The sequence below is a fragment of the Agrobacterium tumefaciens genome (genome assembly GCA_025560025.1).
Lineage (GTDB): Bacteria > Pseudomonadota > Alphaproteobacteria > Rhizobiales > Rhizobiaceae > Agrobacterium.
The window spans coordinates 2,493,187-2,608,529 of sequence record CP048485.1; the positions used below are offsets into that span (position 1 = coordinate 2,493,187).

The following is a 115,343-nucleotide window of genomic DNA, read 5'->3' on the forward strand; positions in this document are numbered from 1 at the left end:
TATGCCGACGATGCGCGCTCGTTGAACGCACTGATCGATCAGGAGCTGTCGGCCGACAATCTGCGCATCGCGCCGGCCGCGCGGCAGAGACTGATCGAATCGCTCGGCGGCGACCGCATTGCCTCGCGCAACGAAATCCGCAAGCTCGCGCTTTATTGTCGTGGCGCGGAGGTGATCGAGGAAGACGACGTGCTGGCGATCATCGGCGATGCAAGCACGGTTTCCGCTGACGATGCCGTCGATGCCATCCTGAAGGGCGATAGAAACGCCTTTTTCCATGCGACCCAGAAGATCGTCGCCTCGAAGACGCCAATTTTCCTGGTGCTTCAGGGATGCCTCAAGCAATTCCAGCTGCTTGATCAGATGCGGGCCGAGATGGACGAGAAAAAGCAGCAGGCCGGGCAGGTCATGCAAACGCTTGGACCCCACATCCATTTTCGCAGAAAGCCGATCATCGAAAGAGCGCTGCGCACCTGGCAGCCTGCGGCAATCGCGCGCGAGATGAACCGCCTGCAGGCGGCCATATTGCAAAGCCGCCAGCGGCAAAGCCTGGAAGAAAGCGTGGCCCTTCTGACCCTGCTTTCGACTACGCTGCAATCCGGCCGAGGCGGCTGAATTCCAGCAAAAAGCCCTCGCGCTTACGCTGCAAGGGCTCTTAAAATCATAATACGTAGACAACAGGTCGTCGAAAACTCAGTCGCCCTGACCGGGTTCAGCGGAAAAATAAAGGTCCAGCTTACCCTCGACGCCGTCCATTTCCTTGGCTTCGGGCATCGGATCACGCTTTATCGTGATGTTCGGCCAGATCGCTGCATATTCCGCATTCAGCTTCAGCCACTTGTCGAGACCCGGCTCCGTATCGGGCTTGATCGCCTCGGCGGGACATTCCGGTTCGCACACACCGCAATCGATGCATTCATCAGGATTGATCGCGAGGAAATTTTCACCCTCATAAAAGCAGTCGACGGGGCAGACTTCAACGCAATCGGTATATTTGCAGCGAATGCAATTGTCGGTCACGACATATGTCATGATGAACTCCAGAATATGCAGGCCGGGTCTTTGGGCTTCGGAACACAAGCCGTCGCCCGGAATTCAGACAGGGCAATTTCGCAAGTGACGTAATGCCTTTGCCTTCAGATAGCAAGGATAAACAATTCTGAAAAACCGGCTCGACTTGGAGGTTTATTCTAATCTGTATTTCCGTCACTGTCTGACAGAAACTTGTCGAGCGCTCTGCGCTCTTTTTTGGTCGGACGACCGCTGCCCGGCTCTCGCATCGCCTGCTCCAGGGGGCTCAGCCTGTCGGAAGGCGCCCTTGGCGGCGTCAGATCGTCATAGAGAAGCCTGGCCTCTTCATAGGGCCCACGCCGCTCGCCGCCGGACTTGACGACGAGTACCTTGTCCATTCGCTCGAAACCGATATCGAGCCTGTCACCCGCCTTCACCGCATGGCTTGGCTGACGGATAGTGACATCATTGACCTTAACCTGGCCAGACTGGATATAACCTTGGGCAAGGGAGCGGGATTTAGCCATGCGGGCAAAGAACAACCACTTGTCCAGACGCTGACGCGTACTCTCCAATGGCTGTTCTTTGCTCCCCATAGGCTTACTTCTTCAGCTGCTCCTTGAGGGCAGCGAGCTTTGCGAAAGGTGAATCCGGATCGAGCGGCTTCTCCTTGCGGGGAGGCTTGGCTTCGAAACGCTGCTGACCCTGCGGTTTTCCGCCGCGGTCATTACGGTCCGGCCTGTCCTTGCGCTCGCCGCGATCCTGACGATCGTTGCGATTGCCGCGGTCAGGGCGTCCACCATCACGCTTGCGCTCACCCTCGCCGCCGCGATTAGCGGCTTCGCGATTTGCGCCGTCACGATTATCGCGACGGCCTTCACCACGACGCTCGCCCTGCTCGCGCGCGCCATCACGGCCTTGACCGCGATTGCCCGGACGACGGTTCTCGCTACGCTGGTTTTCGTTGCGGCCACCTGGGCGCCACAGAAGAACGGGCTTGGGCTCGGCAGCCTCAGTGCTTTCCGCAGGCACGGTCTCACCAACCGTAACTTCGTCGCTGACGGCTTGCGCGACCGGCGTTTCCTCGACGGTTTCAACAGCCGCCGTTTCGGATGCCTGTTCTTCCGAAGCGGGCTCATCCTGCTCGGCCTCAGCGCTTTCCTCTTCCGCCACCGCCTCAGCGGCGGCCGGAGCAGCAGCGCCGGTCTGGCTGGCGAGGAAGGCCTGCGCCTCTTCCGCCGTCACCTGGTCGGCACGGTAGCCGAGACCCTTGAGGATCTCTTCCATGTCGTCGAGCGTCGCGCCGAGAATGGAGAGCATCGCGGTCGTCGTCGTGAAGCGACGGCCATCATAGGCGCCTTCCGGGCGCGGCTGCTGGCCGGGCTTCCACTGCAACAGCGGACGAATGAGATCAGCCAGACGCTCGAGAATGTCGATACGAACCGCACGCTTTCCAAGGAAACGGAAACCGGCAAGCTTGTAGAACATACGCTCGAAGGCGGGGTCCGTTACCACGGAGGTGCGGCCGGCAGCGAGCACCGGAATGAGATCGCCATAACCCGGCTTGCCGAGGCCATCATTCTTCAGCGCCCAGAGCAGCGTCACAAGCTCGGCCGGAGCCGGCTTCAGCAATGCGGGCAGGAAGACGTGATAGGCGCCAAAACGCACGCCGTAGCGGCGCATGGAGGCGCGCGCATCCTGATCCAGCGACTTCACGTCTTCGGTGACGTCGCGGCGGAACAGAACGCCAAGATTTTCGACCAGCTGGAACGCCAGGCCCTTTGCCAGACCCTGAAGGTCTTCGGCGCGTGAAATATCGTCCAGCGGCTTCAGCACGGTCGCAATCTGGTGATTGACGAAACGTTCGACGCGCGCCAGCGCGTGATCACGGGCGTTGCCGCTCAACTGTTCGTCGGCAAGCAGGATCACACGCGGCTTCATGATGTTGTCACCTGCCGAAAGGCGGGCCACCGGCTCGCCCAACCAGCGAACCAGACCATCGGAGCTCAAAGCAAGATCGCCATTTCCACTGGCGTGCAGACGCGCGGCACGCGCCTCGTATTCGAGCGCGAGCGCCTTTTGCGCCGCAGCCTGCACGGCCTTCTGATCCGGCCCTTCCATTCCCGGCACCGGCGTGAACCGGAACCCGGCCAACTGGCCGACGTGATGTCCTTCTACGAAGACATCACCATTTACACTGATTTCAGCTTCAAGCATCGCATTCTCTCTCAGGCGCCTCATGAGCACAGATGTCCTGCGATCAACAAAGCGTTTCGTCAACCTTTCATGTAGCGCATCGGACAATCGATCCTCGATTTCCCGCGTCTTTTCTTGCCAGTGTGTCGGATCGGCAAGCCATCCTGGGCGGTTCGATACATAAGTCCATGTTCTGATCTGCGCAATCCTTGCAGAAAGGGTATCGATCTCTCCATCCGTGCGATCGGCGCGGCGTACCTGCTCTGACATGAAATCTTCGTTCACCGCACCGCGTTTTACGAGGTCGAAATAGAGCGTCGATATCAGGTCGGCATGCTGGGCAGGCGCGATACGGCGATAGTCGGGAAGCGCGCAGGCCTCCCATAGTTTTTCCACCCGCGCATCGCTCGTCGTCACGTCGATGATTTCAGGATAACGCGATAGATATTCCAGCGCCTGCTGGTCGATTGCGGGCAAGGCCCGGGAAAGCCCCTGGATCGTGGGCGCGGCATCGAGGCTCAGACGCAGATTGGCGATGGAGGAAAAATCGAAATTCTTCGTCCGCCATTGCAGCACCTTCACCGCATCGAACTGATGGGTTTCGATACGCTCCACCAATTCATCGTCAAAGGGATCGACGCGCCCCGTCACGCCGAAGGTGCCATCGCGAAGATGGCGGCCGGCGCGGCCGGCGATCTGGCCGATCTCGCCGGGATTGAGATTGCGGAACTGGTAACCGTCAAATTTACGGTCCTGCGCGAAGGCGACATGATCGACATCGAGGTTAAGCCCCATGCCAATGGCGTCCGTCGCGACAAGATATTCGACATCGCCGGACTGGTAGAGCCCGACCTGGGCATTGCGCGTTCGCGGCGAAAGCGCGCCCATCACCACAGCCGCACCGCCGCGCTGGCGCCGCACCAGCTCTGCGATGGCATAAACCTCTTCCGCCGAAAAGGCGACGATGGCCGTGCGTTGCGGCAGGCGGGTGATCTTTTTCTGGCCCGCATAAAAAAGCTGCGACAGGCGCGGCCGCTCGACCACGGTAATTCCCGGCAGCAGCTTCTCAAGGATCGGGCGCATCGTGCCTGCACCGAGAAGCAACGTTTCCTCCCGCCCACGCAAGTGCAGCACGCGGTCGGTGAAGATGTGGCCACGCTCCAGATCACCGGCCAGCTGCACCTCGTCGATCGCGACGAATGCGGCCGTCGTCTCGCGCGGCATGGCTTCCACCGTGCAGACCGAATATTTGGCTTTGGGAGGGGAAATCTTTTCTTCGCCGGTAATCAGCGCCACATTCGGCGCACCCACTTTTTCAACGAGACGGGTATAGACCTCCCGCGCAAGAAGGCGCAGCGGCAGGCCGATGACCCCGCTGCCATGCGCCACCATCCGCTCGATCGCGTAGTGGGTCTTGCCGGTATTGGTGGGGCCGAGAACGGCCGTGACACCGCGGCCGCTCAGGATCATGGGGCGAAAATTCAACGTACTATCCGCGAATCGACTTCATCTGCTTGTCGTGCAGGCCGCCATTGCTGGTACGGTCCGCACGCACCACACATGGCAATGCCCGCCGACAAAGGCAATAGGCCTTGCCCGTAAAGTGGGTCGCGGCTGTTGCTGTACCAACTTTTCTGTTCAGATTCAGCCGGTTGAGAGGACAAAAAGAATCCGGCGAAAACGAAATCGATTCGGTTGCGGAACAGTCTGCGAACGAATCGAATACGAATCGCTGACTCGGCGGGATTCAGCTTTTGTTCCCCACAGCATCTGGTTGGCAAACCGGCGTTCCATACCAGATTGTGAATCCGGGTAAGTCCTTGCCCGGATTCAAGTTTGCAGCACCGACTTTAGACCCAAAATGCCGGAATCGGCTGTCAAGACGCAATCGCGGTATCAGAGCGCCTCGCCCGCGAGCAAACGTGGCGCGTTCGCATCTGTCGTTCCGGCGGCCTGCCCGATGAAATAGGATTTCAGCGCCGGCAAACGATCCACAACACCCAGACCGAAATCCCGCATGATGCGGATTGGACCGACATCGTTGGAGAAAAGCCGGTTCAGCACATCCGTCGTCACCCCCATCCGCAAGGTGTCGAAACGCCGCCACGACTGATAACGCTCCAGAACATTGAGCGAGCCGATATCGAGACCGAGACGGTCAGCCTCGACCACGGTTTCGGCCAGGGCCGCGACATCCTTGAAGCCAAGATTGAGGCCTTGGCCCGAGATCGGGTGAATTCCGTGCGCCGCATCGCCGGCAAGCGCAAAACGCGGCGCGACGAAGGAGCGGGCCAGCGTCAACCCCAGCGGAAAGGCACGGCGCGGACCGACGGGTCGGACAGGGCCGAGCTTGTGACCGAACCGGCGCTCGAGCTCTTCCTCGAACACCAGATCGTCGGAGGCGACCAACCTGTCGGCATCGGCCGTCCGTTCCGTCCAGACGAGCGACGAACGGTTTCCTTTCAGCGGCAGGATGGCAAAAGGCCCTGAGGGCAGGAAATGCTCCTCCGCACAGCCCTCATGCGGCCGGTCATGTTCGACGGTGGTAACGATACCGGACTGGTCATAAGCCCAGTGCACTGTCTTGATGCCCGCCATATCCCTGAGCGCCGAGCGAACGCCATCGCAGGCGACGAGCAGCCGCGCTTCCAGCGCCGAACCGTCGGAAAGCGAGATGGATGTCGATTGCGAGCCCGCGGTAAACCCGGAAACACTGAGGCCATGGCGGATGTCTATGCCAAGGCGCTCGCACAGGCCGCGCAGCGCGCCCACCATCGCCACATTCGGAACCATATGGGCGAAGGGCCTGCCCTCTTCCACCACACCGTCGAAGGTGAGAAATACCGGACGGACCGGGTCGGCAGTCTTCGAATCAGTAACGATCATCTTGTTGATCGGCTGGGCTTCCGGCTCGATTTCGCTCCATATCCCGAAAACATCGAGCATGCGCGTGGCAGCCGCGATGATCGCAGAGGCGCGGACGTCCTTCTTCCAGACATCCTCTGGAGCCGCCTCAACCACCTGCACGTTAAGATGCCGGGCCGCCTGCTTAATTGCGACAGCAACGGAAAGACCGACATATCCGCCGCCTGCAACCACCACGTCGAGCATCGCGCTTCTCCTCAAATCTTGTGCACGCATCATCGGCGCACTATAGACCATGTGACGTCTTCCTACAGCCGGAGCAGGCCGAAAAAATGTCGCATCCTTTGCAAACGTCAGACCCGATGGCCAATCTCATCGCCACGCTCGATCTCGAAAAGCTGGAAGAGAACCTGTTCCGTGGCGAAAGCCCGCAAATCGGCTGGCAGCGCGTCTTCGGCGGCCAGGTCATAGCGCAAGCCCTGATCGCGGCGCAGAGAACCGTGGATGACGACCGCCTCGTGCACTCGCTGCATGCCTATTTCATGCGCCCCGGTGATCCGCTCGTCCCCATCCTCTACCAGGTGGAGCGTATCCGCGACGGCGCCAGCTTCTGCACCCGCCGTGTGGTCGCCATCCAGCACGGCAAGGCGATTTTTTCCATGTCCGCGTCGTTTCAGATATTCGAGGACGGCTTTAATCATCAGATAAAAATGCCTGACGTGCTGCCGCCCGAAAAACTGATGAGCGAGGAGCAAATGCAGGCAGCCTTCCTTGCCAATGCACCCGCTTCGATCCGCAAATACTGGAGCAACAAGCGCCCGATCGAGATAAGACCGGTGTCGCTGACCCATTACATCTCGAAGGAAAAACTCGAACCGCAGCAGGATATATGGGTTCGCGCCGTCGGCGAAGTGCCCGACAATCCGCGTTTCCAGTCGGCCATTCTCGCCTATCTGTCGGACATGACCCTTCTCGACACATCGCTCTACGCCCACGGAACGACGATCTTCGATCCTTCCATTCAGGTGGCGAGCCTCGATCACGCCATGTGGTTCCACCGCCCCTGCCGGCTGGATGACTGGCTGCTCTATACGCAGGATAGCCCCAGCGCCTCCGGTGCGCGCGGTTTGACGCGTGGCAATATTTTCACCAGACAGGGTGAGCTGGTCGCCTCCGTCGCACAGGAAGGTTTGATCCGCAAAAGGGCAAATGATTAAATAATGTGCTTTTCTGGAAAATCGCACATTTAATAGACGCAAATTTCGTCGACAAATGCCCCTTTTTCAGACGAATTTCATATAAGTTTTATATTTCAATAACTTATATCCACCCATCAAAACTGGCACGCCCTTTGAATGTATGTCCGCAGTCGCTGTTACTGATCTGCCAGCGGCAAGGAGAGTCGGCTCCGTGCCGAGGACAAACAAAGGATGGGAAACCAGATGAAAATTGTGATGGCCATTATCAAGCCGTTCAAGCTGGATGAGGTGCGCGAAGCGCTCACCGGCGTCGGCATCCAGGGCCTGACCGTGACCGAGGTTAAGGGTTACGGACGCCAGAAGGGACATACCGAGATTTATCGCGGCACGGAATATGCGGTGAGCTTCCTTCCAAAACTAAAGATCGAGATCGCGGTTCCATCCGATGTCGTCGACAAGGCCGTTGAGGCGATCGCATCTGCGGCAAAGACCGGGCAGATCGGTGACGGCAAGATCTTTGTCTACTCTATCGAACAGGCCGTGCGCATCCGTACCGGCGAAACCAACACAGAAGCGCTTTGAAGCACGGCTGACAGGGGAGTTTTCTAGCTATGCAACTCAACAAGTTTTCAACGCTCGGCAAGCTGGGCGCCGGTGTGGCGGCCCTGATGGCACCGGCCATCGCCTTTGCCCAGGAAGCCGCGCCGGCAGTAGCGGCGGCGGCGCCCGTTCCGGAAAAAGCCGACACCGCATTCATGTATGTCGCGACGATCCTCGTGCTTTTCATGATCATTCCGGGTCTCGCCCTGTTTTACGGCGGTCTCGTCCGTACCAAGAACATGCTCTCCGTCCTCATGCAGTGCACGGTCGTCGCTGCAGTCATGATGCTCGTCTGGGTAATCTACGGTTATTCCTTCGCCTTCGGCGGTGGCACCGGCCCCTACTTCGGCGGCTTCGGCAAGCTGTTCCTCTCGGGCGTTTCGCTTGACAGCACGTCGGCAACCTTCTCCGAAGGTGTGGTGATCTACGAATACACCTTCATCGCCTTCCAGATGACCTTTGCGGCCATCACGCCTGCGCTGATCGTCGGTGCCTTTGCGGAACGCGTGAAGTTCTCCGCCGTCATCCTCTTCACCATCCTGTGGGCAACCTTCGTCTATTTCCCGATTGCACACATGGTATGGGACGCGAATGGCCTGATCTTCGGCATGGGTGCTCTCGACTTCGCCGGCGGCACGGTCGTTCACATCAATGCCGGTGTGGCAGGCCTGATCGGCGCGATCATGGTCGGCAAGCGTACAGGCTTCGGCAAGGACATGATGGCACCGCACTCCATGACGCTGACGATGGTCGGCGCAGCCATGCTGTGGTTCGGCTGGTTCGGCTTCAATGCCGGCTCCAACCTCGAAGCATCGGGCGGAGCGGTTCTCGCAACCATGAACACCTTCCTCGCAACCGCAGCAGCCGTCGTCTCCTGGTCGCTGGTTGAAAGCTTCACCCGCGGCAAGGCTTCCATGCTGGGCGCTGCTTCTGGCATGATCGCCGGCCTCGTCGCCGTCACGCCTGCGGCAGGCTCCGTTGGACCGATGGGTGCGATCGTTCTCGGCCTCATCGTTTCGCCGATCTGCTACTTCTTCGTCTCGGTCGTGAAGAACAAGTTCGGTTACGACGATACGGCTGACGTCTTCGGCGTCCACGGCATCGGCGGCATCATCGGCGCCCTCGGCACCGGCATCTTCACCTCGCCGCTGCTTGGCGGCACGGGCAAGGCGGACTTCTCCATCGCCTCGCAGGTCTGGACGCAGTTCGTCGCCGTCGCCATCACCATCGTCTGGTGCGCCATTGTCTCGGCAATCCTCTACAAGATCGTCGACGTCATCGTTGGCCTGCGGGTTCCGGTGGAAGCGGAACGCGAAGGTCTCGACCTCGCAACCCACGGCGAAGCCGCCTACCACTCTTAAGACCCGGGAAAAGGGGTTCTCCATCCCCTTACCCAAAAGAAGGCCCGCTCCGGCGGGCCTTTTTCTTTGCCGTAAATGCACATGCGACTGCAAAAAACCGCATGGTTAACACGACATTAACCAGCAAGCGGTTAGTTTTCCCTGTCAATCCGGGATCAGGTCACCTGCCGGATCTTGCCGAAACCAGGAAAAACGACGGGTTCAGGGACATGGGCAGAATGCAATCTCCGACATTCGATGGTCGTCACACGCGCTTCGTGCTGACGGCGTTTTTCGTGCGGCAGATCATGGCTCTCGCCGGTTTCGCTTTGCTGGCCACGATTTCACTGGGTATTGCGGCCCTCGCCACATGGAACGTGGCGGATCCGAGCCTCTCCTATGCCACGGGAAACCAGCCTACCAATCTTCTGGGTTACAGCGGCGCCATCTTCGCCGATATCGTGATGCAGTTTCTCGGGCTCTCCGCAATCATCTCGCTTTTGCCGGTCATTGCCTGGGCGATCGCGCTCATCGCCGGACGCAGGTTCAACCGGATACCTGCCCGCCTCGTCGCCTGGGTTGCCGGCGCGATCGTCTGCGCCGCTTCGCTCGGCTGTTTTCCCGCACCCGTAACCTGGCCGCTGCCAAACGGTATTGGCGGCGTTATCGGTGATATGATCCTGCGTTTCCCTGCCCTTTTCATCGGCGCTTACCCAACCGGCACCATTGCGACAGTGCTGGGCGTGATATTTGCGGCTCCCGCTGCCTGGCTGATGCTCTTTGCCGCCGGCCTCATGGGAAGCCCGGAAGATAGTCTGGAACTGGAGGAACGCGCGCCCGTGTCGAACAAGGCACGCGCCGTCCGTGAGGCTGAAGAGGACGATGACGACGGTGAAGGCTTCTTCGCCAATATCCTCGCTTTTGGCGCCATGGCGCATTACTGGTACATCACCCAGGCCCGCCTTCGCCGCCTGTTTGGCATCAAGTCCAAATCCCTGCATGACGAATTCGAACATCCCTATGATTTCAACGAATATGAATTCGGCACGTTGAACGAACCTTCCCGCCTCAAGACGGCGATCAACCGCCTCGACCAGCGCGCGGAACCGTCTTTCGAGGAGCGCGCCGCATCCCGCCGGCAGATGTCGCCCCCCTCCATCGCACTCGATCATGATGGTGACATGGATGACGAGCCGCATTTCGATGCGGACGGGAGACGCCTGCCCAACGGTATTCTCTCGGACGACGACAGTGCCGACGAATCCGACCCGAAATTTATGGCAAGACAGGCACCGGGACGCGGGCAGCCCAGAATAACCGCCCCTTCCGCACGCCCCAAGCCGAGCGAGCGTGTGGCACGCGAGGCCCAGGCTTCCTTCATCGCCGCCGACGGTTTCCAGCTGCCCTCCGTCCATCTTCTGGCGGAGCCGAAGAATATCGTGCGCGACAACACGCTGAGCGAGGAAGTGCTGGAGCAGAATGCCCGCCTGCTCGAAGGCGTTCTCGAGGATTTCGGCGTCAAGGGCGAGATCATTCATGTTCGCCCCGGCCCGGTCGTGACACTCTACGAACTGGAACCGGCACCCGGCATCAAATCCTCGCGCGTCATCGGTCTTGCGGATGATATCGCCCGCTCCATGAGCGCCATTGCCGCGCGCGTGGCCGTCGTTCCCGGCCGCAACGCCATCGGCATCGAGCTTCCGAACCAGACCCGCGAAACCGTCTTCCTGCGTGAACTGGTTGGCAGCCGCGATTTCGAAAACAGCAAGGCCAAGCTTGCCATGGCGCTCGGCAAGACCATTGGCGGCGAACCCGTCATCGCCGATCTCGCCAAGATGCCGCATCTGCTCGTTGCCGGTACAACCGGTTCGGGCAAATCCGTCGCCATCAACACCATGATCCTCTCGCTCATTTACCGCATGTCGCCGGAACAGTGCCGCCTGATCATGATCGATCCGAAAATGCTGGAACTGTCGATCTATGACGGTATTCCACATCTGCTCTCCCCTGTTGTCACCGATCCGAAAAAGGCCGTTGTTGCCCTGAAGTGGACGGTGCGCGAGATGGAAGAGCGCTACAAGAAAATGTCGAAGATCGGCGTTCGCAATATCGACGGCTTCAACAGTCGCGTGCAGCAGGCCCTCGACAAGGGCGAAATCCTCACCCGCACGGTGCAGACCGGCTTCGACCGCCAGACCGGCGAGGCAATGTACGAGACGGAAGAATTCGACCTGAAGCCCCTGCCCTATATCGTCGTCATCATCGACGAAATGGCCGATCTGATGATGGTAGCAGGCAAGGACATTGAAGGCGCCGTGCAGCGTCTGGCGCAGATGGCCCGCGCCGCCGGCATCCACGTCATCATGGCGACCCAGCGTCCGTCCGTCGACGTCATCACCGGCACCATCAAGGCAAACTTCCCGACCCGCATCTCCTTCCAGGTGACGTCGAAGATCGACAGCCGCACCATTCTGGGCGAACAGGGCGCCGAACAGCTGCTCGGCATGGGTGACATGCTCTATATGGCCGGTGGCGGCCGCATCCAGCGTGTGCACGGCCCGTTCGTCTCCGACAACGAGGTGGAAGAGATCGTCGCTTATCTGAAGACCCAGGGATCGCCGGAATATCTGGAAGCGATCACCGAGGAAGACGACGAGGAAGGCAATGGCGGCGGCCCGGCCGGGGCAGGCAATTTCTCCGATTCGGAAGACCCTTACGATCAGGCCGTGGCGGTTGTGCTGAGGGACGGCAAGGCCTCCACCTCCTATGTGCAGCGGCGTCTGGGCATCGGCTACAACCGCGCCGCCTCGCTGATCGAGCGCATGGAACAGGAAGGCATTATCGGCCCTGCCAACCATGCCGGAAAACGCGAAATCCTCGTACCGACGGAATCAGACATCATCGAGCGATAACGTCCGCAACCAAGCGGGGTTGAGAAGCGTTATTACACGCTTTCAACGTCATGAAGCCGCCGCCTTTTATGCGGACAATCGCTGCGATGAAGGAGAACAGAATGAACGACCTCACCACCGGCGAAACTGCAGCCGCAAACGCACCGCAAAACGGCGTGACGCGACGCGGCGTGCTGACGGCATTTTCCATGGCAGCCGCCATGGCCGGCCTGTCGCCGCTCAACGCATTTGCGCAGGCCGCCGGCAATGGCGCGACCGCGCAGAAAATCGCCAACCACTTCTCGTCTGTCAAAACCATGATGGGTGAATTTGTACAATTCGGTCCCCGTGGTGAGCAGACCGGCGGCAAATTTTACATCGAACGGCCGGGCAAGCTTCGCTTCAATTATGAGGACCCCTCGCCCATGCGCGTCATCGCCGATGGCAAGAATGTCGTCATAGGCAACATGAAGCTGAAGACATGGGATCTCTATCCGCTGTCGAAGACCCCTCTCAGCCTGCTTTTGTCCGACAAGATCGACCTCGGCAACCAGAAGGTCCGGGACGTGAAGGAAGAGTCGGACCTGACCACCATCGTGCTCGGCGACAAGAGCATTTTTGGTGATTCCACCATTACCCTGATGTTCGACCCGAAAACCTTCGATCTGAGGCAATGGACGACGACCGACGCCCAGAACAAGGACACGACCGTCATGATCTTCAACGTCCAGACGGGCGTGAACCTCGACGAACGCGTCTTCAACATCAATTACGAGGAAGTCCGCAAACGCGGCTGAGGTTTCGAACCTGCGAGAAGTCTTCCAAAGGCGGCCTTGCGGCCGCCTTTTTATTTTGCCGCTAAAGTCCATTTCCGTTTTCGTCGCGATGTTATAAGCCTGCGCTCCGGAAACATGCTCCGAAACAACGGGCTTCGGGGCGACTGCGCATTTCCAGGAAAAGTGGCCATCGGTTTTCCGTCCGGACATGCGACAAAAACACTCTAGAAGCGGAGCACATGCATGTCGTTTTCGATAACCACCTGGAACATCAACTCGGTCAGGCTCAGAATGCCGATCGTTGAGCAGTTTCTGGTGCGTTACAAACCCGACATTCTCTGCCTGCAGGAAACGAAATGCCCGAATGGCGAATTTCCGATGAAACCGCTGAAGGCGCTCGGTTATGAGCACGTCATCATCCACGGCCAGAAGGGCTATCACGGTGTGGCCATCGCCTCGAAAATCCCACTCACCGAAGATCATCGGCAGGACTATTGCGGGATTGGAGACGCACGGCATATTTCCGCGATTTTTCAGGTGGGATCGCGCCGCGTTCGGCTGCACAATTTCTACGTTCCCGCCGGCGGTGACGAACCAGATCGTTCGATAAACCCCAAATTCGGCCACAAGCTCGATTTCATCGAAGAAATGAAGGCGCTCCGCGCCGATGGCGTGCCCGGCACTTCTTCCATTCTCGTCGGCGATCTCAATATCGCACCGCTTGAAAATGACGTCTGGTCGCACAAGCAATTGCTGAAGATCGTCAGCCATACGCCGGTGGAAACCGACGGCATGCTCGATATCATGAAGAAGGGCAACTGGCTCGATCTGATGCGGCTGAACGTGCCTGATAGTGAAAAGATTTATACCTGGTGGAGCTACCGCGCCAAGGATTGGGAAGCCGCAGACCGTGGCCGCCGTCTCGACCACATCTGGTCGTCTCAGGATCTAGGCCCTTCGCTTGAAAAAATCGACATATTGCGCGAGGCCCGCGGCTGGAACCGGCCATCGGACCACGTCCCGGTGACGGCCCATTTCCGTTTCTGACCATGTGGTTTGAGCGACGTCAGGCGAAGCGGTTCTGCAAACGGGCCGCACCTGTCGCCAGAGCCGCTATATTATCGCGAATGCGCGCCGATACGATATCGGCAACCTCCGGAAACTCCTCTACCAGCCGGTGAAAGAGGATACGCGTGATGCGGATGACCTCGGAATCCTCCGCGGCCACAGCGGTGAATTTCCGTTCGCAGAGCGTAAAAAGCGCCAGTTCGGAAAGCAGGGCACCCTTGCCGGGCGTCGCCTGCAGCACGGGCTTGCCGTCCCTTCCTGCCGTAAAAAGCTCGAAATGGCCCGATGTCACCGCAAAGGCGCATTCAGCCGGCGAATGTTCCCGAAACAGTGTCTGGCCTGCCGAGACGCGGCGACGCTCTGCGCCGAAGGCAATCAGCCGCAGCTGGTCATCGCTGAAGCCCGCAAACAACGGCACTTGCCCCAGAAGCATGATATCGTCCGTCAACGCCATGTTTGATCGCTACTCCAGAAAGCCGCCTGCCCTACTATAGCGGTTTTCCAATATCGGTCTTCAAAATACAAGCAGTTAGAACGCCGTGCGTTTTTTTCAAACGCACGGCGCCAGCTTTAGAATACGGATGTAATACCTAGCGATCAGACTATCCCGGTTCAGGGAACGATCTTGTAGCCGCCGTTCTCGGTCACCAGAATTTCAGCGTTGGAAGGGTCACGCTCGATCTTCTGGCGCAGGCGGTAGACATGCGTTTCGAGCGTGTGCGTGGTCACGCCGGAATTATAACCCCAGACCTCTTCCAAGAGGACATCGCGTGTAACGACGGTGCTTCCGGCGCGGTAAAGGTAACGGATGATCGCCGCTTCCTTTTCCGTCAGCCGGATTTTCTTGCCGTCTTCCGTCGTCAGCAGCTTCTGGCTGGGCTTGAACTGATAGGGACCAACGGTGAAAACCGCGTCCTCACTCTGTTCATATTGGCGCAGCTGCGCGCGGATACGCGCCAGAAGAACGGCAAAACGAAAAGGCTTTGTCACATAGTCATTCGCGCCGGCTTCAAGCCCGAGGATGGTATCGGAATCGGTGTCGTGCCCGGTCAGCATGATGATCGGCGCCTTGAAACCGCCCTTGCGCAGCAGCTTCACCGCTTCACGCCCATCCATATCCGGAAGACCGACATCCATGATAAGAAGATCGACCTGGGCGCTCTTGGCGGTCTGCATTGCCTGTGCGGCGTTTGCGCCGCTGAGCAGCGAGAATTCCTCATAAGGAGACAGTTGCTCGGTCAGCGTCTCCCGAAGATCGTCGTCATCGTCCACCAGAAGGATAGTGCGAGCCGTCATTCGGATTCTCAGCCTTTCTTACTTTAGCGCACCAGCCCGGAAATCGCGTTCGATTCTCGGAAAGCACGATGCGTAGTTTAAAAGAGTTAGAGCATCCTTTGTGCCTGCTAAGGGACGCATGGTGCTCTAATTGTCAGCCAATTCAGCGGTTTGCCGATAAAAGGTCAACCCATTGCCATGATATTACGAAGTGCTATGACTTCACGTTAGATAACCTGCAAAGCAAAATCTCGTGAAAAACATGAGCAAACAGCCCGTAAAGCAACATAAACGCGCATTGACGCTCATGGTTCGGCCGGCACCTTCGAAAATAAGCCGGGCGATCGTTCAACTCGGACATCTCACCTTTCCCGCCGCAATCGGACGCAATGGCCGCACCGCGCTGAAACGCGAGGGGGACGGAAAATCCCCCATTTCCACTACCCGCCTGCTGCACGGCTTTTATCGCGGCGATCGCAACACCGCCATGGCCACGGCATTGCCGATGCGACGAACGCGACCATCCATGCTATGGTGCGACGAGCCGAGCAACGCCAATTACAACAGGCTGGTCAAAGCACCCTTTGCATCAAGCCATGAAGAGATGATGCGAAAGGACGGTCTTTACGACGTCTGCCTGGTGCTCGACTGGAACATCACCACCAGAAGCCGCAACCGCGGCTCGGCGATCTTCATGCACCTGATACGCCCGGGGTATGAACCGACCGCAGGCTGCGTCGCTCTCCGTCCCCGCGATATGCGGCGTATCCTGCCGCACCTGCGCAAGGGCACAAAAATCCGCATCCTGTGAAGCGCGCCCTGCAGCCGGGCAAAAAAAACCCGCCATCAAGGCGGGTTTTTTAGACGGAAAAGGCCGGTTATTAAGCGGCTTCGTCCTGAGAATCGTCTTCTTCAACGGTCTTGCCGCGCTTGGGGCCTTTGGCAAGGTTGACTTCCACCAGGCGGACAGCCTCGGTTTCAGACATTTTGTTGACGGCGGCGATTTCGCGCGCCATGCGGTCGAGAGCAGCTTCGTAAAGCTGACGCTCGGAATAGGACTGCTCCGGCTGGTTTTCGGCACGGTAGAGATCGCGCACCACTTCCGCAATCGCGATAAGATCGCCGGAATTGATCTTTGCATCATATTCCTGAGCGCGGCGCGACCACATGGTACGCTTCACACGCGCCTTGCCCTGCACCACTTTCAGTGCCCGCTCGACAAAATCGCCTTCGGAAAGCTTGCGCATGCCGATGCTCACGGCTTTTGCGACGGGAACTTTAAGACGCATCTTGTCTTTTTCGAAATCGATGACAAAAAGCTCAAGCTTCATGCCGGCGACTTCTTGTTCCTCGATGGCAGAAATGGTACCGACACCATGAGCGGGATACACAATCGCTTCACCGGTCTTGAAACCGTGATGTGCTGGAGATTTCTTCTGCTGGGTCGTCATTCGTTCTAAAAACTCCCTGTTACATACCCGGCAATGCCGGGGTTGGGTCGGTCAGGCCCTGATGAGACGGGGGAACCGTCAGGTGACTCCGCACTGGTCCAGCCGTGCACGCAAAAACACACCTTCCCGTCTTGCGGGGTTCGATAACGTAAACGCTCGATATGTCACGGAAACCGCGTGCAAAAGAGGTGTTGCTTTCGTGGTGTTTTTGGGCACACAAATGCCACGCTGTGGATCAGTGTCGTTGGTGTACCACAAAAATAGGCGCAAATCAATAATTTGCTTCGACCGTGGCCGCAACATCACATGGCAGTCCAAGAACCGCCTAAAAATTAGCCGCAAAAATACTGTCGAATGCTTTGAGACAGACCCTCATGGCAAAAGAAGCAAAAAAATTTCACTTACCGACTGAAGAAACACGAAAGCCTCTTAAACTCTTCGTAATTCCACGCCAATATCCGATTCGACTGAAAAGGCAAAATCCGTAAATTGGCGGTGCTTTTTTTAAATTAAAGTGTGATTTTTGGAGGAATCCACGTCAAATGGGCTACAGAAATAATCCAAAACGCGAAAAACAGATCGAAAAAGCGCGTCAGCAGGCAATTGCCGAAAATGTCCAATTTCTTGATCCAGGTATTCTTTATGGAAGGGCAAGCGCCGACGATATAGAATATTATTCCGCAGAGATGCTGGCAGCGAGCGCCGCTCACAGTTTCGGCGCGCTGTCGCACTGGACCGGAGAGGCGCCCCATATCAGCATTACCCAGGTGGAGGGCGTTTCCCCGCGGGATATTCCTGTAACGGTTCTCACGATTATCGGCCGCAACATGCCGTTCCTCTATGATTCCGTCATGGGCGAAGTCACAAGCAGCTATCGTGGACTTTATCTTGCGGTACATCCGATCCTCGTTCGCGACGACACCGCCCAGGCAGGTTACCGCCTTGCGGAGCCCGAAGATGATCCCACCGAGAATATCAGCCTCATCCAGCTGCATATCGCGCCGCTGACCGCGCAGGCCGCCGCAACGCTGGAAGAACGGCTGCGTTTCGTCCTGGCGCAGGTCCAGTTCGCCTATCGCGACTGGCGGCCCATGCTGGCAAAGCTCGATGAAGCGCTGGACGAACTGTCAAAGCGCGGCTCGTCGCGACGCAAGACCGAACGGACGGAAGCCGTCGAATTCCTCAACTGGCTTCGCAACGACAATTTCACTTTCCTCGGCATGCGCGACTACACCTATTCCGGCAAGGGAAAGAACGCGAAGATCGAACGCGGTGACGGCGTCGGTCTCGGCAGCCTCAGCGATCCGGATGTGCGCGTCCTGCGCCTCGGCAAGAACGCCGTGACGACAACGCCGGAAATTCTTGCCTTCCTCGATGGCCCGGATTTCCTCATCGTCACCAAGGCGAATGTGAAGTCCATCGTGCATCGCCGTGCCTATATGGATTATATCGGCATCAAGCGCTTTGACGAGGACGGTAATGTCATTGGCGAATTGCGTATCGTCGGCCTGTTCACCGCCACGGCCTATACGCGTTCGGTGAAGCAGATACCGCTGCTGCGCGCCAAGGTGGCCGATGTCGAGCGGCACTTCGGTTTCGATCCGAACAGCCATTCCGGCCGCATCCTGCAGAACACACTCGAAGCCTATCCCCGCGACGATCTCTTCCAGATCGAAACGGATCTGCTGATCCGCTTCATCGAGCAGATCATGGAATTGAGCGACCGTCCGCGCGTGCGTGTCCTCGCCCGCATCGACCGTTTCGACCGCTTCGTCTCGGCCATCATTTTCGTGCCGCGCGAGGAATACAATTCCTATGTGCGCGAGAAGATCGGCGACTATCTGAGCAAGGTCTATGACGGGCATATTTCCGCCTATTATCCCGCCTTCCCTGAAGGGGCTGTCGCCCGCGTCCACTTCATCGTCGGCCGCACGGAAGGCAAGACGCCGCGTATCGCCCAGGATAAGCTCGAAGATGCCGTCAGCGATATCGCCGCACGCTGGATAGACCATTTTGTTGCCCTCTCCGAGCCGGGTGCGCCGGTGCTGGAGGTGGATCAGGCCTATCAGGAAGCCTTCACGCCCGAAGAGGCGATCGGCGACATGACGGATATCCTGGCCGCCGCAAAAGGCGAGCCAGTCCGCATTGAGTTCTACCAGCAGGAAGGCCAATCGGCCGATACCCTTTCGCTGAAGATATTCCATCGCGACGGCCATCTGCCGCTCTCGCGGCGCGTGCCGCTGCTCGAAAATCTGGGCTTCAACGTCATCAGCGAGCGCACCTTCGACGTTGGTGTCGTTTCGGATGGCGAAAAGCGCGATATCGTGCTGCATGATATGGAACTATCCGTCGCCAAGGGCACGACGCTCGATCTGCCGCATTACGGGCAGAAACTGGAAGAGGCTTTTCTTGCCGCCTTCTCCGGCAAGGTGGATAACGACAACTTCAACCGCCTGATCCTCGCCTGCGGCCTGACCGTGCGTGAAGTGTCCGTGCTGCGCGCCTATGCCCGTTATCTGCGCCAGACCGGCATTGTCTATTCGCAGGAGCATATTTCCGAAACGCTCTTCAAATACCCCGCCATTTCCCGGAATATTTTCGCGCTTTTCAAGGCTGGCTTCGATCCATCCATCGAAGAAAAGAAGCGGCTGAAGAAACTCGCGGAGATACACAAGGCGATCGAGACGGCATTGAGCGGCGTTCCCAACCTCGACGAGGACCGTACGCTCAGGCGCTACGTCAACGCCATCGACGCAACGCTTCGCACCAACTACTTCCAGAAAAATGCCGACGGCACGCCGCGTGACCTATTGGCGTTCAAGTTCGATCCGAAACATCTGGATGGCCTGCCCGATCCGCGTCCCTTCCGCGAAATCTTCGTTTATGGAACCGAGGTTGAAGGCGTGCACCTGCGCTTCGGCAAGGTCGCGCGCGGCGGTCTTCGCTGGTCGGATCGCGGCCAGGATTACCGCACGGAAGTGCTCGGTCTCGTCAAGGCCCAGCAGGTCAAGAATGCGGTCATCGTGCCTGTCGGCGCCAAGGGCGGCTTCTTCCCTAAGAACCTGCCCGTCGGCGGTTCCCGCGACGAGGTCTTCAACGCCGGCCGCGAAGCCTACAAGACCTACATCCGCACCCTGCTCTCCATCACCGACAATATCGTCGACGACGCCATCGTGCCGCCGGCCGATACGTTGCGGCTGGATGGTGACGACCCCTATTTCGTCGTCGCCGCCGACAAGGGAACGGCAACCTTCTCCGATACGGCGAACGGCCTTGCCCACGACGCCGGCTTCTGGCTGGACGATGCCTTCGCATCGGGCGGCTCGGCCGGTTACGACCACAAGAAGATGGGCATCACCGCCCGCGGCGCCTGGGAAACGGTAAAGCGCCATTTCCGTGAAATGGATACCGACATCCAGACAACGCCTTTCACGGTTGCGGGTGTGGGCGACATGTCCGGAGACGTTTTCGGCAACGGCATGTTGCTGTCGGAAAAGATCAGGCTGATCGCCGCCTTCGATCACCGTGATATCTTCATCGACCCGAATCCCGATACCGATAAATCCTTTGCCGAACGCAAGCGGCTTTTCGAACTGCCGCGTTCCAGCTGGCAGGATTATGATCGCTCTACTCTCTCCGCCGGCGCGATGATCATCTCGCGCTCCGAAAAATCGGTGAACCTGACGCCGGAAGCCGTCGCTGCCATCGGTATCGACAAGTCCGTCGCCACACCCTTCGAGATCATGACCGCCATTCTGAAGGCGCCCACCGATCTTCTGTGGTTTGGCGGCATCGGCACGTACATCAAGGCGGCGGTGGAAACCAATGCCGAGGTGGGTGACAGGGCCAACGACCCCATCCGCGTCAACGCCACGGAGTTGCGCGCCAAGGTCATCGGCGAAGGCGCCAATCTGGGCATCACCCAGAAGGGCCGCATCGCTTATGCGCTGGCGGGTGGACGTTGCAATTCCGACGCCATCGACAACTCGGCTGGCGTGAACTCCTCCGACGTCGAGGTCAACATCAAGATCGCGCTTGCCTCCGCCGTCAATAGCGGTCGCCTGACGATGCCGAAGCGCAACCAGCTTCTCGCTTCCATGACACCGGAAGTGGCGCAGCTGGTGCTGCGCAACAACTATCTGCAATCGCTGGCGATCTCGCTCACGGAACGGCTTGGGCTCGCAAACCGCGAAGAGCTCGGCCGCCTCATGAGCGCGCTCGAGGCAACCGGGCAACTGAACCGCAAGGTTGAAACCCTGCCGAACAATGCCGAACTCAGCGAAAGATACGCCACCGGAAAGCCGCTGACCCGGCCGGAAATCGGCGTGCTTCTTTCCTATGCCAAGCTGACCCTGTTCGATGCACTGGTGGCAAGCCCGCTTCCCGACGAGCCCTATCTCCAGCATCTCCTGGTCGACTATTTCCCGGCCAAGATGCAGAAGAACTATGCCGACGATATCAAGGCGCATCGCCTGCACCGTGAAATCGTCGCGACCGCGCTCGCCAATGCCGTGGTGAACCGCGGCGGTCCGGGTTTCGTGCAGAAACTCGCTGACGCAAGCGGCCTTCTGGCGGCCGATGTCGTCAAGGCGGCGGTGATCGTTGAGGATGGTTTCGGCCTCAAACGCCTGTGGGGCGAGGTCGACGCGCTTGACGGCAAGGTGGGCGGTGAAGTCCAGAACGGTCTTTATGCCACGATCACCCGCATCTTCTCGGATGCGAGCCGCCTTTACCTGCAAACCGGAAGCGCGGGTGCGGGAACGAGTGACATGGCGACCGAAATCGAGCGCCTGAAAACCGCCATCAAGACGCTGTCGCCGGCAGCGGCGAAATATCGTCGCGAACTTGGTGTCACGGAGATCGACGGTGTTCCCTCCGGCCTTCTGGAAGAACTGGATACGCTTTCCCTGCTGGTCTATGTGCCGGAAATCATGCGCATTGCCGAAAGTGCAGGCACAACGCTTGCCCGAGCCGCCGAAAGCTATGCCACCGTCTCGTCAACCTTCCGTGTCGCGCGTCTGCTGGATGCCAGCCAGCGCATCACGCCCGTTGATCACTATGAGAGCCTGGCTCTCCTGCGCAGCCAGGACCAGATCGCCTTGTCGAGACGACGTATCGTCATTTCGGCGCTCACCGAGCATGCCAAGGAGAAGGATCCGGTTCAGGCCTGGTATGCGGCAGACCGCGTGCGCGTCAACCGCATCGTTTCCGAACTCGGCGCGCTCAGCGAAAGCGGCGATACCAACCTCGCCCGCCTGACGGTGGCGGCAGGGCTGCTTGGCGATATCGTTCAGGCGCGCTGATCGACCATCCGAAAAACGCCATCCGGGTTATTGGCCCGGATGGCGATAGATGGCACGATGCGCCAGCATCCGACCTTCTATCCTCCCCCTGATATCCGATAGGACGATGAATGACTGTCCCCACCCCGAATGCGGAAACAGTGGTTGCCAAACGCGGCATCTGGGGCTGGGTCATGTTCGACTGGGCGGCGCAGCCCTTCTTTACGGTCGTTACGACCTTCGTTTTCGGTCCCTATTTCGTCGCCCGCCTCACCGATGATCCGATTTCGGCGCAGGCGACATGGAGCAACATGGCGACGGTGTCGTCGATCATCATCGCCCTCTTCTCCCCCATCCTCGGCTCCATCGCTGACCAATCCGGCGCGAGAAAGCCGTGGATCGCCTTTTTTGCGGTCATCAAGATCGTAAGTCTCTTTTTACTTTGGTTCGCAGCACCGGGCTCACCGCTCATCCTGCCGATCATCTGCATGATCCTCGCCTCCATCGCGGCGGAGTTTTCTATCGTCTTCAACGATTCCATGATGCCGCGACTGACCAATCCGCAGAATGTCGGACGCATTTCCAATCTCGCCTGGGGGCTCGGTTATCTCGGCGGCATGGTGGTGTTGATCGCCGTGGTGACACTTCTGGCCGCCAACCCGCAAACCGGACTGACGATTGCCGGCATCAAACCGCTTTTCGGTCTCGATCCGGCAACCGGCGAGGACGCCAGAATAACCGGTCCATTCGCGGCACTCTGGTATCTCATCTTCATTCTGCCGATGTTTCTGCTGACCCCGGACGCCGAAAAGGGCCTGCCTTTCGGAGCCGCGATCCGCTCGGGACTGGGGGAACTCAAGACAACCCTGCGCGAATTGCGCTACCGCCCCGTGCTGTTGCGGTTTCTCATCGCGCGCATGCTTTATCAGGACGGCGTCAATGGTGTGCTCATTCTGGGTGGAGCCTTTGCGGCCGGCATGTTCGGCTGGGCGACAATGGAAATCGGCCTCTTCGGCATTCTCCTCAATGTCGTCGCCATCGCAGGCTGCTTTGCGGCCGGACGCGTTGATCAGAAACTCGGTTCTCGCATCACCATTCTCATCAGTCTGGTGCTCCTGCTGCTCGCCACGCTCGGCATCGTCTCCACGGAAAAGGGCTCGACCCTGTTCGGCTGGGTGCAATTGTCGACGGCGGATAATGGCGGCATCTTCGCCACCGGCGCGGAAAAAGCCTATCTGCTTTATGGCGTATTGATCGGCCTCGCCTTCGGCCCCGTCCAGGCCTCGTCGCGCTCTTATCTCGCCCGCAATATCACCGTGGCGGAGGCGGGCCGCTATTTCGGCATCTATGCGCTTTCCGGCCGCGCCACGAGTTTCATGGCGACACTATCGTTTTCCATAGCAACCTATATAAGCGGCTCTGCCCATATCGGCATGGCCACGCTCATCCTGTTCCTGGGGGCTGGATTTCTGCTGTTGCTGCGTGTGCCCGAACGGGCCGCAAACTGAAGAACCTGAAACTTATAAGACGCGCGAGTGATGATAAATCGCTCCGCATATTCGACGTCATCCTCGGGCTTGACCCGAGGATCCATTGATTTCAGCATGTTGTGGATCCTCGGGTCTAGCCCGAGGATGACGGCGGAGAGGCCTGAACACCTTGGTCAACAAGCTGGAAGCTGCATCGCGGATATAGGCAAGCGAAGCGCACCGCTTCTGAATTCCACAGCCTTCATCAGAGCTGGTCGAGTTTTTGCTGCAATGCGCGCAGCTGCGCCTTCAGCTCATCAATCTCGGAGGCATTCGGCTTGCGGGTTTCCTTGGGTGCCTGCGGCATTGCGAAAGGTGTGAAGCCCTGCATCGCCTGCCGGAAGAGTTCCGTGTTGCGGCGGATCTGCTCTTCCATCATCTGCAATGGCGCCTGAAAATTGCGGGCGAGCGAACCGTCGCCGAAAGCCTTGGCCATATGCTCCTGCATCTGGCTCTGCTGATCGGAAAAGGTCTTCATCGAATGTTCGAGAAAGGTCGGCACGACCATCTGCATCTGGTCGCCGTAATAGGAGATAAGCTGCCGCAGAAATGCCGTCGGCAACAGCGTATTGCCGGTTTTGGCTTCCTGTTCGACAATGATCTGCGTCAGCACCGCGTGGGTAATGTCTTCGGAGGACTTGGCGTCCTGAACCTTGAAGTCCTCACCACGCTTGACCATCTGCGCCAGGTCGTCGAGCGTCACATAAGTGCTGGTGCCGGTATTGTAGAGCCGCCGGTTGGCATATTTTTTAATGATTGTTTCGCCGTCGTGTTTCGCCATGCCCGCCTCCTCGCGATGATGGTATTTTTTTGTTTTTTGGTGTTATTGCTCTTCCCGCTGCAAAGTGTATGCGCAAAACGAGCCCTCTGACAAATGTTTTGTGCATCGCAACAGTTTGTTTTTTGCGCAGCAATTTTTCGCAAGATTCCAGCTTGATTTAGCAACATCTTTTAAAGCAACTTTCGGCATTTGACTTGTATTGAAAGCTTTGCCAGTCTCCGCCCGCATGTGAGGAGAAACAGATGACATTGCCTTCAATCGTGATTGCCAGCGCTGCCCGCACCGCTGTCGGCTCTTTCAATGGCCACTTCGCCAATACGCCCGCCCACGAGCTTGGGGCAACGGTCATTGAGGCCGTGCTGGAACGGGCTGGCGTTGCGGCGAGTGAAATCGATGAAGTCATCCTCGGTCAGGTACTCACCGCAGGCGAAGGGCAGAATCCAGCGCGACAGGCGGCCATGAAGGCCGGCATTCCGCAGGAAGCAACCGCTTTTGGCGTCAATCAGCTCTGCGGTTCCGGCCTGCGCGCCGTCGCACTCGGCATGCAGCAGATCGTGACGGGCGACGCGGCCATCGTCATTGCCGGCGGACAGGAATCCATGTCCATGGCGCCCCACTGCGCCCATCTGCGCGGCGGTGTGAAGATGGGCGATTTCAAGATGATCGACACCATGCTGAAAGACGGCCTGACCGACGCCTTTTACGGTTACCACATGGGGATAACTGCCGAGAACATTGCCCGCCAGTGGCAGCTTTCCCGTGATGAACAGGACCAGTTCGCCGTTGCATCGCAAAACAAGGCCGAAGCCGCACAGAACTCCGGCCGTTTCGCCGACGAGATCGTGGCCTTTACGGTTAAAGGCCGCAAGGCCGATATCGTCATCGATGCGGATGAACATATCCGCGCCGGCGCCTCTCTCGAAACAATGGCAAAACTGCGCCCGGCCTTCGACAAGGAAGGCACGGTAACGGCAGGCAACGCCTCCGGCCTCAACGATGGCGCAGCCGCCACACTCCTGATGTCGGAGCAGGAAGCGGCAAGGCGCGGCATCAAGCCGCTGGCGCGTATCGCGTCCTGGGCGACGGCCGGCGTCGATCCGCAAATCATGGGAACCGGTCCCATCCCCGCCTCTCGCAAGGCTCTGGCCAAGGCCGGCTGGTCGATTGGCGATATTGGCCTGGTCGAAGCCAACGAGGCCTTCGCCGCCCAATCCTGTGCGGTGGTGCGCGAACTCGGCCTCGATCCCGCTATCGTCAACGTCAACGGCGGCGCAATTGCCATCGGCCATCCGATCGGCGCTTCCGGCGCGCGCGTCCTCAACACGTTGATCTACGAAATGCGCCGTCGCAACGTGTCCAAGGGTCTTGCAACGCTCTGCATCGGCGGCGGCATGGGTGTCGCCATGTGCATCGAAGCGCTCTGAAAGCCGCAACGCCGCTTTCCAGAAAGCAATTCCGGTTCAGCGAACAATAGGGTAGAAGCAGCCTCCCATTGGCCGCATTTCTATGGCCGTTGAGCACGACACGAATTTCAGCAGGATGAAGCATCCTCGCACATATGCAGGCGCTTCAATGACAGGTCATGGAGGCCTATATGAGCCGGGTTGCGTTGATTTCCGGCGGGACGAGCGGCATCGGCGCCGCTATCGCCCGCGCCTTGAAAGCTGCCGGTTACCGGGTGGCCGTCAACTACGCCTTCACGACGGACAGGGCGGAAGCATTCCAGAAAGAAACCGGCATTCCCGCCTTTCAATGGGACGTCCGCGACTATGATGCCTGCGTGAATGGCATTGCAAAAGTGGAAGAAACCTTCGGTCCGGTCGAGGTGCTGGTCAACAATGCCGGCATCACCCGCGACGCGATGTTTCACAAGATGACACCGCAGCAGTGGCGTGAGGTGATCGACACCAATCTCACCGGCGTCTTCAACATGACACATCCCGTCTGGCCGGGCATGCGCGATCGCGGCTTCGGACGCATCGTCAATATTTCCTCGATCAATGGCCAGAAGGGGCAGGCGGGGCAGGCCAACTACTCCGCCTCGAAGGCAGGCGATATCGGCTTCACCAAGGCGCTTGCGCAGGAAGGCGCCAGCCGCAACATCACTGTCAACGCGATCTGCCCCGGCTATATCGGCACGGAAATGGTGAGAGCTATTCCGGAAAAAGTGCTGGCCGAACGGATCGTGCCGCAAATTCCCGTCGGCCGGCTGGGCGAACCGGAAGAAATTGCGCGTTGCGTCCTGTTTCTGGTGTCAGACGAGGCCGGCTTCATCACCGGCTCCACCATGACGGCCAATGGTGGGCAATATTTCGCCTGATAACGGTGCGCGTAGCTGTCGTGGCAATCGAAAGCGGTAAACTTTTCGTGATAATTGCTTCTGCGATTTTGCGAAGCACAAAAACTTGAACATAAAACACCGCAATAATGAAACCGCTAAACCGATGAAAACACGATAGTTTTCGTATAGTTTAGAATGAGTCTAGAAATCCGCCGGGCTTTTGGAAGGAGGTTTTTCTTGACATTTGGTGTCCTGTTTTGGTTTAAGAACGAAAACAACGTGTTGCGTCATACAGGCAGTCCATCATGCTGGTTTGCAGCTGCAATTACATCACCGATCACGATATCCGGGACGTCATCAACGAGCTCCTGGATGAGGACTGTTGGCAGCTGATCGTTCCTGCAAAAGTGTATCACGCCATGGAAAAACGCGGTCGCTGTTGCGGCTGTTTCCCGACCGTTGTCGACCTGATCATCAAAACCACGGAAGAATATCACGCCCGTCGCCACTCGACTGAGGCCGATGTTTTTGATTTTATGTCCCGCCTGAAGCGATTCCATGAAGAGAACAGGAGAGCGGACATTGAAAGGCGACAAAAAAGTCATCGAGCGGCTTAACGAGGCCCTTTTTCTCGAACTCGGTGCAGTAAACCAATATTGGCTTCACTACCGGCTTCTGAACGACTGGGGCTACACCAAGCTTGCAAAGAAGGAGCGTGCGGAATCCATCGAAGAGATGCAGCACGCCGACAAGATCATCGATCGTATTATCTTCCTCGAAGGCCATCCCAACCTTCAGACCTTGGCGCCGCTGCGCATCGGCCAGAACGTCAAGGAAGTGCTGGAAGCGGATCTCGCCGGCGAATACGACGCACGGACATCCTACAAGAAATCCCGTGATATCTGTTCCGAGGCCGGAGACTACGTCTCCATGAAGCTTTTTGAAGCCCTGCTGATTGACGAGGAAGGCCATATCGACTTCCTCGAAACCCAGCTTGAACTGCTCGGCAAGATTGGCGCAGAAAAATACGGTCAGCTCAACGCCGATTCCGCCAACGAAGCGGAATAAGCTTTCGCAATAGATCAGAGAAAAGGCGGCCACAGGCCGCCTTTTTTATTTGCCGGAAAGATGCTGGAACTCCGCCACCACCTTCTCGTAAACCGCACGCTTGAAAGGTACGATCAGCTCGGGAAGGCTTTCCATCGGTTTCCAACCCCAGGCGTCGAATTCGGCCGTATGCCCGGTCGGCGGCGGGTCGATCTGTATCTCGCTTTCATCGCCATCGAAGCGGAACGCGAACCAGCGCTGCGCCTGCCCGCGATATTTGCCCCTGAGGCCGATGCCGATTAATTCGGCCGGCAGGTCATAGTGAATCCAGTCGCTCGCTTCCGCAAGCAACGTCACCGATTTCATGCCTGTCTCTTCGTAGAGTTCGCGAATGGCGGCCGTCAAAGGCCGCTCTCCTTCGTCGATGCCACCCTGCGGCATCTGCCACAATTGCGGTGAGCCATCATATTCGGAGTTACCTTCCCTGATACGCCGGCCGGCCCAGACCAGGCCTTCGGCGTTCAGAACCATCATTCCCGCACAGGGACGGTAAGGCAAATCTTCTGCTTTGATTGTCATTGGAAACCCGCATTGTCTGGGCGCCTGAAAGGCGCGGAAATGGCCGCCCGGAAGGTTTACTGCCCCGCCTGCTGCGAAACAAGCGCAGAAACACCGACAATCTCTATACCGCGCCCACCGGCTTCCCGAGACCACTTAGAAATCGCGACGATGCTTTCGTCGAAAGCCGAGGCCACACCGATTGCCTGACCGTTACGGCGCGCGATCCGCTCCAGCTCGTCCAGCTTGCGTAAAATCGCAGCTTCGGTCACGTCACCGTCGAGCAGAACATCGGCAAACCCCTGTGGCGCGGAGATGGCCTTGGCAATCCCGCCGCTCAAAGACTGCGCCGACGAGGCATCATCCAGAAAAAGCAGCCCGCGCTTGCCTATGTCACGCATAACCGGCTCCAGCGCCGCCTGCTCGGAAAGGAAGCGCCCGCCAAGATAATTCATGACACCGGTATAATTGGTGATTTTCGCCATGGAACGGTGCAGCCGGTCCATGTTGACCTTTGCCGGATCGCCTGCCAGCAGCGTGTCCGGGCCGGGATTGGTTCCGGGATAACCGAAAGGCTCCAGGGGTATCTGAAGGAGGATTTCATGTCCCTCCCGGCGCGCTTCCTGCATCCACCGCTGCAGGCTGTTGCCGCTCGCGGCGAAACCGAGCGTCACTTCCGGCGGCAGTTCCCGGATCGCTTTTTGCGAACCTGTCTGGCTGAGACCGAGACCGCCCACTACGATTGCTACCCGGGTGCCGCGTGCGCCGGACCAGGGCCTTGCATATTGCTCCATCGGCCGCAAACCGTCGGCACCGATGATTGGCAGCCGGCCAAAAGCCGTCTCTTCCAGCAATTCGTCATTGGGCCGCATCGCCATGCGCGGGTCCTGACCATAGGTCTGTCCGCTCATCAGGACCGGTCCGTCGCCATCACGCGGACGAGGAGAATAGACCGATACGACGTTGCCGTCCGGCATGGTCGACCGGTTGATATTCGCGCCGGAACGTCCGCTTTCCGGCTGCAGACCGGTCGTTACGCCGGAACCCGCACTGTCGGTCGCCGCTGTTTCCGGTTTATTTTCAGGAAGCTTGGGCTGAGCATCCGGCTCAGCCGCCGTCCTCTGCAAATTACCCGGAGACAAGGCCGTATAGACGGAAAGCCCGCCGATCGTCAGAACGGCAAGTGCAGACAGAACCATAATGACTGAAAAGCGCCGGTTGATACCGGCGCTTTTTTTCTGACGACCCAGAAGCGGTTTTCGCAGGTCCGAAGGCAATGAACAATCCGTCCAAACGGTTGGGCAATGGAGACAATGCGCCGGCTGACCGGCGCATCCATCTTACTGCTTGTTGACCACAGCCTTTTCCGGGTTCGGCGGGAAAGACGGATCCGTCTTGGTGCCGCGCAACAGGTCCAGCGCATAGTTGAGCTGGAGGTCGTCCTTGGCTTCCGGCGGAACATAGGCGGAGGAACCCGAACCTTCGTCCGTTTCACTCTGGCCCTTGATGTGGCCGGAAAGACCGGATTCACCTTCGGTGGTCACCTTGCCCTGCAATTCGGGCGGCAATGGCTGTTCGACCTTGATATCCGGCTCGATGCCCGTGCCCTGGATCGACTTGCCCGACGGCGTGTAATAAAGCGCCGTGGTCAGGCGCAGCGCACCTGCCTCGCCGAGCGGAATGATCGTCTGGACAGAACCCTTGCCGAAGGAGCGGGTGCCGACCACGGTCGCGCGACGCAGATCCTGCAGCGCACCGGCGACGATTTCAGAGGCCGAAGCAGAACCGCCATTGACGAGCACGATCACCGGCTTGCCATCGGTCAAATCGCCTGCCGTCGCATTGAAACGGCGGGTCTCGTCCGGGTTGCGGCCACGGGTCGAAACGACTTCGCCGCGCTCAAGGAAGGCATCCGATACATTGATCGCCTGATCGAGCAGACCGCCCGGGTTAAGGCGCAGGTCAAGCACATAGCCCTTCAGCTTGTCGGCAGGCACGTCCGCCTTGATCTTCTTGATCGCCTTTTCGAGGTCGTCATAGGTCTTCTCGGTAAAGGAGATGACGCGCAGATAACCGACATTGTCGCCTTCAACACGGGACTTCACCGCACGAACGGCAATGACATCACGCATGACGGTGAATTCGAGCGGCTTGTCCGCGCCCTGACGGATGATCGTCAGCTTGATCGGCGTCTTGACCGCGCCGCGCATCTTTTCGACCGCCTGCTCCAGCTTCAGGCCGCGAACCGGCGTACCGTCGATCTCCGAAATAAAGTCGCCCGAAAGAATACCCGCGCGGGAAGCCGGCGTGTCATCGATCGGTGTGATGACCTTGACCAACTCGTTTTCCATGGTCACTTCGATGCCGAGGCCGCCGAACTCACCCTTTGTCTGGGTGCGCATATCGTTGGCATCCTTGGCATTCATGAAGCTCGAATGCGGATCGAGCGAGCTCAGCATGCCGTTGATGGCATTTTCCACCAGCTTCTCGTCATCCGGCGGCGTCACATATTGTGCACGCACACGCTCGAACACGTCGCCAAAGATCGACAATTCCTTATAGGTCGAAGGCCCGGCCGCCTGTGCCGGCATGCTCGCCGAATAAATCACGCTCATCGCCGTGGCGCCCATAAGCCCACCGATAAGGAGAAGCGAAACCTTACGAATCATTGTGCGCCCTTCCGGTATTTTTTGCGGTCCACCACGGTTGGGAATCAACCGGCACACCATCTTTCCTGAACTCAATGTAAAGCGTTGGCCTGTCGGTTTCCAGCGCCAATGCTGCTGCACTCGCTACTCTTTTTGCACCCATGGAGGCGATGGGCTCTCCGGAGAACACAAACATTCCCTGCCGTGTCCTCACATTGTCCATGCCCGTCATCACCACATGATATCCATCACCCGTATTGAGGATGATCATCCGGCCGTAACTGCGAAAATCTCCGGCAAACACCACAAAGCCGTCTGCAGGCGCCGTCACGATGGCTTCCGGTCCGCTCGCAACGACAATTCCCTTGGAAAAGTGGCCAGTACCATCCGCATCGCCGAAGCGCCGAAGCACCTCGCCCGCAACCGGAACCTCCAGCTTTCCCTTCAAACTTGCGAAGGGATATGCGGGCGCAATACGGTTTTTATCAGGCATTCCCGCCTCGGCCGCAGCACGCTCTTTTTCGCGCTCCGCCTCGGAAAGACGGGCCAGCCGCTGCTCTTCCGCCCGCGCCTTTTCCATCGCCTCCCGCACCGAGGTAATCTCGCCTTCAAGCGAACTGACCAGCCCCTCGAGGCTCGTCGCCTTGCTCGCAAGCTCTTCAGATCGCTTGCGTTCCGCCTCCAGCTCCGCCGCCGTCTGGGTGTTCTTGCGACCATTTTCAGCCAGCAGCAGGTCGAGGCGTTTTTCCTCTTCCAGACTTGCCGTCATCATACCCGTAAGATCGTCCTTTTCGCGAGCGATTGCCTGCCTGAGATCGGTCAATTCTTTGAGAGCGGAAATCAGCTTGTCAGTTTCACCGCGAATACCTGGAACAACGGCGCCGAGAAGAATGGCGCTGCGCACCGAAGCAAGCGCATCCTCCGGCGAGACCAGAAGGGCAGGCGGCGGATTTCGTCCCATGCGCTGCAGCGCGGCCAGAACCTCGGCAAGCACACCGCGTCTCTCCCGCAATGATGCCTTGACGCCATCTTCGCGAACCGAGAGCTTCGCCAGACGATCTTCGCCGTCGCTGATCTTGGTTTCGAGGGCCTTGCGCCGGGCAGCCGATGCGATCAGCTCCTCCCGGATACGGGCACTGTCCTGATTGAGGGAAGCGATGCTCTCCTCGAGATTGCGGGTCTTGTCTTCGGAAAGACCGATGCTGTCGACCAGTTCCTCCAGATCCTGCCGGTTCTGGTCCCGGCGCTTTTCCAGCGTTTGCAGCGCATCCGGCGACGAATCATCGCCTGCGGCGGGAACGGCGCCCGCATCATCCCGCGAATAGGTCGGACCGATCCCCATGACGAAAACAGCAATAACTGCGCCCGCAAGGGCAGCGTGCCGTTTTCGTTGAGACCTGTTGTCCATGTGAACTTTCTTTGATGCCGAAGCAGGAGCGCCGATATTAGGGATTTTGCCGCGATCTTCCAAGAGGCCCTGAAAAGGCCGCCGCCAAAGCCGTGCGCTGTCAGCGGTGTCGCGGAGCTTCATGTTGAAATTGAGACAATTCGCCGAATCGAAACCCGTTCAAACGCGATGATAGGGGTGGCCGGAAAGGATCGTGACGGCCCTGTAAAGCTGTTCGGCGATCAAAATACGAACGATCTGATGCGGCCATGTGAGCTTGCCGAGATTGAGAACGGCGGCCGCCCTGTCGTAAAGGGCCGGGTCGAGACCGTCGGCGCCACCGATCGCGATCACGAGATCGCGCTTGCCGCTATCGCGCAAATCACCAAAAAATGTCGCAAAACCCGGGCTGTCCAGCGCCTTGCCGCGCTCATCCAGAAGCACGAGAACCGCCCCGTCGACCAGATGTTTTTCGAGCATCGCCGCTTCTTCGCGCTTGCGTGTCTCGGCATTCGACGCCCGGCTTTCCGCGACCTCGATCACCCGCGAAAACTCCAGCCCGATCGCCGGGCCGGTCTTGGCTAGACGCTCGATATAACGGGTCGCAAGATCCTTCTCCGGGCCGGATTTAAGCCGCCCCACCGCAAAAATCGAAATCCGCATCGCAAACCTGCATTTGTCGTGACCCAACAGGGTCACGCTCTTAACAGCATAGCCTGCGGATTCCTATGCGGCCGGTTCGCTTTCCGGCCAGACGCACCGGCCCGACATCAAACGAGATAGTCGGGAAGCTCGATGCGAAACAAGGCTCACCGCGTCAATGCAGCGTTTCTTCCGGCATATCCGGCGTCGCCCACATTTTCTCAATGTTGTAGAAGGCGCGGATTTCCGGACGGAACACATGAACGATGATATCGCCGGTATCGATCAGCACCCAGTCTCCGGTCTCGAGACCCTCGACGCGGGCGTTTCCGAACCCTTCACCCTTCATATCTTTAAGAAGATGCTCGCAAATCGCCGAGACATGCCTGTTCGATCGCCCGGAGACCACAACCATGTAGTCCGCAAGCGCCGATTTTCCGGCAATGTTGAGAGATACGATATCTTCGGCCTTGGAGTCCTCGAGGCTCGCGAGGACGGTTTCAAGGGCGTGGTCGGCGGCATCGGCGCCACTGTCCTGGCCCTTCGGGATAGCAACAAATGCTCTTCCCTTGGCGTGTACTGTTGTCAGAGGTTTTCCCTTTCCAAGAATGACAAAACAGGTACTGGCGACGCGATTCTCTGCGTCGCTCAATAAAGGTGGCACCAAAGCATTAACTTTTCAAGATATGGAGGCTTCGGCTTCTGGCGCATACATCATTTGTGATCATGCGTGTCATTTGTGACCATTGCGCAATGCCGTGGAGCTGAGCGTGGAGCGCGGGCCATGGATGAAAACCCAGGCAGGGGCGCGTTTCTTCCACAGGACCCCGGCATCGTCCTCATCTATCCGCGCCTGACTGAAGGCCTGCGCCATGGTGGAGGAGAGGTAGGAAAGCGTGGAGCCCGGCCGATCGATAACCGCAATCGGAAAGGTCTCGGCAATCTCCCGCCATTTCTGCCAGCGATGGAAGCTTTTCAGATTATCGGCGCCCATGATCCAGATGAACCGGACATGCGGATTTTTCGCCTTCACCTTGGCAAGCGTATTGGCCGTGTAGCTGATTCCCAGCGATTTTTCGAAGGCTGTCACCTTGATACGTGGATCGCTGACCAGCCTTTCGCACGCAGCGATGCGATCCTCCAGAGATGCCAGTTCGGAGCGGCTTTTCAGCGGATTGCCCGGTGTTACCATCCACCAGAGCTGGTCGAGACCCAACCGGCGCAGCGCGATTTCAGCAACAAGGGCATGACCGGCATGCGGCGGATTAAAGGAGCCGCCGAAAAGCCCGACAACCATGCCGCGCTCCGCATGCGGCATGGTGAGATAACGTCTGTCGAGGCGTTTCTCAGTCGGCAAAATCAGGTCCGTGTCTGGCCGGTGCCATGCACCCGGTATTTGAACGAGGTGAGCTGCTCGACGCCAACAGGGCCCCGCGCATGCATCTTGCCGGTTGCAATACCGATTTCCGCACCCATGCCGAATTCACCGCCATCGGCAAATTGCGTCGAGGCATTGTGTAGCAGAATGGCCGAATCGAGTTCGTTGAAGAACCGCTCCACCACATCAGGATCCTCGGCGACCACCGCCTCGGTATGATTGGACGAATAGGTGCTGATATGATCGATGGCGCCGGATATACCGTCAACGACAGCAACCGAAATGATCGCATCGAGATATTCGGTTCGCCAGTCTTCTTCCGTCGCGGCTTTCAGGCCCTCAACCACATTGCGAACGGCCTGTGAACCACGCACTTCACATCCGGCCTCGATCAGACCCTTGATGAGCGGTTCCAGATGCGTGGAAACGGCAGCGGCATCCACCAGCAGCGTTTCAGCCGCCCCGCAAATGCCGGTACGGCGCATCTTGGCATTCACGACGATGCGTTTCGCCATGTCGAGATCGGCCGAGCTGTCGACATAGATATGGCAAATACCTTCCAGATGCGCAAAGACCGGAACACGGGCTTCAGACTGCACCCGCGCAACGAGGCTTTTACCGCCGCGCGGCACGATCACGTCAACAGTGCCATTCAATCCGCCAAGAAGCGCCCCCACGGCAGCACGATCTGTGACCGGCACCAGCTGAATGGCATGTTCGGGAAGTCCGGCAATCTTCAGGCCCTCAACGAGGCAGGCATGGATAGCACGCGATGAATGTTGCGAATCCGAGCCGCCCCGCAGGATCACGGCATTGCCGGCCTTGAGGCAGAGCGCCCCGGCATCCGCCGTCACATTCGGGCGGCTTTCGTAAATCACACCGATCACGCCAAGCGGCGTGCGCACACGCTCGATCTTCAGCCCGTTCGGACGATCCCAGGCGGCAATGACTTCGCCGACGGGGTCGGGCAGCCCGGCAACCGAGCGAATGCCTTCGGCAATGCCGGCTATCCGCGCATCGTTTAGCGTGAGCCTGTCGATGAAGGAGGCGGCAAGGCCGGCATTATCCGCCGCGGCCAGATCTATCCGGTTGGCCGCAAGGATCGTTTCTCTGGAGGCCTCTATCGCGGAGGCCATGGCAAGAAGCGCGCGGTTCTTCTGCTCAGTCCCTGCAATGGACAACGGTCGCGAAGCAGCTTTTGCCTGAGCGCCGATGGTCATCATCAGCGCATCGATATCATGGCTCTGCTTTACGGCCTGTTCAGGCATGGACCTCATCCTTCTTCGCATTTTTGACTTTGACGGCAGCACCGGTCATCACCAGATCGTCGCGATGGATCATCGCCGCACGTCCGACATAACCGAGGATCGCCTCGATCTCGTTCGACTTGTGGCCGATGATGAGACGCGCCTCTTCCGCATCGTAGCCAGCAAGACCACGCGCGACCTCGCGACCCTCCACGCCGATGATGGCGATGGCATCACCACGGCCGAAGTTGCCCTTAACCACCCGCACGCCCGCGGGAAGCAGGCTTTTACCAGCATAGAGGGCTTTTTCCGCGCCCGCATCCACATGGATTTCACCGGCCGGCTGCAACTGCCCGGCAATCCAGGTCTTGCGCGCCGTCACCGGTGTGCCTGATGGCGCAAACCACGAGGAACGGGCACCGTTTTCGATCGCCTTCAGCGGATTGAGCGTCTTGCCGGAGGCGATGATCATGCCGCAGCCCGCGGCCGTCGCGATCTTGCCCGCATCGATCTTGGTGCGCATGCCGCCACGCGAAAGCTCGGAGGCCGCGCCGCCGGCCATAGCCTCAATCTCGGGGGTAATGTCCGCAATCGTCTCGAGGAATTTCGCATCCGGATCGAGATGCGGTGGTGCAGTATAGAGCCCGTCAATATCCGACAGCAGCACCAGAAGATCGGCACCCGTCATGGTCGCGACACGCGCCGCCAGACGGTCATTGTCGCCATAACGGATTTCGGTGGTCGCAACCGTGTCGTTTTCATTGATGATCGGTATGGCGCCGATCTTCAGGAGCTGGTTGATGGTCGCCCGCGCATTGAGATAGCGGCGGCGCTCCTCGGTATCGGAGAGGGTCAGCAGAATCTGGCCCGCGACAATCTCATGCCGCGACAGGCTTTCCGACCACGCCCGCGCCAGGGCAATCTGGCCGACTGCGGCGGCCGCCTGGCTTTCCTCCAGCTTCAATGCGCCGGAGGGCAGGCCAAGCACGGTACGGCCGAGCGCGATGGCGCCCGAAGACACGACCTGCACATCCGCGCCGTTTTTCTTCAGCGCGGCAATATCCTCGCAGATGGCATCAAGCCAATCCTTCTTGAGCCCGCTTTTCCGGTCCACCAGAAGTGCCGAACCGATCTTGATGACGATCCGGTGATGGCTGGCCAGCGGTTTGCGGGTCAGGCTCATAGGCGATCGTCCTCTTCCTCAACCTCGCTCTCGGCAGGCATCGAACGATCGGGAAGGGCGGTTTCGCCGCCATGGCTCGCCGAGACAATGATATCGCGAAGGGCGCGCAACGCTTCCGTCATGCCGATATGGGCGGCAGCGGACAACAGGAGCGGCGGACGACCACAGGCCTTCTCCAGTTCCTTGGCCTTCTTTTTCAGCTCTTTTTCATCGAGCACGTCGATCTGCGACAAAGCCACGATTTCCGGCTTGTCGGTCAGCCCGCCGCCATAAGCGTCCAGCTCGGCCTTGACCGTCTTGTAGGCCTTGCCGACCTTTTCTTCCTGCGCCGAGACGAGATGCAGAAGAACGCGGGTACGCTCCACATGACCGAGGAACCGGTCACCGATGCCGACGCCCTCATGTGCGCCTTCGATGAGGCCCGGAATATCAGCCAGCACGAATTCACGGCCATCGATGGTCGCGACGCCCAGGTTCGGATGAAGGGTGGTGAAGGGATAATTGGCGATCTTCGGCCGCGCACGGGTGACCGTCGCAAGGAACGTGGATTTACCCGCATTGGGCAGACCAACAAGACCGGCATCGGCGATCAGCTTCAGGCGAAGCCAGACCGTCTTTTCCTCGCCGGCAAGACCCGGATTGGCATGGGTGGGCGCCTGGTTGGTGGACGACTTGAAATAGGCATTGCCGAAACCGCCATTACCGCCGGCGGCAAGACGAAAGCGCTGACCTTCCTTGGTGAGGTCGACGATCAGCGTTTCATTGTCTTCCTCGAATATCTGCGTACCGACGGGTACCTTCAGCACCACATCCGAACCCTTGGCGCCGGTGCGGGTCTTGCCCATGCCGTGCTGCCCGATGGAGGCCTTGAAATGCTGCTGGAAGCGGAAATCGATCAGCGTGTTAAGGCCGTTGACCACCTCAACCCAGACATCGCCGCCGCGTCCGCCATCGCCACCGTCAGGACCGCCGAATTCGATGAATTTTTCGCGCCGGAAGGAAACGGCGCCTGCGCCACCATCACCGGACTTGATATAGACTTTTGCTTCATCGAGAAATTTCATCGGACTGCCGTTCTGTCGGTTTGCGGGCGCATTCGTCAATCGCGTTGCGCCAAACAAAAATATCGTCGTTTCGAATACAAGCGCTTCTTCACGAGGTCAAAGACTATCGTGCGGGAAGCCCCTGCGTGAGACAAGGTCGGTTTGGGATAAACCGGCCCTGTTCAAAGCATCGGGCCGAAAACTGTAATGGTTTTCGGCCCGATGCTCTTCAGGTGTCAGCGATGCGGCGGGAGGAAATCCTCAGCCGTGATCACCGTATCGATATGCGCCACCATGGCGGCACGCGCCGTGGCGTAGATCTGGTGGCAGCCGGTCACCCGGAAGCCCAGTTTCTCCTGCACGCGCAGGGATACAGGGTTATCCGCGAACACGCCGGAATGGAGAACCACCCCTGGCATGCGGCGGAAGAACCGCTCGACCACAGCAGCCACCGCCTCGGTCATGTAACCCTTGCCCCAGTAGAAACGGTTGAGCCAGTAGCCCAGATGCCACTCGCCATGCCGCAGCTCGATCGAGACAACCCCGATCAGGGTATCGTCACCACTGGTGATGGCGAAATCCCAGTCGGGCAGGGTGCCGGAGGTTCGCAGAACCAGCCATTCCAGCGCATCCTGCCTGTGGTAGGGTGCGGGAACACGGGCCAGCATCCTGGTCACGGCGAAATCGCCAAGCGATTCCGCAATGCTGCCAGCATCGGAAAGCCGCTGCGGGCGCAGCACCAGACGCGACGTCTCAATGACGGGGCAGGGGCCGGGCGGCGCTGCGGTTGCAGCTGCACGGCGACGGGTAAGCTCGAGCGTGCTCATCCCATATCCCCCCAGCTCTTCAGCGAAACCCAGGTCTTGCGGTCCAGCCGGTACCATTCAACCGGCACCATGCCGCCCAGCGCCAGCGAACCGACCATGCCGGAGCCCTGGAACTGGAAACCGCACTTCTGGATGACGCGACGCGAGGGAATGTTGGTGACCCGGCAACGCGCATCGATCTGGTCGATTTCACGCGTGCGGAAGGCCATGTCGATCAGCGCATGCGCAGCTTCCGTCATATAGCCCCGGTTCCAGTAGGGTTCCCCCAGCCAGTAACCGATCTCCAGCGTCTTTTCGTCTTCCTGGGGTTCCAGCGCGCAGCAGCCCAGAAACTCGCCATTGTCCATGCGGGTAATCGCATAGACGCACTTGCCAATCTCGCCAGCTTTGGTGCGTCGCACGAAGTCCGCGGCGTCTTTGGCCGTGTACGGGTGCGGCATACGCGACACCATGGTCGCGATATTGGCGTTGTTGGCAAGATGGGCAAGGGCGTCGATGTCTTCTTCGTGAGGCTTGCGTAAAACCAGCCTCTGCGACAGTAAAACGGGGCAATCGCTCCTCGACCGATCGGGCCTCGGCCGTTCCTCGGGTGACCGTGATTGGTCAACCCTCAACAATTCAGCTTGCATGGTTCAGTCCCTCCTTGGGGTTAAAGAAAAAGGGGAGTTGGGTGGTGCCCCATCTCCCCTGTTTTCTTGACTGAACCTGATACGTCTCAGCCGGGTCGATGGGACACCGGCTGCATATGACGCTTACCGGCTTATTCTGCGGCTTCCGCTTTCGGAGCCACGGATACGAACACGCGGCCATTGGCCTTCGTGCGGAAGTTCACGTTACCTGCGGTTAGTGCGAAAATCGTGTGGTCCTTGCCGATGCCGACATTGGCGCCCGGATGCCACTGCGTGCCGCGCTGACGCAGAATAATGTTGCCTGGAATGACGGCTTCGCCGCCGAACTTCTTCACGCCAAGGCGCTTGGATTCGGAATCGCGACCGTTACGCGAGGAACCGCCAGCTTTTTTGTGTGCCATTGGAGTTCTCCTTTAAACCTTGTTTCCCGTGTCGCGCCGATCAGGCAGCAACGATGTCCGTGATGCGGACGACAGTGTGATGCTGACGATGGCCGCGCGAACGCTTGGAGTTCTGACGACGACGCTTCTTGAAGGCGATGACCTTCTTGCCGCGATTGTGCTCGACAACTTCAGCCTTGACGATGGCGCCCTTGACAAAGGGTGCACCGAACTTGGCGTCGGCGCCTTCGCCAACAACGAGAACTTCGGTGAATTCTACAGTTGCGCCTGCCTCTGCTTCCAGCTTTTCGATGGTCAGCACGGCGTCGGCCGCTACGCGGTACTGCTTACCGCCGGTCTTGATGACTGCGAACATTTTTTATCCTTTCATGTTCGTTCCGGCTCTGCCCGCATATGCAAGCTGGCCGTCTTTTTATCAGTCGGAGTAGCGGAAATCCGTCAGGACTGAATGCCCCTTTGAATGTCTGCCGGTGAAGCCGCCTTTTGAGGGGCGGAATAAACAGAAGGCGCACTACGCCATCAATTTGGGTGCCGATTACGCGAGACGTCCGTTTATGTCAAGATGACGACGGCTTGAAAAGTAACTGTAACGCCAAGAATTTCATGCTTTTTCGGCAGGTGAAGCAGTCGGGTCTCGAAATTTGCGCAGCAAGTGTTTATATGGGCCTTCCAACAAGGAGCAGAAATGGCCCGCATAGACCAGACCGACGATTGGCGGGACCGCCATGCGCCGACACTTTCCGCCTTCGAGTCGCTTGCGATCGAGGCATATGGCCACCTGCCAGAAGAATTCCGCGCCTTAACGAAGGATCTCATCATCGAGATCGCCGATTTTCCGACCGATGACGTGTTCGAAGACATGGCGCTCGAAACACCCTTCGATCTTCTCGGACTGTTCGAAGGACGCGGCATCTCCGAACGTTTCACCATGGAAACGGGCGAGATGGTGAACCGCATCACGCTTTATCGTCGCCCCATTCTCGACTACTGGGCCGAGAACGAGGAAACGCTGGGCGATATCATCACCCATGTCCTCATCCACGAGATCGGCCATCATTTCGGCCTTTCAGATGATGACATGGAGCGGATCGAGGAAAGCGCTGACGAGGCCGCTGCCGAACGTTAAAAAGACCGGCACCGAAAAACTACGGTGCCGGCCCTCAAGCCACTAGTGGTCGCGTCTCATTGAAAGCGCAATCGTCTCGCTGCCCACAAGACGTTTGCGCTTGATCACTTCGTTAACCCGCCCTGGGTTTACACCGTAAGAAGCTGCAATGTGGTGCTGAAACTCGCCACCCCAGTACCGCAACCAGATTTCTACCGCGTCCTTTTCGGTCAATTTATAAGACTGTTGATGCATATGATTGTCCTGTTAGGTTTCAACCTTGGACAAACTTGACAGAAGAGTCTGTGAGCGTATTTTGCTCCGTGTATATGCTGATCCGCAAGCTTTCTAAGGTATTGTGGTTTCGACACGGAGCCGAGGTTGCACCCTCGGCTTTGTCGTGCCAGCTCAGAGACCGCCCCCGAGCTGGTAAATATATGTTGGGACTCAATATTTTGAGTCAAGCTTAGGGCGCTGCGCCGTATCTGTTCACTTTATGTACAACGGCAATTTCATCTCAAGACACAATGAGATTTGCAATTTTTATTATTTAGAAACATACACTTAATGTATTTTCGAACATTTCGAACAAGGGCTGTAAATAATACGCCGTAATATTCGTTTTGGCTCAGTAACAAACAAGAAGATCGAGAGAATCAGATCGACGGACCCGAATCACTCGATTTTCTACCTAAAATCACTGCTCGCCGAGCTTCATATCCGGATGGTATTCTTTGCCCTCGACCACCTTGGTCACGGCCTGGCCGCAATGCATCACGCCGCTTGCGGCGTTGAAGGCGTAGCTCGGCGAACCGGCAAGCTCCCATCCCTTGTTCAGCGCCTCGGTGACCCGATGGCAGAACTTCGAGTCATCGGGACCGGTTATGAAACGATAGACCTTCACGTCTTTTTTGCCTTTCTCTGTGCGATGATATCGGCCATGGCGACCAGCCTCTCGGCCTGCCCCACATGCAGCCGTTCGATCATCCGCCCGTTCATGTTGATGACGTTCAATTCCATAGATTCAGGTTTTGCGAAAGCGGCAATAATCTCTCTCGCATCCGCAACAGCGGCATAATCTGGCGCAAAGCGCCGATTGGCCGGTTCGATCTGTGCCGGGTGGATCAGCATCTTGCCATCGAACCCCATGGCGCGACCCTGTTCGCATTCACTGTCAAAAGCTGCAATGTCTCGAAAATCGTTGGACACGCTGTCGATGACATCAAGGCCATAGGCGCGGGCGGCGAGCACCACCTGCATCATCCAGGGTACGAGATAAGTTCGCCCGGGGAGGGCTGGAACACGCGTTTCCTTGCGCAGATCATTCAGGCCGATGACAAAGGCGGCAAGCCGCGCATCCGGCGTGTGGGCAGCGTCGGCGACGGAGGCGGCGTTCAAAACACCGAGCGGCGTCTCAATCATTGCCCAGATTTTCAGGTCCTGGGGCGCATCGGCCTCCGCCAGAAGGTCGGCTACATCATGAATATCTGCGGGCTGCTCCACCTTCGGCAGTAAAACCGCATCCGGCCGGCAGGAAAGCACAAGCTTCAAATCCGCCGCCCCATCAGGCGTGGAAAGCGGATTGATACGGATAATGGTCTCGCGTCCGGCAAATGGCGCGTCCGAAAAAAGCCTGCTGAGATTTTCCCGCGCTGCGCCCTTCATCTCCGGCGCGACGGAATCCTCGAGATCAAGGATTACCCCATCACAATCGAGATCGCGGATTTTTTCGAGCGCTCTGGCATTGATGGCCGGAACCGACAGCAGCGAACGGCGCGGTCTCACAAGAATATTTCCGAAAAAATTAGTCATGCCGCACTTGTGTCAAGCTTTTGTGACATCTGCAACCTGACAATCCACCGAATCCTCTTGCAAGCCGGAAGAAGAAGGCCCACATTCGTCTGGAAAGAAAGGTTGAATCATGCAAGGCATCCGTTCATTTTTCATAGCCGCCTCCGGCATCGCAATTCTGGCGATTGTCGCTCTTTTCACGGCGTCGCTCACTGTCGCTTTTATCGGCGTACTCGCCGTTCTTAGCGCTGCCCGTCTGCTTTCGGCGCGTCTGAAGCCGGCCCCCATTCCGGTCAAGCCCCGCAACCAGCGCGATATGCGTGTCTGGAACGACGGCAAAGGCACGATTATCGATCTCTGAGATCGTTTGATCCGGTCGAAATGCGCGGGCGCCGCACGAGGCGTACCGAAGAACGCAGGTTTGCGCTTCTAAAGCGCCGAGTTTTGCAGTATTTCCCGGCAGAGAACATGCGGCAGATTTTGGCCAGTGCCGGATTTTGTTCAAGGGAAACACGGGAAGCGACAGATGGAAAAGTTCACGAAGCTGACGGGCGTTGCGGCGCCCATGCCGGTTGTCAATATCGACACCGATATGATCATTCCGAAAGACTATCTGAAGACCATCAAGCGCACTGGCCTCGGAAAAGGCCTTTTCGCCGAGTCGCGCTATCTTGAGGATGGATCGCCAAACCCGGATTTCGTGCTGAACAAACCCGCCTACCAGAACGCCCAGATCCTTGTCGCCGGCGACAATTTCGGTTGCGGCTCCTCGCGCGAACATGCGCCATGGGCGCTTCTCGATTTCGGCATCCGCTGCGTGATCTCCACCAGCTTCGCCGATATCTTCTATAATAACTGTTTCAAGAACGGCATCCTGCCGATCGTCGTCAGCCCCGAGAACCTCGAAAAGCTGCTGGACGACGCGTCGCGCGGATCGAACGCCGTTCTCTCCGTCGATCTGGAAAGTCAGGAAATCAGCGGCCCCGATGGCGGCACGATCACCTTCGAGATCGATGAATTCAAGCGTCACTGCATGCTGAACGGTCTTGATGATATCGGCCTGACGCTCGAGCATTCCGGCGCCATCGACACGTTCGAAAAGGCAAATGCTTCGGTCCGCCCCTGGGCCTGATCACATTTCCGCTCTTCAAAAAAGCCGATCCCGTACCAAACAGTACCGGATCGGCTTTTGCTTTGCTTGAAAAGCCCTTGAGGCGGAGATAAGAAGCCTCCGATCCCGTCCGGCTGCGACACGATTTGCCATGTGCAGGACGGAATGAGTTTGACGCCGCGCTCGCCGCAATCGAAAACCCTTCAGGATGTTTTTCGGCGCGCCGCCCAAGGAGGGTTTCTCATGACAGTCCGTTCGCTTTTCCTGCTGCCCGGTGACGGTATCGGCCCCGAAGCCATGGCCGAAGTTCGCAAGCTGATCGATTATATGAACAGCGCGCACAATGCCGGCTTCACCGTCTCGGAAGGCCTGGTCGGCGGCTCTGCCTATGACGCCCATGGCGTGGCGATTTCCGATGCGGATATGGAAAAGGCGCTTGCCGCCGATGCGATCCTGTTCGGCGCCGTCGGGGGCCCGAAATGGGATGGCGTCCCCTACGAGCACCGCCCGGAAGCCGGTCTGCTGCGTCTGCGCAAGGATCTCGAGCTTTTCGCCAACCTGCGCCCCGCCATCTGCTACCCGGCGCTCGCCGCCGCCTCTTCGCTGAAGCCGGAACTGGTCGAAGGTCTCGATATCCTCATCGTCCGCGAGCTGACGGGCGGCGTTTATTTCGGTGAACCGAAGCAGATCATCGATCTCGGCAACGGCCAGAAGCGCGGCATCGACACGCAGATTTACGACACTTTCGAGATCGAGCGCATCGCCAGCGTGGCTTTCGAACTGGCCCGAACCCGCGACAACCGCGTCTGCTCGATGGAAAAGCGCAACGTGATGAAGTCAGGCGTTCTGTGGAACCAGGTGGTCACCGAAACTCACGCCGCCAAGTTTAGGGATGTTCAGCTGGAACATATGCTGGCCGATGCCGGCGGCATGCAGCTGGTGCGCAAGCCCAAGCAGTTCGACGTGATCGTCACCGACAACCTCTTCGGCGACATGCTCTCCGACGTCGCCGCCATGCTGACCGGCTCGCTCGGCATGCTGCCATCCGCTTCGCTCGGCGCTCCTGACGCCAAGACCGGCAAGCGCAAGGCCATGTATGAGCCGGTACACGGTTCGGCCCCTGACATCGCCGGCAAGGGCATCGCCAACCCCATCGCCATGATCGCGTCCTTCGCCATGTGCCTGCGTTACTCGTTCAATATGGTGGATGAGGCAACGAAACTCGAAGCAGCGATCGCAAACGTGCTCGACAAGGGCATCCGCACCGCCGACATCATGGCCGAGGGCAGCCGCCAGGTCGGCACCTCCGAAATGGGTGATGCGGTTCTCGCCGAATTCAAGGCGCTTTCGGCGTAACGCTCGACGAAACCGGTTGGGCAGGCGGTACCTTTGCCTGCCCATCTTCCTTCGGCAGAAGATGCTCGTATCTTTTGTCAGTCAGCGTCTTCAGAAAGGCGACGATGGCATCCACACGCTTGTCGTCCAGCGCCGGCGCGGATGTCAGTTCCGCCATGGCGATATTTTCAGGCACTTCCGGCGCATCCCACGTCTTGCCCGTTTCCGGGTTGATCTGGCGGCTCGGCTTCTTGCTTTTATATTTCACATAAAACAGCACCACCGTGCGCAAATCCTTGAACACGCCATTGTGCATGTAAGGACCGGTGACGGCGACATTGCGCAGCGTTGGCACCTTGAACTTGCCACGCTGGGCGGTATCGCCGGCAACTTCAGGATTTTGCGCCAGCCCCAGATCGACCGCGCCCGGCTTGGAGCCGTTCACGGCCCGAACCGATATATTGGCGGGAACGCCGATATTGAAATATTTGTGGTTGGTGAAGAGGCCGTCTTCCAGGCCCTTGGCGCCGCGGATTTCGTGGCAGGTATTGCAATTGGTGAATTGCGTCGAGGAGATCAGAACCCGACCCAGCTCTTCCTGATCGGTCAGCTTCTCCTCGCCGCGCAGGAAGCGGTCATATTTGGAATCGAAGGTGGAGAACTCATCCGAGCGCTCAAAGCTCGCCAGCGCCTTCGTCATCGCGGCATAGGCGGTGTCGTCGCTCGCAAAAACATCCTTGCCGAACTGCGTGCCGAAAGCCGCGACATAATCCGGGTTTTCCCTGAGCCGTTTGACGACCGAGGCCTTGTCCGGCATGCCCATTTCGAGGGGATTGAGCGGCGGACCACCCGCCTGATCTTCCAGAAGAGAGGCGCGGCCATCCCAGAACTGCCCGCCGACATATTCTCCCGCCGCATTCCTGCCGAAAGGCGGCGTGAAGCGGGCATAAGCTGCAGTGGGCGCGTTGCGGTCGCCCAGTGAAATGCCGTCATCGCCGAGCGATACGTCCCGCCCGACCTTATCGCTCTCCCGTGCATCGGAAAAACCGGCGGCCTGCATGTGGCAGGTGGAACAGGCCATGGTGCGGTTCATCGAAAGACTGGGATCGTCGAAAAGCGCCGCACCGAGCTTTTCCAGCGTCGCATAGTCTTCACCGCCGTGGGCAGCCATACCATCGACACCGGTGCCCAAGGGGGCCAGCAGAATGGATGCGGCAAGAGCAGCGGAGACAAAAAATCCGGGTTTCATCATCGGTAGGCACGCTCGATATAAATGCGCGAGAGCAGGTTCGGACCGGGACATATGAAGCGGCTTTCGGTCCTGCTGCACTTCACCGAACATGGATCACGGGAGATAACTCCGCTCTTCCATGCCCTATAAAGAAATCTATAGCACTTTCCCGTGATCGAGGCCTACAAACTTTCGCAGCTTGGTCCACTTTGCCGCAGGTCAACGGACCACGCCGGGAAACGATCAACCGCCTCTGGCGATGGCGTGGAAAAAGGTACCCGAGACAAAACCTCTTCTGCCACCGGATGGCCCGAGCGGACGACCCTGCCCGTCAGCAATCTGGGCGAAAGGCTCATCGCGGCCGGCATCGGTAACCCGCGCATAGTGGAATTCATGGCCGCGCAGAACATCCCCCACCGCGCCGAGCGGTCCGCTTGCCGCGATTGTTGCCTGCCGGTAGCCGAGATTCATCTTGCGCGTCGCAAAGCTGGTGGCATGCGACAGAAGCCCGGTCATGGCATGGGTCACGCCATCCGCATCTTCCAGCGCCTCGCCGAGCACCATGTAGCCGCCGCACTCGCCATGAACAGGCTTTGTCGCAGCAAAGCGGGCAACACCAGCCTTGAAACCAGCCGCATCCGCAAGCTTTCCGGCAAAAAGCTCGGGGTACCCTCCCGGCAGCCAGCAGATATCGCAGCTCCCGTCGGGTGCCTCATCCGCGAGCGGGGAAAACGGCACGATCTCGGCCCCGGCCGCCTGCCAATGCTTCCTGAGATGCGGATAAAGGAAAGTGAACGCCGCATCCTCTGCCAGCGCGATGCGCTGGCCGGGTGGTGCAATCGCCGCGTCCACCGAGCCGGAAGGCACATTTACCGGCGCGGCGAGTGAAAGCAGGGCATCGAGATCGATGGATTTTTCCATCGCATCCGCCAGCCGTTCGATATGCGCGTCGATTTCCGGATGTTCGCTGGCCTGCACCAGCCCCAGATGCCGTTCGGGCAGGATGAGCGACGGATCACGCAGCACGCAGCCGGCAACGGGAAGGCCGATTTTTTCGATGGCTTCCGTGCACAGCGTCCGGTGTCTTTCGCTGCCGGCCCGGTTCAGCACCGCAGCCGCCATGGTAACGGCCGGATCGTAGTGGGCAAAACCATGGGCGATAGCAGCGGCCGTCTGCGACTGGCCGGATACGTCGAGCACCAGCAGGACGGGAATGCCGAACAGCCGCGCCAGATCCGCCGCCGAACCCGTGCGATTTTCCGCAACCGGAATACCGTCGAACAGGCCCATGGCGCTTTCGATCAGAACAAGCTCCGCATCCTCGGTCTGCTGCGAAAACAGGTGCCGCAGCAATTCCGGCCGCATGGCCCAGCTATCCAGATTGAGGCCGGCCGTGCCGGTGGCGAAGGCATGGAAACCGGGATCGATGTAGTCAGGCCCCGTCTTGATGCCGCGCACCTTGATACCGCGTCGGGCAAAGGCCCGGAGCAGGCCGATGGTCACGCTGGTCTTGCCGGAGCCCGAGCGCGGCGCACCGATGATGATCGCCCGCGCCGTCATGAACCGGAAACTCCAAGGCGCGCCCGCATCGAAACAATCTCGCCGATGACGATCAAAGCCGGCGCTTCGAAATTTTCCCGCTTTGCATCGTCAGCTATGCTTTCCAGCGTGCCGATGAAAATCCGCTCCTGCGCTGTCGTTGCCGACATGATGACGGCGACCGGCGTTTCGCCGGAACGGCCACCCTGCATCAAGAGGCTGGCGATCGTGCCGATATTCTTCAGCCCCATATAAACGACGATGGGTTCGCGTGTTTTCGCCAGCGCCAGCCAGTCCAGATCCTCTTCCGTGCCCGCTGCGTGGCCTGTGGCCAGCGTTACGGCGCGGCTGATGCCGCGCATGGTGGCGGGGATGTGAGCGGAAGCAAGCGCCGTGAACGACGAGGTCATGCCCGGCAATATGCGAAACGGAATGCCGGCATGGACAAGCGCCTCCGCCTCTTCGCCGCCACGCCCGAAAATAAAGGGATCACCGCCCTTCAGCCGCAGCACCTTTTTGCCTTGGCTGGCGAAATCGATCAGCGAAGCGGTAATATCGTCCTGTGTCGCGGAGGGCTTACCACCCCTTTTGCCCGCAAAAACAATCTCCGCCTGCGGACCAAGCGCTATGACTTCGTCGCTCACCAGCGCATCACGCACGATGATATCGGCCTGAGACAGCGCGAGCGCCACTTCCAGCGTCAGATAACGCACATCGCCCGGCCCTGCACCCGCGAGCCAGACGTGACCGGCTTCGAAGACCGGACCTTTTGCGGCAATGCTGTTCAAAATCTGCGCTATCGACATTCTTCCTGGCTGCTTTTTAACGATGACGGAAAAAGCCGTCCCGGCTATAGAAATTCATATGGATACGGATGGAAAGACCCTTCGCCGCGGCTGGACCACGGGCACCTGCGCGGCAGCCGCCACGAAGGCGGCCTGCGCCGCCCTTCTGACCGGCGAGTTTCCTTACCCTGTCGAGGTCGAACTTCCAAGCGGCGCGAGGCCGGCATTTTCCCTCGCCACCGAGGAAAAAGGCGAAAACTTCGCGCGCGCCGGCGTCGTCAAGGATGCCGGAGACGATCCGGACGTTACCCACGGTGCGCTGATCGAAAGCACGGTCAGACGAGGTCAACCGGGAAGCGGCATCATCTTCAAGGCCGGAAAGGGCGTCGGCACCATCACCCGGCCGGGCCTGCCCCTGCCGCCGGGAGAACCCGCCATCAACCCCGTGCCGCGCAAGATGATCGAAACCGCCATTCGCGAGGTGGCCGGAGAAAGCGCCGATTTCGAGGTCGAGATTTCCGTCCGCGATGGCGAGAAACTGGCGGAGAAAACCCTGAACGGCAGGCTCGGCATCGTCGGCGGCATTTCCATCCTCGGCACCACCGGCATCGTCATTCCCTTTTCCTGCTCGGCGTGGATTCACTCCATCTGGCGCGGCATCGATGTGGCGCGTGCCACCGGCTGCACCCATGTGCTTGGCGCCACCGGCAACACCTCCGAAAAAGCTGGGCAGGTCCTTTATGATTTGCCGGAAACCGCCCTGATCGACATGGGCGATTTCATTGGCGGCATGCTGAAATATCTGCGCAGCCACCCCGTCGAGCGCGTGACGATTGCCGGCGGCGTCGCGAAGATGACCAAGCTTGCCCAGGGCATGCTCGACGTGCACTCCAAGAAGGGTCTCGCCGATCTCGATGCGCTGGCGGCATTGGCGACGGAAGCCGGAGGAGATGAAAATCTCGCCATTGCCATCCGTCAGGCCAACATGGTCGCGCACGCCTTTGAGCTGGCCGAACACGCGGGGATAGACCTCGGCGCGATCGTGGCGGAAAAAGCCTGGGTAACCGCAGCGGCGGCACTGAAGACGCCGGCCATTGCGCTCGATATTCTGGTGTTCGATCGTCAGGGCGCGCTCAAGGGGCGCACCGCCTCCACGCCGTCGCATCAGCCTTTCGCATCTTCCTTCGGAGACCGGAACCGCCGGACATAGTCGGTGCTATAAAGCGCGCTTTCGCGAAAATCCGTCGAGGCAAGTCCACGCCCGACGAAGATAAGGGCCGTCCGCTCCACCGGTTCGGCGGCGAGCTTGTCCTCAATGTCGAACAGCGTGCCACGAATGACCCGCTCATCCGGCCAGGACGCACGAACGACGATGGCGACCGGGCAGTCGGAGCCGTAAAGCGGCGTCAGCTCTTCCACCACCTTGCCGATGGCGTGAATGGCGAGATGGACGGCGAGCGTTGCACCCGTCGCACCGAAAGCCTTCAGCGTCTCAGCGTCAGGCATCTTCGATGCGCGCCCGGAAATGCGGGTCAGCACAAGGCTCTGCGCCACTTCCGGCACCGTCAGTTCCCGCTGCAAGGTGGCGGCCGCAGCGGCAAAGGAGGGCACGCCGGGCGTGACGGTATAATCGAGACCCAGTCGCTCCAGTCGGCGAATCTGCTCGCCCATGGCGCTCCAGACGGAAAGGTCGCCGGAATGCAGCCGCGCCACATCCTTGCCGGCCTCTGCTGCGGCCACGAATTCCGCCTCGATCTCGTCAAGCGAAAGTGCTGCCGTATCGACGATGCGGGCGCCCGGCGGGCAATAGTCGATAAGCGCTTTCGGAACCAGCGACCCGGCATAAAGACACACCGGGCAGGCGGCGATAAGATCGCGCCCGCGCACCGTAATGAGATCGGCAGCACCGGGACCGGCGCCGATGAAATGAACCGTCATTGTTGTTCTCCATGTTCGATGGCGCAACCGCTATCGCGTTGGGCATCGTCAGTGGTTGCGATGGCCACAGTCACATCGCCAACCACAAGACGCTGCGCGACCAGCCTTGCATTCTCTCCGGCGGCGGCAAGCGCCGCCGCTTCGCTCACGCTCGGCGAGCCGGCATAATCAAGGCTTGCCTGTGAAAATGTCATTGTTTTCGAAGCAACCGCCTCGAGCCGTTCCTGCGATACGATTTCAAGCGGCAGCGACAGGCTTTTCGCCGCTTCCACAAGACCGGCTTCATCGGCTTTGAGCGGCGCAGTCGCCAGGCATTCCGCCGTCATGCCCAAAGCATGCTCCGCAGCGCGCACGGCGGCAATAACAGCATCTGAACCCGTGCCTCTGCGGCAGCCTATGCCAGCCACGGTCACCATGGCTTGTTCCAGCTCCACTGCGTCACCGGCATTGCCGGACGCCAGCCCGACATGGAACCGACAGCCGTCACCCGCGACACATCCAGACGGATCATCGATCCGCCGTGCCGCGCATGGGCGGCAAGCAGCACGGCCTCCATTTCCAGCGTCACCGCATTGGCGACCAGCCGCCCGCCGGGTTTCAGGGCCTCCATAGCCCCCTCTAGCACGCCCGCTTCACTGCCGCCGCCGCCAATGAAAATCGCATCCGGCTCAGGCAAGCCTTCAAAAGCCGCAGGGGCCGCACCGATCATCACCTCAAGCGCCGGCACACCGAAAGCTTCGGCGTTGCGGGCGATACGCTCCGCCCTTTCCGGATGTTGCTCTATGGCGATGGCGCGGAGCGAGGGATGCGACAGCATCCATTCTATGCCGATCGAACCCGAACCGGCACCGATATCCCACAGCAACTCGCCCCGCCGTGGGGCAAGAGAGGAAAGTGTCACGGCGCGGATTTCGCGTTTAGTGATCTGCCCGTCATGTTCGAACAGGCTGTCATCAAGCCCACATGTGAAAGGCAGAATACGCGCACCCTTATCAGCCACAACATCAATCGCTACCACGTTCAGCGGATCAATATCAGCAAACACGAAATCGGCGGCCCTGACTTGCCGCCGCCTCTCCCGCTCTCCACCCAAGGCTTCAAGCAAGATGAATTCCGACTGGCCGAAACCCAAATCGGACAACAATTGCGCGATCAAGGCCGGGGTGTGGGCATCCGAGGTAAGCGCGATGATGCGTGCGCCGGCATGGAGATACGGCCGCAGGAGATCGATGGAACGTCCGTGCAGCGAAATGCAGTCGACCGCTTGCAACGCCCAGCCAAGCCGTGCGGCGGCCAGCGAGAAAGCGGAAGGCGAGGGATAACAAACTGTCTCACCCGCTTTTATCCGCCGCAGAAGCGTAACACCGACGCCATAAAAGAACGGATCACCGGAAGCCAGCACGCAAACCCGCTTGCCGCGCAGCGCCACGACATCGCCCATATCCGTGTCGAACGGCACCGGCCAGCGCCGTGCTTCACCATGAATGGCCGCAGCCGCCAGTTCCAGATGGCGCTTGCCGCCGAAAACCACCTCGGCCGCCTCTATCGCCTCAATCGCGTTCCGGCCCAGCCCCTCGAGCCCGTCCTCACCAATACCGACGATGGAAAGCCAGGGCTTTTCTTTCTTTTCGGTGGAAGCATCGCCCGTTCCGGAATATTCAGACGTCATGACACGCTCCATACTCATCCTTGGCGGCACGGCGGATGCCCGTATTCTGGCCGGCAGGCTGGCCGAAGAAACCGACTACCGAATTCTGCTCTCCATGGCCGGCCGCACGCTCTCGCCGGTCGAACAGCCGGTGCCGATGCGCACCGGCGGCTTTGGCGGCGCGGGCGGGCTGGCGGATTTCATTCGCGCAGAGAATTTCGATATTCTGGTGGACGCCACCCATCCCTATGCAGCGAAGATTTCCGCCAATGCCGTTGAGGCGGCTGGGCTTGCCAAAGTTCCGCTGGTCGTCCTTTCGCGTCCCGCATGGCAGCGCCAGCCGGGTGACAGGTGGCATGGTGTCGACACTGTCGAACAGGCTGTCATCGCGCTCGGCGACGAAAGCAAACGTGTATTTCTGGCGCTCGGCCGACAGGAGCTTCTTCCTTTCGAAGCCGCGCCCCAGCACAACTATCTCATCCGCAGCGTCGATCCGGTAGAGCCGCCACTGGAACTGCCGCATGCGCGCTATATTACCGCGCGCGGCCCCTTTGCGTTGGACGACGAAATCCGCATGCTGGAAGAAAGCCGCATCGAGACGGTGGTCTCGAAAAACTCCGGCGGCAGCGCGAGCTATGGCAAGATCGAAGCCGCAAGACGGCTCGGCCTGCCGGTCGTCATGATCGAGCGGCCGCGACAGCAAAACGAGGCGTCCCCGGATGGCACGACCGTGCCGGATATTGCAGCTGCGCTCACCGCCATTCGCCATCAGCTCTCTCTTCTCGAAAAACGCGGCGAATAAACCAGCGGTTCTTTGCCGGAACGCTCGATCAGACGGGTTTCAACCGAACCGACGATGATGCAGGTAGCCATATCCGCCATGTCACTCGAGGCTTCCGAAAGAGACACGACCCGAACACGCTCATCTGCCCGTCCTGCCGCACGACCGAAAATCACCGGCACCGAACCGGGCAAATGTGCCCGCAACAGATCAAAAGCGGTACCGAGCTGGTGCGGACGTGCTTTGCTGACGGGATTGTAGAAAGCCATTACGAATCCGGCCTCGGCCGCCGCGATCAACCGCTTTTCGATAATGCCCCACGGTTTCAGATTATCCGATAGCGAAATGGCGCAGAAATCATGGCCAAGCGGCGCACCGGCCTTTGCGGCTACGGCCAGCATGGCAGTCACACCCGGCACGACGGAGAAATCGATATCGCGCCATTCGGCGGGGCCGCTTTCGATCGCCTCGCAAACCGCCGCCGCCATGGCGAAAACGCCGGGATCGCCGCCAGATACCACGCAAACCTTGCCGCCCTCGGCCGCAAGCCGCAGCGCCTGTTCGGCGCGGGAGATTTCCTCACGATTGTCCGAAGCATGGCGGCGTTGATCGGGTCTCAGCGATAGACGGTCGAGATAGGGAATATAGCCGAAGAAATCCTCCGACGCCTCCACGGCGGCAAGCGCCTCCGGCGTCACCTGCGCCGCACTGCCGGGGCCGAGACCGACAACGACCAGTCTGCCGGTCATGGCTTTTCACCTGCAGAGGGTCTGGTTTTCCAGCCCGGCACTAGAACCAACGAAAAATAGGGGGCAGGCGATGCATCACGTTCGATGAGCCGCACCGCATGGCTGTTGGCCATGGTGCCGCGCTCGACATAAAGCGCCTCGTTGAGCTTACCCGCTTTTTCCAGCGCCCGGCGAATTTTTGGAAGGTTGCGCCCCACCTTCATGATAACGGCACCATCCGTGCCGGACAGACGTTCCGTCAGCACATCTTCACCAAGCGTGCCGGGAAGCACGCTCAAAATATCATCGCCCTGTACCAGCGGCAAACCGGCCATGGACCAGCAGCCGGACATGGCCGTGATGCCAGCAACGACCTCCGCCGGGTAAGATGGCGCAAGCCGCAGATGAAGGTGCATATAGGAGCCGTAAAACAGCGGATCGCCTTCCGACAGCACGGCGACATTGCGCCCGGCTTCGAGATGCACAGCGATGTCCTTCGCCGATTGATCGAAAAAGGCGGCGATGGCATCGCGGTAATCGTTGCCGTTTTTATCGCTTTCGACGGTTACCGGATAGACCAGTGGCATTTCCAGCGTACCGGGACGGATAAAGGCCTCAACGATACCGCGACCGTTGCCGCTACTGCCTTTCTTGCAGAAGAAGGCAAGCACATCGGCATTTTCAATGGCGCGGACAGCCTTCAGCGTCAAAAGCTCGGGATCGCCGGGGCCGGTGCCGACGCCCACGAGTTTACCCTTCGGATGTTCAAAAAGAGCCGCGCTCACAGGCCAGCCCTCGCAACCGCATTGACAGCAGCAGCCGTCATCGCCGAACCACCCATGCGTCCCTTGACGATGGCATAGGGAATGCCGAGCGAACTTGCCTCCAGCGCGTCTTTCGATTCCGCCGCACCAACAAAGCCGACGGGCATGCCGATGATGGCGGCCGGGCGCGCGGCACCTTTTTCCAGCATCTCGAGCAGATAGAACAGTGCAGTCGGTGCATTGCCAATGGCAACCAGAGCACCGTCCAGCTTCTCTGCCCACAGATCGAGTGCGGCGGCGGAGCGTGTATTGCCAATCTTTTTCGCCAGCTCCGGCGTGCGGGGATCGCGAAGGGTGCAGACCACCTCATTATCAGCCGGAAGGCGCGCGCGCGTTACGCCATGGGCAACCATTTCCGCATCGCAGAGAACCGGCCTGCCGGCGAGCAGCGCACCACGTGCAGCGGCAACAAAATCCGGCGAAAAGCGGAAATGGCTGGCCGCCTCCACCTGCCCGCAGGCGTGGATCATGCGAATGGCGATATCCGCCTGCTCTTCGGTAAAGGCGGACAAATCCGCCTCTTCGCGAATGATGGCGAAGGAGCGCTCATAGATCGCATTGCCGTCGCGAATATAGTCATAGTCAGTCATCGGTCATCCTGTCGAAGCGCCGCACCGATCGCCTGTTTGCCCAGCCGGGCAAAGAAGTTGGCAGCGTTTTCCCCGGGCTTATGTTCTTTTTCGTAAAGACGAGCAAGCCGCGAAAGCGCCGTCCTCTGCTGCTCAAAAGGTAAAATACCGTCCTGCGGGTCGCAGGCGCGGCCCGAAATCGAAAAGCCCAGGCCATCGGCGCTGCCGGAAAAAGTGAGAAGTGACGGGGCAGGATACGCGCAACCCTTTCCGCAGCCGGAAATATGCAGCGTAAATGACCCATCGAGCAGAGAGACCAGTTCGTCCGACGCAAAGGCGGCCAGATCACGTGTGGGAAGGAAAGCCGAAGCGCACCCCGGCGCCCCGGGACAGACGGCAATGAAAGACCGCGCATCATCTGCCGCAATGATGAAACCGGAAGCCCTGGCCACTTCCAGCACTGCACCGCAAGCATCCCGTGAACCGAAGAATAGCAGGCTATGATTAAGTGACGGCCGCAATGTTTCTATACCGATTGCGCGCACCAACTCGCAGAGCCGCGATAGATCGGAGGCCCGGACTTGTCCGAAGGCAGGCGCGATACCGGCGGCAAAAATACCCTTATCCGCCACGATCAGCCCCAAAGGCGAAGAAGGCGCGAGCGCCTCTCTCTCAATTGCGCAATCCAGCAGACGATCGCCGCAGATCGCTTTTATCGTTTGCTGATCCAGATCACGGCCCCGGGCAGACACCCCTTGGCCGGCAAGATAGACAAGCAGCAGCAGGACAACATCAGCCGCTTTGTCCGCCTCAACCAATCCCGCGCGCAGCGCCATGCTCTCGGGGCCGCCAACAAACAATTGCCAGAAAACCTGCCCCTCCTGCCGCACCGCTTTCAGGCGAATATCGGCCAGCAAATCCGCCATTGAGGGACGGCCGCCACCGTCGATGACAACGGATATTTTCGCTGCGAGCTTTTCATGCAGCGCCAGCGCGCCAACCTCTCTGCGAATCTCGTCAGCAAGAGAACTGCCATCGGCGATTTCCTGCGCGTCCCGACCGGCAAGAACAGAAGCCTCGACGGCTAATCCTTCCCGAAGCGGCAAACCGAGCGCCAGAACATCATTCTCCAGGGCGCAGGCGCTTTCCGGCGTGAGGCCGCGAAATTGCAGGTTGCCGCGCGCTGTTATGTCGATCAGCCCGTTGCCATGCCGCTCCGCGAGATCGCAAAGCGCCATCATGTCATGGGGCGTGATATCCGTCTCGAATGCGATCCGCGACAGAAAACCGTCACCGGTCAGCATCGGTGTCGATAGGGCCGGACACGTCCCGCGGCGGCCGAATGGCTGAACCGGTTCGGAAACGGCCGTCCTCATGCGCTGACCCTTTCAGGGTGCGGGAGGATCAGCATTTCAAGCTCGGCATCGACCGCATTGCGCCGGCTATGCCAAAGGCCGCGACGGCGGGCGGATAAAAAGCGTGCCGCCATCACCTCCGCCGCCTTCGGATTTTCCCGCAGGATGAAGTCGCGAACCTCCTCATTACTGAAATAGGCGTCATAGACTGCCTCGATCAGTGAGGAGGAAACCGCATGGGTGGTTTCGGCAAAGCCGATCAGCCGGTCAACCGTCTCGGCAAATTCCGCCGCCCCGCGCGGGCCGTGCCGCATCTGGCCGGCAATGAAGCGTGGATTGATGGCACGGGCCCGAACAACCCGCGTCAGTGCCTGTGAAATGGATCGCGCGCGTGGACGCGCCGGATCGGTCGTATCCAGTGCGACAATATCGGCAACGCCGCCAAGGGCGGCCTTTGCGGCAGAAAAACCGCCCATGAAGGCAACATCGGAAGAACCATCGAGAAGATCGCGGCCGGGATCGTCGCCGGTGTGAACCAGAAGATCGGCCCGCCGTACCAGTTCCACAAAACCGGTATCCTCGAAAATCTCCAGCCCATCTTCGCCGCCGAAGGCATGGCTTGCCGCGTCCAGATAGGCCTGCCCCAAATCTTCGCGTTCGTCCCATTTTCCGCTGGCGAGTTTTTCCTCTATGCCCGCACCATAGGTGCCGGGCGCCGAACCGAAGATGCGCGCCGGTATATGACCGAGCGCGGCCGCTTCTTCCGAAAGCGGATTGTCGCCCGGCGCTTCGTCGCGCCGCGCGACCGCCTTGGCGGCAGCATCGAGAAGAGCGATAAGCGCCGGAAACATGTCGCGGAACAGGCCGGAAATCCGAAATGTGACGTCGACACGCGGCCGCCCGATACTGGCCGGCGGTAGGACCTCGATGCCGGTAACACGCCCCGTCGCAGGGTCATGGATCGGTCTGGCGCCCATCAGATGCAGCGCCTGTCCTACATCCTCGCCACCGTTGCGCAGGCTGGCGCTACCCCAGAGATCGAAAACCAGATGTTTCGGCCAGTCTCCATGAGATTGCAGATGGTGACGCATCACCTCTTCGCCCGCCATGCGGCCCAGTTCAAAAGCCGTCGGCGTCGGCATGGTGCGTGGATCAGCGGCATAAAGGTTTCTACCCGTCGGCAGCACGTCAAGCCGTCCGCGCGCGGGTGCGCCGGAAGGGCCGGGGATAACATGCCGGCCCGCGAGCGCTGCAAGCAGAGCTGCTTTTTCCGCCGCAGCGCTTTCAAGCCTCAGAAGATCGGTCTCGCCCTCAGGCGAACGACCGAAAATATGCTGGCCGTCCTTGATTGCGAAATCCTTGAGGTCACAAAGAAACGCGTCGATGCGTGACAGTGCCGCATCGGCCTCATCCGTCGCCCCCACCCCAGCATCTGCCGCTAGCCCGGTTTCCAGCGCTTTTTCGACAATCAGTTTCGCCAGCCGGTCGCGGCGACGACGATCCAGCCCGTCCGCCTGCGCATATTCATCGACCAGCTGCTCCAGCGCGGATTGCTCCGGCGAAAGCCCGGCATCTATCAGCACCGGTGGAACATGGCCGATAGTGACAGCGGAAATCCGCCGCTTGGCGACAGCCGCTTCGCCCGGATTGGAGACGATGAAAGGATAGACCACCGGCAACGAGCCCGTGACGATCTCTGGAAAACAATCCCGGGAAAGCGCCACCGTCTTGCCCGGCAACCATTCCAGCGTACCGTGCGCGCCGACATGCACGATGCCATGCGCGCCTGCGACCCGCTGCATCCACGCACCGAAGGCAACCAGTGCATGGCGCGGCGGCAAAGCAGGGTCATGATAATCCACCCGCCTATCCTCGTTTCGTCCACGGTCCGGTGCCAGCGCCACGAACACCTTCCCGAAACGGGCGACGCGGAAACGGAATGCGCCATTGACAAGCGCATCGTCGTGTTCGGCCGAACCCCAGGTCGCATCCAGAGAGGCGGCGGCCCCCTGCGGCAAACCCGCGAGAAAATCCTGATAGGCTGAAAATTCGACAGTCGCTTCCTGCTGCTCGACGCAATCCAGCAAGGCCCTTGCCGTTTCGGGAATATCCGAAACCGCATATCCCGCCCCGTCAAGATCGCGCAGCATTTCCAGCACGCTCTGCGGCACATCGAGGCCGACGGCATAACCGGTGCGCCCCGGCGCGGCACCGGGATAATCCGGCATCAGAATGACGATGTGCCGCTCCTGCGGGGCAGATTGCTTCAACCGCAAAAAGGCGGCGATACGGTTTGCCACCTGCTCCACACGATCGGCTTCCGGCACGTTCAGGAGACTGACACCGCCATCGGTCCGCACTTGCTTGAACGAAATCGCACCGGCAAGAATCCTGCCATCGAGTTCCGGCAGGACCACATGCATGGCAAGATCTGACGGGTTAAGACCGCGCGCATTCTCCGCCCAGCCATCCCGTCGCGTGGTCGCCATGACCACCTGAAACACCGGCACCCCGAGACGATCGAAGAGTGTCTTGCCACCTTCATCCGTCTGACTGGCAAAGGCCGTGGCGGCAATGATCGCGGCGGGCTCCAGATCAGGTAGCACCGTTTCGAGAAAACGGATCGCTTCCCCATCCTTCAGGCCGCTGACAAAAATCGGCAATGGCGCAAAACCGCGCTGCGATAGTGCGTGAAAAAGCGCGTCCACGGGCGCAGCATCGCTTGCCAAAAGCATGGAGCGGTAAAAGAGAACCGGCAGGATGGCTGCATCGGCGGAGAAACCCGCGCTGGCTTCCACCTGGTCCACGACACCTTTACCCGGCCGGTAGAAGCCGGCTTTCGGCAGTGGCTGGGCCTCGATATCTGGCCATGCGCCACCCCTTGCAAGCGCCGCAAGACCAGCGGCAAGCCGACCCATATTCTCCCGCCCACCCTCGCGGAAGAAGGAGAGGACAGAGGCCAGAATTTGCCGATCAACGGTTGAGGCCGCCTCGAGTTTTTCGTCTCTCTCGCTGCATTCGCCCGGCAGGAGCAGCAGTTTTATGCCCCGCCGCCGGGCGAGAATGGAAAGCTGTTCAACACCGTAACGCCAGCGCTCTGCGCCGCCCAGAATCCGGATAAGAATAACGCTGGCATGTTCCGCCGTCTTTTCGATCCAAAGATCGACCGACATCGGATGGCGAAGCTCGGAGAGGTTGGCGGCGGATAGCGACGGAAGGCCAGGCTCCGCTTGCCGCCACACCTGTTCCAGCCCGGCAAGATCACTCGTTGAAAAAGACATGACCACCACATCCGAGCAGGGCTGGTTGAGATCAACCGGCTCGATCAGATCGTCCAGAGACGAGGATGTGGTGGCGAGAATATGCATGGGTCAGGCGGCCAGCATCTGTTCGATCTTTTCGCGGTTGATGCCCTTTTCGCCGATGACGACGAGGCGGCTGCGGCGCTCCTCGCCCGCCGCCCAGGGGCGGTCGTAATAGTGGTTGACGCGGCTGCCGACAGCCTGCACCTGCAGGCGCATCGGCTTTGCGGAAACCTCGATGAAGCCCTTGATGCGCAGGACATTTTCCGCAGCCGCCGTCTCGGCGATACGGATCGCCAGCGCTTCCGGATCGGTCACAGCCGGCAAATCGATGACGAAGCTGTCGAAATCATCGTGCTCGTGATCAAGTTCACCATCGTGATGGGTACGGCGATTTTCGATATCCTCTTCCACAGCAAGACCAAGACCGATCAGCACGGCGGGGTCGATGGCGCCATTCGAAGCGACCACGATCTTTGCGGCCTTCGGCAGATGCTCGAGGATATGCGCCTTGGCCTTGTCGAGTCCGGCAACGTCCAGGAGATCGGCCTTGGTCAGCACGATAAGGTCGGCGCAGGCGACCTGATCTTCGAAAACCTCTTCAACCGGGTCGTCGTGATCGAGCGCCTCGTCATTGGCCCGCTGGGCAGCAAGGGCTTCCATGTCGTGCGCCACCTGCCCTTCGGCAAGGGCGGCACCATCCACGACGGCCACAACGGCGTCCACCGTCACGCGGCTCTTGATCGCCGGCCATTGGAAAGCCTGCACCAGCGGCTTGGGCAGGGCAAGTCCCGAGGTCTCGATGAGAATGTGCTCCACCTTCGGCTGGCGGCTCAGAATCTGTTCGATGGCGGGCTGGAAATCATCCGCCACGGTGCAGCAGATGCAGCCATTGGCCAGTTCGACGATGTTTTCTTCGGGGCAGCTTTCAATGCCGCAGCCTTTGAGGATTTCACCATCAATGCCAATATCGCCAAATTCGTTGACGATGATCGCCAGCCGCTTGCCGTCGAGTTTTTCGAGAAGGCCGCGCAGCAGCGTTGTTTTGCCGGCCCCCAGAAAGCCGGTGACGATGGTGCAGGGAACGCGGTCCAGAAGGGTGCTCATGATCTCTCCTCGGTAAAATCGAATGGGGGAATGCGCGCCACCATGCCGCGCTTCAATGGTTCGGGGCGGCCGCGCCAGGGCATCAGGCCATCGGGAGCAGCAGCCAGCAGCCGTGCGCCGGTCAGCAGGTCTTCCGCGTCACCGGGTGTCAGCCCGCCGAACACATAGGACCAGCCATTGGCGCTGCGCAGCACGGCGCTAAGGCCGCGCTTGCAATTGGCAAGGCAATTGACGGAACGAACGATAGTGCCGGATTCTTCCGCCTTCGCGATGACGGCGTCGGCGAGACGCGAACCGGGGCGTGGTTCGGCATTGGGGTCGGCTTCATCGCGACAGCTTCTGCAAACGAAGACGATCACGCCGGACGCCTTTTCGTCTTGCGGATTTCCGCTCGAACATGAAGATGTCGCTGAAATATCCAAACCGTATCGTTTCCCGCGCCTAGCAAAAATCTCGGGGTGCGGATGTCGAAAACGGCCTACGCGTCGGCGCAAACCGGATGTTCGATCTAACCGACTGACCGGAGCACCCCGCCCGGCAGACGTTTTTCCTGAAACGGCAGGTCTCCTGGCTCGCGGCTCTACACCCAGACACCGCCTTCCCGAACCATATTGAGGGTCCAGTGGCTTTACGGTGCGGGCTTACCGCTTACAGTTGCGGGGGCAGCCACGGAATGACCCTGTCAGGGTGGAACCGTGTTCCCTCTTAGCTTTTCCCGTTGCCGGGAAAAGACCGTCAGTGCCTTACCCTTAGGCTGAACGGGCGTGGGGGTCAATGCCGCGGCCCTGTCCCTCACGCATTGCCGGGTGCGGCAAATTGAGTATAGTCGCCGCTCCGAATGGCGGGGGCATCCGGTCCCGCGCCGCTGGATAAAGAGGAAAACGCGATGACACGCGACATCAGCGACGGCGAAGCCGAACGTCACCGGCAGAAAATGGTTAATCGCAAGACGGTTCAGGATGCTGAAGTGGTCGGGAAGACCATTGAAAAAGGCCTGCTGATGATCAATACAGGCCCGGGCAAAGGCAAATCCACGGCCGCTTTCGGTCTCGCCTTGCGCATGCTCGGCACCGGACGCAGGGTCGGTGTGGTGCAATTCATCAAGGGTGCATGGTCAACGGGTGAACAGCAGGCCCTGACGCTCTTCGGCGACAAGGTTGTCTGGCGCACCATGGGTGAGGGCTTCACCTGGGACACGCAGGATCTGAAGCGCGATGTCGCGGCAGCCACGAAGGCCTGGGAGGAAGCTAAAACCCTGATGGCCGACGAGACGATCGGCCTGCTGATCCTCGATGAGCTGAACATCGCGCTGCGTTACGACTACCTGCCGCTGGAAGACGTCGTTGAAACCCTTTCCAGCCGCAGGCCCGATCTGCATGTCATCGTTACCGGTCGCAACGCCAAGCAACCGCTGATCGACGCCGCCGACATGGTGACGGAAATGACCCTCGTCAAACATCATTTCAAGGCGGGCGTGAAAGCCCAGGCGGGGATAGAATTCTAACATGGCTGCACGCGTGCTGATGTTTCAGGGAACCGGCTCCGACGTCGGCAAATCGCTGATGGTCGCCGGCCTCGCCCGCGCCTTCGTCAAGCGAGGCCTGTCCGTCATGCCGTTCAAGCCGCAGAACATGTCGAATAATGCCGCCGTCACCGCCGATGGCGGCGAGATCGGCCGCGCACAGGCGCTGCAGGCGCGTGCAGCGGGTGTTCCGCTCTCCGTTCACATGAACCCGGTGCTGCTGAAGCCGCAGAGTGAAACCGGCGCGCAGGTAGTGGTGCAGGGCAAAATCATCGGCAATGCCAAAGCGGCCGAATATCAGCACATGAAGGCCGGGCTGATGCCGCGTGTGCTGGAAAGCTTCGAGCTCTTGAAAAATCAGGCGGATCTGGTGCTGGTGGAAGGGGCGGGCAGCGCATCCGAAATCAACCTGCGCGCCAACGACATCGCCAATATGGGTTTCGCTCGCGCCGCTGATGCGCCGGTGATCCTGATTGGCGATATCGACCGGGGCGGGGTCATCGCCAGCCTCGTCGGCACAAAAACCGTGGTCGAACCAGACGATGCCGCGATGATAAAAGGCTTTATCGTCAACCGCTTTCGCGGCGATCCGGCCCTGTTTTCGGACGGCATGCGGATGATTGCGGAAAAGACCGGCTGGGCGTCAATCGGGCTTCTGCCCCATTTTTCCGATGCCGCGAAACTGCCGGCGGAGGATGCTCTTGGACTTTCCGGCCCGGCTGAGCGAAAGCCCGGTGCAAAGATCCGCATCGCCGTACCGATCCTGCCGCATATTTCCAATTTCGATGATCTCGATCCGCTGGACATGGAGCCGGAGGTGGAGTTGATCCGCATACGGCCGGGCGATACCATTCCCGCTGATTGCCATCTGGTCCTGCTCTGCGGCTCAAAATCCACCATTGCCGATCTCGCTGTGCTGAAAGCTGCGGGTCTCAATATCGATATCAAGGCGCATGCCAGACGCGGCGGCTATGTTCTTGGGCTGTGCGGTGGATACCAGATGCTTGGAAAAACTATTTCCGACCCTCACGGCATCGAAGGACCGCCAGCGACGGTGGAAGGGCTTGGCCTGCTGGACGTGACGACGGTTCTGACCGGCGACAAGAGGCTTGTTTCCGTGCAGGGCAGAAGCTTCGACGGAATTAACTTATCCGGCTATGAAATGCATGTGGGCAAAACCGAAAGCGCGGCGGGCGCCCAGCCGTTTTCGACCATAGACGGACGTGCGGACGGTATCATATCGCCCAATGGCGGCATCTTCGGCACCTACATACACGGCCTGTTCGCGGATGACCGCCAGCGTGGCGCATGGCTTGAACGGCTTGGCGGACACAGCACGAAACTGAACTACGAAGCGCAGGTGGACGACGTTCTCGACCGTCTGGCAGCGCATATGGAACAGCACCTCGATCTCGACAGACTGCTTTCTATAGCGCGATAAGGACCGCCAGCAGCCCGAACAACCCGATCAGCAGGAGGTCGGCGATCCGCGCCAGCCGCAACGCTTTGCGAATATCACCGGCGACGAGCGACGCCCTCCCGCCTTCGCCCATGAACCGCGCCTCGATCATCTGCCCACCATAGGAACGCGGACCCGCAAGGGCGAAACCGAGGGCACCCGCAAGCGCCGCCTCCGGCCAGCCGGCATTGGGTGAGCGATGATGATGCGCATCTCGCCGTATCGCAGCGATGGCTCCGCCCGGCGATGCGCCCTTCACAAAAAATGCCGCCAAGGCGAAAAGACCGCCGCTCAACCGGGAAGCCGGCAGGTTGACTAGATCGTCCAGCCGGGCAGAGGCCCAGCCGAAGGCTTCATGGCGCGGCGAGCGATGGCCGATCATGCTGTCGGCTGTATTGATCGCCTTGTAACCCGCACCACCCGGAAGCCCCAGAAGACCAAGCCAGAGCGAGGGGGCGACGATACCGTCGGAAAAATTCTCCGCCAGGCTTTCGATCGCCGCCCGGCATATCGCCGCCTCGTCAAGCGCCTGGGGATCGCGGCCGACGATCATCGAAACGGCTTTGCGGCCTCCCTCCACACCCTCACGTTCCAGCGCGATGGCAACGGCCTCCACATGCTGTTCCAGACTTTTCTGCGCCGGAAGTGACGCGCCGAGCACCGCAGCAAGCAACAGACCGAAAGGAAGCAAAAGCAGAACGGATTGCACAAGCCATGCGACAACCACTGTCAGCCCCAGAAAAACCGACAGTGCCATGGCGCCTGCGACCTTACGCTGCGAAAATGACGCGCTCTCCCGGTTCCATTTTTTGTCCAGCAGCGCGATAAGCGAACCGATCCAGGTGACGGGGTGGCCGATGCGTTTGAATAGCCAGTCCGGATAGCCGGTCAGGCGTTCGATCACGAGCGACAGGAAAGCGAGAGCAAAGAACATGGGCGAAACAGTACCAGAAAAGGCGCAGGCTGCGATCCGTCACGGTGGCAATCTCGGCAAGGCGCGCCTGATGTTTCCCGAAGCGCCGGAACCGTGGATCGATCTGTCGACCGGGATCAATCCGCACTCCTACCCGCATTCGCCCGTTCCCGCCAGCGCATTCGCCCGCCTGCCGGAGCCTACCGCCGCCGAAAAATTGAAAGAGATGGCAGCCGCCTCCTTCGGTGCACCTTCAGCCCGGCATGTGATGCTTTCGCCCGGCACCCAGATGCTGATGCCATTGCTGGCTCACATCGCGCTCGAACGCGGCGCTAAAAGCGGAGCCGTGCTTTCCCCCGCTTATGCCGAACACGCCCGAACCGCGCGCATGGCCGGATTGACTGTGACCGAGGTAGAGAACATCCACGATCTGTCGGCTCACGACTATGCGGTGGTGGTCAATCCCAACAATCCCGATGGCCGCATCACGGATCGCAACGCGTTGCTGTCGTTGGCGGAAGCGATGCGCCGCAAGGGCGGCCTGCTTGTCGTGGATGAAGCCTTTATCGAAACGGGAGGAGCGGAAAGCCTCGCGAGTGCCGCAGGGGACGATGCGCTGGTGGTCCTGCGGTCCTTCGGCAAGTTTTACGGCATGGCGGGTGTCCGGCTGGGTTTTGCGATTGCACATCCGGATAGCGCTGCTGAACTGGAGGCCAGGCTTGGCCCCTGGGCGGTTTCCGGCCCGGCGCTGCATATCGCGACGCAAGCCTTGGCGGACAGGGAATGGCAATTCTCCATGCGTCTCCGGATCGCTGAAGAAGCGCAGCGTATGAATGGCCTGCTGCAAAAAGCCGGACTAACGATTGCGGGCGGCACGTCCCTTTTTACTCTCGTGCGTGACCATCGCGCCGCCGGGTTGTTCGATCATCTTGGCCGGCGCGGCATTCTGGTGCGCATTTTTGATGAAAGGCCGAACGACATGCGTTTCGGCCTTCCCGGCAGCGAAGCGGAATGGCAGCGCCTCGAAGAAGCGCTGTCATCCGTTTGATCATTCTTCGAACGTATAGGTCTCGATAGACTCCGGCTTCATTTCGATGGAGAAGCCCGGCAGCTTCGGCGGCATGTAAGCAGCGTTTCTGATATCGCAGGGTTCGATGAAGTGCTCGTGCAGGTGGTCGACATATTCGATCACGCGGCCTTCCTTGGTGCCCGAGACCACCAGATAGTCGATCATCGACAGATGCTGCACATATTCGCAGAGGCCGACGCCGCCGGCATGCGGCCACACCGGCAGGCCGTATTTCGCGGCGATCAGCAGAACCGCCAGCACCTCGTTCAGGCCGCCCATGCGGCAGCTGTCGATCTGCACCACATCGATGGCGCCCTCGGCGATGAACTGCTTGAACATGATGCGGTTCTGGCACATTTCACCGGTCGCCACCTTAACGGACCCGATGGCCGCACGGATCTTGCGATGACCGGCAATATCGTCCGGGCTGGTCGGCTCTTCGATGAAGAACGGCTTGGCGAAGGCGAGCTTCTTGACCCAGTCGATCGCCTGATCCACTTCCCACACCTGGTTGGCATCGATCATCAGATAGCGGTCGGGACCGATCACCTCGCGGGCGATGGTGAGACGACGAATATCGTCTTCCAGATCGCGGCCAACCTTCATCTTCACATGGTTGAAGCCGGCATCGATCGCTTCCTGGCAAAGGCGCCGCAGCTTGGCATCGTCATAACCGAGCCAGCCGGCGGATGTCGTATAGCAGGCGTAGCCTTCATTCTTCAGCGTCTCGATCCGCTCCTTCTTACCGCTTTCGGCTTTTTTCAGGATCGCCAGCGCGTCGTCGCGGGTGAGCACGTCTGTCAGATAACGATAGTCAACGATGTCGGCGATTTCTTCCGGGCTCATATCGGCAACGAGCTGCCAGACGGGCTTGCCCGCCTTCTTGGCCAGAAGATCCCAGACAGCATTGACGACCGCGCCGGTGGCGAGATGCATCGCGCCCTTGTCCGGGCCGATCCAGCGCAGCTGGCTGTCGCTTGTCAGATGCCGCCAATATTTGCCGGGGTTCTCGGTCACGGTCGCAAGATTGGTGCCGACCACCAGATGGCGCATCGCCTCAATTGCCATGCAGCAAATGTCGTTGCCACGACCAATGGTAAAGGTCAGCCCGTGGCCTTTGAGCCCCGGCTCGTCAGTGTCGAGAATGACGTAAGCCGCCGAATAATCCGGATCGGGGTTCATCGCATCCGAACCATCAAGGCTCTGGGATGTGGGGAAACGCAGGTCGAAAACACGCAGATCTGTAATTTTGGTCATGGCCGTTCACTCGCGGTCAGTGTCAAAGGAAATCGTTCAATCGTGGTGGAAGGTTTCTTCCATCGTGGCCCACCACTCGCCTTCCTTTCGGCTTTCGAGCGGTTGCTGGCAGGGAATGGTGAAAGACCACCATTCTTGGTTCTTGGGACTGGCGGCCATCTTCGCCATGTCGGCGCTGAAATCGCTGCCGTGATATTCCCAGTAGCCGAACAGCAGATTTTCCGGCTCACGCAGGAAGATCGTGTAGTTGCGGATATTGCAGTCGCTGATGAGCGCCAGAACCTCCGGCCAGACGGCAGCGTGCAGCCTTTTATATTCCGCGATCATCTCCGGTTTGACGCCTATGACCATGCCCATGCGTTGCATGAAAAACTCCGTTATTGCTTGATGGTGGCAAGCGCGGCGCGCAGCCGGTGCTGCGGCAGGCCCAATCCCAGCCGTTCCGCAGCAGCGATGATCGGGATGAATCGGCGACGTTTCTTTTCATCATGATTGCCGGCGATATCGGCCAGCCGATGCGCGAGAAAGGGATTGCGCAAACGCTCCCGCAACACACCAATATAGGCCTGCGCCTCATCTCCCATGCCTTCCGCCGCAAAGACCGGCAGAACCTCGTCTCGCCAGAGCGTTTCCAGATCCGCAACAAGAGCACCGTCGGCCATTGCCTGACGCACCGTCTCGTCCTTCGCCCGCGCATCCTGCAACCAGCGTTCCGCCAGATAGGAATGGCCGAGATTGAGCAGGAACAGTTTCAACTTTTCGTAGTGGTCCAGATCGTCCGTCAGTACTATCGCCGGATGGATACAGGGAAGGACGAGACCTTCCTGCTTTTCGATCGCCCAAAGCGCATAGGGTTCGGCAACCGCACCAACCGGATCGATGGGCTCGGAGACGATGCGATCCACCAGGCTATTGGCGAAACGGCATTTTTCATTCAGGTAAAAGGCAAACCCCGCCGGCAACTGCCATTCATCGGCCAGCTGGCGAATGACTTGCTTCAACCGGTCACCATTGCGGGGAACAAGCTCGCAGGGGAAGATTGACAATGTCGCTTCCGGATTGGTCTGAAAACGCTCCAGCAGCAGCAGGCAGAGCTTGGCCGGAAAGCTCTTCGGCACACGCCCGAAATCGTCGGCGAGACCCGGTCCATCGGATGAATCCAGCTCATAACCGCGATCACCGGTGTTGGAAAGGATGACCTCAGCCACGCAGGCAATGCGCCGAACCTCTGTCCAGTCCGCATCCGCCGTCAGCGCCAGCGCAACGGCCTTGCCTTGAATTTCCTCGTCCACCTCCTGCCCGTCGCGAATTCCACGAATGCGCACGGGGTACGGCGCACCGCTGTTCAGTGCGGCAACGCGCTTCAGGCTTTCCGCATTACCCGTTGTCTGGACGATCGCAACAGGCCCGAGAGCCTCGCCCTTATCCAACGCCTGCGAAATAAACAGATCCGCATGCGCCAGTAGAAAGCGGCTGGTGCCGAATTGCAGGATGGGTGTGTCAGCTGTCATGCGACCTCCACCATGCCTTTGATGACTCCGGCTTTCGGATCGGTCAGCCCGGCGAATTTGGAAGGCACATCGGCAAGTGTCATGCGGTGAGTGATGAGGGCTTCCGATACCTTGCCTTCCCGCAGCGCCTGCAACACCCGCTCAAAATCCTCCGGCGTAGCGTTGCGGCTGCCGAGCAGCGTCGTCTCACGCTTGTGAAATTCCGGATCGTTGAAGCTGATATCGCTGGCGACGATGGAAACCAGAACATAGGAACCGCCGTGGCCGACGAAGGAAAAACCGCGTTCCATGGCTTTCGGATTGCCGGTCGCGTCAAAAACCGCGTCGAAGAAATCGCCATCGGTAATATCCGAGAGGCTGTCCCTGTCGCCCTCGCCAAGCGTCACCGTATGGGCAACGCCCAGATGCCGTTTGCAGAAATCCAGCCGGTCGGTGCGCCCATCGATCATGGTCACCTCGCCGCCGTCAAGAACGGCGAAAACCGCCACCGCCATGCCTATCGGGCCGGCACCCACGACCAGAACCTTTTGTCCCTTTTCGACCGCGCCACGCCGCACGGCATGCGCGCCAATCGCCAGAAACTCGGTCATCGCAGCCTGATCAAGGCTAAGACCATCCGCCTTCAGCACGAACTGTTGCGGAATGCTCAGATATTCGACCATGCCGCCATCGCGGTGAACGCCGAGCACGCCGATATTGCGGCAGCAATTGCTCTTGCCCTTCCGGCAGGCGCTGCACTCGCCGCAGGAGATATACGGAATGACGGTAACAACATCGCCTGCCGCAAGCCGGCTACCTTCAGGCGCTTCTTCCACGGTGCCCGAAAGCTCGTGCCCCATGATGCGCGGGTAGGAAAGATAGGGCTGATTGCCGGTGAATATATGCAGATCCGTGCCGCAGACGCCGATGCGGCGAATGCGCACCAAGACTTCACCTTCGCCACGCACCGGCTTCGGCAGGTCCTTGGCGCTGAGTTGACCGGGAGTGTCACAGAAAATCGCCAGCATGCATCACCTGTCAGAAAGGGAATAAAAACGAATGGCGTTGCCACCAAAGACCGCCGCATGGTCCTCTACCGGGACGATATCGCGGCAGAAATCCAGCCATTCCTGATAATCACCGGCAAGCCGCAACACGGGCCAGTCACTGCCGAAGATCACGCGATTGCCCCCGAACAGCTCCAGAATGGTTTCTGCATAGGGCCGCACCGCTTCGGGCTTCTGTTCGCCGCGCTCGGTCAACAGGCCGGAAAGCTTGCAATGGAGATTGGGAAGGGCCGCCAGAGCCGCCATGTCCCTGCGCCATTCACGATAGTGACCGCTGGCGATTAACGGCTTCGCACCATGATCGATGACAACAGGCAATTGCGGATGCCGGCGGGCGAAAGACAGGAGATGCGACAGATTCGGTGGCAACACCAGCGCATCGAACACCAGACCATGGTTCACCAGCGCGTCCACGGCAGGGCCGAGCGCCGGATCGTCAATCCAGGCAACATCCTCCATGCCCTGTAGCATCGGGCGCACACCCTTGAAGACAGGATGTTTTGCGCGGCGGGCAATTTCCACCGCCGCATCGGCCGACTTCATGTCCACCCAGCCGACCACACCCTTGATGAAATCCGTGTTCGCCGCCAGTTCCAGCATGAAATCCGTATCGGCCGCGTCTTCCATCGTCTGCACCAGCACCGTGCCGGAGACACCGGCCTTGGCCAGCAGAAGCGAAAGATCGGCCGGAAGGAAATCCCGGTAGATGGCAGCCAGAGATGGCGGCGGCCATTGCCCGGCACGATCCTTCATCAGCCAGAAATGCTGGTGGGCATCGATGACCATCGCCTCAGGCCTTTCCGCCCGGCACAGGTGTGCCTTCGGAAATCAGGCCGCGCTTTTGCAGCTCCGCCCAGAATTCATCCGGGATCGCCTGCTCGAACCATTCGATGTTTGACGCGAGCTGCTGCGCATTGCGAGCACCGGAGACGACCGTAACGGACGCCGGATGCCCAAGCGGAAATTGCAGCGCGGCTGCCTGCAGGGACACGCCAAGTTCGTCACAGACACCCTGCAGCGCATCCACGCGCGTGATGATGTCGGCAGGCGCATCGGCATAGTTGAATTTGCGGTTGCCGGCCAGAATACCGGAATTGAAAGCGCCTGCGACCACAATCGCGACGCCGGTTTGCGCGCAGCGGTTCATGAAATCGAGGCTCTGCTGCTCCAGCAACGTATAACGACCGGCAAGCATGGCGACGTCGATGTCGAAAACATCCATGGCATCCCGGACGATTTCCCATTCATTGACACCGAGGCCGACGGCGCCTGTCGATCCTTCCTCGCGCAGCTTGCCAAGCGCCCGGAACCCGCCGCCGGTGGTCAACTGCTCCCAGTAATGCTGTTGCTTTTCGCCATGCGTGTAGGAGCCGATATCGTGCACATAAAGAATATCCGGCTTCAGAACACCGAGCCGCTGCTGGCTCGCATCGAAGGAACGCAGGATACCATCATAGGAATAATCATAGACCGGCCTGAAGGGCAGGGGCGCAATATAGGCGTCCTCCTCCGGGCCAACTGTTGCATCCGGAACCATGACGCGACCGACCTTGGTGCTGAGCATGTATTCAACACGATCGTGCTCCGTCACCATGGTTCCAAGACGGCGTTCCGAACGCGTATAACCGTAAAAAGGCGCGGTATCGAAATAGCGAATACCGCTTTCCCATGCCTTGTCGAAGGCGCCTTTGGATTCCTCATAGGGCGTGACGCGATAGAGGTTACCCATCTGGGCACATCCGAGGCCCATGACCGTGACTTCGACGGCGCGGCGCGGCAATTTACGTGTATCGGAAACTTTCATCGCGGAGCTTTCTGATTTGCAGAGCGGGATAGCGAAAAATAACACGCGGTTTTCGCCTGGGACCCCGCATCTCTAGATTTTGAGACGCGCCGCCGGGGCGGCGCGCCGTCATGCGTCAGTAAAGAACGTTCTTGGCTTCCGGCTTGTCGACATTGTCCTTGGTGACAACAACGACGCCGGTGTCGACGAACTTCTCGACCTTTTCCTTGTTGATCAGCTTGGAAATGGTCTCCACGCCCTTTTCACCCATCTGATAGGAACCCTGAACGACGATGCCGGCCAGCGTGCCATCCTTGACGAAGCCCTGAAGGTCCTGGTTGCCGTCGAAACCGATGGCAACGACCTTGCCGGCCTTGCCGCTCTGGGCGAGCGCGCGGCCGACGCCAATTGCCGTCGGCTCATTGGCGCCGAAAATGCCCTTCAGATCGGAATTGGCGGCCAGAACGTCGGTGGTCTGGTTCAGAGCGGTCGCCATCTGCGACTGCGAATAGAAAGGACCGACGATCTTCAGGTTGGAATTCATCTGGATGTAATCGGTGAAACCACCAACACGGCCGATTTCCGAGCCAGCACCGGCCACGTAGGACATGACGGCAATCTTGCCTTCCTTGCCCACCTTGTCGATCAGCGCCTGCGCTGCTAGTTCGCCGGCTTTCTTGTTGTCGGTCGCGAGGAACGACTGGTAATATTGCTCCGAGCCCTTTGCGAGCTGCGAGTCGATCAGGACCACCGGAATACGGGCTTCCCAGGCCTTCTTGACGGCAGGAACCAGCGCGTCCGGATCGGAAGGTGCGAGAACAATGCCTGCGACCTTACGGTTGATGGCGTTCTCGACCATGTTGACCTGATCGGCGATGGCCGATTCGGCAGCCGGACCCTGGAAGGTCATGGTATTGCCGGAAGAATTCTTCATCGCCGCGTCAGCGCCCTTCTGGACGTTCTGCCAGAAGGTGGAATTCACGGTCTTGACGATGACGGCGATTTCGCCGGCCTGCACGGTGGAAACGCTCCACAGCGCGATTGCGGATGTCAGAAGGGCAGTCGCAATTTTCTTCATTTCTTCCTCCGTGATGTCGGCATACCGGGCCTCCCCTGCCGATCTTTTTTGCGGAAAGGGTCCGCAGCCCTTTGATCAGCGGCGGTTGCGCAGCTGGTCGATCCAGACGGTGACCAGAATGACGAGGCCGATGATGATCTGTTGTGTGAAGGCTGAAACGCCATTCATATTGAGACCGTTGCGCAGGATGCCGATGACGAAGGCGCCGATGGCCGTGCCGGAAATCGTACCCACACCGCCGATCAGCGATGTGCCGCCGATAACGGCGCTGGCAATGGCGTCCAGCTCATACATCACACCCTCATTCGGCTGGGCAGTGACGAGGCGCGACATCAGCACGCAGCCGGTCAAGCCTGCGAGTGTGCCGGACAGGATGTAAGTGAAATTGGTGACACGGGCGACGTTGACACCGGAAAGGCGTGCGGCTTCGGCATTGGAACCAACGGCATAGATATGACGGCCGAGGATCGAGCGGTTGAGCATGAAGGAAACCGCAAGCGCAATCACCACCATCAGGATAACGGGGTAGGGGATGCCGGGAAACACAACATTCGGAAAGCCGTCGTCACCAATATTGACGATGCGGAAGAGGGCGCCATTGCCGAGTTCGCCGAAGGATTCACCGAGGCCGGAGACCGCGCGCGCGCCGGTGATCTGCAGCGCCACGCCACGGGCGATCAGCATCATGCCAAGGGTGGCGATGAAGGGCGGCAGCTTGAAACGCGTGACCAGAAGACCGTTGATGAGACCGCAGAGCGATCCGGTGAGAATGCCGAGCAACATGCCGATCGGCACCGGCATGCCGAGTTCCTTTACCGCAAGGGCGGCAACAACACCGGCAAGCGCAAGCACCGAACCCACGGACAGATCGATACCGCCGGTGATGATGACACAGGTTGCGCCGATACCGAGCAGGGCGATGGAGGTCACCTGCAGCGCGATCGTCATGCCATTATTGACGGTGAAGAATGCACTGCTGGTTGCGGAAAAGACCGCGACAAGCGCAAAGAGGCTGCCAAGCGCCGCAAATTTCTGGATAATATCCTTCTGGCGGTCGCTGACAGCGAAGCTCTTCTTGGGTTCTGCAATATTGGCCATGTCGTTCCTCACTGCGCGGCCCGGCCGTAACCGGACGCATAACGCATGATTTCTTCCTGATTGGTCTTGGCGGTTTCGAGCACGCCCGTGATGCGGCCCTGATGGAAAACGGCGATACGATCCGTCAGACCCAGAATTTCCGGCAGTTCCGAACTGATGAGAATGACGCCGATACCCTGCGCGGCCAGCTCGTCCATGATCTTGTAAATCGCGAATTTCGCGCCGACATCGATGCCACGCGTCGGCTCATCGAAGAACAGCACACGCGACTGCCGGAACAGCCATTTGCCGATGATGATTTTCTGCTGGTTGCCGCCCGAAAGCAGCCGCACGGTCTGTTCGATCGATGGGGTGCGGATATTCAGAAGGTCGACATAACGCCTGGCGACATCGTCATGCTTCTTGAAATCGATCAGCCCGAGACGGTTGGACACTTCACCTATATTGGCAAGCGTTGTGTTGGCGGCGACCGACATCTTGATGGCGAGACCATCACTTTTGCGGTCTTCCGAGAGATAGGCGATGCCTTCCCTGATGGCGTCCTGCGGTGAGCGAATGGAAAGCTCGCGGTTCTCAAATACGATTTTACCGCTGTCCAGCGCATCGGCTCCGAAGATCGCGCGCGCCACCTCGGTGCGTCCGGCCCCCATCAAACCGGCAAAACCCAGAATCTCGCCGCGCCGCAGGGAAAACGAGATATCCTGGAATATGCCCGCCCGCGTCAGCCCTTCAACGGAGAAGATAACGTCTTCCGATGGCTTTGATGTGCGCTCGGGGAATTTGTCCTCCAGCGAACGGCCCACCATGCGCGTGACGATATCGTCAACGGTGATCGAGGCGAAATCATCGGTCGAAATATAGCGTCCGTCGCGCAAAACCGTTACGCGGTCGACGATCTCGGCCATTTCATCAAGGCGGTGAGAAATATAAACAATGCCGACGCCGGATGCCTTGAGGTCGCGAATGACCTTGAACAGGAGCCGTGTCTCCTGCTCGGTCAGCGAGGAGGTAGGCTCATCCATGATCAGGACTTCAGCATCAAGAGACAGTGCCTTGGCGATCTCCACCATCTGACATTGAGCAACCGAAAGACCGCGGACAATCTGATCTGGGTCGATATCGACGCCCAGCCGGTCGAGACAGCGCTTGGCGTCAAGGCGTAACTTTTTGCGGTCAACGAGGAAACCGCGGCGCGGCTCGCGCGCGAGATAAATGTTCTCGGCGACGGAGAGATGCGGAACGAGGTTCAGTTCCTGATGAATGATGGCGATACCGGCGGCTTCGGACTCCAGCGGCGATGCGTATTGCACCTTGACGCCCTTGTGCAGAATGGTGCCGTCACTCGGCTGATAGACCCCGCTGACGATTTTCATCAGCGTCGATTTTCCCGCACCATTTTCACCGCAGACGGCATGCACTTCACCACTGCGCAAATCGAAATGCACGTTGGACAACGCTTTGACGCCCGGAAATTCCTTGCTGATGTTGTCGAGACGCAAAAGAACGGAACGCTCGCCGCGCGCGGTCTCCTCAGGCGAAAAATCGCCCCGAATTGTCGATGCGCCCTGCGACATCTGAAAACCTCCCAGCCGTGCTCCCCGCTCCACCGGGGTATCATGAACAGGCCGAATGGTTAGGCCGGTTTTCTCGAATGGTCAAGCCAATTTGGTCAAAACTTGAAAAATGGCTTTGAAGATGCGTAGGATCATCTAACAACGACACTCATAATAATACTTATAATTCATATATTTAAGTAATTTCTTGCGTATTGATGCGCTTGGCGTTACGGTAAGGCCAAATATAGATCGCAGACAGGGCTCATCAGAAAACACATGAATGGTCAGGCCAAAATAGCGGAACCACGCAGGCTTTATCAGCAGATTGCGGACCAGATACGCGAGCTCATCGATTTGGGCGAGTTTCTGCCCGGAACGCGGCTTCCGGCGGAGCGGGAGCTGGCGCAGAAACTTGGCGTTTCAAGGCCGTCCCTGCGCGAAGCGCTGATTGCGCTTGAAATCGACAGCACGGTTGAAATTCGCATGGGTTCCGGCGTTTATGTGTCGACCGAGGCTCTTCAGACGACCCATCACACCAAGTCACTGGGCGATAGCCCATCTGAACTGATGCAGGCACGGGCCGCACTGGAGGGCGCGACTATCGTTTTGGCGGCAGGCCGCATGACCGATGAAACAATCACCAGCCTTCGTCAGATCCTGAACACCATGCAGAAGGAAATCGAGGCGGGACGCAAGCCTCTGGATCAGGACAGGCTGTTTCACGTCACTATTGCCGAGCAATCCGGAAACAGCGTTCTGGCGCGGCTGGTGGCGAACCTCTTCGATGAGCGCCACAGCCCCATTTCGGCCCAGCTGCGCGTGAAGTTCGAAGATCGCGATACATGGGCCTTTGCCCTTCAGGAGCACGAGGCAATTCTGGCGGCTCTGGAACTGAAGGACCCGCTGCTGGCGCAGGCCGCCATGCACATCCATCTGGAAGGCTCTAAGAGGCGCTGGGTGGATAGCTGAATCTAAAATATAGCAGGCAATATACTGGGAGGAGGAAAACCCGTGAGTGAGAATTCCGAGGCAACCATTTTGCTGAACGCCAACGACAATGTCGCGGTGGCGCGCCGGTCGATTCCGGCCGGTGGTGCGACGGGCAGGGGCGATCTGACGGCCCGTGAACTGATCGGGCGTGGACACAAGGTGGCCCTGAAATTCATCCGGTCCGGAGACGAGGTGCTGAAATACGGGCAGGTGATCGGTATCGCCACCCAGGATATCGAGCCCGGCAAGCACGTGCATCTGCACAATCTTGCCATGGTACCATCTGAACACGCCCATCAGTTCAGTGTCGATATCGAAGAAAAAGGCATGGTACCGGAAACCGAGCGCCGCACCTTCATGGGCTATGATCGTGGTCTCGGCGGCGTCGGCACGCGCAATTATATCGGCGTCATCGCTTCGGTGAACTGTTCCGCCACGGTATCGCGCTACATCGCCGATTATTTCAACAAGCAGGGCGGGCTTGACGGTTTCGACAATGTCGACGGCGTCGTGGCGCTGACCCATGGTGGCGGCTGTGCGCTCAATACAAAATCAGAGGGGTATCGCCTCCTGATCCGCACCATTCAGGGTTACGCGCGCCATCCGAATTTTGGCGGCATTCTGCTGATAGGCCTCGGTTGCGAAACCAACCAGATCGCCCCCATTCTTGAACATTACAAGATGGAAGAGGGTGAGCGGCTGCGCACCATGACCATTCAGCAGCACGGCGGTACGCGCAAGACGATCGATGCGGCAATTGCCGAGATCAGGGCCATGTTGCCGATGGTCAATGCTGCCAGGCGGACCAAACAACCGCTTTCAAAACTGAAAGTGGCGCTGGAATGCGGCGGTTCTGACGGTTACTCCGGGATATCCGCCAACCCGGCTCTGGGTTATGCCTCAGACCTCATCGTCCGCAACGGCGGCACGACGGTTCTTTCCGAAACCCCGGAAATTTACGGTGCTGAGCACCTGTTGACGAAGCGAGCCATCACGCCCGCAGTCGCCGAAAAGCTTTTGCAGCGCATTGACTGGTGGCGGGATTACACCGCGCGCAACGGCGACGAGCTGAACAATAACCCGTCCCACGGCAACAAGCTCGGGGGCCTCACCACCATTCTGGAGAAATCGCTGGGCGCGGTCGCCAAGGGCGGCTCCATGCCGCTGAAAGCCGTTTATGAATTTGCGGAAACCGTGACCGAACAGGGCTTCGTTTTCATGGATACGCCCGGCTACGATCCCGTTGCCGTCACCGGCCAGGTTGCCGGCGGCTGCAACGTCATCTGTTTCACCACCGGCCGCGGCTCCGTTTCGGGGTTCAAGCCGGCACCCTGCATCAAGATCGCCACCAATTCCGAAATGTATGAACACATGAAGGAAGACATGGACCTCAACTGCGGCGAGATCGTCACCGGCGCTGAGACCATCGAAGAATCCGGCGAACGAATTTTTGAGCACATTCTTGCAGTGGCTTCGGGCGACAAGACAGTGAGTGAGATTTACGACTATGGCGACAATGAATTCGTTCCATGGCAGGTGGGAGCGGTGACCTGAAGCACTTCAGGTAAAAAGGGAATGACGGGTTTACAGTCGAGAAATCCCGATTGTCCCACGTGAAACAAAAAGCCCGGAAATTGCTTTCCGGGCTTTTTTATTTGCACTGACAATGTTGGCTCAATGGCGGAAGTGGCGCATGCCTGTGAACACCATCGTTACATTATGCTCATTCGCCGCATCGATTACTTCCTGATCGCGCATCGAGCCGCCCGGCTGAATAACAGCGGTAGCACCAGCGGCAATCGCAGCAAGCAGACCATCGGCGAAGGGATAAAACGCTTCCGAGGCCACGGCGGAACCGCGTGTGAGCGGTTCGGCAAGCCCAAGCGCCTTGGCCGCATCTTCCGCCTTCTGGGCGGCGATACGGGCGGAATCGACCCGGCTCATCTGGCCAGCGCCGATACCAGCGGTCTGCCCGTCCTTGGCATAGATCACGGCGTTGGATTTAACATGCTTGGCGATCTTGAAGGCGAATTTCATGTCTTCAAGCTCCTGCGGCGTCGGCGCACGCTTGGTGACAACCTTCAGCTCAAGATCCTCGACCATGCCATTGTCGCGGCTCTGTACCAGCAGACCACCCGAAACGGTCTTGGCTGTAATGCCCGCCGCGCGCGGATCGGGCAGACCACCGGCGGTCAGCAGGCGAAGGTTCGGCTTGCGGGCAATGATTGCCTTGGCCTCTTCGGTTACGTCAGGCGCGATGATGACTTCGGTGAAGAGCTTGACGATCTCTTCCGCTGTTTCCGCATCGAGCGTGCGGTTCAAGGCGATGACGCCACCAAAAGCAGACACGGAATCGCATGCCAGCGCCCGCCGGTAAGCTTCGGCAAGTGTGGGACCAGTCGCGACACCGCAGGGGTTTGCGTGTTTGATGATCGCGACAGCCGGCGCATTTTCCGGCAGGAATTCCGCCACAAGCTCGTAAGCCGCATCCGTGTCGTTGATATTATTGTAGGATAGCTGCTTGCCCTGAAGCAGCGTTGCCGTAGCAACGCCAGGACGCTTTTCACCGGTCAGGTAAAAGCCGGCGCTCTGGTGCGGGTTCTCGCCATAGCGCATCTTTTCCTTCAGCGCGCCACCGATGGCTCGGTAATCCGGTGTTTCGATGGAAAGCGCCTCGGCAAACCAGTTGGAAATCACCGCGTCGTAAGCGGCAGTGCGGGCATAGGCCTTGGCGGCAAATGTCTGGCGCAGCGCGTAAGAGGTCTGGCCATCATCGGCCTGCAGGGCTTCCACCAGGGCGGGATAGTCTGATGGGTCAGTAACAACAGTGACATAGGCATGGTTCTTGGCGGAAGCGCGGATCATCGCCGGGCCGCCAATGTCGATATTCTCAACCGTTGTCGGATAATCGCCGCCCTTGGCGCGCACTTCCTCGAAGGGATAAAGGTTGATGACGGAGAGATCGATCGCCTCGATACCATGCACCTTCATGGCCTCGACATGGTCCGCATCGTCCCGGATCGCCAGAAGCCCGCCATGCACGTTGGGGTGCAGGGTCTTGACGCGGCCGTCCATGATCTCCGGAAAATTGGTCACGTCGGAAACATCCGTCACCGGCAGGCCCGCATCCGCGATGGCCTTTGCCGTTCCGCCCGTCGACAGGAGCTTGACGCCGAGCTTCGACAGAACCGTCGCAAGCTCGATAATGTCCGTTTTGTCGGACACGGAAAGAAGCGCCGTGCGGATTTTGACCTTATCGGGCGCGGGGATTTTTTTGGACACGACAGCCATCAGGCATACTCCGTTCAACGGGGAGGACAGGCTGGACTGGGATTGATCCAGCAATTGCCGCCGCGTTAACACAGCTTGCCGTATTAATAAACAGCGGTAACGAGGAACGGTGTAAACTAAGGGCGGTTTTTGCCTGAAACCCGCCCGGAACCGTCTAGGCCCTGCGTTCGATGAGCCAGCGGATTTCGCGCGTATTGGCGAGGTTAAAAGGCAGCTCGATCTGCTGCGAGGGCCTCATGCCGGACGCATCGGCCATAAAGACATCCTCGGTGACGAAAAGCTCCAGTCCCGGCGCCGAAAACAGCCAGGTCGTTCCATCCGCCGCCTCCAGATAAACCGACTCCTCATCCCGCTGATGCAGCTGTATGTGGGGGTGGATATGGAAACGCGACACGGCCGAAACCGACTGCAATTGCGCTTTCACGGCATTGTCGTCGGCACGCAGCAGGTCGCGGCCCTTTATCTTCGTTCCCGCTGCATTCAATTCAATTTCCCGCTCATGATAACAGCCGAAATTCTGCAGATATCCGTCATGTGACGCCCACAGGGCATCATTGCCGCTTCCATCCGCTCCACGCCGGCTATCGACATGGCTGACTCCAGAAACCATGATGGGTCCAAGCAGCCTCGAACGCGACAGCCTGCAAGACGAGGTGTCCGCCAATGTCACGGTGGAGTGGGCGGCCGTCGACCGGCTGGCCCGCTGATATTCCGGTGCTGCATTTTTGGGAAAGCCGGAATTGACGATGAACCTGTTCTTGCCGCAGGACATCTCAAAAGACAGACACCCCGAATGGGCGTTGCGTGAAAGCTCTGCCGAACCGGGATAGCCCGTATCCACAATGATGACGGTATCATCGGTCGCAAGCCGATGATAATTCACATCGGGCAGGACTTTGGAGGGCCGGCCCGCCGTTTCATCATAACGGAGCACGGAGACAAGTTCATTTGCAAGCGTGGCCGTCGCGCCGTTAAACAGCGCTAGATCCCCGCCCTGATGCCGGAAAAACCGGATTGCCGGAAACATGCGGTCTATCGCCGGCACAAGCCCGGACGGCAGGTCGTGGCCGAGATTGATATAGCTTTGCCGAAGCGGCAAAAGATCGAGCAGCAGATCCAGCATGACCCGCGGATTACGGGAAACATGACCGCCATCGGGAAGAATCTGGCGTTCCATTTCCTGAGCCAGCTTCATTCCATGCCGGGTAATGCGGGAAAGGCGGGTGGGCATGGCGATGGAGGCCATGGCAAGAGCAATCCTGATCCGCAGCCTCGCTTCCCCATCGGGTGCGTGTTTCACGATCCTGTCGAGGTAACGGACATGAAAGGCAAGGCTTTTCAGAAAGCGGCGGTAAAAGCCCGCATCAGCCTCATATAGAACGACGGGGGAGTGGGACAGCCAGGCGATCAACCGCTGCGCCGCAATCTCCGGTGACCAGGCTGTGCCGGTGAGCCGCTTGCCATTGATGGCGATCCACTCGGCAACGATGCGGCGGGCGCGCTTACACGCCTCGCTCGATCTGTCGGAACGGATATGCCGCAACCAGCCGAAGGCATGTAGCCGCTCTTCGAAAACCAGCGAAGGATAATCCACCTGAAATGGCGACAGGCCGCCAGTTTCAACCACGCGGCCAGCAAGCGCTATCCGGCCGTGCAGGAGCTCCTCGGCAAAATAGGGGTCGATGGCCCTGAGATCGGTCGGCGCTGCCACCAGCCCATCGGGAACACGATTGGCAAACCGCGATAGATGCAGGCGCAAAGGAGTGAGGCCGACACACAGATGCCGATACGCCATCCGTGAAAGAAGACCGGCCGCATTCATGCTGCCTGCGAAGGACCCTAACAAGCTGTGTTTCCCGTTCACATGTTTTGTTTTTATCAGTGAACCGCGATGACCGGAACGTTATCGATAAATATCTAATGATTCGCGAAAGCTTCGCTTTTTTCTACTTCTTACGCAAGACACTGCTAAAAAACCCATCAACTCCGCCGAACATATCCGGCGTCGTGCGAAGATCGCCCTCCGCAGTGATGGCGGTTTCCATTGCAGGCCAGTCCTCCTTGCGGACGGCAATACGCTCAATGCCGGAGTTTTCCGCCAGAACCTGCGCGATCATCATTTCCCCTTCCGAGGGATCGAGCGAGCAGTTGGAAAAGACAACAATGCCGCCGGAATCGATCATGGTGAGTGCATGTCGCAGCATCTGGCCCTGAAGAGCTGCAAGTTTGGCAATATCATTTTCATCCTTGGTCCAGCAGACATCGGGATGTTTACGCAGCGTGCCGGTTGACGAGCAGGGCGCATCGAGAAGAACGGCGTCGAAAGGCTGTTCCGGCTGGTACTTCATCATATTGATCTCCACCGTTTCGGCATGAAGGCCGAGCCGGTCGAGATTTTCCCTCAGGCGGCGAAGACGATTGCCGGACTGGTCAAGCGCGGTCACTTTCGCACCCGCAAGCGCAAGCTGGGCGGTCTTGCCGCCCGGAGCCGCACAGAGATCGGCAACACGCTTGCCGGAAATATCGCCCATCAGCCTCACCGGCATGCTGGCAGCGAGATCCTGCACCCACCACGCCCCCTCGGCAAAGCCCTGCAGCGAGGGAATTTGGCCATCGAATTCCCCAAGCCGCACACTGCCATTTGGCAGGAGCGTGCCGCCCAGCTTTTCCGCCCACAGAGCCGGATCGGCCTTGACCGTGAGATCGATGGAGGACGGCGTCAGCTGCGCCTCGGAAATCCGCTTTGCAGTCTCATCGCCATAGGCCGAAACCAGGCGCGCATAGAACCAGTCCGGCAGCACCGGAACCTGCGCAATGGCCTGTTCGATGTCCGTTTTTTCCCGACCCAGCCGCCGGAGAACGGCGTTCACAAGCTTGACGAAACGCCTGTTACGCGGATCGCGATGGGCCTGTTCCACGGCCAGATCCACCGCGGAATGATCCGGAACGTCCAGATAGAGCATCTGCGCCGCACCGACGACAAGGACGTGATGCAGCGAACGGGCGCCCTGCGGCAACGGCCCGTCAAGCAGCATCGATAGCGCCGTCTCGATACGCGGCAGGTGACGAAGCGCGCTGTTGACGATGGCTCTTACCAACGCCCGGTCTGCAAGGGAAAGCGCGCGATAAACGGGATTACCGTTTTCACTGTCCAACATCCCGTCGAGCGAGGTCTTCTTTTCAAGAACGGCTGCGAGAATGCGCGTCGCGGCAATGCGTGCTGCAAGACCCGGCTTATCCTGGAAAGACGAAGGGCCGTCTTCACGGCCCTTGCCATTGGCCGACCTCGGCTTTTTGGACCGCGCCGGCTTATTCTGCATATCGGATGTCAAGACCACGGCCCTTTACACTCGTTTTCATTGCCTCGGCCCCTGCCTGTTGTGGGAACCGAGCCTGATTTGCGCAGAGGCTTATCATTCGCTGGCGTCGGCGTCGATCCTCGCGGGTAAAACTCATGTGCCATTGCATGCAAGGCCGCCACCCGGTTTTCCGTATTTGGATGGGTGGAGAAAAGATTGTCCATGCGCTCGCCGGAGAGCGGGTTGATGATGAACATATGCGCCGTTGCCGGGTTGCGCTCAGCATCGTCATTGTGAATCTGCTGCGCCATGCCGGAAATCTTCTGTAGCGCAGACGCCAGCCACAGCGGATTGCCACATATTTCCGCGCCGCGCCGATCGGCGGAATATTCCCGTGTGCGGCTGATGGCCATCTGCACCAGCATCGCAGCCAGCGGTGCCACGATCATCGCGACCAGAACGCCGATGAAGCCAAGCGGATTATTGTTGTTTTCGCGATTGCCGCCGAACAGGAAAGCGAAATTGCCCAGCATGGAGATGGCGCCCGCCAGCGTCGCGGTGATCGTCATGGTCAGCGTATCCCGGTTCTGCACATGTGCCAGCTCATGCGCCATGACACCGGCCACTTCTTCAGGCGTCAGACGCTCGAGCAGGCCCGTCGAGGCGGCGACAGCGGCATTTTGCGGGTTTCTTCCCGTCGCGAATGCATTGGGCTGCGGGCTATCGTAAATATAGACCTTTGGCATCGGCAGGCCGGCGTTATGCGAGAGATCGCGGATCATATGAAAGAACTCGGACGCATTGGCCTCATCGATCTCCTTCGCGCGATAGGCGGAAAGGACCATCCTGTCTGAGTTCCAGTAGGAGAACAGATTCATGCCGGCAGCGATGAGGAAGGCAATCATCATGCCGCCTTTGCCGCCGATAAGAAAACCGACACCCATGAACAATGCCGTCATGAAGGCCAGAAGCATTGCCGTGCGCATCATGTTCATCTGCCAAAATCTCCTCATCATCTATCAGGGAATATTCCGGGGGTTTATAAAGCCGGTTTGATTATATAATCTGGTAAACAGCAAACATATTTCAATATCCCGTCATAGGGAGGATTCTCATGCAGGATGCAGACAATGACAACGGCGCGGAAATGGCGAAACGGCTTTCGCCGGCGGCGGAACGCGCATTGAAGGAAGCGGAAGAGCGCCGCAAACAGCAGGCGGATCTTCAATTACCACCGGAAACCGGTGGCCGCGGCGGCGCAGAACCCGTTCGTTTCGGTGACTATGAAATAAAAGGTCGGGCGATCGATTTTTGATCGGTAAAACAAAAAATACCCGCTAAAAGCGGGTATTTTTCAATAAAAACAGATGCTTACTTATTTCTGTTCCAAAAGTCGGCAGACCGCTTCCAGTTGCTCCAGTGTGCGGTAGCCAATACGGATTTGTCCGGAACCGCCTTTGTGGCTGATCTTCACATCAAGACCAAGGGCGTCGGATAGGCTGCGTTCCAGCGCAATGGTATCGGAGTCCTTCTCGGCAGCCGGACGCTTCTCGGTAACATCGCCCTGCGACTTGATATCATTTTGCGCCAGACGTTCGGCATCACGAACCGAGAGACCCTTGGAGACGATGGTCTTCGCCAAAGTCGCCGGATCGGAGGTTGACACCAGCGCTCGCGCATGACCGGCGGAAAGAGAACCGTCTGCCAGCATATCGCGCACCGGATCGGGCAGCTTCAGCAACCGCAAGCTATTTGCAACGTGGCTTCGGCTTTTGCCAATGATTTCACCGAGATCGTTCTGGGTGTAACCATGCTCGGCAATCAGCTGTTCGTAACCCATCGCCTCTTCGAGCGGATTGAGGTCGGAACGCTGCACGTTTTCGACAATCGCCAGCTCCAGGGCCGTGCGATCGTCCACATCACGAACGATGACCGGCACATCGGTAAAACCAGCCAGCTGCGCCGCGCGCCAACGCCGTTCACCAGCGATAATCTCGTAACGGTTGACGCCAACCGTTCGCACCACCACAGGCTGAACAATTCCATGTTGACGAATGGATGCGGCAAGATCCTGCAGCTCATTCTCATCAAAATGACGGCGTGGGTTTCTCTGGCTGCGGGCAATGAACTCAATCGGAATGGTGCGATCAGCGTTGACGGCGCGCTGCGGCTCACCCACTGGCACCGGTTGATCCATTTCTCCGATCAGCGCCGCAAGACCACGCCCGAGCCGACGCTTGGAAAGATCATCACTCATAAGATATTACTCCATACATTCCGGTGAACGTCACGCGGCCTTGCGCAGACGCTCTCTCTGGATCACTTCAGACGCCAGCTGCAAATAGGCTTGGCTACCGGCACATTTGAGGTCGTAAAGAATTGCTGGCTTACCATAAGACGGCGCTTCGGAAACACGAACATTACGCGGAATGAGCGTGTGGTAAACCTTCTCGCCCAGATGCGTCCTCACATCGGTAACGACCTGTTGCGCCAGGTTGTTGCGCGCATCAAACATCGTCAGGACGATACCCTGAATATCCAGCTGCGGATTAACCGAGCCCCTTATCTGACTTACCGTATCCAGCAACTGGCTGAGACCTTCCAGTGCGAAGAACTCACACTGCAACGGCACCAGCACGGAATGGGCGGCTGTCATGGCATTCATGGTCAGGAGGTTAAAAGAGGGCGGGCAGTCAACGAGGATATAGGAGTAAGCTCTTGCCTCCGGCGTTTCCATGGCAGCGCGCAACAGAAACACACGATTACTGACATTCGCGACCTGCATTTCGAAGCCGAGCAAATCCATCGTCGAAGGAACAATGTCCAAATTCGGAACCGCTGTCGGAACCGCGACTTCGGAGATGCCATTATCGCCCACCAGGAGATCGTAGGACGACAATTTGCGCTCTTTACGATCGATACCGAGCCCGGTGCTGGCATTACCCTGCGGATCAAGATCAATGATCAATACGCGCTCACCGATCGCCGCCAATGCGGTCGCCAGATTGATGGCCGTCGTTGTTTTGCCAACGCCGCCCTTCTGGTTTGCAACTGCGATAATCCGATTTTTCTCAAAGCTCATGCCGCACCCGGTCAGTTCGTCAGTGCCTTAAAATGAGGTTTCTGATTTCAAGAACAACAGAATCTGCCTCAATGACACTCTGATGTTTTACCAGATCAAACTGCCAGCGGCCATGCGCTTTCTGCACTTCGGAATCATAATCCCGGCCTTTATTAAAATAGGCCTTGAGATGCGGATTATTCTTCGCCCAGGGATGGATATAGTCGAACAGCAAATCCAGCTCCGCAAGTGCTCTTGCGGAAACAGCGTCGCAGTCTTTTACCGTTTGCGGCGCTTTTTCAATCCTGACTGGATGAACGGAGCCTCTTGCGCCGGTTTCCTTCAGCGCAATGCGCAGAAAGGCTGCTTTTTTATTGTTGCTTTCGACAAGATCGACCCAGCCGTCGCCGAGCTCGGCCAGGAAAATCGCGGTGATAACGCCGGGAAATCCACCGCCGCTGCCGAGATCGATCCATTTTTTAGGCTCAGGGGAGAGCTGAAATATCTGCGCGCTATCGGCCACATGCCGGCTCCAAAGCTCAGTAAGAGTTGAAGGCGCCACCAGATTTGTGGTTTTATTCCACTTCTTGAAAAGCTCGACAAAGTGCTCGAGTCTTTCCTGTGTTTCACGTGAAACACTCTGGCCGTTTATCTTCATAGTCCGACTCGCTATTGGTGCATGCGCATTTTTTCATTTCGCGTTGCAGAGCTTTTCCGCAGCAGTGCGAGTAGCAGCGATATAGCAGCAGGCGTCATACCGTCAACACGGGCAGCCTGTGCAATGTTTTCAGGACGCGCCTTTTCCAACTTTTGTTTCAATTCGTTCGAAAGGCCGGACAAAGTCTGAAAATCGAAATCATCGGGGATTTTTCTATCCTCGTCTCGCTTGATATCGACAATATCTGCACTCTGGCGCTGCATATAGACGGCATAGCTGGCCTCAATTTGCAAAACCTCAGAAACTTTGCTGTCAATCGATAGCAACTCAGGCCAATGCACAGCAAGCGTCTCCAGGCTCATCTCGGGATAGGCGAGCAATTCATATACCGTGCGGCGCTGACCATCCTGATTTAGCTTCAATCCCTGTTTCGCTGCCTGAGACGGGCTGATGGACATGTTTCTCATCACCTCACGCCCCTTATCCAGATCCGAGAGGAAACCCGAGAAGCGCTCTTGCCTCTCACGACCAATGATGCCGGCAGCTTCACCAATAGGAGTTAGCCGCAGGTCGGCATTATCGACACGCAGTGAAAGTCGATATTCCGCTCTCGATGTGAACATACGATAGGGTTCGCTGACACCTTTTGAGGTCAGATCATCGATCATCACGCCGATGTAGGATTCCGTGCGGCTGAAATAGATGACGTCAGCATCGCCAGCATAAAGCGAAGCGTTCAGCCCGGCCACAAGGCCCTGAGCGGCGGCTTCTTCATAACCCGTCGTTCCATTGATCTGACCAGCAAGAAATAACCCCGGAATTTTACGGCATTCCAGAGAGGGCTTAAGCTCCCGCGGATCGACATAGTCATATTCAATCGCGTAACCCGACTGAAGAATGGAAACTCTTTCGAGGCCCGGTATGGTGCGGATAAATTGTTCCTGAACGAATGCCGGAAGCGATGTCGAAATTCCATTTGGGTAGATGGTATGATCGTCCAGCCCTTCCGGTTCCAAAAATATCTGATGGCCATCGCGTTCGCCGAACCGGGTGATCTTGTCCTCTATCGACGGGCAATATCGCGGGCCTACCCCTTCGATCTGCCCTGAATACATCGCCGAGAGGTGAATATTGTCCTGAATGATCTTATGCCCGGCCGGCGTCGTCCGGGTCACACCACATTCGATCTGCGGATTGAGAATGTGATCCGTCATGAAGGAGAAAGGGATAGGATCCTCGTCAGCTGCCTGTCGATCCACCGCATTCCAGTCGATCGTACGGCCGTCGAGCCGGGCAGGGGTCCCCGTCTTCAACCGGCCCATGGCAAGACCCAGGCGCGAAAGCGTTTGCGAGAGGCCGAGGGATGGCTCCTCACCAACGCGACCGGCGGGAATCTTTTCGGAGCCGATATGAATGAGGCCACGCAAGAAGGTGCCACTGGTAAGCACAACAGCACCGCAATGAATCCGGCTACCATTTGCCATGATAACGGCAGAGACGCGATCACCAGCCATTTCGATATCGAAAGCATCACCCTCAATAATCGTCAAATTCTCTATTGCGCTGATTTCGCACTGCATAGCCTCGCGATACAGACGTCGATCGGCTTGCGTGCGAGGACCACGAACGGCCGGACCTTTTTTGCGATTGAGCATACGGAACTGAATGCCTGCAGCATCCGCAACGCGGCCCATCAGCCCATCCAATGCGTCGATTTCTCGAACGAGATGTCCCTTACCAAGACCCCCGATCGCCGGGTTGCAGGACATGACGCCAATCGTTTCGCGCTTATGGGTAACGAGAGCGGTTTTAGCACCGTGTCGCGCAGCCGCAGCCGCGGCCTCGCTGCCGGCATGGCCGCCTCCGATAACAATGACATCGAATGACTGGTGCATATCCCTGCGCCCTATCTTAATTCATCAGCTTTGCCGCATCGGCAGCCAATGTTTCACGTGAATCATTTTCCAATGCAGAATTCCGAGAAGATTACGCCGAGCAAATCTTCCACATCCACGCGGCCCGTAATACGCCCGAGTGAGGTCGCCGCGAGCCTCAAATATTCCGACCTTATCGCAAGGTCCATGGCTTCGGAATGGAGCGCATCACTAACATAATTCAGCGTCTCTTCAAGGCGTTTTTTATGACGCGCACGCGCGGGAACCAATGTCTGTCCAGCACCGACACGTTTCTCGATCTCACGCTTGATCGCTACACGCAGCTCATCCAGGCCGAGCCCTTCCCGCGCCGAAATAGACAGGTCAAAGCTCGCTTTAACAGCGGGAGAAAGTGCCGATTTGGTTCGCACCTGCAAAAGACGCTGGTTCGCAAGGGAGGTTAAGGATTGTTTCGGAATCGAATCATTGTCCCGCAACAACAAGATGAGATCAGCGGTTTCCGCCGTCATAACCGCGCGCCTTACGCCCTCCTGTTCGACCACATCCTGCGTATCGCGGATTCCCGCTGTATCAAATATGCGAACCAGATAGCCATCAAGATTGAGATCGACACTTAAAACATCTCTGGTGGTACCAGCTATGTCGGTCACGATGGCCACGTCACGGCCGCTCAGGGCGTTCAGAAGAGTGGACTTGCCCGCATTGGGTTCCCCGACCAACGCCACCTTGAAGCCGTCACGGATGATCTCACTATTCCCGCCGCTCCGCAGATGACCGGCAATTTCATCCCTAAGCTCAGATACCGAGTGCCAGACCTGGGACGCGACGGAATCCGGGATATCATCTTCGTCGGCGAAATCGAGTTCCGCCTCGATCAACGCGCGCGCGCGAGTCAAACGGTTTGCCCAGCCATCATAAAGGGCCGACAATTTACCTGTACTCTGCTCCACGGCCAGGCGTCGCTGCATTTCCGTTTCCGCCTGCAACAGATCCGCAAGCCCCTCGATCTCGAGGAGGTCCATCTTGCCGTTCTCAAATGCGCGGCGGGAGAATTCACCCGCATCCGCAGGCCGGAGCCCCTGGAGATTTTCGAGTTCGGAAAAAATTGAAGCCATAACGGCGCGACTGCCGTGGCTGTGAATCTCGACGCAGTCCTCACCCGTAAAGGAATTTGGGGCAGGGAAAACAACCGTCAGCGCCTGATCGATTATATCTTCGTTTCGATCCCGAATCGAAGTCAGCGTGACCTGTCGGGGAGCAGGAGGCGCACGGCCGGTCAATATTTCCAGAGCCTCAAAGGCTTTTGGTCCGCTGATCCTGATGATGGCGACACCAGCCGGCAAAGCGCCGCTTGAAAGCGCGTAGATCGTATCGGCGGAAGCTGACATCACTCACCTCGTTTAAAACAGTCAAGCCGCATCCGAACAAACGGATGCGGCTTTAAAGCTTAGTCGATGAATCCGGCTAAACTCCGAATCAGGTATTCATGGACTCGAAGAAGTCCGAATTGGTCTTGGTCTGCTTAAGCTTGTCGATGAGGAATTCGATGGCGTCCATGGTTCCCATAGGTGCCAGAATTCGACGAAGCACGAAAATCTTCTGCAGGTCCTGGCGCGGCACCAGCAGGTCTTCCTTGCGCGTGCCGGACTTGAGAATATCGAGCGCCGGGAAAATGCGCTTGTCGGCAACCTTGCGGTCAAGCACGATTTCCGAGTTACCCGTACCCTTGAATTCTTCGAAGATCACTTCATCCATACGGCTGCCTGTATCGATCAGTGCAGTCGCGATAATCGTCAGCGAACCGCCTTCTTCGATGTTACGTGCGGCACCGAAGAAGCGCTTGGGCCTCTGAAGCGCATTGGCGTCCACACCGCCGGTCAGAACCTTGCCGGAAGACGGAACGACCGTATTATAGGCGCGTCCGAGACGGGTGATGGAATCAAGCAGGATGACGACGTCGCGGCCGTGTTCGACCAGGCGCTTGGCCTTCTCGATGACCATTTCAGCGACCTGAACGTGGCGTACAGCGGGTTCGTCGAAGGTGGAGGACACAACCTCGCCCTTGACCGAACGCTGCATGTCCGTGACTTCCTCAGGGCGTTCGTCGATCAGCAGAACGATCAGATAACATTCCGGATGGTTTGCCGTGATGGAATGCGCGATGTTCTGCAACAGAACGGTTTTGCCGGTGCGCGGTGGCGCGACGATCAATCCACGCTGGCCCTTGCCAAGCGGTGCGACGAGATCGATCACCCGCGAAGACAGATCCTTCGATGTCGGAACATCGAGTTCCATTTTGAAGCGCTCATTTGGATAAAGCGGCGTCAGATTGTCGAAGTGAACCTTGTGACGGATCTTTTCAGGATCGTCGAAATTGATCGTGTTGACCTTGAGAAGCGCGAAATAACGTTCGCCTTCCTTGGGTCCGCGGATCGGGCCTTCAACGGTATCGCCGGTCTTCAGCGAGAAGCGGCGGATCTGCGAGGGCGAAATATAGATATCATCCGGACCGGGGAGATAATTCGCGTTAGCGGACCGCAGAAAACCGAAACCGTCCTGCAGGACTTCGACGACGCCTTCGCCGATGATTTCGATGTCCTGGCTCGCGAGAACCTTGAGGATTGCGAACATAAGCTCCTGCTTGCGCATGGTGCTCGCATTTTCAACTTCCAGGGATTCAGCAAAAGTCAGCAAGTCGGTAGGCGATTTGCTCTTAAGTTCCTGAAGCTTCATTTCAGCCATGAAGGAAAGACCGTTTGATAATGTATTTGGGGGAGGGCGTGTTCGCGAATCAGATGCTGAGGGCGATACCGCAGATGACTGAATAATTCACATGCCACGAAGATGAGTGAAGCGAAAATAGCGATTGAACACGGCCGCCGCAAGAGGAAAGCACGAATTCCGCGAAATTTATCGTTACCGCGTCTTAACCAAAGGGTTTCACAACCACAAGTATGACGATGAGGATCATCAGCACGGTCGGAACCTCATTCATCAACCGCCAGTGACGGGCCGGTCTGGTATTTTCATCCCGCGCGAAACGTTTGGCGCTGCGGGTGAAATAAACATGGGTGATCGTCAAAATCACGACCAGTCCGATCTTCGCATGCAGCCAGCCGCCGGAAAAACCATAAACCGACCAGGCGAGATAAAGTCCCAGCACCCAGGATATCATCATCGCCGGATTCATGATGACCTTGATCAGCCGCTGTTCCATCACCTTGAAGGTTTCGGATTGCTGCGAACCGGCCGGTGCATCGGTGTGGTAGATGAACAGCCGCGGCAGGTAAAAAATCGCCGCCATCCACGAAATCACCGCGATGATATGAAGCGCCTTGATCCAGAGATAAAGATCGGCGGGATCGGCGTAAAACAGCAAGGCGACAAATGCCGCAAAGACACCAAGTGCCACTCCGGCACGAAGTGCGGCCCTGTTTCCCGAACGGGCGGAGGTCTGTTTCTCGTTGCTCATGCCCCGGCTCCGAGAGCGCGCACCCGCTGCACCAGCCGCGTGACGTTTTCCGGGTCGGCCTGCGGGGTAATGCCATGACCGAGATTGAAGATCAGCGGACCCTGTCCGAGCCCCTCTAGCACTGCATCGATGCCATCCTGCAACGCCTTACCGCCCGCCACCATCAGCATCGGGTCCAGATTACCCTGCACCGGGCCTTCCTTCTGCAGATCGCGAGCGAAGCTGAGGGGCACAGACCAATCTAGCCCAATGGCGTCTGCACCCGTCTTGCGGCGATAATCCTTCAGAAGATAACCCGCCCCCTTGGCGAAAGCGATGATCTTTGCGGACGGACGACGGGCGCGCACAGAGGCAATAATCCGCGCAACCGGTTTTACCGCATATTCCTCGAATTCCTTCTCGCCGAGCACGCCAGCCCAGGAATCGAAAATCTGAACCGCATCTGCCCCAGCATCGATCTGCGCCACCAGATAGTCTGCAGAAATATCCGCGAGGAAAGCGAGAAGCTTCTCCATCGCAACCGGCTCCTGATAACCGAAGAGCCGCGCTGGCGCCTGGTCAGGCGTTCCGTGCCCAGCAATCATGTAGGTGGCAACCGTCCAGGGCGCGCCGCAAAATCCAAGAAGGGTCGTCTCATCCGGCAATGTCGTGCGCAGGCGGGACACAGTCTCAAAAACCGGCGAAAGATGCGCAATGACATTCGCAGCATCCAGCCTGTCGATACCATTGACATCGATCGGGTCCATCGCCGGACCCTTGCCTTCGCTGAAGGATACGTTCCGATCAAGTGCGTCCGGTATCACCAGAATATCGGAAAAGAGAATGGCGGCGTCGAGCCCGAACCGACGAATGGGCTGAAGGGTCACTTCGGTCGCCAGTTCGGGATTATAACAGAGATCAAGGAAACTGCCGGCGGTCTTGCGCGTTTCCCTGTACTCGGGAAGGTAACGCCCTGCCTGCCGCATCAGCCATATGGGCGGCGGTGTGACCGTTTGCCCGTTCAACACCTTTAAAACCTTGCGCTCGCTCATGCCACCCAACTTCTCAAAAAATAAAATCAAAGAGATTTAAAAGATTTTCTATTTCTTAGAGTCTGTGGGTAGCAAGGATTAAAATCATTCCAGTCGAAATGCCGCAGTCGAGGAGTGTGACCGGTCTTTGCGGATATCATTTGATAGCCAGTTCTCCAACAACAGGGAGAACTAATATTTATTGAATGATTTCATTTATTTACCGCCTATGCGGAAAATATCCTGATCTGTGGATAGGCTGGGGAAAATTCTGGACAAGCCTTCATTCTTCCAACAATTCACAGGCACGCCGATGGTGATTGAAGCCACGTGCGGATTGTGGAAAAACACCACCTTATTCACGTCGCGGCTCGGCCTTCAGGACAATTCGGAAGTTTGTCCCGGTTTATCAACAGCGGGAGAAAAACAGCGTGGAGAACAAAAAAAGCTTCTTCCATTTGCACCTGATTTCGGACTCGACGGGAGAGACTCTCATGTCGGCGGGTCGCGCCGTCTCGGCCCAGTTTCATGCCTCCATGCCCGTGGAACATGTTTATCCGATGATCAGGAACCAGAAGCAGCTCGCCCAGGTGGTTGACCTTATCGACAAGGAACCCGGCATCGTCCTCTATACCATCGTTGACCAGCAGCTGGCTGAGTTCCTGGACTTACGCTGCCATGCGATCGGAGTACCCTGTGTCAACGTTCTCGAGCCGATCATCGGCATTTTTCAGACCTATCTCGGTGCGCCTTCCAGACGGCGGGTCGGAGCGCAGCATGTCTTGAATGCGGATTATTTCGCACGGATCGAAGCGCTCAATTTTGCCATGGATCATGATGATGGGCAAATGCCGGAAACCTATGACGAGGCCGATATCGTCATTATCGGGATCAGCCGCACATCGAAAACACCGACCAGCATCTATCTCGCCAACAGGGGAATAAAGACCGCCAATATACCCGTCGTTCCGAATGTGCCCCTGCCTGAAAGCCTTTATGCGGCGACTAGGCCACTGATCGTCGGTCTGGTTGCAACATCTGATCGCATATCGCAGGTGCGTGAAAACCGTGAACTTGGCGTCACCGGCGGATTTGACAGCGGGCGTTACACGGATCGCGCTACCATCATGGAAGAGCTGAAATATGCGCGTGCGCTCTGTGCCCGCAACAATTGGCCACTGATTGATGTTACGCGACGCTCCATCGAGGAAACGGCCGCGGCCATTCTTGCCCTTCGTCCGAGGACACGATAATCCGGATCGCACCATTCGGAGAAGACAGTCGATGAAACAAGAATTGATCCTCGCCTCGTCCAGCGCATCACGCCAAATGCTGATGCGCAATGCTGGGCTGATATTCTCGGCGATTCCCGCGGATATAAACGAGCGCGCGCTCGATGAAGAACTGGAAAGAAATGGCGCCAGTCCCGAAGACGTGGCACTCGAACTTGCCAGGGCCAAGGCGCTGGCGGTCAGTACACTCTATCCATCAGCGCTGGTTCTTGGATGCGACCAGACAATGGCGCTTGGCACCCGTGTTTATCACAAGCCGAAAACCATGGCGGAAGCCGAGGCGCACCTGCTGTCTTTGTCCGGCAAAGCTCACCGGCTGAACAGCGCCGCCGTTCTTGTCCGGGGAGCGGAAGTGTTATGGCAGACTGTCTCCAGCGCCGAACTCTCCGTACGAAATCTGAGCACTGAATTTATCGCCCGTCACCTGCAACGGGTCGGGGAAAAGGCCTTAAGTAGCGTTGGCGCCTACCAGCTCGAGGGTGAGGGAATCCAGCTATTCACCTCAATCGAGGGGGACTATTTCACCATTCTCGGCCTTCCGCTTTTGCCCCTATTAACGAAACTGCGCGACATGGATGTCATCGATGGCTGATTCACGTGAAACATTAACCATAAATGCCTTCGTTGCCGGTTACCCGATCAAGCATTCCCGCTCGCCGATCATCCATTCCTACTGGCTGAAGAAATTTGGCATTTCCGGCTCCTATAAGGCCGTGGAGGTCAAGCCGGACGATTTCCCGAATTTCATTGCGACAATAAGGGCGCAGGGGCCGGGATCCGCCGTCGGCGGAAATGTCACCATCCCGCACAAGGAAGCCGCCTACAGGCTCGCGGATAGCCCTGATGAGGTGGCAGAAGAACTGGGTGCCGCAAACACCATCTGGATGGAAGAGGGCAAGCTTCGCGCCACCAATACCGATGGCTACGGTTTCGTCTCCAATCTCGATGAGCGCCACGCGGGGTGGGATAAAACTGACCGGGCAGTGGTGTTCGGAGCTGGCGGTGCCAGCCGCGCCGTGGTCCAGTCCTTGCGGGACCGCGGCATTGCTGAAATCCATATTCTGAACCGCACGGTGGAACGGGCCCGGGAACTGGCCGACCGTTTTGGCCCAAGGGTCTTCTCCCATCCCCAAGGCGCACTTCACGAGGTCATGCAGGGTGCCGGCCTTTTCGTGAACACCACATCACTCGGAATGGATGGGACCGAAGCGCCAGACCTGGATTTCTCACCGCTCGCCGAAAATGCCGTCGTGACGGATATCGTTTATGTGCCCTTGATAACGCCCATCCTGCAGATGGCGCAAGCGCAGGGCATTGCGACTGTTGACGGGCTTGGCATGCTTCTTCACCAGGCTAAACCCGGCTTCAAGAGATGGTTCGGCCAGATGCCGGAGGTGGACGAAACCCTCCGCTCCCTCATCATCGCGGATATGGAAAAACATTGATGATTGTCATCGGTCTTACCGGCTCGATCGGAATGGGAAAAACAACGACGGCAAGGCTGTTTGCTGAAGAAGGCGTTCCGGTTCTCGATTCCGATGAGGTCGTGCACGCGCTTTATCGGGCGGAAGCTGTTGGCCTGATCGAAACCGCTTTCCCGGGCACGACTGTTTCCGGTGCGGTGGATCGCCAGAAGCTCGGCGAGGTTCTGCGGGAGAATCCGGCTAATTTCGGCAAGCTCGAAGCGATTGTTCACCCGCTTGTCCGGGAGAAACAGGAAGCCTTTCTCGCAAAGGCTAGGGAAGAAGCTCGGCAATTCGCCCTTCTCGATATTCCCCTTCTGTTTGAAACCGGGGCTGAAGAGCGGGTCGATAAAATAGTGGTCGTCAGCTGCGCTCCTGACATACAGCGCCAGCGCGTTTTATCCCGACCGGGCATGACGGAAGAGAAGTTTGAAATGATCCTTGCCCGGCAGATGCCAGATACTGAAAAGCGTCAACGCGCCGATTTCGTCATCGATACCGGAAATGGTGTCGAAGCGGCGCGGGATCAGGTAAGAGGAATCTTGCAAAGATTGGCCGCCGGTTCGGGCCACGGAGAAAACAATGCGTGAGATCATTTTCGATACGGAAACCACGGGCCTTGAATCGAAACTGGACCGTGTTATCGAAATCGGCGGGATTGAGCTGATCAACCATTTCCCAACCGGGAAAACGCTGCATCTCTACATCAGCCCGGAAGACCGCAAGGTTCACCCCGATGCGCTTGCTGTTCACGGCATTACTGACGACTTCCTGAAAGACAAGCCGAAATTCGCCGATGTCGCCGACCAGATCCGTGATTTCTTCGAGGGTGCACGCTGGGTGGCGCATAATGCGACATTCGATATGGGCTTCATCAATGCTGAATTCGCGCGTCTGGGCATTGAGCCGGTCGCGGCCGATCTGGTGACGGACACGCTTTCGCTCGCCCGCCGCAAGCACCCGATGGGACCAAACTCTCTCGATGCGCTCTGCCGGCGTTACGGTATCGACAATTCCCACCGCACCAAACACGGCGCGCTCCTCGACTCCGAACTGCTTGCCGAAGTCTACATCGAGATGATCGGTGGGCGTCAGACGGCGCTCGGTTTCGGTTCGGCGGCCAAACAGGAAACGGTCGTCATCGAGGATGATGTACCACTTGAGCCGCTACAGCGGCCAAGCCCTTTGCCCTCGCGACTGGATGCGGAGACCGTCGCGGCCCACGGCAAACTTGTTCTCGGCATGGGCGACAAGGCGATCTGGAACCGTTACCAGAATTGACGCCTGCCTGGACGCTTAAAATAGCAAATGCAGCCAAAGAAAAACCCGGGCCAATAACCCGGGTTTTGTTTTGTCAGAGATTCTGAAACGCAATAGGCGCTGTTCAGTTCGGTACGGCCTGAACCTTGGCTCTCGCCTGTTCTTCGGCAACGCGCTGAGCAAACATCTGCGCGAAATCGATCGGATCGATCATCAGCGGCGGGAAGCCGCCGTTGCGAGTGACATCCGCGATGATCTGGCGCGCGAAGGGGAACAGCAGGCGGGGGCATTCGATGAACAGCACCGGCAGCATATGTTCCTGCGGGAAACCGGCAATGCGGAACACGCCGCCATAAACCAGCTCGGCCGCGAACAGGACCTTGTCGCCATCCTTGGCTTCCGCATTCAGCGCCAGAACAACGTCAAAATCAGAACCCGAGATCGGGTTTGCGTTGACATTGACATTGATGTTGATCGACGGCGCGTTTTCACGGGCCTGAAGCGAACGAGGAGCGCCCGGATTTTCGAAGGAAAGATCCTTGATGTACTGGGTAAGAATATTCAGGGAAGGACTTACTGCGCCCTGTGCACCATTTTCAGCGGTCATTACGTTTCCTCGCGGCGTGAATTCGTGGAAGGCGGTCTATCATTTCGACCCGAGCCTTACAACCCTTCGCGAGCCGGCCCCGGCGTCCGTTCCGCTGCGCCTTCAGGGTTTGGGCAGGTCGCGATCATCCGGCTTGCTCGACCAGGGAGAATCCTTTGGCCCTTCGCGGTGAAACTCTTCCTCGTCGAGGTCTACGACCTTGGAATTCCCGCTCTGTCTCTGATCATTGCGGAACCCGGAAAAATCGCCGGGCTGAGGACCGGACTGGCTGCCAGACTGGCGAAACGAACCCGCAACCACGACACGCGGCCCGAAAGCTTTCCAGAAAAAGCGCCGCACTGTTTTCGACAACAGTAGAAGGCCGAGGATGTCGGTGATGAAACCGGGAATGAAAAGCAGGATACCGGCGACAACCCGCATGGCGCCATTGACCAGTTCATCCGCCGGCTGGGCACCGGTGCGTCCGGCCGCTTGGAGATTTCTCACCATGCCGATACCGCCGAGGCGCAGGATCAAGAGCCCGAGAAACGACGTGAACAGGACGAGCGCCAATGTCAGCCATAAACCGATCGCCTTGCCGACGATGATGAAGCCGGCAATTTCGAGGATGGGCATCATCAGTATGACGATGGGGAGAAAGGAAAAACGCATCTTCTAGCCTTGCGTGTGCATCTCTGGCAGATTGCCGGTTCGCGAGAACACCGATGATTGAATCTGCACATTTGAATGATGGTAAGATGCAGACTATATGATGGTGTGGTTTTCGAATTTAAATGGCGGTTTTGGTAAAAGATGGGCTTTAGCGACTTTATCACATTGTTTTTTCTCGTTGCAGCGGTGCTGATCTTCTTTCAGCTGCGTAGCGTTCTCGGCCGCCGAACGGGCAATGAGAAGCCGCCATTCGATCCCTATAGCCCGCGCGACGTCGCGAAAGGTCCCGTCACGGACGATAACAAGGTCGTGACCCTGCCGAAGCGTGGCGAGGCGGAGGATGAAAACCGCTTTGCCGAAGCTGATGCCCTTGCGCCCGTGGACTCGGCATTGAATACCTCTCTCAGAGAGGTGATGACCAAGGATCCGACATTCCGCCCGAAGGAGTTCCTGAACGGCGCTCGTATGGCCTATGAAATGATTGTCATGGGTTTTGCCGATGGCGACCGCAAGACGCTGAAGAACCTTCTGTCGAAGGAGGTTTTTGACGGTTTCGATGCAGCCATTTCCGAGCGCGAAAGTCGCGGCGAGGTCGTGAAGTCCACCTTCGTCGGCATCGAAAAGGCCGATATCACCCAGGCGGCCATCCGCGATTCCGAAGTGCAGATCACGTTGAGGCTGGTCAGCCAGCTCATTTCGGCCACCTATGATAAAGATGGCAAGCTGGTGGATGGCGATCCGGACGCGGTTGCGGAAGTAGATGACATCTGGACCTTCTCGCGTGATATTCGTTCGCGCGATCCGAACTGGAAGCTGATCGCTACCGAATCCGAGCAATGAGCACGCCTTTTTCAATCGACGAAGTGTCTTTCCGCGATCTGCCAGGGTGGCGGGAGGATGATCCCAGCGAGCTTTTTGCAGCCATGGGAACGATCCTGTCGCATCTGCGTAATGCGAAACCCTATAGGACCGGCGCGCTCGGCGTCACCGCTGGGGAACTGGTTTCACTTCTGGAAGCCGCCGAAGGCTTCGAAGCGGATAGCCCCGAACAGGCGCGCCGCTTTTTCGAAACCAATTGCGTTGCCTTCAAGATTTCTCCTGCTCAGGGAAAGAGCGGTTTTGTTACCGCCTTTTACGAACCGGAACTGGAAGTGTCTTCCACCCCGGACGAAATCTGGCGTTATCCAATCTATCGCAGGCCACCGGAACTGGTGGATATCGGCGACGATAATCGTCCCGCCGGTTTCGATCCGACCTATGCTTTTGGCAAAGAAGGCGAAGACGGGATTTCCTATTTTCCCGACCGTCGCGCCATGGATGAAGGATATCTGGAGGGCAGGGGTCTTGAGATCGCCTGGGCGAAATCAAAGGTCGACCTGTTCTTCGTCCACGTTCAGGGCGCCGCCCGTCTGGTGTTTCCGGATGGTGCGGTAAAACGGGTAACCTATGCGGCGAAAGCCGGGCATCCGTTTTCGCCGATAGGCCGGCTGCTTCTGGATCGCGGAGAACTCGATCCCAAAACCGTCTCGATGCAGACGATCCGCAAATGGCTCGCCGATCATCCCGACGACGTGGATGGCGTGCTCTGGCATAACCGCTCCTATATTTTTTTCCGGGAAGCGGATGTTGCCGAAGAGGATATGGGACCCATTGCCGCCGCCAAGGTGCCGTTGGTCGCCGGCCGGGCGCTTGCGGTGGACAGGCTCATCCACACATTCGGTTTTCCCTTTTTCATCCATGCGCCGTCATTGACCCATCTGGATGACGGAAAACCATTCGCCCGGCTGATGCTGGCGCTCGATACGGGGTCGGCCATCGTCGGACCGGCGCGCGGTGATATTTTCACCGGCTCCGGTTTCGAAGCCGGTGAACTTGCCGGTACGGTGCGCAACGACGCCGATTTTTATATACTGCTGCCACGTGTTGCTGCGGAAAGGTATCGGCGATGAAGGGCAGTCGAAAGCTTGGCAAGGAAGAACGCATCCTGTGGGGTAAGGTCGCACGCACAGCGCGGCCGATCCCAGGCAGGCTGGAGGATTTGCTGGCTTTCGACGATGTAGAGGAAACCCCGGCCGAGCCCGTGGTTCCGCAAACGGGCAAGGGTCTCTTTCCGCGCATGCTCGCAGAGCCGGCGGAGGTGCCGCCCGCTTCGCCGGACAAGAAACCCCGAATTCATCAGCCGCTGGAAAAACCGGTCAAGCGCAAGCTCACCCGCGGCAGGCTGCCGCTGGAAGGGCGGATCGATCTGCACGGCATGTTTCAAAGCGAGGCCCATGCGGTTCTGCTTGATTTTCTGCTGCGCGCACATGAACGTGGTCTCCGGCATGTGCTGGTCATTACCGGCAAGGGCCGTTCCATCGGCAGCGACGGCGCGCTGAAGAGGGCGGTGCCCATGTGGTTCTCCAAACCGGAATATCGCCATTTGATTTCGTCCTACGAGGATGCATCTGCCAATCATGGCGGCGACGGCGCGCTCTATGTGCGGCTGGCACGCCGCAGGGGTGAAAAATCATGACACCCTTTGCGGAGGCCGTGCGACAGCTTCGCGAACGCAAGGGCGTAACGCAGAAGGAAATGGCAGCAGCCATCGGCGTATCGCCAGCCTATCTTTCGGCACTGGAGCACGGCAAGCGTGGCAAACCGAGCTTTGATCTGCTTCAGCGCATTGCCGGATATTTCAATATTATCTGGGATGAGGCGGAGGAATTGTTCTTTCTCGCCGGCTCTTCCGACCCGAAAGTGGTGATCGACACGATCGGCCTTCCGCCGCAATATACGGCTTTCGCCAATCGTCTGGCGCGGGATATTCGCAAGCTGCCGCCGAGTATGATAGAGGAACTGTCAGCGGTGCTGCAAAAAAGCCGTTCTTGCGATTGAAACCCCTCTATCCCCTGCTTTATGCAGCATCCGGAAGCATGCGGCCTTTGGGATTGGGTGTAGAATTTCTATAGTCGCATGTCGGATTTGAGTGATTCGCTGGCTTCAGGCCTTCTCACTGAAAACTTGGCCAGGAAAACTTTGGAAAGAGTACTTATGACCGAAACATCGTCAAGCGAAGTCGGCGCAAACACGGAATATGGAGCCGATTCGATCAAGGTCCTCAAGGGTCTTGATGCCGTGCGCAAACGGCCCGGCATGTATATCGGCGATACCGATGACGGTTCCGGCCTGCATCACATGGTTTACGAAGTGGTCGACAACGCCATCGATGAAGCACTCGCGGGCCACGCCGATCTGGTGACGGTGACGCTGAATGCCGACGGATCGGTGACGGTGACGGATAATGGACGCGGTATTCCGACCGACATCCACTCCTCCGAAGGCGTTTCCGCAGCCGAAGTCATCATGACCCAGCTGCATGCGGGCGGAAAATTCGACCAGAACTCCTACAAGGTTTCCGGCGGTCTGCACGGCGTGGGCGTCTCGGTGGTGAATGCGCTTTCCGTCTGGCTGAAGCTCAGAATCCGCCGCAATGGCAAGCTGCACGAAATCGGCTTCACCCACGGTGTCGCCGATGCGCCGCTCTCGGTCATCGGTGAATATGAAGGCCGCTCGGGAACGGAGGTCACTTTCCTGGCCAGCCCGCAGACCTTCACCATGACGGACTACGATTACGGCACGCTGGAGCATCGCCTGCGCGAACTGGCATTCCTGAATTCCGGCGTGCGTATCCTGCTCACCGACAAGCGCCATTCTGATATCAAGCAGGAAGAGCTGCTGTATGACGGCGGGCTTGAAGCCTTCGTCCGTTATCTGGACCGCGCCAAGAAGCCGCTGGTGGATAAGCCCGTTGCCATCAAGGGCGAGAAGGACGGTATCACCGTCGAGGTCGCGCTGTGGTGGAACGACAGCTACCATGAAAACGTGCTCTGCTTTACCAACAACATTCCCCAGCGCGATGGCGGCACCCACATGGCCGGTTTCCGTGCGGCGCTGACACGCCAGGTGACTTCCTATGCCGAAACATCGGGCATCCTGAAAAAGGAAAAGGTAAGCCTGCAGGGTGAGGACTGCCGTGAAGGTCTGACAGCTATTCTCTCCGTCAAGGTTCCCGATCCAAAGTTTTCCTCGCAGACGAAGGACAAGCTCGTTTCGTCCGAAGTGCGCCCGGTCGTGGAAAGCCTCGTCAACGAGGCCCTGTCTACCTGGCTGGAAGAACATCCTTCCGATGCAAGGATCCTTGTCGGCAAGGTGGTGGAAGCGGCCGTCGCCCGCGAAGCCGCCCGCAAGGCGCGCGAACTGACGCGCCGCAAGGGTGCGCTCGATATCGCCTCTCTGCCCGGCAAGCTAGCCGACTGCTCCGAGCGCGATCCCGCGAAATCCGAACTCTTCCTCGTCGAGGGCGACTCCGCCGGCGGTTCGGCCAAGCAGGGCCGCTCGCGCGAAACCCAGGCCATCCTGCCGCTGCGCGGTAAGATCCTGAATGTCGAGCGCGCCCGTTTCGACAAGATGTTGTCCAGCCAGGAAATCGGCACGCTGATCACCGCGCTCGGCACGTCGATCGGCAAGGACGAATTCAACGCCGACAAGCTGCGTTACCACAAGATCATCATCATGACGGATGCTGACGTTGACGGCGCCCATATCCGTACCCTGCTTTTGACCTTCTTTTTCCGCCAGATGCCGGAACTGATCGAGCGCGGCCATCTCTATATCGCCCAGCCACCGCTTTATAAGGTGACGCGCGGAAAGTCCGTGCAGTACCTCAAGGATGAGAAGGCGCTGGAAGAATACCTCATTTCCATGGGTCTTGAGGAAGCATCGCTGACCCTCGGCACCGGTGAGGTTCGCGTTGGCGCCGATCTTCGCGAAGTTATTCTCGATGCGCTGCGCATGCGCTCGCTGATCGATGGTCTGCACTCCCGCTACAGCCGCTCGATTGTGGAACAGGCCGCCATTGCCGGCGCGCTCAACCCCGAGCTTTCGGCCAATGCGGCGCGTGCCGAGGAAACGGTTGCCGAAGTTGCCCGCCGTCTCGATATGATTGCGGAAGAAACCGAACGTGGCTGGACGGGTACGGTGCTGGATGATGGCGGACTGCGCTTCGAGCGTATGGTTCGCGGCGTCAAGGAAGTTTCGACGCTGGATATGGGTCTCATCGGTTCGGCTGACGCCCGTCACATCGATCAGCTCGCAGCCCGCACGCGCGACATCTACGTGACGCCGCCGGTTCTGCAACGCAAGGACGGCACCATGGAACTGCCAGGTCCGCGTGCGCTTCTGGATGCGATTTTCGCTGCCGGCCGCAAGGGGCTTTCCATGCAGCGTTACAAGGGTCTTGGCGAAATGAATGCCGAGCAGCTTTGGGAAACGACGCTTGACGCCAATGTCCGCTCGCTTCTGCAGGTCAAGGTCAATGATGCGACCGATGCCGATGGCCTGTTCGCCCGCCTGATGGGCGACGAGGTAGAGCCGCGCCGTGACTTCATCCAGGAAAATGCCCTGAGCGTTGCCAACCTCGACATTTAATTCTGTGGGGCGTCTCACGTAACGATTCACGTGAAACGAAGATTTAACAAAAGGCCCGGCGGTTGTTTTCCGCCGGGCCTTTTTGTTGATATGGATGCTCGGATATCAATCGGCCTTGCCGGTAAAACGCCCCTTGAAAGCAACGTCCGAAAGGGGGAGGCGCTTGCTCGGAACTTCCCGTTCCGCCAGATCGTCGGGAAGGACGGTCTTGTCGGTCAGCGTGCCGATGGCAATCGCTGCCTCCACCTTGTACCCATCAGGAACATTGAGCTTTTCCACGATCTGGTCTTTGAATATGCCGGCCATGCCATGGGCATGGTAACCGAGCAGATGCGCCTGCATGGCAAGCGAAAACCATGCTGCACCCGCATCGAAGGAATGGGTCGCCGACGGTTTTTTCTCGCCGTCGCGTGAGACATTGTGGTCGCGGGAAATGACGAAAAGCAGCACGGAGGCATTTTTCGCCCAGCGCTGGTTTCCTTCCATCAGAAGTTCCACGAAGAGAGGCCAGTCCTCGCCATCTTTGTGTGCGTAGACAAACCGCCATGGCTGGTGATTGGATGCCGAAGGCGCCCAGTGCGCCGCATCGAGAATGGTCAGCAGATGCTCTTGCGGCATGGCATTGCCATCGAAGGCGCGCGGAGACCAGCGATCGAGGAAAAGTTGATCGACGGGATATTCTGATTGTCGGGAATTGCTGTTCGTCACGGGCCATGTCCTTTTGATTGCCGGGAAGGAAAAGGTATTTTTCGAAAGTCGGAGCAGTCAAGGGGTGACAAGTATGAATGCATCGTTCATATATGCATCACCTTGTCAGACAACCGGGAGAGAGTTCCATGAAATTGATGCGCGTTGGCCAGCCTGGCCAGGAAAAGCCTGCGATCCTCGACGCGGAAGGAAAAGTCCGCGATCTGTCCGCCCACGTGAAAGACATTGGCGGCGACGGCATCTCTCCCGAAGGCCTCAAGAAGATTGCCGCCATCGATCTTGGCACTCTTCCGGTCCTCAACGAAGATCGCATCGGCGCCTGCGTTACGGGAACCGGAAAATTCATCTGCATCGGCCTTAACTTCTCCGACCACGCCGCTGAAACAGGTGCGACCGTACCGCCGGAACCCGTCATTTTCATGAAGGCGACCTCGGCGATCGTCGGTCCGAACGACGACGTCGTCATTCCGCGCGGCTCCGAAAAGACCGACTGGGAAGTCGAGCTTGGTGTGGTCATTGGCAAGACGGCAAAATATGTTTCGGAAGCTGATGCTCTCGATTACGTCGCCGGTTATTGCGTGTCGCATGATGTTTCCGAACGTGCCTTCCAGACGGAGCGTGCCGGGCAGTGGACCAAGGGTAAGTCCTGCGACACTTTCGGTCCGATCGGCCCCTGGCTTGTCACGAAGGACGAAATCACCGATCCGCAGAACCTCGGCATGTGGCTGAAGGTGAACGGTCAGACGATGCAGGATGGTTCCAGCAAGACCATGGTCTACGGTGTCGCTCATGTCGTTTCCTATCTCAGCCAGTTCATGTCGCTGCATCCCGGTGACGTCATCTCCACCGGCACGCCTCCCGGCGTTGGCATGGGCCAGAAGCCGCCGCGTTATCTCAAGACCGGCGATGTCGTGGAACTTGGCATTGAAGGCCTCGGTTCCCAGAAGCAGACTTTCGTCGCCGACATCTGATCGCAAAGGCGTTCAACGGAAAGTGAGGCGCTGGCGGGAAACCGCCGGCGCCTTCGATTTTGTGCACCTGCGAAAAGCTGCTATGGTTGAAAAAAGAGCGTGATCGCGAGGGAGGCGTCATCAGTGTTCTACCACCTCTATGAAATGAACCATGCGGCCATGGCGCCGCTGCGCGCCGGTGCTGACATGATGCGCCAGGCTTGCAACAATCCGCTCAATCCGCTTTCCAGCACGGCTTTCGGAAGAAGCCTCGATGCCGGTTTTGAGGTCTTCGAGCGCATGACGCGCCGTTACGCAAAACCGGAATTCGCTCTCGGCAGTACGCTTGTCGATGGCCAGACCGTCAATGTTGTCGAAGAGACCGTCTGGTCGCGTCCGTTCTGCAATCTGCTTCATTTCAAGAAGGAACTTGATCCAGCCCGCCAGCCCGGTCCGAAGGTGCTGCTGGTGGCGCCGATGTCCGGCCACTATGCCACTTTGTTACGGGGGACGGTGGAGGCCCTGCTGCCTTCGGCGGATATCTACATCACCGATTGGGCCGATGCCCGCACGGTGCCGGTGAGCGAGGGTACCTTCGATCTCGACGATTACATCAGCTACGTCATCGAGATGCTGCGCGCGATCGGGCTGGGGGCGCATGTGGTTGCCGTCTGTCAGCCATCCGTGCCGGTGCTGGCCGCCGTCTCGTTAATGGAGGCGGATGGGGATAAATTCGCGCCGGCATCCATGACGCTGATGGGCGGTCCGATCGATACACGCATCAATCCCACAGCCGTCAATGATCTTGCCAAAGCGAAACCGATTGAATGGTTCCGCGACAATGTCGTCATGCAGGTGCCGTGGCCGCAGCCCGCTTTTGGCCGCAATGTCTATCCTGGCTTCCTGCAGCTGTCCGGTTTCATGTCGATGAACCTCGATAAGCACATGACGGCGCATAAGGATTTTTACCTCAACCTCGTCAAGAATGATGGCGATTCCGCTGAAAAGCACCGTGAGTTTTACGATGAATATCTGGCCGTCATGGATCTGACGGCGGAGTTCTATCTGCAGACGGTGGAAACGGTCTTTATCGACCATGCGCTTCCGAAGGGGAACATGCTTCACCGGGGCAGGGCGGTCGAGCCTGCGGCCATTCGCAAAGTCGCATTGTTTACGGTGGAAGGTGAGAACGACGATATTTCCGGCGTTGGCCAGACAAAGGCCGCCCATGATCTTTGCCGGAACATCCCTGAAGACAAACGCGCCCATTACATGCAGCCGGATGTCGGGCACTACGGCGTCTTCAACGGTTCGCGCTTCCGCAAGGAAATCGTGCCGCGCATGCTGGATTTTATCCGTAAACACCAGACATCTTAGGGGCAGACGGCGGGCCATGCCGCGCATTTGCATGGCCAAACGACGGACGAATCGGTTATGAAGAGTTCATGTTTTCGCTCCTCAGAAAATCCCTGAAATCACCGGCCCCAAAGAAGGCGCTGCCCAGCCAGCGCACCGTTGCGGTGGCGGGCAGGCAGGTGCCGATTACGGTCAGGGAAAATCCGCGCGCCACGCGCATTACGCTACGCATCGAACCCGGTGGCAGAGCGCTGAAACTGACGATCCCGATGGGTCTGCATCACCGCCAGGTGGATGATTTTCTCGAAAGGCATCAGGGCTGGCTGGAAGGCAAGCTTGTGAAATTCAGCCCCGACGACGGTTTGCGTCCAGATGCGACCATCGATATTCGCGGCACAGCCCACCGCATTGACCATACTGGCAGCCTGCGAGGGCTGACACATGTCACGAAAGACGCCGATGGGGTGGCCGTTCTGAAGGTCAGCGGCGCGCCGGAACATCTGAGACGACGGATAGCGACATTCCTCAAAAAGGAAGCGAAGGCGGATCTGGAACGGCTTGTGGCTGTTCATGCACGTACCGCCGGCCGGCCGGTGCGCTCCATCAGCATGAAGGATACCCGCAGCCGCTGGGGCTCCTGTTCCCATGATGGAAATTTGAGCTTCTCATGGCGTATCGTCATGGCCCCCGAAAAGGTCATCGACTATCTCGCCGCCCACGAGGTTGCACATCTGAGCGAAATGAACCACGGCCCGAAATTCTGGGCATTATGCGAAAAGCTCTGCCCGCACACGGAAGAAGCCAAGAGCTGGCTGAAACGCCATGGCTCCAGACTCCACGCCATCGATTTCGATTGAAACCTGCAGCGCGGATCGCCATCTGGATTCACGTGAAACATTCCATCGGAAATGGATGCGATTTGGCTCGACTCTTGTCGCATTTCATGTCAGGTCGCGGGTATGAAACCGGATATCAAGATTTGCGGATTGAAGACACCGGAAGCGCTCGAGCGCGCCGTCAGGCGTGGTGCGTCCCATGTCGGTTTTATTTTCTTTGAAAAGAGCCCGCGCAACATCGAGCCCGATATTGCCGGCAGGCTGGCGGAAGGTGCCCGTGGCGCCGCCAAGGTGGTTGCCGTCACCGTCAATGCCGACAATGATTATCTCGATGAAATCGTCGATCTCGTCAAGCCGGACATCCTGCAGCTGCATGGCAATGAAAGCCCAGAGCGGCTGCTGAATATCAAGGCGCTGTATGGCCTGCCTGTCATGAAGGCGATTTCCATTCGCGATGCCGCTGATCTTGCCAAAATCGACCCTTATATTGGAGTAGCCGACCGTTTTCTACTGGACGCCAAGGCGCCCGCCGGTTCCGAGCTGCCGGGCGGCAACGGCGTATCCTTCGACTGGACCATCCTGCGATCACTTGACGGAAGTGTGGATTACATGCTTTCCGGGGGATTGAACAAGGACAATGTCGCTGAGGCGCTGGCGGAGACCAGGGCAAGCGGACTAGATTTATCGTCCGGTGTGGAAAGCGCGCCGGGCGTCAAGGATCTGTCCATGATCGACGCATTTTTCGATGTGGTGAATGATTGGTCGAAAGGCCCAAAGGGAGCTTGAAGTGAACGACGCGCCAACACCCAATTCTTTTCGCGCTGGTCCCGATGAGGACGGCCGTTTCGGCATTTACGGAGGTCGCTTCGTTGCCGAAACGCTGATGCCGCTCATTCTGGATTTGCAGGCGGAATGGGACAAGGCCAAGACTGATCCCGCGTTTCAGGCGGAACTCAAGCATCTCGGCGCGCACTATACCGGCCGTCCGAGCCCGCTTTATTTTGCGGAACGCCTGACGGCGGAACTTGGCGGCGCGAAGATCTATTTCAAGCGCGAGGAGCTAAACCACACTGGCTCGCACAAGATCAACAATTGTCTCGGCCAGATCCTGCTTGCCAAGCGCATGGGCAAGACCCGTATCATTGCCGAAACCGGTGCCGGCCAGCACGGCGTTGCCTCCGCTACCGTCGCTGCACGCTTTGGCCTGCCCTGCGTCGTTTATATGGGCGCGACGGACGTTGCCCGTCAGGCCCCGAATGTTTTCCGCATGAAGCTCCTTGGTGCTGAAGTGAAGCCGGTGACGGCTGGCCACGGCACCCTGAAGGACGCCATGAACGAGGCCCTGCGCGACTGGGTCACCAATGTCGAGGATACCTATTACCTGATCGGCACCGCGGCCGGCCCGCATCCCTATCCGGAAATGGTCCGCGATTTCCAGGCCGTTATCGGCGAGGAAGCCAAGGCGCAGATGCTGGAGGCCGAAGGCCGCCTGCCGGATCTGGTCGTCGCGGCTGTCGGCGGTGGTTCGAATGCCATCGGCATCTTCCATCCTTTCCTCGATGACAAGAATGTCCGCATCGTCGGCGTCGAAGCCGGCGGCAAGGGTCTTTCGGGTGATGAGCATTGCGCTTCCATCACCGCCGGTTCGCCGGGCGTGCTGCATGGCAACCGCACCTATCTGCTGCAGGATGAGGACGGTCAGATCAAGGAAGGTCATTCCATCTCCGCCGGCCTCGATTATCCCGGCATCGGCCCTGAACATTCCTGGCTGAACGATATCGGCCGCGTGGAATATGTGCCGATCATGGACCATGAGGCGCTGGACGCGTTCCAGATGTTGACCCGCCTTGAAGGCATCATTCCGGCTCTGGAGCCGAGCCACGCCCTGGCCGAGGTCATCAAGCGTGCGCCGAAGATGGGCAAGGATGAAATCATCCTGATGAACCTCTCCGGTCGCGGCGACAAGGATGTCCACACCGTCAGCAAGTTCCTTGGAATGGATGTATAAGATCATGACTGCACGTATGGACAAGCGCTTTGCCGATCTGCGCGCTGAAAATCGCCCGGCCCTGATTACCTATTTCATGGGCGGCGACCCGGATTTCGAAACCTCGCTCGGCATCATGAAGGCCCTGCCGGAAGCCGGTGCTGATGTTATCGAACTCGGCATGCCCTTTTCCGACCCGATGGCGGATGGTCCGGCCATTCAGCTGGCCGGTCAGCGTGCGCTGAAGGGCGGCCAGACGCTGAAGACGACGCTCGATCTCGCCCGCGAGTTTCGCAAGCAAGACGATGCAACGCCGATCGTGATGATGGGCTATTACAATCCTATCTATATCTACGGCGTCGAAAAATTTCTGGACGACGCAATCGCGGCCGGCATCGATGGCCTGATCGTTGTCGATCTGCCGCCGGAAATGGACGATGAACTCTGCATCCCCGCACTCGCGCGCGGCATCAACTTCATCCGTCTGGCGACGCCGACGACGGATGGCAAGCGCCTGCCTGCCGTCCTTAAAAATACCTCAGGTTTCGTTTATTACGTCTCGATGAACGGTATTACCGGTTCAGCGCTTCCCGATCCCTCGTTGATCTCGGGCGCTGTCGGTCGTATCAAGGCGCATACGGAACTGCCGGTCTGTGTCGGTTTCGGTGTCAAGACGGCCGATCATGCCAAGGCGATCGGTGCTGTGGCGGATGGCGTGGTGGTTGGTTCCGCCATCGTCAACCAGATTGCGGGCAGCCTGACCAAAGACGGGCAGGCGACCGCCGATACCGTACCGGCCGTTACGACGCTGGTAAAAGGACTTTCAACGGGCGTGCGTGCATCGCGCCTTGCCGCTGCGGAATAAGCGCGCGGCCCAGTCAGGAGTAGACAGTTGAACTGGATCACCAATTACGTACGGCCCCGGATCAATTCCATGCTTGGCCGCCGTCCGGAGGTTCCCGAGAACCTGTGGATCAAGTGCCCGGAAACGGGCGAGATGGTCTTCCATAAGGACCTCGAGGACAACAAGTGGGTCATTCCGGCTTCCGGTTACCACATGAAGATGCCTGCAAAGGCGCGTCTCGTCGATCTGTTCGATGGCGGCGTCTATGAGGCTCTGCCGCAGCCCAAGGTGGCGCAGGATCCGCTGAAGTTCCGCGATTCCAAGAAATACACCGATCGCCTGCGCGACAGCCGGACGAAAACCGAGCAGGAGGATACCATCCTTGCCGGTGTGGGCCTGCTGAAAGGCCTGAAGATCGTTGCCGTCGTGCATGAATTCCAGTTCATGGGCGGTTCTCTCGGCATCGCGGCAGGCGAAGCCATCGTCAAGGCATTTGAGCGCGCCATTTCCGAGCGTTGCCCACTCGTGATGTTCCCGGCCTCCGGCGGCGCCCGCATGCAGGAAGGCATTCTGTCATTGATGCAGCTGCCGCGCACCACTGTTGCGGTGAACATGCTCAAAGAAGCGGGAATGCCTTACATCGTGGTTCTGACGAACCCGACGACGGGTGGTGTCACTGCCTCTTATGCCATGCTGGGTGACGTGCATATCGCCGAGCCAGGTGCCGAAATCTGCTTCGCCGGCAAGCGCGTGATCGAGCAGACCATCCGTGAAAAGCTGCCGGAAGGTTTTCAGACCTCGGAATACCTGCTGGAACACGGCATGGTCGACATGGTGATCGATCGCCGCGAAATTCCCGATACGCTCGCCAGCCTTCTCAAGATCATGACGAAGGCGCCTGCGGCGGAAGCAAACGCGGTCGTTCCGCTTGCGGCTTCGGCCTGATAAAAATATCTCCCCCCGAAGGCGACAAATCGTTTTCGGGGGATGTTATACGTTGCATGATTTCATCTCGAATGCGGCGGACAAAATGGCCAAGACAACGCCTGAAAGGCGGACAGAAGACATGACGAAGCCCGCAATCGGCGAGGCCGAAAAGATCATCGAAGAGCTGATGCAGCTTCACCCCAAGGGCTTTGATCTTTCTCTGGATAGAATTTCCCGTCTTCTCGAAAAACTCGGCAATCCCCACAAAAGGCTGCCGCCGGTCATTCATGTCGCAGGCACCAACGGTAAGGGTTCGGTTACGGCCTTCTGCCGCGCATTGCTGGAAGCCGCAGGCCTTTCCGTCCACGTTCACACCTCCCCGCATCTCGTCAACTGGCATGAACGCTATCGCATCGGCGTTTCCGGCGAAAAAGGCCGTTATGTCAACGATGCCGTCTTTGCGGACGCGTTGCGCCGCATCGAAGCCGCCAATGGCGGCCAGATGATAACGGTTTTCGAAATCCTGACGGCTGCCATGTTCGTGCTCTTTGCGGAGCAGCCAGCCGATGCGGCCGTTGTCGAGGTCGGCCTGGGTGGTCGCTTCGATGCAACGAATGTGATCAATAATCCCGCCGTGTCCGTTATCATGCCGATCTCGCTGGATCATCAGGCCTATCTCGGTGACCGTGTGGAACTGATTGCTGCCGAAAAGGCCGGCATCATGAAGTCGGGTTCTCCCGTCGTCATTGGCCACCAGGAATACGACGCGGCGCTGGAAACGCTTGTCGCCACGGCGGAGCGGCTCGGTTGCCCGGTCTCGGTCTACGGGCAGGATTTTTCCGCCCATGAAGAATTCGGCCGCATGGTCTATCAGGATGAGTTCGGCCTGACCGATGCGCCGATGCCGCGGCTTCCCGGCCGCCACCAGCTTGCCAATGCCGCCGCCGCGATCCGTGCCGTCAAGGCTGCCGGTTTTGAAGTGACGGAACGGATGATCGAAAAGGCCATGACCTCGGTGGAATGGCCCGGCCGTCTTCAGCGCGTCCTGACCGGGAAGATCGCCGAATTGGCCCCGAAGGATGCGGAAATCTGGATTGATGGCGGCCACAACCCGGGCGCCGGCGAAGTCATTGCCGAAGCCATGGCAGGGTTCGAAGACAAGACGTCACGCCCGCTCTTCATCATTGCGGGCATGATCAACACCAAGGATCCAGTGGGCTATTTCAAGGCTTTCGCCGATATCGCCGAATATGTCTTCACAGTGCCGATCGGCGGCACCGATGCGGCGATCGATCCGGTCGTGCTCGCCCACGCCGCCTTCGATGCGGGCCTTGTGGCCGCGCCTACATCGTCCCTTACCGAAGCGCTGGATGAACTGTCACGCCGCTTCGATCCCGAAGGGCCGGCACCACGCATTCTGATCGGCGGTTCGCTTTATCTTGCCGGAAATGCGCTTGCCCTGAACGGCACGGTTCCCCAATAAAAAAGCCCGGCAAATATGCCGGGCTTTTTTCATTCCATAGAAATTGCTTATGCGGCGCCGGAAATCCAGGCGGAAAGCGCTGTCTTGGGAGCAGCACCAACCTTGATATCGGCCACTTCGCCGCCCTTGAACATGGCGAGCGTCGGGATCGAGCGAACGCCGAATTTGGCGGCCAGTTCCGGGTTCTCGTCGATGTTGAGCTTTGCAACCTTGACCTTGCCGGCAAGCTCCGAAGAAATTTCTTCAAGGCTCGGGGCGATCATCTTGCAAGGGCCACACCATTCGGCCCAGAAATCCACCACAACGGGTTCGGCGGATTCGAGGACTTCGGACTGGAAGTTGGCGGCATCGACTTTTACGGTAGCCATATCTGGCTCTCCTTTCAGCTAAACTTTTCCGCTATGATGTGATGCGGGCGCGGCGAAATTTCAATGCCCCGGTATCTCACTTTGTCTTTATTGCGGCAAGGGCCTGCTTCATGGCATCGTCATCAACCGTCACAAAAGCAGCATTTTCCGTGTAGATCAACGCGCAGACAAATTCCTTGCCGGGATAAAGCGGTGCGAGGATTTCGCGATAAATGGCAAGCTGCGCTGTGTGGGAAAAGGGTATTTCGCGCGCCTCGCGCGGCGGCACGCGGTTGGTCTTGTAATCGACCAGAATGACCCGGTCGCCATCCACCGCCAGACGGTCGATACGGCCGGAAACGGCATAATGTTGCCTGCCGATCGTCATGGTTCCCATGATGGAAACTTCAGCGCGACTATTCGGCGAAAATGCCGGTTGCACCGCCGGTTCGGACATGACCCGCAAAACAGCCCGTATCAGGTGCTCGCGCTCCTTGGCCGGCCAGAAACGGGCCGCGCGTTCCGCATAACGGCGGGCCGCTTCTTCCCGTTCATTCTCGGCAAAATCGGGAAGGGCCTGCAGCATGCGATGCACAAGCCGGCCGCGTTGCAGCGCCAGCGAGGAGACATCGGCCTTTTCGCCGAACAGCGGCGAACGCACGGCAAGGTCGTCGGCACCATCATCGATGATGGTGCCCGCACCGGAAGGGCTGAGCGGCCTCGGCAATGGAGGCAGGGCAGGCAAGGGAGCAAGAAGTCCCGCCGGAAGAGCGTATTCTTCTTGCCCTTGCGGTTCCGGCACTCTTTGCGGGGCAGATGCCGGGCGAGCCTCGGATTTGCGCCAGACAAGCCCCTGCCATTCCTCGCCGTCCGCCATGAACTGTTGCGGCTGGCAATGATCCTGATTGTCAGCCAGCGCCGCCTTCACGATGGCATGCCAGCATTCTGGATTTTCTTTCTGTCCTCGATAACCGCAAACGACCAGATGATCGGCGGCACGCGTCATCGCTACATAAAGCAGCCGGCGATATTCGTCTTCGGCGGCCGTCTTCAGGCGGTCCTCGTCGGCGCGGATGAGATGGTTGGAAAAACCGCTGCCGGGCAGCCAGACGGGGAAGGCGTCCCCATCCGCTTCGACAAAGCGTAGTTTCGGCACATGGCTGTGGTTGAAGGCTTTCGAACCGCCATCGACGACAAAAACCACCGGCGCTTCAAGGCCCTTGGAAGCATGCACGGTCATGATGCGTACTTCGCCGCGATCCTTGTCCTGCTCGCGCTTCACTTCCGGCGAATCCGTTTCCAGAACGGAGAGGAAAGCCTGCAGGCCGGGCAAACCGGTTCTTTCATGATCGAGTGCAAAGGACAGGAACTCGTCCAGAACGTCGCTCGCCTCGTTGCCGAGCCGGCCGAGAAACTTCTTGCGCCCGTCGTGCAGCGTCAGAACCGCGGCGAAGAAGTCATGAACCGTCGCCGCTTTTGAAAGCGCGATGAAGTGTTCCAGCTTGTTGACGACGACGGAGAAGCGGTTGTTTTCCTCCTGAGAAAGCGTTTGCAGTCTTTGCCACACGCTCTCCTTCTCGGATCGCGTGGCGGCGATGTCGAACACGTCGTCTTCGGAAAGATTGAAAAGCGGGCTCTTCAACAGCGCAGCGAGGGAAAGATCGTCCTCGGGCAACACGACAAAACCACCAAGCGCCAGAAGATCCTGCACGGCGATATGGTCGGTCAGGCGGAGACGGTCGGCACCGGCAACGGGAATGTTCTTGCGTCGTTTCAGCTCACGGGTCAGTGCGTTGACGAAGGCGTGCCGCTTTCTGACCAGCACCAGAATATCGCCCGGCTCGACGGCGCGTTCAACGCCTTTCTCAATGATGGTCTGGTTCCCGATCATCCCCGCGATGCGCGCCGCGATCCGACGGGCGACGATGGTCGCCGGCGCGCTTTCTCTCAACGCATCGAAGGGTGCAGTCCAGTCATCCTCATCCTCGGCGGTTTCCGGCGCCACCATATCCCAGACTTCCACGGTACCGGGATGGCCGGCGCGGTTGGAACGGTGTTCGACAGGCTCGTTATCGGCGCTGAGGCCGCTGGCATTTTTGGGGTCGGAGAAGACCTGATCGACGGCGGCCAGCACATCCTCCGTGGAACGGAAGGACAGTGGCAGACGGATGCGGTGAAACGCCTGCTCCACCGAATCGACGCGCCTTTTCGTCTCGTCGCGTTCCTGGGAGAACCGTTCCGGCCGGGCACCCTGAAACGAATAGATCGACTGCTTTTCGTCGCCGACGGCAAAAAGCGTGCGCCGGCCCATGCGGGCGCTCTCGCCGGAAAAGAAATCCGCAGCCAGCGACTGGATGATCGACCATTGCACCGGGCTGGTATCCTGCGCCTCATCCACGAGAATATGGTCGATACCCTGATCGAGCTTGTAGTGCACCCAGGCGCCTGCCGTATCGCGGTTGAGGAGGTTGGCGGCGCGTTCGATCAGATCTTCGAAATCGAGCTGGCTTC

General features: G+C 58.6%; 108 protein-coding genes and 1 riboswitch (2 of these 109 only partly in view). Of the genes, 44 read left to right on the top strand and 64 right to left on the bottom strand.

Annotation, left to right across the window (positions count from 1 at the left end; genetic code table 11):
* Window positions 1-615, top strand: partial view of a DNA polymerase III subunit delta gene (locus tag FY152_12060; GenBank protein UXS32794.1) — the 3' portion only. The gene continues 423 nt to the left of window position 1, outside the view; the window shows 615 of its 1,038 coding nt (coding positions 424-1,038); the start codon falls outside the window, past its left edge; it ends in the stop codon at window positions 613-615.
* A 78-nt stretch (window positions 616-693) separates the two neighbouring features.
* Here the strand turns inward: FY152_12060 and FY152_12065 are convergent, their stop codons facing one another.
* The 4 genes from FY152_12065 to FY152_12080 form a co-directional block, all read right to left on the bottom strand.
* A complete protein-coding gene (locus tag FY152_12065) occupies window positions 694-1,032 on the bottom strand; it encodes a ferredoxin family protein (protein UXS32795.1) in 339 nt (112 codons plus the stop codon).
* A 158-nt stretch (window positions 1,033-1,190) separates the two neighbouring features.
* Entirely contained in the window at window positions 1,191-1,607 is a 417-nt protein-coding gene (locus FY152_12070; GenBank protein UXS32796.1) for an RNA-binding S4 domain-containing protein, read from the bottom strand.
* Between the two features lie 4 nt (window positions 1,608-1,611).
* Window positions 1,612-4,677, bottom strand: coding sequence for a helicase (locus FY152_12075; GenBank protein ID UXS33275.1), 3,066 nt, complete (start codon window positions 4,675-4,677; stop codon window positions 1,612-1,614).
* A gap of 426 nt (window positions 4,678-5,103) precedes the next feature.
* Entirely contained in the window at window positions 5,104-6,348 is a 1,245-nt protein-coding gene (locus FY152_12080; GenBank protein ID UXS33276.1) for a ubiquinone biosynthesis hydroxylase, read from the bottom strand.
* Window positions 6,349-6,404: 56 nt separating this feature from the next.
* On the opposite strand from FY152_12080, the gene tesB reads away from it, so the two are divergent.
* The 6 genes from tesB (at window position 6,405) to FY152_12110 (ending at window position 13,925) form a co-directional block, all read left to right on the top strand.
* Window positions 6,405-7,289 (top strand): acyl-CoA thioesterase II, encoded by an 885-nt coding sequence (tesB, locus tag FY152_12085; protein ID UXS32797.1) that lies wholly within the window; start codon window positions 6,405-6,407, stop codon window positions 7,287-7,289.
* Between the two features lie 213 nt (window positions 7,290-7,502).
* A complete protein-coding gene (locus tag FY152_12090) occupies window positions 7,503-7,853 on the top strand; it encodes a P-II family nitrogen regulator (protein ID UXS32798.1) in 351 nt (116 codons plus the stop codon).
* A gap of 29 nt (window positions 7,854-7,882) precedes the next feature.
* Window positions 7,883-9,232 (top strand): ammonium transporter, encoded by a 1,350-nt coding sequence (locus FY152_12095; protein ID UXS32799.1) that lies wholly within the window; start codon window positions 7,883-7,885, stop codon window positions 9,230-9,232.
* A 218-nt stretch (window positions 9,233-9,450) separates the two neighbouring features.
* Window positions 9,451-12,123, top strand: a complete 2,673-nt coding sequence (locus tag FY152_12100) for a DNA translocase FtsK (GenBank protein ID UXS32800.1) — start codon at window positions 9,451-9,453, stop codon at window positions 12,121-12,123.
* Window positions 12,124-12,173: 50 nt separating this feature from the next.
* Complete coding sequence (locus FY152_12105; GenBank protein UXS32801.1) at window positions 12,174-12,899, top strand: outer membrane lipoprotein carrier protein LolA; 726 nt, start codon at window positions 12,174-12,176, stop codon at window positions 12,897-12,899.
* A 222-nt stretch (window positions 12,900-13,121) separates the two neighbouring features.
* Window positions 13,122-13,925, top strand: coding sequence for an exodeoxyribonuclease III (locus FY152_12110; protein UXS32802.1), 804 nt, complete (start codon window positions 13,122-13,124; stop codon window positions 13,923-13,925).
* A gap of 19 nt (window positions 13,926-13,944) precedes the next feature.
* Here FY152_12110 and FY152_12115 read toward each other — a convergent pair whose 3' ends face one another.
* Both FY152_12115 and FY152_12120 read right to left on the bottom strand, forming a co-directional pair.
* A complete protein-coding gene (locus FY152_12115) occupies window positions 13,945-14,400 on the bottom strand; it encodes a cyclic nucleotide-binding domain-containing protein (protein UXS32803.1) in 456 nt (151 codons plus the stop codon).
* A 158-nt stretch (window positions 14,401-14,558) separates the two neighbouring features.
* Window positions 14,559-15,242, bottom strand: coding sequence for a response regulator transcription factor (locus FY152_12120; protein ID UXS32804.1), 684 nt, complete (start codon window positions 15,240-15,242; stop codon window positions 14,559-14,561).
* Window positions 15,243-15,528: 286 nt separating this feature from the next.
* Here FY152_12120 and FY152_12125 point away from each other — a divergent pair, with 286 nt between their 5' ends.
* Window positions 15,529-16,032: a L,D-transpeptidase gene (locus FY152_12125; GenBank protein UXS33277.1), complete on the top strand. Its 504-nt coding sequence runs from the start codon at window positions 15,529-15,531 to the stop codon at window positions 16,030-16,032.
* Window positions 16,033-16,102: 70 nt separating this feature from the next.
* Here FY152_12125 and FY152_12130 read toward each other — a convergent pair whose 3' ends face one another.
* Window positions 16,103-16,672, bottom strand: a complete 570-nt coding sequence (locus FY152_12130) for a CarD family transcriptional regulator (GenBank protein UXS32805.1) — start codon at window positions 16,670-16,672, stop codon at window positions 16,103-16,105.
* Between the two features lie 542 nt (window positions 16,673-17,214).
* Between FY152_12130 and FY152_12135 the strand changes: the two genes are divergently transcribed.
* Both FY152_12135 and FY152_12140 read left to right on the top strand, forming a co-directional pair.
* Window positions 17,215-21,975 carry an NAD-glutamate dehydrogenase gene (locus FY152_12135; protein ID UXS32806.1) on the top strand — a complete coding sequence of 1,587 codons (4,761 nt, stop codon included), beginning with the start codon at window positions 17,215-17,217 and terminating at the stop codon, window positions 21,973-21,975.
* Between the two features lie 110 nt (window positions 21,976-22,085).
* Window positions 22,086-23,462: an MFS transporter gene (locus tag FY152_12140; GenBank protein UXS32807.1), complete on the top strand. Its 1,377-nt coding sequence runs from the start codon at window positions 22,086-22,088 to the stop codon at window positions 23,460-23,462.
* A 226-nt stretch (window positions 23,463-23,688) separates the two neighbouring features.
* Here the strand turns inward: FY152_12140 and phaR are convergent, their stop codons facing one another.
* Window positions 23,689-24,264, bottom strand: a complete 576-nt coding sequence (gene phaR / locus FY152_12145; GenBank protein UXS32808.1) for a polyhydroxyalkanoate synthesis repressor PhaR — start codon at window positions 24,262-24,264, stop codon at window positions 23,689-23,691.
* Between the two features lie 242 nt (window positions 24,265-24,506).
* Between phaR and FY152_12150 the strand changes: the two genes are divergently transcribed.
* The 4 genes from FY152_12150 (at window position 24,507) to bfr (ending at window position 27,613) form a co-directional block, all read left to right on the top strand.
* Complete coding sequence (locus FY152_12150) at window positions 24,507-25,688, top strand: acetyl-CoA C-acetyltransferase (GenBank protein UXS32809.1); 1,182 nt, start codon at window positions 24,507-24,509, stop codon at window positions 25,686-25,688.
* A 170-nt stretch (window positions 25,689-25,858) separates the two neighbouring features.
* Window positions 25,859-26,584, top strand: a complete 726-nt coding sequence (gene phbB / locus FY152_12155) for an acetoacetyl-CoA reductase (GenBank protein UXS32810.1) — start codon at window positions 25,859-25,861, stop codon at window positions 26,582-26,584.
* Between the two features lie 266 nt (window positions 26,585-26,850).
* Window positions 26,851-27,162 carry a (2Fe-2S)-binding protein gene (locus FY152_12160; GenBank protein UXS32811.1) on the top strand — a complete coding sequence of 104 codons (312 nt, stop codon included), beginning with the start codon at window positions 26,851-26,853 and terminating at the stop codon, window positions 27,160-27,162.
* Window positions 27,128-27,613, top strand: coding sequence for a bacterioferritin (bfr, locus tag FY152_12165; GenBank protein ID UXS32812.1), 486 nt, complete (start codon window positions 27,128-27,130; stop codon window positions 27,611-27,613). The genes FY152_12160 and bfr overlap by 35 nt, the downstream gene beginning before the upstream one ends.
* A 45-nt stretch (window positions 27,614-27,658) precedes the next feature.
* Here the strand turns inward: bfr and FY152_12170 are convergent, their stop codons facing one another.
* The 14 genes from FY152_12170 to rplU form a co-directional block, all read right to left on the bottom strand.
* A complete protein-coding gene (locus tag FY152_12170) occupies window positions 27,659-28,171 on the bottom strand; it encodes an RNA pyrophosphohydrolase (GenBank protein ID UXS32813.1) in 513 nt (170 codons plus the stop codon).
* Window positions 28,172-28,227: 56 nt separating this feature from the next.
* Complete coding sequence (locus FY152_12175) at window positions 28,228-29,427, bottom strand: divergent polysaccharide deacetylase family protein (protein UXS32814.1); 1,200 nt, start codon at window positions 29,425-29,427, stop codon at window positions 28,228-28,230.
* Window positions 29,428-29,490: 63 nt separating this feature from the next.
* The gene (locus FY152_12180; GenBank protein ID UXS32815.1) at window positions 29,491-30,819 is read right to left on the bottom strand and encodes a S41 family peptidase; all 1,329 of its coding nucleotides are present in this window, start codon (window positions 30,817-30,819) and stop codon (window positions 29,491-29,493) included.
* Complete coding sequence (locus FY152_12185; GenBank protein UXS32816.1) at window positions 30,809-32,206, bottom strand: murein hydrolase activator EnvC; 1,398 nt, start codon at window positions 32,204-32,206, stop codon at window positions 30,809-30,811. Before FY152_12185 ends, FY152_12180 begins: the two co-directional genes overlap by 11 nt.
* 159 nt (window positions 32,207-32,365) lie before the next feature.
* Window positions 32,366-32,848: a 23S rRNA (pseudouridine(1915)-N(3))-methyltransferase RlmH gene (rlmH, locus tag FY152_12190; protein UXS32817.1), complete on the bottom strand. Its 483-nt coding sequence runs from the start codon at window positions 32,846-32,848 to the stop codon at window positions 32,366-32,368.
* A gap of 154 nt (window positions 32,849-33,002) precedes the next feature.
* A complete protein-coding gene (gene rsfS / locus FY152_12195) occupies window positions 33,003-33,437 on the bottom strand; it encodes a ribosome silencing factor (GenBank protein ID UXS33278.1) in 435 nt (144 codons plus the stop codon).
* Window positions 33,438-33,560: 123 nt separating this feature from the next.
* Window positions 33,561-34,184 (bottom strand): nicotinate-nucleotide adenylyltransferase, encoded by a 624-nt coding sequence (locus tag FY152_12200; GenBank protein ID UXS32818.1) that lies wholly within the window; start codon window positions 34,182-34,184, stop codon window positions 33,561-33,563.
* A gap of 2 nt (window positions 34,185-34,186) precedes the next feature.
* A complete protein-coding gene (locus FY152_12205) occupies window positions 34,187-35,473 on the bottom strand; it encodes a glutamate-5-semialdehyde dehydrogenase (protein ID UXS32819.1) in 1,287 nt (428 codons plus the stop codon).
* Window positions 35,466-36,635, bottom strand: coding sequence for a glutamate 5-kinase (locus FY152_12210; GenBank protein UXS32820.1), 1,170 nt, complete (start codon window positions 36,633-36,635; stop codon window positions 35,466-35,468). Before FY152_12210 ends, FY152_12205 begins: the two co-directional genes overlap by 8 nt.
* Window positions 36,632-37,699, bottom strand: coding sequence for a GTPase ObgE (gene obgE, locus FY152_12215; GenBank protein UXS32821.1), 1,068 nt, complete (start codon window positions 37,697-37,699; stop codon window positions 36,632-36,634). The genes FY152_12210 and obgE overlap by 4 nt, the downstream gene beginning before the upstream one ends.
* Window positions 37,700-37,914: 215 nt before the next feature.
* Entirely contained in the window at window positions 37,915-38,505 is a 591-nt protein-coding gene (locus FY152_12220) for a GNAT family N-acetyltransferase (protein ID UXS32822.1), read from the bottom strand.
* Window positions 38,502-39,134 (bottom strand): GNAT family N-acetyltransferase, encoded by a 633-nt coding sequence (locus FY152_12225; protein ID UXS32823.1) that lies wholly within the window; start codon window positions 39,132-39,134, stop codon window positions 38,502-38,504. The genes FY152_12220 and FY152_12225 overlap by 4 nt, the downstream gene beginning before the upstream one ends.
* Window positions 39,135-39,265: 131 nt before the next feature.
* Entirely contained in the window at window positions 39,266-39,535 is a 270-nt protein-coding gene (gene rpmA, locus FY152_12230) for a 50S ribosomal protein L27 (GenBank protein ID UXS32824.1), read from the bottom strand.
* Between the two features lie 40 nt (window positions 39,536-39,575).
* Window positions 39,576-39,890 (bottom strand): 50S ribosomal protein L21, encoded by a 315-nt coding sequence (gene rplU, locus FY152_12235; GenBank protein UXS32825.1) that lies wholly within the window; start codon window positions 39,888-39,890, stop codon window positions 39,576-39,578.
* A gap of 330 nt (window positions 39,891-40,220) precedes the next feature.
* Between rplU and FY152_12240 the strand changes: the two genes are divergently transcribed.
* Window positions 40,221-40,661 (top strand): metallopeptidase family protein, encoded by a 441-nt coding sequence (locus tag FY152_12240; GenBank protein UXS32826.1) that lies wholly within the window; start codon window positions 40,221-40,223, stop codon window positions 40,659-40,661.
* A 676-nt stretch (window positions 40,662-41,337) separates the two neighbouring features.
* On the opposite strand, the gene FY152_12245 is transcribed toward FY152_12240, so the two are convergent.
* Window positions 41,338-41,544: a DUF1737 domain-containing protein gene (locus FY152_12245; protein UXS32827.1), complete on the bottom strand. Its 207-nt coding sequence runs from the start codon at window positions 41,542-41,544 to the stop codon at window positions 41,338-41,340.
* Window positions 41,541-42,452 (bottom strand): CoA ester lyase, encoded by a 912-nt coding sequence (locus FY152_12250; protein ID UXS32828.1) that lies wholly within the window; start codon window positions 42,450-42,452, stop codon window positions 41,541-41,543. Before FY152_12250 ends, FY152_12245 begins: the two co-directional genes overlap by 4 nt.
* Window positions 42,453-42,561: 109 nt before the next feature.
* Between FY152_12250 and FY152_12255 the strand changes: the two genes are divergently transcribed.
* The 3 genes from FY152_12255 (at window position 42,562) to leuB (ending at window position 44,898) form a co-directional block, all read left to right on the top strand.
* The gene (locus FY152_12255) at window positions 42,562-42,792 is read left to right on the top strand and encodes a hypothetical protein (protein ID UXS32829.1); all 231 of its coding nucleotides are present in this window, start codon (window positions 42,562-42,564) and stop codon (window positions 42,790-42,792) included.
* A gap of 165 nt (window positions 42,793-42,957) precedes the next feature.
* A complete protein-coding gene (gene leuD / locus FY152_12260) occupies window positions 42,958-43,563 on the top strand; it encodes a 3-isopropylmalate dehydratase small subunit (GenBank protein ID UXS32830.1) in 606 nt (201 codons plus the stop codon).
* Window positions 43,564-43,785: 222 nt separating this feature from the next.
* Window positions 43,786-44,898 carry a 3-isopropylmalate dehydrogenase gene (gene leuB, locus FY152_12265; GenBank protein ID UXS32831.1) on the top strand — a complete coding sequence of 371 codons (1,113 nt, stop codon included), beginning with the start codon at window positions 43,786-43,788 and terminating at the stop codon, window positions 44,896-44,898.
* On the opposite strand, the gene FY152_12270 is transcribed toward leuB, so the two are convergent.
* The 3 genes from FY152_12270 to cobA form a co-directional block, all read right to left on the bottom strand.
* Window positions 44,879-46,129, bottom strand: coding sequence for a cytochrome-c peroxidase (locus FY152_12270; protein ID UXS32832.1), 1,251 nt, complete (start codon window positions 46,127-46,129; stop codon window positions 44,879-44,881). The genes leuB and FY152_12270 overlap by 20 nt on opposite strands.
* Before the next feature lie 222 nt (window positions 46,130-46,351).
* Window positions 46,352-47,668, bottom strand: a complete 1,317-nt coding sequence (locus FY152_12275) for a cobyrinate a,c-diamide synthase (protein ID UXS32833.1) — start codon at window positions 47,666-47,668, stop codon at window positions 46,352-46,354.
* Window positions 47,665-48,453, bottom strand: a complete 789-nt coding sequence (cobA, locus tag FY152_12280) for a uroporphyrinogen-III C-methyltransferase (protein UXS32834.1) — start codon at window positions 48,451-48,453, stop codon at window positions 47,665-47,667. Before cobA ends, FY152_12275 begins: the two co-directional genes overlap by 4 nt.
* A 58-nt stretch (window positions 48,454-48,511) precedes the next feature.
* Here cobA and FY152_12285 point away from each other — a divergent pair, with 58 nt between their 5' ends.
* Window positions 48,512-49,642: a cobalt-precorrin-5B (C(1))-methyltransferase gene (locus FY152_12285; protein ID UXS32835.1), complete on the top strand. Its 1,131-nt coding sequence runs from the start codon at window positions 48,512-48,514 to the stop codon at window positions 49,640-49,642.
* Here FY152_12285 and cobM read toward each other — a convergent pair.
* From cobM to cbiE, 3 genes are read right to left on the bottom strand one after another with little or no spacing between them, the layout of a single operon-like run.
* Window positions 49,597-50,370 (bottom strand): precorrin-4 C(11)-methyltransferase, encoded by a 774-nt coding sequence (cobM, locus tag FY152_12290; GenBank protein UXS32836.1) that lies wholly within the window; start codon window positions 50,368-50,370, stop codon window positions 49,597-49,599. The genes FY152_12285 and cobM overlap by 46 nt on opposite strands.
* Window positions 50,367-50,786, bottom strand: coding sequence for a cobalamin biosynthesis protein (locus FY152_12295; GenBank protein ID UXS32837.1), 420 nt, complete (start codon window positions 50,784-50,786; stop codon window positions 50,367-50,369). The genes cobM and FY152_12295 overlap by 4 nt, the downstream gene beginning before the upstream one ends.
* Window positions 50,780-52,039, bottom strand: a complete 1,260-nt coding sequence (gene cbiE, locus FY152_12300; GenBank protein UXS32838.1) for a precorrin-6y C5,15-methyltransferase (decarboxylating) subunit CbiE — start codon at window positions 52,037-52,039, stop codon at window positions 50,780-50,782. The genes FY152_12295 and cbiE overlap by 7 nt, the downstream gene beginning before the upstream one ends.
* Between cbiE and FY152_12305 the strand changes: the two genes are divergently transcribed.
* Window positions 52,038-52,820: a cobalt-precorrin-6A reductase gene (locus FY152_12305; protein UXS32839.1), complete on the top strand. Its 783-nt coding sequence runs from the start codon at window positions 52,038-52,040 to the stop codon at window positions 52,818-52,820. The two genes, cbiE and FY152_12305, sit on opposite strands and share 2 nt — an antisense overlap.
* On the opposite strand, the gene FY152_12310 is transcribed toward FY152_12305, so the two are convergent.
* Genes FY152_12310 through FY152_12340 form a run of 7 tightly spaced genes read right to left on the bottom strand, consistent with a single transcriptional unit; the run spans window position 52,787 to window position 61,106 of the window.
* A complete protein-coding gene (locus FY152_12310; protein ID UXS32840.1) occupies window positions 52,787-53,548 on the bottom strand; it encodes a precorrin-3B C(17)-methyltransferase in 762 nt (253 codons plus the stop codon). The genes FY152_12305 and FY152_12310 overlap by 34 nt on opposite strands.
* The gene (locus FY152_12315; GenBank protein UXS32841.1) at window positions 53,545-54,312 is read right to left on the bottom strand and encodes a precorrin-2 C(20)-methyltransferase; all 768 of its coding nucleotides are present in this window, start codon (window positions 54,310-54,312) and stop codon (window positions 53,545-53,547) included. Before FY152_12315 ends, FY152_12310 begins: the two co-directional genes overlap by 4 nt.
* A complete protein-coding gene (locus FY152_12320; protein ID UXS32842.1) occupies window positions 54,309-54,941 on the bottom strand; it encodes a precorrin-8X methylmutase in 633 nt (210 codons plus the stop codon). The genes FY152_12315 and FY152_12320 overlap by 4 nt, the downstream gene beginning before the upstream one ends.
* Window positions 54,938-56,296 carry a precorrin-3B synthase gene (gene cobG / locus FY152_12325; protein UXS32843.1) on the bottom strand — a complete coding sequence of 453 codons (1,359 nt, stop codon included), beginning with the start codon at window positions 56,294-56,296 and terminating at the stop codon, window positions 54,938-54,940. The genes FY152_12320 and cobG overlap by 4 nt, the downstream gene beginning before the upstream one ends.
* Window positions 56,293-59,643 (bottom strand): cobaltochelatase subunit CobN, encoded by a 3,351-nt coding sequence (gene cobN, locus FY152_12330; protein UXS32844.1) that lies wholly within the window; start codon window positions 59,641-59,643, stop codon window positions 56,293-56,295. The genes cobG and cobN overlap by 4 nt, the downstream gene beginning before the upstream one ends.
* 3 nt (window positions 59,644-59,646) lie before the next feature.
* Window positions 59,647-60,684 carry a cobalamin biosynthesis protein CobW gene (cobW, locus tag FY152_12335; GenBank protein ID UXS32845.1) on the bottom strand — a complete coding sequence of 346 codons (1,038 nt, stop codon included), beginning with the start codon at window positions 60,682-60,684 and terminating at the stop codon, window positions 59,647-59,649.
* Window positions 60,681-61,106, bottom strand: a complete 426-nt coding sequence (locus FY152_12340) for a DUF1636 domain-containing protein (protein UXS32846.1) — start codon at window positions 61,104-61,106, stop codon at window positions 60,681-60,683. The genes cobW and FY152_12340 overlap by 4 nt, the downstream gene beginning before the upstream one ends.
* Window positions 61,107-61,223: 117 nt before the next feature.
* Window positions 61,224-61,436, bottom strand: a riboswitch (cobalamin riboswitch).
* A gap of 134 nt (window positions 61,437-61,570) precedes the next feature.
* Here FY152_12340 and cobO point away from each other — a divergent pair.
* Both cobO and FY152_12350 read left to right on the top strand, forming a co-directional pair.
* Window positions 61,571-62,188, top strand: coding sequence for a cob(I)yrinic acid a,c-diamide adenosyltransferase (cobO, locus tag FY152_12345; GenBank protein ID UXS32847.1), 618 nt, complete (start codon window positions 61,571-61,573; stop codon window positions 62,186-62,188).
* Window position 62,189: 1 nt separating this feature from the next.
* Window positions 62,190-63,647: a cobyric acid synthase gene (locus FY152_12350; GenBank protein UXS32848.1), complete on the top strand. Its 1,458-nt coding sequence runs from the start codon at window positions 62,190-62,192 to the stop codon at window positions 63,645-63,647.
* Here the strand turns inward: FY152_12350 and cobD are convergent.
* Complete coding sequence (gene cobD, locus FY152_12355) at window positions 63,634-64,599, bottom strand: cobalamin biosynthesis protein CobD (GenBank protein UXS32849.1); 966 nt, start codon at window positions 64,597-64,599, stop codon at window positions 63,634-63,636. The genes FY152_12350 and cobD overlap by 14 nt on opposite strands.
* Between cobD and FY152_12360 the strand changes: the two genes are divergently transcribed.
* Window positions 64,598-65,626, top strand: a complete 1,029-nt coding sequence (locus FY152_12360) for a threonine-phosphate decarboxylase (GenBank protein UXS32850.1) — start codon at window positions 64,598-64,600, stop codon at window positions 65,624-65,626. The two genes, cobD and FY152_12360, sit on opposite strands and share 2 nt — an antisense overlap.
* Here FY152_12360 and FY152_12365 read toward each other — a convergent pair whose 3' ends face one another.
* The 9 genes from FY152_12365 to FY152_12405 all read right to left on the bottom strand — a co-directional run bounded on the left by FY152_12365 (window position 65,627) and on the right by FY152_12405 (window position 74,994).
* Window positions 65,627-66,904, bottom strand: a complete 1,278-nt coding sequence (locus FY152_12365; GenBank protein ID UXS32851.1) for an L-fuconate dehydratase — start codon at window positions 66,902-66,904, stop codon at window positions 65,627-65,629. It abuts the gene before it with no gap.
* Between the two features lie 36 nt (window positions 66,905-66,940).
* Window positions 66,941-67,270, bottom strand: a complete 330-nt coding sequence (locus FY152_12370; protein UXS32852.1) for an L-rhamnose mutarotase — start codon at window positions 67,268-67,270, stop codon at window positions 66,941-66,943.
* 11 nt (window positions 67,271-67,281) lie between these two features.
* On the bottom strand, window positions 67,282-68,415 hold the full coding sequence (locus FY152_12375; GenBank protein UXS32853.1) for a mannitol dehydrogenase family protein: 1,134 nt from the start codon (window positions 68,413-68,415) through the stop codon (window positions 67,282-67,284).
* The gene (locus FY152_12380; protein UXS32854.1) at window positions 68,412-69,422 is read right to left on the bottom strand and encodes a zinc-binding alcohol dehydrogenase family protein; all 1,011 of its coding nucleotides are present in this window, start codon (window positions 69,420-69,422) and stop codon (window positions 68,412-68,414) included. The genes FY152_12375 and FY152_12380 overlap by 4 nt, the downstream gene beginning before the upstream one ends.
* A 3-nt stretch (window positions 69,423-69,425) precedes the next feature.
* Window positions 69,426-70,247: an amidohydrolase family protein gene (locus FY152_12385; GenBank protein UXS32855.1), complete on the bottom strand. Its 822-nt coding sequence runs from the start codon at window positions 70,245-70,247 to the stop codon at window positions 69,426-69,428.
* A gap of 4 nt (window positions 70,248-70,251) precedes the next feature.
* The gene (locus FY152_12390) at window positions 70,252-71,265 is read right to left on the bottom strand and encodes an aldo/keto reductase (GenBank protein UXS32856.1); all 1,014 of its coding nucleotides are present in this window, start codon (window positions 71,263-71,265) and stop codon (window positions 70,252-70,254) included.
* 115 nt (window positions 71,266-71,380) lie between these two features.
* Complete coding sequence (locus tag FY152_12395) at window positions 71,381-72,322, bottom strand: ABC transporter substrate-binding protein (protein ID UXS32857.1); 942 nt, start codon at window positions 72,320-72,322, stop codon at window positions 71,381-71,383.
* Window positions 72,323-72,397: 75 nt separating this feature from the next.
* Window positions 72,398-73,420, bottom strand: a complete 1,023-nt coding sequence (locus FY152_12400) for an ABC transporter permease (GenBank protein ID UXS32858.1) — start codon at window positions 73,418-73,420, stop codon at window positions 72,398-72,400.
* An 8-nt stretch (window positions 73,421-73,428) separates the two neighbouring features.
* Window positions 73,429-74,994 (bottom strand): sugar ABC transporter ATP-binding protein, encoded by a 1,566-nt coding sequence (locus tag FY152_12405; GenBank protein UXS32859.1) that lies wholly within the window; start codon window positions 74,992-74,994, stop codon window positions 73,429-73,431.
* Between the two features lie 258 nt (window positions 74,995-75,252).
* Between FY152_12405 and FY152_12410 the strand changes: the two genes are divergently transcribed.
* Together FY152_12410 and FY152_12415 are read left to right on the top strand one after the other, a co-directional pair.
* Window positions 75,253-75,945 carry a FadR family transcriptional regulator gene (locus FY152_12410; protein ID UXS32860.1) on the top strand — a complete coding sequence of 231 codons (693 nt, stop codon included), beginning with the start codon at window positions 75,253-75,255 and terminating at the stop codon, window positions 75,943-75,945.
* A 42-nt stretch (window positions 75,946-75,987) separates the two neighbouring features.
* The gene (locus tag FY152_12415) at window positions 75,988-77,520 is read left to right on the top strand and encodes an altronate dehydratase (GenBank protein ID UXS32861.1); all 1,533 of its coding nucleotides are present in this window, start codon (window positions 75,988-75,990) and stop codon (window positions 77,518-77,520) included.
* A 120-nt stretch (window positions 77,521-77,640) separates the two neighbouring features.
* Here the strand turns inward: FY152_12415 and purH are convergent, their stop codons facing one another.
* From purH to htpX, 4 genes are all read right to left on the bottom strand, one after another.
* Entirely contained in the window at window positions 77,641-79,257 is a 1,617-nt protein-coding gene (gene purH, locus FY152_12420; protein UXS32862.1) for a bifunctional phosphoribosylaminoimidazolecarboxamide formyltransferase/IMP cyclohydrolase, read from the bottom strand.
* A 154-nt stretch (window positions 79,258-79,411) separates the two neighbouring features.
* A complete protein-coding gene (locus FY152_12425; protein ID UXS33279.1) occupies window positions 79,412-81,079 on the bottom strand; it encodes a heparinase in 1,668 nt (555 codons plus the stop codon).
* Between the two features lie 124 nt (window positions 81,080-81,203).
* On the bottom strand, window positions 81,204-82,589 hold the full coding sequence (locus FY152_12430; protein ID UXS32863.1) for an MFS transporter: 1,386 nt from the start codon (window positions 82,587-82,589) through the stop codon (window positions 81,204-81,206).
* Complete coding sequence (gene htpX, locus FY152_12435) at window positions 82,586-83,551, bottom strand: zinc metalloprotease HtpX (protein UXS32864.1); 966 nt, start codon at window positions 83,549-83,551, stop codon at window positions 82,586-82,588. The genes FY152_12430 and htpX overlap by 4 nt, the downstream gene beginning before the upstream one ends.
* Window positions 83,552-83,670: 119 nt before the next feature.
* Here htpX and FY152_12440 point away from each other — a divergent pair, with 119 nt between their 5' ends.
* Entirely contained in the window at window positions 83,671-83,871 is a 201-nt protein-coding gene (locus tag FY152_12440; protein ID UXS32865.1) for a DUF1674 domain-containing protein, read from the top strand.
* Window positions 83,872-83,931: 60 nt separating this feature from the next.
* Here the strand turns inward: FY152_12440 and FY152_12445 are convergent, their stop codons facing one another.
* The 8 genes from FY152_12445 to FY152_12480 form a co-directional block, all read right to left on the bottom strand.
* The gene (locus FY152_12445; protein ID UXS32866.1) at window positions 83,932-84,813 is read right to left on the bottom strand and encodes a ParB/RepB/Spo0J family partition protein; all 882 of its coding nucleotides are present in this window, start codon (window positions 84,811-84,813) and stop codon (window positions 83,932-83,934) included.
* Between the two features lie 30 nt (window positions 84,814-84,843).
* Entirely contained in the window at window positions 84,844-85,638 is a 795-nt protein-coding gene (locus FY152_12450) for a ParA family protein (protein UXS32867.1), read from the bottom strand.
* Window positions 85,639-85,657: 19 nt separating this feature from the next.
* Window positions 85,658-86,275, bottom strand: a complete 618-nt coding sequence (gene rsmG, locus FY152_12455; GenBank protein UXS32868.1) for a 16S rRNA (guanine(527)-N(7))-methyltransferase RsmG — start codon at window positions 86,273-86,275, stop codon at window positions 85,658-85,660.
* 11 nt (window positions 86,276-86,286) lie between these two features.
* A complete protein-coding gene (gene mnmG, locus FY152_12460; GenBank protein ID UXS32869.1) occupies window positions 86,287-88,170 on the bottom strand; it encodes a tRNA uridine-5-carboxymethylaminomethyl(34) synthesis enzyme MnmG in 1,884 nt (627 codons plus the stop codon).
* A 62-nt stretch (window positions 88,171-88,232) separates the two neighbouring features.
* On the bottom strand, window positions 88,233-89,558 hold the full coding sequence (gene mnmE / locus FY152_12465) for a tRNA uridine-5-carboxymethylaminomethyl(34) synthesis GTPase MnmE (GenBank protein ID UXS32870.1): 1,326 nt from the start codon (window positions 89,556-89,558) through the stop codon (window positions 88,233-88,235).
* Window positions 89,559-89,646: 88 nt separating this feature from the next.
* Window positions 89,647-90,903 (bottom strand): transcription termination factor Rho, encoded by a 1,257-nt coding sequence (gene rho, locus FY152_12470; protein UXS33280.1) that lies wholly within the window; start codon window positions 90,901-90,903, stop codon window positions 89,647-89,649.
* A 193-nt stretch (window positions 90,904-91,096) separates the two neighbouring features.
* Window positions 91,097-91,642, bottom strand: coding sequence for a protoporphyrinogen oxidase HemJ (gene hemJ / locus FY152_12475; GenBank protein UXS32871.1), 546 nt, complete (start codon window positions 91,640-91,642; stop codon window positions 91,097-91,099).
* Complete coding sequence (locus FY152_12480) at window positions 91,639-92,673, bottom strand: uroporphyrinogen decarboxylase (GenBank protein ID UXS32872.1); 1,035 nt, start codon at window positions 92,671-92,673, stop codon at window positions 91,639-91,641. Before FY152_12480 ends, hemJ begins: the two co-directional genes overlap by 4 nt.
* Window positions 92,674-93,083: 410 nt before the next feature.
* Here FY152_12480 and FY152_12485 point away from each other — a divergent pair, with 410 nt between their 5' ends.
* Genes FY152_12485 through dnaQ form a run of 5 tightly spaced genes read left to right on the top strand, consistent with a single transcriptional unit; the run spans window position 93,084 to window position 96,688 of the window.
* Entirely contained in the window at window positions 93,084-93,905 is an 822-nt protein-coding gene (locus FY152_12485) for a kinase/pyrophosphorylase (GenBank protein UXS32873.1), read from the top strand.
* 31 nt (window positions 93,906-93,936) lie between these two features.
* Window positions 93,937-94,536 carry a Maf-like protein gene (locus tag FY152_12490; GenBank protein ID UXS32874.1) on the top strand — a complete coding sequence of 200 codons (600 nt, stop codon included), beginning with the start codon at window positions 93,937-93,939 and terminating at the stop codon, window positions 94,534-94,536.
* Window positions 94,529-95,389: a shikimate dehydrogenase gene (locus FY152_12495; GenBank protein ID UXS32875.1), complete on the top strand. Its 861-nt coding sequence runs from the start codon at window positions 94,529-94,531 to the stop codon at window positions 95,387-95,389. The genes FY152_12490 and FY152_12495 overlap by 8 nt, the downstream gene beginning before the upstream one ends.
* Window positions 95,389-95,997, top strand: coding sequence for a dephospho-CoA kinase (locus tag FY152_12500; GenBank protein UXS32876.1), 609 nt, complete (start codon window positions 95,389-95,391; stop codon window positions 95,995-95,997). The genes FY152_12495 and FY152_12500 overlap by 1 nt, the downstream gene beginning before the upstream one ends.
* Window positions 95,990-96,688: a DNA polymerase III subunit epsilon gene (gene dnaQ / locus FY152_12505; GenBank protein ID UXS32877.1), complete on the top strand. Its 699-nt coding sequence runs from the start codon at window positions 95,990-95,992 to the stop codon at window positions 96,686-96,688. The genes FY152_12500 and dnaQ overlap by 8 nt, the downstream gene beginning before the upstream one ends.
* Window positions 96,689-96,791: 103 nt before the next feature.
* Here the strand turns inward: dnaQ and secB are convergent, their stop codons facing one another.
* The gene (secB, locus tag FY152_12510) at window positions 96,792-97,274 is read right to left on the bottom strand and encodes a protein-export chaperone SecB (GenBank protein UXS32878.1); all 483 of its coding nucleotides are present in this window, start codon (window positions 97,272-97,274) and stop codon (window positions 96,792-96,794) included.
* Window positions 97,275-97,376: 102 nt separating this feature from the next.
* Window positions 97,377-97,925 (bottom strand): membrane protein FxsA, encoded by a 549-nt coding sequence (fxsA, locus tag FY152_12515; GenBank protein ID UXS32879.1) that lies wholly within the window; start codon window positions 97,923-97,925, stop codon window positions 97,377-97,379.
* Window positions 97,926-98,066: 141 nt separating this feature from the next.
* Here fxsA and FY152_12520 point away from each other — a divergent pair, with 141 nt between their 5' ends.
* The 5 genes from FY152_12520 (at window position 98,067) to gyrB (ending at window position 103,394) form a co-directional block, all read left to right on the top strand.
* Window positions 98,067-98,765: a Tim44 domain-containing protein gene (locus FY152_12520; protein UXS32880.1), complete on the top strand. Its 699-nt coding sequence runs from the start codon at window positions 98,067-98,069 to the stop codon at window positions 98,763-98,765.
* The gene (locus FY152_12525) at window positions 98,762-99,874 is read left to right on the top strand and encodes a murein transglycosylase A (protein UXS32881.1); all 1,113 of its coding nucleotides are present in this window, start codon (window positions 98,762-98,764) and stop codon (window positions 99,872-99,874) included. The genes FY152_12520 and FY152_12525 overlap by 4 nt, the downstream gene beginning before the upstream one ends.
* Window positions 99,871-100,440, top strand: coding sequence for a Smr/MutS family protein (locus FY152_12530; GenBank protein UXS32882.1), 570 nt, complete (start codon window positions 99,871-99,873; stop codon window positions 100,438-100,440). Before FY152_12525 ends, FY152_12530 begins: the two co-directional genes overlap by 4 nt.
* Window positions 100,437-100,802: a helix-turn-helix transcriptional regulator gene (locus FY152_12535; GenBank protein UXS32883.1), complete on the top strand. Its 366-nt coding sequence runs from the start codon at window positions 100,437-100,439 to the stop codon at window positions 100,800-100,802. Before FY152_12530 ends, FY152_12535 begins: the two co-directional genes overlap by 4 nt.
* A 156-nt stretch (window positions 100,803-100,958) precedes the next feature.
* The gene (gene gyrB, locus FY152_12540; GenBank protein UXS32884.1) at window positions 100,959-103,394 is read left to right on the top strand and encodes a DNA topoisomerase (ATP-hydrolyzing) subunit B; all 2,436 of its coding nucleotides are present in this window, start codon (window positions 100,959-100,961) and stop codon (window positions 103,392-103,394) included.
* 105 nt (window positions 103,395-103,499) lie between these two features.
* Here the strand turns inward: gyrB and FY152_12545 are convergent, their stop codons facing one another.
* Window positions 103,500-104,102 carry a nitroreductase family protein gene (locus tag FY152_12545; GenBank protein ID UXS32885.1) on the bottom strand — a complete coding sequence of 201 codons (603 nt, stop codon included), beginning with the start codon at window positions 104,100-104,102 and terminating at the stop codon, window positions 103,500-103,502.
* Between the two features lie 128 nt (window positions 104,103-104,230).
* Here FY152_12545 and FY152_12550 point away from each other — a divergent pair, with 128 nt between their 5' ends.
* The 8 genes from FY152_12550 (at window position 104,231) to FY152_12585 (ending at window position 112,485) form a co-directional block, all read left to right on the top strand.
* Entirely contained in the window at window positions 104,231-105,073 is an 843-nt protein-coding gene (locus tag FY152_12550; protein UXS32886.1) for a fumarylacetoacetate hydrolase family protein, read from the top strand.
* A 123-nt stretch (window positions 105,074-105,196) separates the two neighbouring features.
* Window positions 105,197-106,429: a polyhydroxyalkanoate depolymerase gene (locus FY152_12555; protein ID UXS32887.1), complete on the top strand. Its 1,233-nt coding sequence runs from the start codon at window positions 105,197-105,199 to the stop codon at window positions 106,427-106,429.
* A gap of 68 nt (window positions 106,430-106,497) precedes the next feature.
* The gene (locus FY152_12560; GenBank protein UXS32888.1) at window positions 106,498-107,265 is read left to right on the top strand and encodes a M48 family metallopeptidase; all 768 of its coding nucleotides are present in this window, start codon (window positions 106,498-106,500) and stop codon (window positions 107,263-107,265) included.
* 102 nt (window positions 107,266-107,367) lie between these two features.
* Window positions 107,368-108,030 (top strand): phosphoribosylanthranilate isomerase, encoded by a 663-nt coding sequence (locus FY152_12565; GenBank protein ID UXS32889.1) that lies wholly within the window; start codon window positions 107,368-107,370, stop codon window positions 108,028-108,030.
* A gap of 1 nt (window position 108,031) precedes the next feature.
* Window positions 108,032-109,252 (top strand): tryptophan synthase subunit beta, encoded by a 1,221-nt coding sequence (gene trpB / locus FY152_12570; GenBank protein UXS32890.1) that lies wholly within the window; start codon window positions 108,032-108,034, stop codon window positions 109,250-109,252.
* Between the two features lie 4 nt (window positions 109,253-109,256).
* Window positions 109,257-110,096, top strand: a complete 840-nt coding sequence (locus FY152_12575) for a tryptophan synthase subunit alpha (protein ID UXS32891.1) — start codon at window positions 109,257-109,259, stop codon at window positions 110,094-110,096.
* Between the two features lie 27 nt (window positions 110,097-110,123).
* Window positions 110,124-111,020 (top strand): acetyl-CoA carboxylase carboxyltransferase subunit beta, encoded by an 897-nt coding sequence (locus tag FY152_12580; GenBank protein UXS32892.1) that lies wholly within the window; start codon window positions 110,124-110,126, stop codon window positions 111,018-111,020.
* A 121-nt stretch (window positions 111,021-111,141) separates the two neighbouring features.
* Window positions 111,142-112,485 (top strand): bifunctional folylpolyglutamate synthase/dihydrofolate synthase, encoded by a 1,344-nt coding sequence (locus FY152_12585; GenBank protein ID UXS32893.1) that lies wholly within the window; start codon window positions 111,142-111,144, stop codon window positions 112,483-112,485.
* A 47-nt stretch (window positions 112,486-112,532) separates the two neighbouring features.
* Here FY152_12585 and trxA read toward each other — a convergent pair whose 3' ends face one another.
* Both trxA and addA read right to left on the bottom strand, forming a co-directional pair.
* Complete coding sequence (trxA, locus tag FY152_12590; protein UXS32894.1) at window positions 112,533-112,853, bottom strand: thioredoxin; 321 nt, start codon at window positions 112,851-112,853, stop codon at window positions 112,533-112,535.
* A 76-nt stretch (window positions 112,854-112,929) separates the two neighbouring features.
* Window positions 112,930-115,343, bottom strand: partial view of a double-strand break repair helicase AddA gene (gene addA / locus FY152_12595; GenBank protein ID UXS32895.1) — the 3' portion only. The gene runs 1,141 nt beyond the window's last position; the window shows 2,414 of its 3,555 coding nt (coding positions 1,142-3,555); its start codon lies off the right edge, out of view; its stop codon occupies window positions 112,930-112,932.

Coding starts and splice junctions, on each gene's coding strand:
- hemJ (UXS32871.1), bottom strand. CDS start 91,642: ATGAGCAACGAGAAACAGACCTCCGCCCGTTCGGGAAACAGGGCCGCA.
- FY152_12090 (UXS32798.1), top strand. CDS start 7,503: ATGGGAAACCAGATGAAAATTGTGATGGCCATTATCAAGCCGTTCAAG.
- FY152_12390 (UXS32856.1), bottom strand. CDS start 71,265: ATGAAAGTTTCCGATACACGTAAATTGCCGCGCCGCGCCGTCGAAGTC.
- FY152_12585 (UXS32893.1), top strand. CDS start 111,142: ATGACGAAGCCCGCAATCGGCGAGGCCGAAAAGATCATCGAAGAGCTG.
- FY152_12375 (UXS32853.1), bottom strand. CDS start 68,415: ATGACAGCTGACACACCCATCCTGCAATTCGGCACCAGCCGCTTTCTA.
- FY152_12405 (UXS32859.1), bottom strand. CDS start 74,994: ATGTCGCAGGGCGCATCGACAATTCGGGGCGATTTTTCGCCTGAGGAG.
- FY152_12380 (UXS32854.1), bottom strand. CDS start 69,422: ATGCTGGCGATTTTCTGTGACACTCCCGGTCAACTCAGCGCCAAGGAC.
- FY152_12140 (UXS32807.1), top strand. CDS start 22,086: ATGACTGTCCCCACCCCGAATGCGGAAACAGTGGTTGCCAAACGCGGC.
- FY152_12080 (UXS33276.1), bottom strand. CDS start 6,348: ATGCGTGCACAAGATTTGAGGAGAAGCGCGATGCTCGACGTGGTGGTT.
- FY152_12525 (UXS32881.1), top strand. CDS start 98,762: ATGAGCACGCCTTTTTCAATCGACGAAGTGTCTTTCCGCGATCTGCCA.
- mnmE (UXS32870.1), bottom strand. CDS start 89,558: ATGTCAGCTTCCGCCGATACGATCTACGCGCTTTCAAGCGGCGCTTTG.
- FY152_12150 (UXS32809.1), top strand. CDS start 24,507: ATGACATTGCCTTCAATCGTGATTGCCAGCGCTGCCCGCACCGCTGTC.
- mnmG (UXS32869.1), bottom strand. CDS start 88,170: ATGCACCAGTCATTCGATGTCATTGTTATCGGAGGCGGCCATGCCGGC.
- FY152_12070 (UXS32796.1), bottom strand. CDS start 1,607: ATGGGGAGCAAAGAACAGCCATTGGAGAGTACGCGTCAGCGTCTGGAC.
- FY152_12270 (UXS32832.1), bottom strand. CDS start 46,129: ATGATGAAACCCGGATTTTTTGTCTCCGCTGCTCTTGCCGCATCCATT.
- FY152_12285 (UXS32835.1), top strand. CDS start 48,512: ATGGATACGGATGGAAAGACCCTTCGCCGCGGCTGGACCACGGGCACC.
- FY152_12480 (UXS32872.1), bottom strand. CDS start 92,673: ATGAGCGAGCGCAAGGTTTTAAAGGTGTTGAACGGGCAAACGGTCACA.
- obgE (UXS32821.1), bottom strand. CDS start 37,699: ATGAAATTTCTCGATGAAGCAAAAGTCTATATCAAGTCCGGTGATGGT.
- fxsA (UXS32879.1), bottom strand. CDS start 97,925: ATGCGTTTTTCCTTTCTCCCCATCGTCATACTGATGATGCCCATCCTC.
- cobN (UXS32844.1), bottom strand. CDS start 59,643: ATGCATATTCTCGCCACCACATCCTCGTCTCTGGACGATCTGATCGAG.
- FY152_12075 (UXS33275.1), bottom strand. CDS start 4,677: ATGATCCTGAGCGGCCGCGGTGTCACGGCCGTTCTCGGCCCCACCAAT.
- rsmG (UXS32868.1), bottom strand. CDS start 86,275: ATGAAGATAAACGGCCAGAGTGTTTCACGTGAAACACAGGAAAGACTC.
- FY152_12535 (UXS32883.1), top strand. CDS start 100,437: ATGACACCCTTTGCGGAGGCCGTGCGACAGCTTCGCGAACGCAAGGGC.
- FY152_12100 (UXS32800.1), top strand. CDS start 9,451: ATGCAATCTCCGACATTCGATGGTCGTCACACGCGCTTCGTGCTGACG.
- FY152_12550 (UXS32886.1), top strand. CDS start 104,231: ATGAAATTGATGCGCGTTGGCCAGCCTGGCCAGGAAAAGCCTGCGATC.
- FY152_12220 (UXS32822.1), bottom strand. CDS start 38,505: ATGAGCACGCTCGAGCTTACCCGTCGCCGTGCAGCTGCAACCGCAGCG.
- purH (UXS32862.1), bottom strand. CDS start 79,257: ATGGCTGTCGTGTCCAAAAAAATCCCCGCGCCCGATAAGGTCAAAATC.
- htpX (UXS32864.1), bottom strand. CDS start 83,551: ATGAACATGATGCGCACGGCAATGCTTCTGGCCTTCATGACGGCATTG.
- FY152_12160 (UXS32811.1), top strand. CDS start 26,851: ATGCTGGTTTGCAGCTGCAATTACATCACCGATCACGATATCCGGGAC.
- cobG (UXS32843.1), bottom strand. CDS start 56,296: ATGAGGACGGCCGTTTCCGAACCGGTTCAGCCATTCGGCCGCCGCGGG.
- FY152_12125 (UXS33277.1), top strand. CDS start 15,529: ATGGTTCGGCCGGCACCTTCGAAAATAAGCCGGGCGATCGTTCAACTC.
- FY152_12110 (UXS32802.1), top strand. CDS start 13,122: ATGTCGTTTTCGATAACCACCTGGAACATCAACTCGGTCAGGCTCAGA.
- rplU (UXS32825.1), bottom strand. CDS start 39,890: ATGTTCGCAGTCATCAAGACCGGCGGTAAGCAGTACCGCGTAGCGGCC.
- FY152_12450 (UXS32867.1), bottom strand. CDS start 85,638: ATGAGCTTTGAGAAAAATCGGATTATCGCAGTTGCAAACCAGAAGGGC.
- leuD (UXS32830.1), top strand. CDS start 42,958: ATGGAAAAGTTCACGAAGCTGACGGGCGTTGCGGCGCCCATGCCGGTT.
- FY152_12180 (UXS32815.1), bottom strand. CDS start 30,819: ATGATTCGTAAGGTTTCGCTTCTCCTTATCGGTGGGCTTATGGGCGCC.
- FY152_12445 (UXS32866.1), bottom strand. CDS start 84,813: ATGAGTGATGATCTTTCCAAGCGTCGGCTCGGGCGTGGTCTTGCGGCG.
- FY152_12305 (UXS32839.1), top strand. CDS start 52,038: ATGACACGCTCCATACTCATCCTTGGCGGCACGGCGGATGCCCGTATT.
- cobO (UXS32847.1), top strand. CDS start 61,571: ATGACACGCGACATCAGCGACGGCGAAGCCGAACGTCACCGGCAGAAA.
- FY152_12365 (UXS32851.1), bottom strand. CDS start 66,904: ATGACCAAAATTACAGATCTGCGTGTTTTCGACCTGCGTTTCCCCACA.
- cobD (UXS32849.1), bottom strand. CDS start 64,599: ATGTTCTTTGCTCTCGCTTTCCTGTCGCTCGTGATCGAACGCCTGACC.
- FY152_12310 (UXS32840.1), bottom strand. CDS start 53,548: ATGACCGGCAGACTGGTCGTTGTCGGTCTCGGCCCCGGCAGTGCGGCG.
- tesB (UXS32797.1), top strand. CDS start 6,405: ATGTCGCATCCTTTGCAAACGTCAGACCCGATGGCCAATCTCATCGCC.
- cobM (UXS32836.1), bottom strand. CDS start 50,370: ATGACGGTTCATTTCATCGGCGCCGGTCCCGGTGCTGCCGATCTCATT.
- FY152_12250 (UXS32828.1), bottom strand. CDS start 42,452: ATGACTAATTTTTTCGGAAATATTCTTGTGAGACCGCGCCGTTCGCTG.
- FY152_12275 (UXS32833.1), bottom strand. CDS start 47,668: ATGACGGCGCGGGCGATCATCATCGGTGCGCCGCGCTCGGGCTCCGGC.
- FY152_12095 (UXS32799.1), top strand. CDS start 7,883: ATGCAACTCAACAAGTTTTCAACGCTCGGCAAGCTGGGCGCCGGTGTG.
- FY152_12490 (UXS32874.1), top strand. CDS start 93,937: ATGAAACAAGAATTGATCCTCGCCTCGTCCAGCGCATCACGCCAAATG.
- FY152_12530 (UXS32882.1), top strand. CDS start 99,871: ATGAAGGGCAGTCGAAAGCTTGGCAAGGAAGAACGCATCCTGTGGGGT.
- FY152_12500 (UXS32876.1), top strand. CDS start 95,389: ATGATTGTCATCGGTCTTACCGGCTCGATCGGAATGGGAAAAACAACG.
- FY152_12065 (UXS32795.1), bottom strand. CDS start 1,032: ATGACATATGTCGTGACCGACAATTGCATTCGCTGCAAATATACCGAT.
- rlmH (UXS32817.1), bottom strand. CDS start 32,848: ATGCGGATTTCGATTTTTGCGGTGGGGCGGCTTAAATCCGGCCCGGAG.
- FY152_12395 (UXS32857.1), bottom strand. CDS start 72,322: ATGAAGAAAATTGCGACTGCCCTTCTGACATCCGCAATCGCGCTGTGG.
- cobA (UXS32834.1), bottom strand. CDS start 48,453: ATGTCGATAGCGCAGATTTTGAACAGCATTGCCGCAAAAGGTCCGGTC.
- FY152_12575 (UXS32891.1), top strand. CDS start 109,257: ATGACTGCACGTATGGACAAGCGCTTTGCCGATCTGCGCGCTGAAAAT.
- FY152_12440 (UXS32865.1), top strand. CDS start 83,671: ATGCAGGATGCAGACAATGACAACGGCGCGGAAATGGCGAAACGGCTT.
- rpmA (UXS32824.1), bottom strand. CDS start 39,535: ATGGCACACAAAAAAGCTGGCGGTTCCTCGCGTAACGGTCGCGATTCC.
- FY152_12120 (UXS32804.1), bottom strand. CDS start 15,242: ATGACGGCTCGCACTATCCTTCTGGTGGACGATGACGACGATCTTCGG.
- FY152_12115 (UXS32803.1), bottom strand. CDS start 14,400: ATGGCGTTGACGGACGATATCATGCTTCTGGGGCAAGTGCCGTTGTTT.
- FY152_12225 (UXS32823.1), bottom strand. CDS start 39,134: ATGCAAGCTGAATTGTTGAGGGTTGACCAATCACGGTCACCCGAGGAA.
- phbB (UXS32810.1), top strand. CDS start 25,859: ATGAGCCGGGTTGCGTTGATTTCCGGCGGGACGAGCGGCATCGGCGCC.
- FY152_12320 (UXS32842.1), bottom strand. CDS start 54,941: ATGACTGACTATGACTATATTCGCGACGGCAATGCGATCTATGAGCGC.
- FY152_12400 (UXS32858.1), bottom strand. CDS start 73,420: ATGGCCAATATTGCAGAACCCAAGAAGAGCTTCGCTGTCAGCGACCGC.
- FY152_12370 (UXS32852.1), bottom strand. CDS start 67,270: ATGCAACGCATGGGCATGGTCATAGGCGTCAAACCGGAGATGATCGCG.
- gyrB (UXS32884.1), top strand. CDS start 100,959: ATGACCGAAACATCGTCAAGCGAAGTCGGCGCAAACACGGAATATGGA.
- FY152_12130 (UXS32805.1), bottom strand. CDS start 16,672: ATGACGACCCAGCAGAAGAAATCTCCAGCACATCACGGTTTCAAGACC.
- trxA (UXS32894.1), bottom strand. CDS start 112,853: ATGGCTACCGTAAAAGTCGATGCCGCCAACTTCCAGTCCGAAGTCCTC.
- FY152_12210 (UXS32820.1), bottom strand. CDS start 36,635: ATGAGCCTGACCCGCAAACCGCTGGCCAGCCATCACCGGATCGTCATC.
- FY152_12295 (UXS32837.1), bottom strand. CDS start 50,786: ATGGTGACCGTGGCTGGCATAGGCTGCCGCAGAGGCACGGGTTCAGAT.
- FY152_12240 (UXS32826.1), top strand. CDS start 40,221: ATGGCCCGCATAGACCAGACCGACGATTGGCGGGACCGCCATGCGCCG.
- cobW (UXS32845.1), bottom strand. CDS start 60,684: ATGAGCACCCTTCTGGACCGCGTTCCCTGCACCATCGTCACCGGCTTT.
- cbiE (UXS32838.1), bottom strand. CDS start 52,039: ATGACGTCTGAATATTCCGGAACGGGCGATGCTTCCACCGAAAAGAAA.
- leuB (UXS32831.1), top strand. CDS start 43,786: ATGACAGTCCGTTCGCTTTTCCTGCTGCCCGGTGACGGTATCGGCCCC.
- FY152_12255 (UXS32829.1), top strand. CDS start 42,562: ATGCAAGGCATCCGTTCATTTTTCATAGCCGCCTCCGGCATCGCAATT.
- FY152_12410 (UXS32860.1), top strand. CDS start 75,253: ATGAATGGTCAGGCCAAAATAGCGGAACCACGCAGGCTTTATCAGCAG.
- FY152_12560 (UXS32888.1), top strand. CDS start 106,498: ATGTTTTCGCTCCTCAGAAAATCCCTGAAATCACCGGCCCCAAAGAAG.
- FY152_12425 (UXS33279.1), bottom strand. CDS start 81,079: ATGAATGCGGCCGGTCTTCTTTCACGGATGGCGTATCGGCATCTGTGT.
- FY152_12105 (UXS32801.1), top strand. CDS start 12,174: ATGAAGCCGCCGCCTTTTATGCGGACAATCGCTGCGATGAAGGAGAAC.
- dnaQ (UXS32877.1), top strand. CDS start 95,990: ATGCGTGAGATCATTTTCGATACGGAAACCACGGGCCTTGAATCGAAA.
- FY152_12360 (UXS32850.1), top strand. CDS start 64,598: ATGGGCGAAACAGTACCAGAAAAGGCGCAGGCTGCGATCCGTCACGGT.
- phaR (UXS32808.1), bottom strand. CDS start 24,264: ATGGCGAAACACGACGGCGAAACAATCATTAAAAAATATGCCAACCGG.
- FY152_12135 (UXS32806.1), top strand. CDS start 17,215: ATGGGCTACAGAAATAATCCAAAACGCGAAAAACAGATCGAAAAAGCG.
- FY152_12520 (UXS32880.1), top strand. CDS start 98,067: ATGGGCTTTAGCGACTTTATCACATTGTTTTTTCTCGTTGCAGCGGTG.
- FY152_12170 (UXS32813.1), bottom strand. CDS start 28,171: ATGACAATCAAAGCAGAAGATTTGCCTTACCGTCCCTGTGCGGGAATG.
- rho (UXS33280.1), bottom strand. CDS start 90,903: ATGAAGCTTCAGGAACTTAAGAGCAAATCGCCTACCGACTTGCTGACT.
- secB (UXS32878.1), bottom strand. CDS start 97,274: ATGACCGCTGAAAATGGTGCACAGGGCGCAGTAAGTCCTTCCCTGAAT.
- FY152_12350 (UXS32848.1), top strand. CDS start 62,190: ATGGCTGCACGCGTGCTGATGTTTCAGGGAACCGGCTCCGACGTCGGC.
- FY152_12205 (UXS32819.1), bottom strand. CDS start 35,473: ATGCCTGAACAGGCCGTAAAGCAGAGCCATGATATCGATGCGCTGATG.
- FY152_12495 (UXS32875.1), top strand. CDS start 94,529: ATGGCTGATTCACGTGAAACATTAACCATAAATGCCTTCGTTGCCGGT.
- FY152_12185 (UXS32816.1), bottom strand. CDS start 32,206: ATGGACAACAGGTCTCAACGAAAACGGCACGCTGCCCTTGCGGGCGCA.
- FY152_12565 (UXS32889.1), top strand. CDS start 107,368: ATGAAACCGGATATCAAGATTTGCGGATTGAAGACACCGGAAGCGCTC.
- FY152_12385 (UXS32855.1), bottom strand. CDS start 70,247: ATGGTCATCGATGCCCACCAGCATTTCTGGCTGATGAAGGATCGTGCC.